Genomic DNA, 109,900 nt, shown 5'->3' with positions numbered 1-109,900 from the left:
AGGTCGCCTCGGCCTGCGGGCCGCGCGCCACACCCGCCATGACATGGACATTGGCCGCACCCATCCGGCTGGCATAATCCGCAGCACGCAGGAACCCGTCGCGGAAGGTCGCCTCATCCCCCGGGCGGGCCGCAAAGCCACGGTCGCCTGCCAGCCAGTCGCCCGGTGGCGTGTTGATCAGGGCAACCGGCAGACCGGCCAGCGCCCGCTCCCACTCGGCGGGGGAATGGTCATAGGGAAACAGCACCTCGACCCCGTCAAAGCCGGTGCGGCGGGCCCAGTCGGGCCGGTCCAGCATCGGCAGCTCGGTGAAGAGATAGGTCAGGTTGGCGGCAAAACGGGGCATTCGGGCGAGGCGCTCGGTCTGAACAGGGGCTTTGGGAACGTCAGGATCAGGTCAGTTCGGACGAAGGGATCACCGGAAAAAACGTGCCTCGGGACCAGAGGCCGAACCAGCTATCCCCGTCCTGCACCTCATGGCAACAAAGATCGACAAGCCGGAAGAAGGATTTCCGGTCTACCCGGGCCCAGAGGTTGGTGCGGATCAGCACATAGGGCGAGGGTTCGCCGGTCTTTGCGTCCCGCTCCACCCTCAAGGGATGGTCAGGGCCGATCACGGCCGTGTCCTCGGTTCGGGTGGTCACGGTGACAGACTGGTCGCGGCCGGTGCCTTGGGTGGCGATGTCCTCAATGAACAAAGGCGCGTCATCGACGCGGATGCCCACCTTCTCGACCGGGGTGACGAGGAAATACTTCCCGTCCTCCAGCTTCAGGATCGAGGAGAACAGCTTCACCAGCGCGGGCCGCCCGATGGGCGTGCCCAGATACCACCAGCTGCCGTCCCGCGCGATGCGCATGTCCAGATCACCGCAAAACGGCGGATTCCACAGATGCACCGGTGCCGGACCCCGGCCCTTGCCCGCGGCTTTGGCGGCAGCGGCCAGCGTGTCGGCATTCGGTGCGGTAGGAGGAGTTTCTGTCATTCTGCGTCTGGGGCCTTTTCCGGCGATCTGTCCCATGTAAGGCTTCGGGCCGCAAAATACCACCGGCAGGGGGAGGCGGGCTTGGATCTGGATCTGCTGGCCTGGCGCTATCTGAACCTGCCGGACGGGGCCTTGTGGGCTGCCGCCTATGCCGGGCTGTTCCTTGGCGGCCTTGTCGCGGCACTCCGGCCACGGGGGCAGGCACGGACGGGGCGGGCGAGTTATTTCGCGCGGATCGGCCTTATCCTGATCGGCCTTTCCCTGACATCCCTGCTGTGGTTGCTTTCCCCCGAGGCGCTGGTGGGCGGATGGCTGTGGCTTCTGGTCGCGGTGGATGTGGCTGCCTATCTTGTCGCGGGGTTTCTGATGGTCCGGGCCGGGCAGGCGCGGTCGCGCGATGCCTGGGGCCACGCCCGGCTCGGCATCCTGACGCTTGTTCCCTTCGCGTGGTTCTGGCTTTTGTTCACACCGGGCCGGAATCCGGATCCCGGCCACTCCGGGGGGCGGATCGGCGCGGTTCTTCTGGGTATTGCGGGCCTTGTCGCGACGCGGGTCATGCCGGTGGCAGTTGCCGAACAGGCCACGCTGCGGGCCGAGGCGGCGCAGTCCCGCCCGGCCGTTTCCGACGCGACCATTGCCCTGATGATCCGGGCAAACGGTTTGCCCACCTATCTGAACGAGGTGGCGGAGGGTCTTGGCGTGCTGCCGCAGAATCTTGGCGACGGGGTGACGCTGGAACGGGTGCGGGTCGAGGGGAACACCCTCCGGTTCCATTACCTGCTGGCCGATCCCGAAGCCGAACTTGGCTATGGCATGCGCGAACAGATCGTGGCCGGGGTTTGCGGCAACGGCGCCTTGCGCCCGGCGGTTCTGGCGGGGGCAACCCTCGTCTATGTCTACACCGCCGTAGACCGGCCCATCGGCGAATTGACCGTCACCCCGGGCGATTGCGCGGTCTGACGGCGGTCACGCGATCTCTCACGATCATTTGTGTCAAGTCGCCTTTTGGCATTTGTGGTCCCCGGCCGATTTCGGTCTAATGTCGGGCGAACCGACGAAAGGGAGCCCGAGATGGTGGATCATGCGCTGGTGGCCGAGATCGAGGGCCTTGGCACAAGGCTGGCCGAGGCAAAGGCCTCGATCAACCGGCGCTTCATCGGGCAGGACAAGGTGGTGGAGCTGGTGCTGTCCTCGCTTCTCTGCGGGGGGCACGCGCTTCTGGTGGGTCTGCCCGGTCTGGGCAAGACGCGGCTGGTCGATACGCTTGGCACCGTGATGGGGCTGAAGGCCAACCGGATCCAGTTCACGCCTGACCTGATGCCCGCGGATATTCTGGGGTCCGAAGTGCTGGAAACGGCCACGGATGGCAGCCGGGCGTTCCGCTTCCTTGAAGGGCCGGTGTTCTGCCAGCTGCTCTTGGCCGATGAAATCAACCGCGCCTCGCCCCGGACGCAATCGGCGCTGTTGCAGGCGATGCAGGAGAAAGAGGTCACCATCGCGGGCCAGCACCGTCCGCTGGGTCGCCCGTTCCATGTGCTGGCTACGCAGAACCCGATTGAGCAGGAGGGCACCTATCCCCTGCCCGAGGCGCAGCTGGACCGGTTCCTTGTGCAGGTCGACGTGGACTATCCCACCCGCGCTGTGGAACGCGACATCCTGATCGCCACCACCGGCGCGGAAGAGGCCGCCAGCACGCAGGTGTTCGACGCAAGCGAGCTGATCGCCGCGCAATCGGCGATCCGCCGGATGCCGGTGGGCGACAAGGTGGTCGAGGCGATCCTTGACCTTGTCCGCGCCTGCCGTCCGGGCGAGGCAGAGGGCCGCGATCTGGCCGACATTCTGGCCTGGGGGCCGGGGCCGCGGGCGGCGCAGGCCCTGATGCTGACGGTGCGGGCGCGGGCCCTGTTGCAGGGGCGGCTGGTGCCCTCGGTCGAGGATGTGGCGGCGCTGGCGCAGGCCACGCTGACGCACCGGATGGCGCTGTCCTTCGCGGCGCGGGCGCGGGGCGAGTCGCTGGCGGGCGTGATCTCGCGCGTCTCCACCCGCGTGCTGGGCCTTGAGGCGGCTGCGTGACGGCGACCCTTCAGGCCCGGGCCGAGGCGCTTGGCCAGACCCTGCCGCCCTTGCTGGCCGAGGCAGAGATTCTGGCCGCAACGGTGATGCTGGGCGAACATGGCCGCCGCCGCGCCGGGCTGGGGGATGAATTCTGGCAATACCGCGCCGCCCATGCGGGCGATCCGGCGCGGGCGATTGACTGGCGCCGCTCGGCCCGGGCGGATGCGCATTTCGTGCGCGAACGGGAATGGCAGGCGGCGCAATCGGTGACGCTCTGGGTCGATCCATCGAAAAGCATGGCATTTGCAGGCGCGAAGGACCGCGCGCCCAAGGCCGACCGGGCGCGGCTTCTGGCGCTGGCGCTGGCGGTCCTGCTGCTGCGGGGGGGTGAACGGGTCGGGCTAGCCGGGCTGGCCCTGCCGCGGGCGGGGCGGACGCAGATCGTGCGGCTGGCTGCGCGCCTGTCGGGCGATGAGACCGGCGGCGACTATGGCGTCCCGGAGACGGCCGGAATGGTGGGCCATGGCCGGGCGGTGTTCCTGTCCGATTTCCTTGGCCCGCTGGAGGGCGTCGAACAGGCGCTTGCCCGGGCCGCCGACCGCGGGGTCCGCGGTGCCCTGCTGCAGATCCTTGATCCGGCGGAGGAGGAATTTCCCTTCGACGGCCGGGTGATCTTTGAATCCATGGGCGGCGGTCTGCGGCATGAAACGCAGCAGGCCGGGCAGCTGCGTGCGCGCTATCTGGCCCGTCTGGCCGAACGGCGGGACCGGCTGACCCAGCTGGCCCGTGCCGTGGGCTGGCAATTCTCCACCCATCACACCGGCGGCCCGGCACAACCGGCGCTGCTGTGGCTTTACCGCGCGCTGGAGGGCGGGCGCTGATGTTCACCCTTGGCCCCATCGGGTTCCTGACGCCGTGGCTTCTGTGGGGGCTGGTCGCACTGCCGGTCCTGTGGCTTTTGCTGCGGGCCGTGCCGCCCGCACCGATCCGCCGCCGCTTTCCGGGTGTGGCGCTGCTGCTGGGCTTGCGCGATGAGGATGCCGAGACGGACAAGACGCCGTGGTGGCTGCTGCTGCTGCGGACGCTGGCGATTGCAGGGGCGATCCTTGGCTTTGCCGGGCCGGTCCTGCACCCCGAGGCGCGGCAGGCCGGCGCTGGTCCCCTTCTGGTGGTGCTGGACGGGGGCTGGGCCGATGCACGCGACTGGACCCGGCGCTTGGACCGCGCGGCGCAGCTGCTGCAGGAGGCCGGGCAGGACGGGCGCACCGTGGCGGTGGTCCGCCTGACCGACACCCCGCAGGAAGTGGCCTTCCAGACGGCCGAGGCCTGGGCCGGGCGGCTGGCCGCGATGGAACCGGCCGCCTGGGCGCCGGGCGCCATGCAGGACTGGGCCGAGGTGCTTCCGGCTGAGGATTTCGATACGGTCTGGCTGTCCGACGGGCTGAGCCACGAAGGCCGCGATGCTTTGGCCGCGGTCTTTGCCGACAAGGGCGCGCTGACGGTGATCGAAAGCCCCGGCGCGGTGCTGGCGTTGCATCCCGCCACGTTCGAGGATGGGCGCGTCAAGGTCGCGGCCAGTCGCCTGTCGGGCGAGGGCGCCGCGCAGGTCGAGGTGATCGGCCGCGGCCCCGATCCCGCCGGGATCGAACGCGAACTGGCCCGCGCCACCCTGACCTTCGCGCCGGGAGAGACCCGGGCCGAGGCGGCGATGGACCTTCCGCCGGAACTGCGCAACCGCGTGACCCGCTTTGAAATCGCAGGCATCCGCTCCTCGGGCGCGGTGAGCCTGACCGATGACAGCCTGAAACGGCGGAAGGTGGCGCTGATCTCCACCGGCCCCGCGCAGGAGGGGCTGCAGCTTCTGTCGCCGTTGCATTATCTGCGGCAGGCGCTGGCGCCGGTGGCCGATCTGATCGAAGGGCCGATTGCCGATGTCCTGCCCGCCAGCCCGGATGCGGTTATCCTGGCCGATGTGGCCCGGCTGACCGATGCCGAGCAGACCGCGCTGGAGGATTGGGTGGAAAAGGGCGGCATGCTTCTGCGCTTTGCCGGGCCGCGGTTGGCCGGGTCCGATGTCAGCCGGTATGAGGAAGACCCGCTGCTGCCCGTCCGCCTGCGCGAAGGCGGCCGTCAGGTCGGCGGCGCCATGAGTTGGGGAGAGCCGAAGGGTCTGGCCCCGTTCCCCGAGGGCAGCCCGTTCTTCGGCCTGCCCGTTCCCGAAGATGTGCAGGTGCAGGAACAGGTTCTGGCCCAGCCGGACCCGGAGCTTGCCGAACGCACCATCGCCGCGCTGGAAGATGGCACACCCTTGGTGACCCGCAAGGCATTGGGCGAAGGCGCGGTGGTGCTGGTCCATGTCACCGCCAATGCGGAATGGTCGAACCTGCCGCTGTCAGGTCTGTTCGTGCAGATGCTGGAACGGCTGGCGATCTCGACCCGGCCGGCACGGCCCGAGGCTGCCGATCTGGCCGGGCAGGTCTGGGTGCCCGAGGTGTTGCTGGACGCATGGGGCGCCGAAAAGGACGCGGGCGAAGTGGCCGGTGTGCCGGGCGAAGTGCTGGCCGAGGCGATGCAGGCCGGGCCGGGGCCAGCGCAGCCGCCGGGCCTTTATGCCGGGCAGGACCGCCGCGTCGCGCTGAATGTCATCGGGGCGGAGACGACGCTTCTGGCCGCGGAATGGCCGGCAGAGGCGGTGGTCGAAGGGCTGGCCGTGGCTCCGGAACGGTCGTTGCAGGGGCCGCTTCTGGCGGGCGCACTCGCGCTTCTCTTGCTGGACGTGCTGGCCGCGCTTTGGGTGGCGGGCCGTCTGGGCCTGCGCCGGGCCGCGGCGGCGCTGGTTCTGGCCGTGATGGCCGCGGCCATGGCCCCCGCGCCGGGCGCATGGGCGCAGGCGGTGGATGAACCGAAGCCGGGCGATGATTTCGCCGTTCTGGCCACCGATGGTGTGGTGCTGGCCCATGTGCTGACCGGCGATGCGCAGGTGGACGATATCGCGCAGGCCGGCCTCATGGGGCTGGGCGACCGGCTGTGGGAACGCACCGCGATCGAGCCGATGGCGCCCATCGGCGTGGATATCGAAAAGGATGAACTGGCCTTTTTCCCCTTCCTTTACTGGCCGGTTACTGCTGATGCGCCCACGCCCTCGGCCGCGGCCTATGCCAAGCTGAACCAGTTTCTGCGGACCGGGGGGATGATCCTCTTTGACACCCGCGATGCGGATCTGGGTGCCATGGGCGGTCAGACCCCCGAAGGCGCCGCGCTGCAACGGATTGCCGCGGGGCTGGACATCCCGCCCCTGGAACAGCTGCCGCAGGACCATGTGCTGACCCGCACCTTTTATCTGTTGCAGGAGTTTCCGGGCCGCCAGACCGGTGCGCCGGTCTGGGTGGAGGCCGCGCCCGCGGATGCTGCCGCTGAAGAGGGTGTGCCCTTCCGCAACCTGAACGACGGGGTGACCCCGGTGGTGATCGGCGGCAACGACTGGGCCGCCGCATGGGCCACCGATGAGAACGGCGTGCCCCTGCTGCCCGTGGGCCGCGGCGCTGCCGGGGACCGCCAGCGCGAGATTGCGTGGCGCTTCGGGATCAACCTCATCATGCATGTGCTGACCGGCAACTATAAATCCGATCAGGTCCATGTGCCTGCGCTTCTGGAAAGGCTGGGCAATTGAACGGTGCGTTTTCCGGGATGCTGCCCGGGCATCTGGTCTTTGATCCGCTGCTGCCCTGGCCTGTCCTGTGGGCGGCGGGGGGCGTGGCGCTGTTGTTCGTGGCGCTCGCCTTGTGGCGCGGGTTGCCGGGCTGGGCGTTGCGCGGGCTGGCGCTTGCGGCGCTGATCGCGGCACTGGCGGGACCCGGTTTCCAGCGCGAGGAACGGCAGGCGCTGTCCGATATCGTGATCCTTCTGGTGGATGACAGTTCCAGCGACAGGCTGGCCGACCGCCCCGCCCAGACCGAGGCCGCGATTGCCCGGGTGACGGCAGAGGTGGCCGCGCTGGACAACACCGAGCTGCGGGTGAAGCGCTTTGGCGACGGACCGGAGAATGCCGGGACGCTGGCCATGACCGCCATGGCCGAGGCTTTGGCCGAGGAACCCCGCGCCCGGGTGGCCGGGGTGATCCTGATTTCCGACGGGCAGGTCCATGACCTTGGCCTGACCCCGGAAAGCCCGGCTCCGTTCCACCTGCTGCTGACCGGCAAGAAATCGGACTGGGACCGCCGTCTGGTGGTGAAGAACGCGCCTGCCTTCGCCATCATCGGCGAGGAATTCACCCTGAAGCTGATGGTCGAGGATACCGGCGCCGTTCCGGTCGCCGAAGGGGGCGAGGTGGATCTGACGATCTCGGTCGATGCCGATCCGCCGCAGACCTTCCGCGTGCCCGTGGGGGTGGAGCTGGAGCTGCCTGTGACCCTGCCGCATGGCGGGATGAACGTGCTGCAATTCTCGGTCCCCGGGGTGGAGGGCGAACTGACCGACCGCAACAATGCGGCCGTGGTGCAGGTGAATGGCGTGCGTGACCGGCTGCGGGTGCTGCTGGTTTCCGGAGAGCCGCATGCCGGGGAACGGGTCTGGCGTAACCTGCTGAAATCCGACGCTTCGGTGGACCTCGTGCATTTCACCATCCTGCGGCCACCGGAAAAGCAGGACGGCGTGCCGGTGGATGAAATGTCGCTGATCGCTTTCCCCACGCGCGAGCTGTTCGTCGAGAAGATCGAAGAATTCGACCTGATCATCTTCGACCGCTACCGGATGCGGGGCATCCTGCCGATGTCCTATATCGACAATGTGGTGAACTACGTCCGCAACGGTGGCACGGTGCTGGTGGCCTCCGGTCCCGAATTTGGCGCGGTGGATTCGCTCTACCGCTCGCCTTTGGCCGAGATCCTGCCGGTGGCGCCCACGGCGCAGGTGGTGGAAGGCGGGTTCACCCCGCGGATCACCGAACTGGGCCAGCGCCACCCGGTGACCGAAGGCCTGCAGGATTACGCGCCGAACCCGCCCGCCGCGGATGGCACGCCGGGCTGGGGCCGCTGGTTCCGCGCGATCGAGGTGGAGAAGATTTCCGGCCAGACGGTGATGGAGGGGCCGGACGGCCTGCCGCTTCTGGTGCTGGATCGGGTGGATCAGGGCCGCGTGGCGGTTCTGGCCTCGGATCAGGCCTGGCTTTGGGGGCGTGGCTATGAGGGTGGCGGCCCGCAGCTGGAACTGCTGCGGCGGTTGGCGCACTGGATGCTGAAAGAGCCGGAGCTGGAGGAAGAGACGCTGACCGCCACTGCGCAGGGGCAGGTGCTGACGATCACCCGCCGCACCATCGGCGAAGACCCGCCCGGGCCCTTGAAGGTCACCGGGCCGGACGGGGCCGAAGTCACGCTTCAGATGCAGCAGCAGGCGCCCGGCAAGTTCGAGGTGGTCTGGGAGGCGCCGCTTCTGGGGCTGTACCGGCTGGAACAGGGTGATCTGACCCGGGTGATCGGCGTCGGCCCGTCCTCGCCCAAGGAGTTCGAGGCGACCGTGGCTTCGGCCACGGCGCTGGAACCGGCGGTGACCGCGACCCGGGGCGGCGTGGCGCGGCTGGAGGATGGCGTGCCCGACCTGCGCCCGGTGGCCGAAGGCCGCCCGGCGGCGGGCCGCGGTTGGCTGGGCCTTACCCCGCGCGAGGCCTATGTCACCACCGAGGTGCAGCTGGCCCCGGTGCTGCCCGGCTGGGCCTGGCTGACGCTGGCGGCGCTGTTGTCGGTGGCGGCCTGGCTGATCGAGGGCCGACGCGGCGCCCGGGTCTGAACGCGGAAGGGGGCGCTGCCCCCGCCCTCGCCCAAGGGCGAGGACTCCCCCGGGATATTTGCACCAGTATGAATGGGCAAAGGTCGTTCATACTGGTCCAAATATCCCCGCCGGAGGACCTGCCGGCAGGACCTGCGCAAGGTTTCCCGCTTTTGCGAATCCCCGTCCCGCGGCACGATGACCGTGTTTTCAGGCGACGGATTTGACGCGGGGATTTGTGATGGCGGAGGTGGATGTCCTGATCGTGGGGGCCGGAGCGGCTGGGCTGGCCGCCGCCAAGGCGGTGCGGGCCGCGGGGTGCAGCTTTCAGGTGCTGGAGGCGATGGACCGGATCGGCGGCCGGGCGCTGACCACCGACACCGACTTTGGCATGCCCTTCGACATCGGCTGTGCCTGGCTGCATGCGGCGGACCGCAACCCGTTCTTCCCCGAGGCGCAGGCGGCGGGCTGGACGCTTTATGCCCATGATATGGGGCTGGATCATCTCTATTTCGGCAAACGCCGCGCTTCGCCCGAGGAGATGGCGCGGATGGCGGCGGCGGATGTGGCGCTGTCCGCGGCTTTGGCGGCGCATGACGGGGCGGAGGACCGGCTGTCGGCGCTGATCGGCGATTGCCATGTCCTGCGGGCCAACTCCACCTTTGCCGGGCCGATGGATTTCGGCGCGGATGACGACGAAATCTCGATCCGGGATTTCCGGGCGGCGGGGGATCTGGACCCGAATTATTTCACGAAGGAAGGCTACGGCGCGCTGATCCACCGCTGGGGCGCCGATGTGCCCGTGACGCTGTCCACCCCGGTGCGGCGGCTGCGCTGGGACGGGCCGGGCGTGGTGGCGGAGACTGCGCGCGGAGATCTGCGCGCACGGGCGGCGATCGTCACCGTCTCTCCGGGGGTGATGCAGCACGAGGATCTGGTCTTTTTCCCCGATCTGCCCGACAGCCATATGGAGGCGATCTTCGATCTGCAGATGGGGCTATTGACCAAGATTCCGCTGGCGGTTTCGGGCACGCGGTTGGGGCTGGCGCCGTTCGATGATCTGCTGATCGAGCGGCGGGCGCGGCATGACCTGTTCTTTCTGTGCTTTCCCTTCGATCTGGACCTGATGGTCGGCTTCGTCGGTGGCGATTTCGCCTGGGAGGTGGAGGCTGCTGGTCCGGCGGCGGCGGTGGATTTCGCGGCGGACCGGCTGGCTGATCTGTTCGGCAGCGACATCCGGCGGCACATCGGCCATGGCATCATGACGAACTGGGCGGCCGAACGCTGGACCCGGGGCGCCTATGCCGCGGCGCGGCCGGGCCGGGCGGGCGCGCGGGCGGTGCTGGCGCAGCCGGTGGGGGACCGGATCTGGTTCGCGGGCGAGGCGCTGGCCGGCGCGCTGATGCAGACGGCGGCGGGGGCCCGGCTGTCGGGAGAGATCACCGGGCAGGCGGTGGCGCGGGTGCTGGCCTAGCCCAGATGGCGCAGGATCACCGCGCGGGAATGCGACCAGAACTCGCGCCGCAGAAGCACCGCCAGCGTCACCAGCGCGGCCAGCGTCAGCGCGACCGGCCCGAACAGCCAGGCCAGCGCGGCCAGCGCGAAATAGACCGAATGCAGGCCGCGGTTATAGCTTTTCGCGGCGGTGATGTTGATTTCCGCCGCCTGTGCCGCGCGGGGAAAAGCGCGGGGATCGGCGGGGTCGTTCGGCACCGCTGCCATCAGGATCGAGCAATAGCCGAAGAGGCGATGGGCCCAGATGAACTTCAATAGTGCATTGGCCATGAAGCCGACCGGCAGCAGCACCTTCAGCGCAAGATCGATCTGGCCCGCATCCAGCGGCAGGTCGGCCGCAATCTCTTGCATCAGGGCTGAATTGCCGATCAGCGCCAGCCCGCCGCCGATGGCGATCATCGAGGCGGAGGTGAAAAAGGCGGTGCCCTGCCGGTGCGAATCGATCAGCGTGGCGTCGAAGATGCGCGGGCTGCGGGTGACGAAGGTGGCCATCCAGTCCCGGCGGTAGACCGCCATCAGCACGGTGACCGAGGGGCGGCTGCGCGGCGGGTTCTCGATCACCCAGCCGGAGCCGAGCCACAGCAACAGGATCACCAGAAGCGCCAGCAGATCCCCCGGCGGCGCATGGATCAGCGAGGCAAGGCTGCCCATGGTCAGAACGGTTTCACCACCACGGCCCAGAGAATGGCGATGGTGACGATGACGCTGATTTCGTTGAAGATGCGCAGGAACAGATCGCTCTCGCGGAACTCACCCCGGCTGGCCCGCATGACCAGAACGCCGGTCCAGATGTAATGCGCGGCGAGGAGCACGACGAGAGTGATCTTCAGATGCAGCCAGGGGTCAAACCCCCAGACGGCAAACGCCAGCCACAACCCGGTGGCCACCGCGATCACCGCGAGCCCGGCGGAAAAGCGGTAAAGCCGCACCGTCAGGTCACCCAAGGGGCCGAAGGCGCCAAGGCGCGCCCATTCCCGCTTCCAGTAGATCAGCGCGCGCGGCACGGCGAAGATGGAGGTCATCCAGCCCATGACCGCAAGGATATGAATGATCTTGACCCAGTCCATGGCGCCAGAGGTGCCAGATCGGGCGGGGGCGGCGCAAGGGGGAAAGCGGGGATGCCTCCGGCGAGGATCTCTGGGTCAGGATGAAGGGGCGGGAGGGGGGTTGGCAGGTCCTGTCAAATTGGTTACAAGACTTTACCAATTCACGCCATCAGCTCACCGGGGTAGCCATGGATATGCCAGTTCCCGACGCCCGCATCCTTGCGGGCAAGGCCCGGATCGTTGCGCGGCTGCGCGATGTGCTGCCCGCGGATGCGGTGATCGAGGACGAGACCGAGACGCGCGCCTATGAATGCGACGCCTTGTCGGCCTATCGCTGTCTGCCGCTGGCGGTGGTGCTGCCACGGACGACCGCCGAAGTCGCCGCCGCATTGCGGGTCTGCCATGAGGAAGGCGTGCCGGTGGTGCCGCGCGGGGCGGGCACCTCGCTGGCCGGCGGGTCGATGCCGTCGCGCGATGCGGTGGTGATGGGGCTGGCGCGGATGAATGCGGTGCTGGAGACCGATTTCGGCAGCCGCTTCATCCGGGTGCAGACCGGGCGCACCAATCTGTCGGTGACCGGCGCGATTGAAGGCGAGGGCTGGTTCTATGCTCCGGACCCCTCCAGCCAGCTGGCCTGTGCCATTGGCGGCAATATCGCCATGAACTCGGGCGGGGCGCATTGCCTGAAATACGGGGTGACGACGAACAACCTTCTGGGTGTCACGCTGGTGCAGATGGACGGCACGGTGGTGACACTGGGCGGGCCGTGGATGGATGCCGGGGGGCTTGATCTTCTGGGTGTGGTCTGCGGGTCCGAGGGGCAGTTGGGCGTGGTGACCGAGGCCACCTTGCGCATCCTGCCAAAGCCCGAGGGCGCGCGGCCGGTGCTGATGGGCTTTGACGCCAATGAGGTCGCGGGCGCCTGCGTGGCGGATATCATCCGTGCGGGGATCCTGCCCGTGGCCATCGAATTCATGGACCGGCCCTGTCTGGTGGCCTGCGAGGCCTTTGCCAAGGCCGGATACCCCGATTGCGAGGCGCTGCTGATCGTCGAGGTCGAGGGGAGCCCGGCCGAGATTGACGAGCAGCTGGCCGCGATCAAGGCCATCGCCTTGCGCCACAATCCGGTGGAGCTGCGCGAGGCGGCGGATGAAGATCAGGCCAAACGCATCTGGCTGGGCCGTAAATCGGCCTTCGGCGCCATGGGCCAGATCAATGATTACATGTGTCTGGACGGGACGATCCCGGTGTCCAGCCTGCCTTTTGTGCTGCGGCGGATCGGAGAGATTTCCCGCGAATTCGGGTTGGACGTGGCGAATGTGTTCCATGCAGGCGACGGCAACATGCATCCGCTGATCCTCTACAATGCCAATACCCCCGGCGATCTGGAGAAATGCGAGGCGATGGGGGCGGCGATCCTGAAGCTTTGCGTCGAGGTGGGCGGCTGCCTGACCGGAGAGCATGGCGTGGGCATCGAGAAGCGCGACCTGATGGAGGTGCAATATGCGCCCGGGGATCTGGAGGCGCAGATGCAGGTGAAGGATGTGTTCGATCCGCGCTGGCTTCTGAACCCGGCCAAGGTGTTTCCGCTGGCCGTCAGTGCCGGACGGCGCGCGGGGTGAGACCGCCGGGGGCGCTTCGCCCCCCGGACCCCTGAGGATATTTATGAACAGATGAAAGAGCAGTGGATGCGGCCTGCGGATGAGGCGGAACTGAGCGAGGCGATCCGGACGGCGGCGGGACCGCTGTCGGTGCGCGGTGGCGGTACGCGCGGCGTGTTCGGCCCGGGCGCCGTGCTGGAGACCGGCGGGCTTTCGGGGGTGCGGCTTTATGAGCCGGAGGCGCTGACGCTGGTCTGCGGGGCGGGGACGCGGCTTGCCGAGATCGAGGCGCTGCTGGCGGGTGAGCGGCAGCGGCTGGCCTTTGAGGTGCCGGATCTGCGGAGCGTTCTGGGGCGCGAGGGGGTGTCGACCATCGGCGGGGTGGCGGCGGCCAATGCCTCCGGTCCGCGGCGGGTGCAGGCGGGGGCCTGCCGGGACGCGATGCTGGGGGTGCGGTTCGTCGATGGCGCCGGAACGGTGGTGAAGAACGGCGGGCGGGTGATGAAGAATGTCACCGGCTATGATCTGGTGAAGCTGATGGCCGGGTCCGCCGGGGTTCTGGGCGTGTTGAGCGAGGTCAGCCTGAAGGTGCAGGCCCGGCCGGAGGCGGAGGCGACTTTACTGGCCGAAGGCTTGGGTGATGCGGCGGCACTGGCGGTGCTGCGCCGCGCGCTCGGCCTGCCCTATGACATCTCGGGCGCGGCCTGCCGGGCGGGGGCGGCGCTGATCCGGGTGGAGGGGATGGCGGGTTCGGTCCGCTATCGGCTGGGCGAATTGCAGCGGATGATCCCGGCGCCGTGGCAGGTGGTGGAGGGCGAGGCTTCGACCGCGCTGTGGCGGGCGGTGCGGGATATCTCGGACTTTGCCGATGAGACGGGCGCACTCTGGCGGCTGTCGGTGGTGCCGGGCGAGGCGGAGGTTGTGCCTGCCGCGCTGCGGGCTGCGGGGATTGCGCATCGGGCCTTGTGGGATTGGGGCGGCGGCCTTCTGTGGCTGTCCTGCGCGGAAGGTCATGGCGCCACGATCCGTGCGGCACTGGCCGGGCGGGGCCATGCCACCCGGCTGCGCGGTGCGGAAACTGCTCCCGCATATGAGCCGCAGGCCCCTGAAGTGGTGGCCTTGCAGGCAGGCCTGAAGGCGCGGTTCGATCCGCGTGGCATCCTGAATCCCGGAGGGCTGTGCTGATGCAGACCAATTTCACCGCCGATCAGCTGAAGGACCCCGGTGTTGCCCGGGCGAACCAGATCCTGCGGAGCTGCGTGCATTGCGGCTTCTGCACGGCGACCTGCCCCAGCTATCAGGTGCTGGGCGATGAGCTGGATTCTCCCCGTGGGCGGATTTACCTGATCAAGGACATGCTGGAGGCCGGGCGGCCCGCCGACGAGAAGACGGTGAAACATGTCGACCGCTGCCTGTCCTGTCTGGCCTGCATGACGACCTGTCCCAGTGGCGTGCATTACATGCATCTGATCGACCATGCCCGCGCGCATGTCGAAAAGACCTATCGCCGTCCGCTGGTGGACCGGATGCTGCGGGCGGTGCTGGCGCGGGTGCTGCCCTATCCGGGGCGGTTCCGGCTGGCGCTTCTGGGGGCGAAGATTGCGCGGCCCTTCCGGCGGCTGATCCCCGATGCCCGGCTGCGCGCCATGCTGGAGATGGCGCCGAAGCAGATCCCGCCGGTCAGCCGCAATGACGATCCGCAAAGCTTTGCCCCGCAGGGCGAACGGCGGTTCCGGGTGGCCCTGATGACAGGCTGCGCGCAGAAGGCGCTGAACACGGATATCAACGATGCGACGATCCGCCTGCTGCGCCGTCTGGGGTGTGAGGTGGTGATCCCGCAGGGCATGGGCTGCTGCGGGGCGCTGACCCATCACATGGGCAAGGAAGACCTGTCCCATGCCAGCGCTGCCGCCAATATCCGTGCCTTCATGGCCGAGGTCAGGGGGCAGGGGCTGGATGCCATCGTGATCAACACCTCCGGTTGCGGCACCACGGTGAAGGACTATGGCCATATGTTCCGCAATGACCCGCTGGCCGAGGATGCTGCTACCGTGGCCGGGCTGGCCAAGGATGTGTCCGAACTGCTGGTGAAGATCGGCCTGCCCGCACAGGCGCCGCAGGGGCTGCGGGTGGCCTATCACGCGGCCTGCTCGCTGCAACATGGCCAGCAGGTGAAGACCGCGCCGAAGGACCTGCTGAAACGCGCAGGGTTCGAGGTGGTGGAGCCGGCCGACAGCCATCTTTGCTGCGGCAGCGCGGGAACCTACAACCTGATGCAGCCTGAAATCAGCGCGGAACTGAAGCGGCGCAAGGTGGCCACGCTGGAGGCGAAGGCGCCGCAGATCATCGCGGCCGGCAATATCGGCTGCATGATGCAAATCGGCTCGGCCACCGGAGTTCCGGTGGTGCATACGGTGGAACTTCTGGACTGGGCGACCGGCGGGCCACGGCCGCGCGCCCTGTTGGAGGGGGCGGCCTGAGTGCCACAATTCCGCCCCAATTCGCGCCTAGCCCCCGGGGGCATTGCCCGCTGGATGAGGCCCGGATTGCGCCGTCTGACCCTTGCCCTTGCCCTTCTGTTCGCTTTGCCCGCAGGGGCGGAAGAGGGGGCGCTGGTTGCCCTCCAGACCGGCGATGCGGCCAAAGGCTGGCAGGGGGTGGGCAAGCTGGTGCTGGGGGAGCGGGGGTTCTGCACCGCCGCCCTGATCGAGCCGCAGCTGGTGCTGACCGCGGCGCATTGCCTTTATGACCGGGAGACGGGCGCGCGGGTGCCCGACGATCTGATCACCTTCCGGGCGGGCTGGCGCAATGGCCGGGCCGAGGCCTATCGCGGGGTCCGCAGGTCTGTGGCGCATCCCGATTACGTCTATGCCGGGGAAGACCGGCTGGAACGGGTGGGCCATGACCTTGCCCTGCTGGAGCTGGACCAGCCCATCCTGCTGCCGCAGCTTTTGCCCTTTGCCACCGGCGCCGTCCCGGCGGAAGGTGCGGCGGTCAGCGTCGTCTCTTACGCCATGGACCGCTCCGAAGCGCCGGCGATCGAACGCGACTGTGCCGTTCTGGCCGCGGGTTCGGGCGCGCTGGTGCTGAGCTGCGATATCGACTTCGGCTCCTCCGGCGCGCCGGTCTTTGCGCTGCGCGACGGGGCAGCTCAGGTCGTCTCGGTTATTTCGGCCAAGGCGGAATATGGCGGGCGCAAGGTGGCGCTGGCGGTTCCGGTGGACCGCGGCCTGTCCGTGCTGCGCGCCGAGCTGGCCGCCGGATCCGAGGCGCATCGCAGCACATCCGGTGTCCGGGTGATCTCGGGCGGCGATGCCGGGGCCGCGTCGGGCGGCGGGGCAAAGTTCATCTCTCCCTGAAGGTCACAGGGCGGGGGCTTGAAACCCCGCAAATGCCTTCCCAGATGATACTCACGCCGGGCGCCATGATGGGTCCGGTAAACCCGCCCTGCCCCCTGAAGGGGAGGGCAACCGAACATCGCTTTGACGAGGATGATCATGCGCAGCTTTGACTTCGCCCCCCTGTACCGTGCCACTGTCGGCTTTGACCGTGTGGCCGATCTGATGGACCGTGTGCTTTCGGCCGATGTGGCCCAGCCCGGCTATCCGCCCTACAATATCGAAAAGACCGACGAGAATGCCTATCGCATCTCGATCGCGGTCGCCGGGTTCACCCCGGATGAGCTGTCCGCCGAAGTGAAGGACGGCAGCCTTGTTGTGACCGCCCGCAAGGCGGCCGAAGAGACCCCGCGCAGCTTTCTGCATCGTGGCATCGCCACCCGTGCGTTCGAGCGTCGCTTCGCGCTGGCCGACCATGTCCGCGTGACCGGCGCCAGCCATGAAAATGGCATGCTGCACATTGATCTTGTCCGTGAAATCCCCGAGGCGATGAAGCCCCGCCGGATCGAGATTGCGGCCAGCGCCAAAGCCGTGACGCCTGCGCTGGAAGCCACGGCCGAAACCGTCAACTGACCTCCTCCCTGTCGGGTTGACGAAGGGCGTCCCGCATCGCCGGGACGCCCTTTTTGCTGTGATATTCCTGCGGTCCGGGAGGGGCATCTATGGTCCAGCGGCCGATCTTGCCCTGCGCTCCGGGCACAGCGCTGGAACCGGTGCTTGTGTCTCGCGGCGGCATGATTTCCCCGATCCGCCCCGTGGCGGGCTGGATCTCTTGTCCGGCGGAGAGGCGAACCCGGAGAGGAAAGACCCATCCGGCCCGGTGGTGCGGTTTCGCGCCGGAGCAGCGCAGGGGAAGCAGTCGCCCGGTCTCGGCTAGTGGGGACGGAGCTACCAGACCCCGACAGTGGCCCGCCATTCGCGGCGGGCGGGATCGCCGCAGGGCGGGTCATAGAAGCTGACGGAATACCAGACGTGGAAATCTGTCATGCCATACATGGCCATCGACCATGCCCCGATGCTCAGCGTCTCGCCCGGGGCCATCGGTCCGGTATCGGCGATCATCCCGTCGCCCGTCATGAAGCTGATCCCGATGCGCCCGCATTGCGCGGGATCGACAGTCACCTCGATCTGCATCTCCCGCCCGCTGCCGTCCGGAAACACGGTGGTGTGGCGTTCTTCCGTGCAGACGGCGACTGCATCGCTGCCCGATCCGGTGAAGGCGGCACAGATATCCGAAAAGGCGGCGCGGGCCGGAAGCAGGACACCGGCCATGAGCAAAAGGGACATGAACACGCGCATCGACGATCTTCCACACCAACCGCCGCCAGTGTTCCGGCGGCGGCATCTGCGGTCAAGTCCGGCGTTGCGCCGCCCTAGCGCGCCAGCGTCTGGGCCATCCGCATCAGGTTCACCGCTTCGATCCGGTAGCCATAGGGATCGTCACCGCGGTTCGCCTGCGCCAGCGTGATCGCTTCGGTCCAGCCCCAATTGCCCAGATAGACCGAGCCTTGCAGCAGCTGGCCAAAACCTGCGATGGCGGCGGCAAAGCGGCTGTCTTCGGTGGCGGGCTCCTCCCCGGTGATGGGGCGTTCGATCAGGTCCGAGGTGTCTTCCCCCGGCGCCTTCCACCGCAGCCGCAGAAAGCCCAGCTCTCCCGGCTCTCCCCCGGCCACAGCGGTGCCATAGCGCAGCGGATCGTTCAGCACGGCATCCGAACCGACGGGGGTGATCTCATAGATCGCGGTCACCTGAAGCCCGGCGCCGATTTCACCCGCGTCCACCTTGTCATTGTTGAAATCCTCGCGCTTCAGCGCGCGGGTTTCATAGCCGATCAGCCGGTATTCGGCCACTTCGGCGGGGTTCCATTCGACCTGCACCTTCACATCATCGGCAATCGGGAACAGCGCGCCGGTCAGTTGATCGACCAGCACCTTCCGCGCCTCGGACAGGGTGTCGATATAGCTGGCCGTCCCGTTGCCGTTCTGCGCCAGCGCCTGCATCGTTGCATCGTCCAGATTGCCGCGTCCGAAGCCCAGGACGGAGAGATAGGTGCCCTCCTGCCGTTTGCGGGCGACGTAATCCGTCAGCCCTGCCGGATCGGACAGGCCCACGTTGAAATCACCATCGGTGGCCAGAAGGATGCGGCTGACCTCGCCCTCGGCCGTCATGCCTTCGGCCAGCTGATAGGCCAGTTCCAGCCCCTCGGCCCCGGCGGTGGAGCCGCCGGCCGACAGGCTGTCCAGCGCGGCAAGGATCTTTGCCTCATCCTTGGCGACGGTCGGTTCCAGCACCACGCCCGCCGACCCGGCATAGGCCACGATGGCGATCTGATCCTCAGGACGCAGTTCCGGCAGCATCAGCGCCAGCGATTGCTTCAGCAGGCCCAGCTTGTTCGGCGCCTCCATCGAGCCGGAGGTGTCGATCAGGAAGACAAGGTTCAGGGCCGGGCGATCCGCCACCGCGGGCAGCGCGCCCTGCAGCCCGATGGTCACCAGCTGCGTGCCCGCATTCCACGGTGTGGGCATCACCGCCACGCTGGTGGAAAACGCCTGCCCGTCCTCCGGCGCGGGATAGGCATAGGGGAAATAGTTCACCATCTCCTCGATCCGGACCTGATCGGGCATGGGCAGCACGCCCATATCCAGCGTGGACCGGACCAGCGCATAGCTTGCCGTGTCCACATCGGTCGAGAAGGTCGAGACCGGCTCCTCGGCGGTGATCTTCACCGGGTTCGGGTCTTCGTTGGCATAGGCCTCGGTGTTGTCAGCCAAGGGCGGCAGCGGCGCGGGTTCCGCCACCACGACCGAAGGCGCAGGGGCCACAACCCCGGTGCGGGCGCGGGCCGCGCCTTCGTCGAGATAGGCCATATCGGCGGTCTCGCGGTCATCGACAGGGGCGCCGCCTTCGGGCGCCAGAGCGATGACCGGTGCATCGGCGTCGGCGACCCTTTTGGCGGCAGGCGGGGCAGCCTCGGCTTCGGCCATCGGCGGGGCATCGGCAGGGGCCGGGTCCGCCATCGGGGTCGCGGCCTCGGGCGGGGCCATCTTGGCCGCCGTTTCAGGCACAGCCGGGGCGGCTTCGGTCCCGGCGGCAGGGGCGGCGGCGGGGGCCTCGCTCCGCGGGGCTACGGGGGGCAGGCCGGGCCGCAGCCCTTCGGTCACAGGCAGGATCACCGCCACGCCGATCACCAGCGCGGCAACAGAGGTGGTGGCCGCAAGGGTCGGTCTGCGGGTCATGAAATTCAGCATGGAACGCACTCCGTTCAGAAAACCCGCCCGGGCGGGGCGGTCTTCTGTCGGACGCGCGGCATCCGGCGTTCCTTGGGTCGCGGTCTGCAGCCGGTCGAAATTCGCCATGGCCAGCGCCAGCGCCCGGTCGCGCGCGGCGGCATCCGCGGCGGGGGCGGATTTCAGGGCGCGGCGCAGATCGTCCAGATCGTCGGTCATTTCGCCTCCTCCGCCGCGATGGCGCGCAGCCGTTTCTTCACCTCGGACATGCGCCATGCGATGGTGCCTTCGGACAGGCCAAGGACCTGCCCGGCTTCGGCCTGCGTCATCTCTTCGCCCAGAACCAGCGCCACCGTGTCGCGCAGCTCCGGCGACAGCCGGGCCATCGCCGCGGTCAGCCAGTCCAGCGCCGCGGCCTCGGCTGTAATCTCGTCCTGACGGGCGATCTCCCAGTCGCCCCAGCCATCGGCGGCACGGGCGCGGGTCGCCTGACGGCGGCGCAGATCATGGGCGGCGTTCATCACCACACGATACAGCCATGTGGTGAATTTCGCCTCACCCCGCCAGTGCGACAGCTTGACCGGCAGGGCGGCGCAGATGTCCTGCGCCAGATCCTCGGCATCGGCGCGGCTGCCGGTCAGCCGCCAGGCCAATCCGAAGATGCGGTCGTAATGCCGCGCGACCAGCGTCGCAAAGGCGGCGCGGTCTCCGTCGCGGGCGGCTTGGGCCAGAATGTCGTCGGGCGTGTTCATCAGCATGACGCTACTTGGACGCGGGCGGCCCGGCAATCCTTGGGCGCGGCGGCGGACCTGCCTTGCCGTGCCCCGGAGGCTGGCCTAGGCTTCGGCCCGTTCTGGCGGTTCGGTGTGATGCGGCATTTCCTGATTTCCCTTCTGTGTCTTGTCTTTGCCCCACCTGCGCTGGCGCAGGAACTGGCCCGCAGCGATCCGCCGGACTGGGTGGAAATCCTGCCGCTTCCCCCCGAGGATCCGGCCCTGATGGCCGAGGCGACGGGCGGGCTGCATTACCTGCTGGCCGATCATCAGATCCGCTTTCAGGGCGAAGTCCGCGAAGAATTCATGCGTGATGCCATGCTGGTGATGAACCGCGCCGGGCTGGAGACTGCGGCCACGATCGAGCTGGAGTTCGATCCCGCCTTCGAGAACGTGACCCTGACGCGGCTGGCGATCCTGCGCGACGGGCGCGAGATCGACCTGCGCGCGCAGGTCGTCCCCGAGGTGCTGCGGCGTGAGGAACAGCTGGAAGACGGCATCGTCGATGGCCTGCTGACCTACTGGATTCAGGTGCCGGGACTGCGGGTGGGGGACGTGCTGGATTACGCCTCGCATTATGAGATCCGCCCCGCGATCCCCGATGCGGGCGCCTCGGTGTTTTCGGTGCTGGAATGGCAGGTGCCGATGGTTCTGTCACGCACGGTGGTCTTCTGGCCGGATGACTGGCCGCAGGTGATGGCGCCGCTGCCCGACCGCGTGTCCCGGATGGAGGGGCCGGGTCCCGGGGGCACGCAGCGTCTGGAATTCCAGCGCTTTCATCATCTGCCCCTGCGGGAGGAAGATTATGCTCCGGCGGGCGACGGGGGGCGTGCGGTGTTACGGCTGTCCTCGGAACGCGACTGGGGCACGTTATCCGCCGCGCTGACGCCCTATTATGCCGCGGATTATCCGCTGACCCCGGAGTGGGAGGCGCGCGTCGCCGCCATAGCCGCTGAGAGCGAGGATCCCGCGGTGCGTGCCGTGGCGGCGCTGCGGATGGTGCAGGACGAGCTGCGCTATGCCTCGCTTTCGGTGGGGGCGGGTGGCTATTTCGCGCGCCTGCCGGAGGAGGTCATCCGTTCGGGCTTTGGCGACTGCAAGGAAAAGGCGTTGATCCTGCGGGTGATGCTGGACCGGCTGGGCATCGCCGCGGCCGTGGCGCTGACGGATCTGGATCAGGGCCGGGCATTGCCGCAGAAGGTGCCCGCCCCCGGCGTTTTTGACCATATGATCCTGCGGATGGCGCTGGACGGGCAGGTGCACTGGCTGGACCCGACGGTCTCGCATCAGGCAGGGACGCTGGATCATGCCACACCCCCGGATTACGGCTGGGCGCTGCCGCTGACCGGGGCGGGTCAGGCCGCGCTGGAAGAGGTGGCGGCCCCTCCGGAACGGGTATGGTCCACCTTCGTGACCGAACGTTACCGGTTCTCGGGGCTGGGGGTGTTTCTGGAGGTGACTTCGGAATACCGGGCGGGGGCTGCGGATTCCATGCGCTACCGTGTGGCCAACGAAACCCGGCGCGACCTGACAGAGGGCTATCTGGACTATTACCGCGAGCGGATGCCCGGCCTGTCCGTGGTGCGCGAGATCGAAGTGACCGATGACCGCGACGCCAACCTCATCATCCTGCGCGAAAGCTATTATCTTTCGCCCATGGCCTTGCGCGACGAGGGGCTGGACAAGGCCTTTCCCTTCGCGACCGAGGACTTTGCCTCGTCCATGCCGGAAAAGCTGCCCCAGCCGCGGTTGAACCCGATGGCGACAGGGGACCCCGGCGATTATCGCCACCGGATCGAGGTGTCGGGGCTGGATTTCGACTTCACCCCGCCCGCCGCGGTGCGGCTGGACAATCCGGCCTTCAGCTACCGGCTGGAAGGGAAGGCAGAGGCGCCGGGCACCATGGTGCTGGACTGGCATTACCGGGGCACCGGGGCGGATGTGCCCGCGGCCGGGGTGGCCGCGGTGCTGAAGGATCGGCGCGAGGTCTATGAGACGACCTGGTTCACCTGGGATGTGGCGCCCTGAGGGGGCCACATCCGATGCCGGATCAGAACAGCAGCCCGTCATAGACGGCGAAGGCGCCGCCCGTCGTGCGCAGGTTGCCCGTGGCGCCGGCCGCCGAGGCATAGGAGGTCACGGCATTATAGGTGCCGGGACCGAACACGCCGTCGATCGAACCGTAGTAATAGCCCGAGGCGCGCAGGCTGCGCTGGATGGCCTTGCGCTCGCCCAGCGAGTAGCTCTTGAAGGCCTGCGCGGCCGGGGTGGTGTAGATCGAGGGGCGGTAGGTCGGCGCCGGTTCGACATAGACCGGGCCGGGATGCGTCGGCGTCACATAGACCGGGGCGGGCTTTTTGCGGGCGCGGTGGCCTTCGATCAGCTGGTCCACGATGATGGCCGTGGCCACCCCGGCGACGAAGCCCTGTTCCTTCTTGCCCCAGGCCATGGCGGGGGCGGCAGCGGCGGCCACGGACAGGGCGGCCACGGCGGCGATGGCGGTATTCTTCACGTTCGGCAGCATATCCAGTTCCTTTCACGCTTTGGTTGGATCCCCGTTCAGCGAGCAGATCCCGGGGCGATGAGGCCAACTTGGGCAGGACCGGCGCGCTAGGCAAAATCGCGGCAGCGTTAGCGGCCAGCACCCGGTTGTTATCGGATAACACCCTGTTTTCTCTGTGGTTCCAGAGGGGTGCGTCAGATCGGCCAGGTCTTGCCGAAGGCTGCGGGGACGACCCCGAAGGTTTATGGGACCCGCCTTCCGGCGTGGCGGCAGGTCCATGCGGGGCGGTGCAGTTCAGGAAAAAGGTCCGGTCAGGCTGCGATTCGGGTGTCGTGCAGGGACATGCTGACGGCCCTCACACGGGGGGCGATCTTCGGCTGCGCGGCGGTTTGGCCCTTTCGGTCGCGCAGATTTGGGCCGTGAAACCATCAGGTTCTGCGCTTCGGTGGTTCTGACCCGGGCGTCCCGTTCAGAGGGCGGCCTCGCCAGCCTGTGCCGGTCATGCGCAGCCTGTGCGTCCCGATCACGCCGAGGCGGTTGGCCGCAGGCCAGAGCCGAGACACAAATGTGCAGACGCGCCTTTGGCGCGGCTGCGCCTTCTGATCAGCCTGCCAGCGTTTCGGGGGACAAGGCGTAAAGATCCCCGGCGCCTTCGCGGGCGCGGTCCAAGAGGGCCGCATGCGCGGGCAACAGGCGGCGGATCATCACCCGGGCCGCGGGCAGGCGGGCGGGATCGGCCAGCGCGGCCTTCAGATGGGCATGGCTGCCCAAGACCAGTGCGAAGGCCCGCAGATAGGGCACCGCCCCGGCGAAACGGTCGTTCAGCTCCATCGCCAGCAGCGCCTCTGTCGCCTCGCGCAGCGTCTCGGCCGCCTGCCAGACCTCGGTCGCCAGTTCGGGCAGCGCAGCCCGGGCGGCGGCGGCGGTCTGTTCCACCTCATGGATCAGCCGGAACGCCGCCTCGCCATTGTCGGCAAGTTTGCGCCCGGTCAGGTCCATCGCCTGAATGCCGTTGGTGCCTTCATAGATCGCGGTGATCCGGGCATCGCGCAGATATTGCGCCGCGCCGGTCTCCTCGATGAAACCCATGCCGCCGTGGACCTGCACGCCCATATCGGCAATCTCGATCCCGGTATCGGTGCCGAAGGCCTTGGCAATCGGCGTCAGCAGCGCGGCGCGAGCCTGCCAATGCGCATCCCCGGTGGCGGTTGCCATGTCGATGGCCTTGGCGCAGGCCAGCCCGATGGCGCGGGCGGCAAAGACCTGCGCCCGTCCCTCGGCCAACATGCGGCGCACGTCGGCATGGCCGATGATGCCGGGCACGCCTTCGGCCGTGGGGCCCTGCACCCGGTCCACCGCATAGGCCACCGCCTTTTGCAGCGCCGCCTCGGCCACGCCCACGCCCTGCATGCCGACGCCCAGCCGGGCGTTGTTCATCATGGTGAACATCGCGGCCATGCCCTTGTGCGGCGCGCCCACCAGCCAGCCCTTGGCCCCGTCGAACTGCATGACGCAGGTCGGACTGCCGTGGATGCCCAGCTTATGCTCAAGGCTGACGACCTTCAGGCTGTTCGCCACGCCGGGGTTGCCCGCGGCGTCGGGCAGGAATTTCGGCACCATGAACAGGCTGATGCCGCGGGTGCCCGGCGCGCCGTCGGGCAGGCGGGCCAGCACCAGATGGCAGACGTTCGACACCAGATCGCTGTCGCCCCAGGTGATGAAGATCTTCTGCCCGCTCACCGCATAGGTGCCCTCGCCATCGGGCACCGCGGTCGACCGCAGCGCGCCCACGTCTGATCCGGCCTGCGGTTCGGTCAGGTTCATCGTGCCCGACCATTCGCCCGAGATCAGTCTGGGCAGATACAGCGCCTTCAGATCGTCGCTGGCGTGATGTTCCAGCGCCTCGATCTGGCCCTGTGTCAGCAGGGGCTTCAGTTGCAGCGCAAGGCAGGCGCCCGCCAGCATCTCATTCACGCAGGTGGCCAGCGTATGGGGCAGGCCCATGCCGCCATGTTCCGGCCCGGCCGAGACGCCGATCCAGCCGCCTTCGGCAATGGCACGATAGCCCTTGTCATAGCCGGGAGAGGCGCGGACCTTGCCGTTTTCCAGCCGGGCCGGGGTCAGGTCGCCCGCGCGGTCCAGGGGGGCCACGGCGGCATCGGTCATCCGCGCGGCCTCGGTCAGGATGGCGGTCACCGTATCCGGCGTGGCGTCGGCAAAACGGTCGGTCCCGGCGACATCGGCGAAATCCACGACGTGATTCAGGATGAAACGCATGTCATCAAGGGGGGCGCGGGCGGTCATTCCATAACTCCGGCTGGTCGGCGGGTATTGTCGGCGGGCGATCCGTCAAATATGGCGCAAGGCTAGTCAAGATGCCTTTCCCTGCAAGACGGACGCTGCGTCATGGATCAGACCGAACTTCTTGCGGCCGATGATGCCGGGCTTGCCCGCGCCGCGGCGCTGTTGGCCGCGGGCGGTCTTGTCGCGTTTCCGACCGAGACGGTCTATGGCCTTGGCGGGGATGCGCGGTCGGACACGGCCGTGGCCCGCATCTTTGAGGCGAAGGGCCGGCCGCGGTTCAATCCGCTGATCGTGCACCTGCCCGATCTGGCTGCGGCGGAGCGGATTGCGGTCTTTGATCATCGCGCGCGGACGGTGGCGGCGGCCTTCTGGCCCGGGCCGCTGACCTTGGTGCTGCCCTTGCGGCCGGGGGCGGGTGTATCGCCGCTGGTGACGGCAGGGTTGGACACGGTGGCGCTGCGGGTGCCTGCACATCCGGTGGCGCGCGCTTTGTTGACAGCCTTCGGTGGACCGGTGGCGGCGCCGTCGGCCAACCCGTCCGGCAAGGTTTCCCCGACGCGGGCCGCGCATGTGATGGCGGGCCTGACGGGGCGGATCGCGGCCGTAGTCGATGGCGGGGCCTGTGCGGTGGGCGTCGAATCTACCATCCTTGGGCTGGACGGGGCTGAGCCGCGGATGCTGCGACCGGGCGGAGTGCCGGCCGAGGCGCTGGAGGCGCTGCTGGGGCAGCCCTTGGCCATCGGCGGATCGGCGGAAAAGCCCAGTGCGCCCGGGCAGTTGGCCTCGCATTACGCACCGGGCGCCGCGGTTCGGCTTGAGGCGCGGGCGGCGGAAACGGGGGAAATCCTCGTGGGCTTCGGTCCGGTTCTGGGCGACCTCACCCTGTCTTCCGAGGGGAATCTGGTGGAGGCGGCGGCGAACCTGTTTCACATCCTGCGCGAGGCCGATCTGCTGGCCGGGCCCGAGGGCCGCATCGCCTTTGCCCCGGTGCCCGAGACGGGTCTGGGCCGGGCGATCAATGACCGGCTGAGACGTGCCGCCGCCCCGCGCTGATTTGCATTTTGTTGTTGTCGAATATGGCAAAAATGTAGGATTATCATTGTATCCGGCGCTCTGCCGGCTTTCCAATTTGTTTACAATTCGGGGCGCAACCCTTTGCTTTGCATCATCGCCGACGATCTGACCGGGGCCTTCGATGCCGCCGCCCCCTTTGCCGGGCGCGGGCTGCAGACCATGGTTGCCCTGCGGCCCGAGGATCTGCCGGCGGCGCTGGCCTCGGGGGCGGGGGTGGTGGCGGTCAGCACCCGTTCGCGCGAAATCCCGGCGGCGGAGGCGGTGGCCCGGATGGTTCAGGTGGCGGCCTTTCTGCCGCCCGCTGCGCAGGTCTTCAAGAAGGTGGATTCGCGACTGAAAGGCCATGTGGCGGCAGAGCTTGCGGCGCTGTCACCCGATGCGCTGCTGGTGGCCCCGGCAATCCCGGATTTCGGCCGGGTGGTCGCGGGCGGGGCGGTCGTGGGCTTTGGCGTCGATACGCCGATCCCGGTGGCAGCCGTGCTGGGCGATCTGGCCGTGCGGGCGATTGTCCCCGACACCGCCACGCCGGAGGAGATGGACGCAGCCTTGGCCGCGGCCCCCGCGGGGGCGCTTCTGGTCGGTGCGCGCGGTCTGGCCGAGGCCTTGGCCCGGGCGATGACCGGGCAGGCCGCGGCTTTGGCCCCGCGTCCTGCGGCGGGCCGGGCGCTGATGGTGGTAGGGTCCCGCGATCCGATCACGGTCGCACAGGTGCAGGCCTTGCGGGCCAAAGGGGCGGATTGGCGCGGCGCACCGAACGGCATGCTGGCGGACCGGCGGCCCTGCGCGGCGCTGACGCTGGTGCAGGCTTTGCCGGGAGAGGTGGTCACGACCGGAGAGGCGGTTTCTGCCGCGCTGGCCGAAGGGGTGCATCCCGCGCTGACCGAAGGCGCAGAGGCGCTGTTCCTGACCGGCGGTGCCACGGCCGAGGCTGTGACCGATGCGATGGCGCTTGGCCCTGTCCGTCTGGTGGGAGAGGTGCTGCCCGGCGTGCCCCAGGCCATGGCAGGCGACCGCGCGGTCATCGTGAAATCCGGCGGATTCGGCGGCGATGACACGCTGACGCGGCTGGCGGCCATTCTGTCTGGGGAGGAATGATGGTGAATGGGGGCGCGGCGGGACAGGGGCGCAGAAGCCTGGCCGATGTGGTGTTCGACCGGATGCAGCGGGCGATCAAATCCGGGGCCTACCGCCCGGATGAGCGGCTGCCCACCGAACATGACCTTGCGGCGGAATTCGAGGTCTCGCGCCCCATCGTGCGCGAGGCGCTGAAGCGGCTGCGCGATCAGGGGCTGATCTATTCGCGGCAGGGTTCGGGCAGTTTCGTCCGCTCCATCGGGCTGAAGCAGCCGCTTGGCTTTGGCCAACTGGAGAATGTCTCAGACCTGCTGAACTGCTACGAATTTCGCATCACGATGGAGCCGGAGGCGGCGGCGCTGGCCGCCGACCGCCATGACGAGGCGTCATTGGCGGCGATTGCCGGCGCGCTGGATCTGATGCGGGATGCGACCAACCGGCAAAGCCACCGCGAGGATGCCGATTTCCAGTTCCATCTGGCCATCGCGAATGCGTCGGAGAACAGCTATTTTTCCACCGCGATGCAGGCGCTGAAGGACCATATCGCCGTGGGCATGCGGTTCCACGGCGCCTCGGTCAAGCGCGAGGCCTCGGGGCTGATGCGGGTGTTCGGAGAGCACAGCGCGATTTTCGAAGCGATCCGCGGCCATGACGGCGACCGCGCACGCGATCTGATGCGGGAGCACCTCTTGGGATCGCGCGAGCGGCTGTTCGAACGTCGCAGGCCCGAGACCGAGGCGGAAGGTCTGCCGGGCTGAGCGCGCAGGGGGCGCTGCCCCCGTCGCGTGCCGCGACTCCCCCGGGATATTTGGACAAACTGGAAAGGGGCAGAGTCAGTCTGCGCCTTAGTCCGCGCCGATGAAACGGGCAAGTTTGCCCAGCGTCTGCTGGCCCAGTTCCACCGCGCCAAAGCCTTTGGCCTCCTGAAACTCGGCTTTGGTTGAGAAGACCATGCCCAGTGTCACCCGCGTCGCATCGCCGTCATCTTCGAAGGCGGCCCAGGCATCGGCGTGTTTCGGGCCGTTTTCGCCCCACAGGAGTGCATAATGCAGCCGGTCCTTGGGGTGGATCAGGTGATAGAGGTGGTGGTTGGGAAAGACCGTGCCGTCCGGTGCGATCATGTCAAAGACCCATTCGCCGCCGGTGCGCAGGTCGATGCGCTGTGTCCGGCAGGAAAATCCGTCCGGCCCCCACCATTGCGGCAGGGTCTCCGGGCTGGTCCAGGCGCGCCAGACTTTCGCGCGGCGGGCGCGGATGCGGCGTTGCAGGATCATGGTCCGGTCGGCCACACCGGCCAGATTGTCGAGGCCCGCGTTGAAGCCCTGCCGGTAGCCCGCCTCCATATCCGCGGCGAGAGAGGAGAGTTGCACCGTGACGGTCAGGCGGCTGCCCTCGCCCTCGGCGGCCATTTCGGCGGTGACGAGCGCGGTGGACTGCACCACGCCGGCGGTCGAAATCACCTCGTAAGCCACGCTGCGTTGTGCGGGTTGCAAATCCAGCCAACCCGCCTCGCATCTGATGTCGGGCTGGCCCTCGACCTTGCAGAGCGAGATTTCGCGGCCGCCGATGCGGGTGTCGGCCTCCAGGAATTCGACGGTGACCGCGGGTGAGGGCGCGGCCCAGACGGCGCGGGCGGCGGGGGCGGTCCAGGCCTGCCAGAGCGTGGCGACCGGGGCTGCGATCTGCCGTTCGAAGCTGAGGGTGGCAAAGCCGTTGCGCATGGGGCGGTCCTCCGGGGGCGAAAATGCTTAGCGTTTCGTCTAACTATATCGCGGTATCTTCGGCGGGCAAGACCAAGTTTTCGGCATCCGCAGCTTTGGTTTGCGCAAAGGAAAACGGCGCCCGAAGGCGCCGTCAGAGGTCCGGTTCAGTCTGTTTCAGAACGCGGCGCGATAGAGGGAGAGCACGTCCTCCACGCTCATCTCGCGCGGGTTGTTGTCCATCAGGCGGCGGATGGCATGGGCGTCTTCGGCAAAACGCGGCAGCTGGTCCTCGGTCGCGCCGTTCTTCGACAGCTGCATCTCTACCCCCAGATCGGCGCAGAAGCCATGGGCGGCCTTTTGCAGCCCCTCATCCGCGGCGCGGTCGGCAAGGCCCAGAAAGCCCACCACTTCGGCGGTCTTGGCCGCGGCCACGCTTTCGTTGAAGGCCAGCACATGCGGGAAGATGATCGCATTGGCGAGGCCGTGCGGCAGGTGCAGGAGCGTGCCCAAGGGATAGGCCAGCGCATGACCGGCGGCGGTGTTCACCGGGCCAAGGCAGATGCCGCCGTAGAAGCTGGCCAGCATCATGCCTTCGCGCGCTTCGGTGTCCTGTCCGTCGCGCACGGCGCGGACAAGGTATTTGCCGACCAGATCAATGCCCATCCGGGCATAGCCGTCGATCACCGGATGGGCATTCTTGTTGGTGAAGGCCTCGACGCAATGCGCCATGGCGTCGATCCCGGTCGCGGCGGTGACGGCGGGGGGGACAGAGAAGGTCAGGACCGGGTCCAGCACCGCCAGATCGGCGATCAGATGCGGGCTTTCGACCGCGATCTTGTTGCCCTTGCCCGGATCGGTGATCAGCGCGCGGATGCCGGCCTCGGACCCGGTGCCGGCGGTGGTGGCGATCTGCACCAGACGGCTGCGCCGCCCGGCCACCTTGTTCGGCCCGGCCACATCGGCCAGCGTCTGGCTGCCGTCCCACATCGCGGCGACCAGCTTCGCCACATCCATGACCGAGCCGCCGCCCAGACCGATGACCAGATCGGGGCGGGCGGTCTTGGCCGCAGTCATCGCGCTGTCGAAGGTAATGATGTCCGGCTCACCCGGGATGGCGTCGAAGACGGTGACGCTGCCCTTCAGGCCCAGACGATCCACGAAGCCCGCGGTGTGCGGGGTGGCCAGCACGAAGATGCGGGCGGCGTCCGCGGCCCAGTCGCCGACACGGGCGCTGGCGTTTGCGCCGATCTCCAGCCGCTTCGGCTGGTGGAGCGTGATGATGCGCGACAGGCTCATGCCGGTTCACCTGCTTCCAGCCGGTCCATCGTGGCCCAGACCTTCTCGGCTTCTTCCCGCGACAGGGGCGAGAAGGGCGGGTGCACGTTCAGCCAGCCCATGTCACCCCGGCGCTTGGCCAGCATGGTCTTGACGGTGGGCAGTTGGGTGTAGCTGTTCGTCAGGTTGCGCCAGGCGACGATCACGTCCTGCGCGGCCTTGACCTCATCCGCCTTGACCGGGTTGTTCCAGTGGTCATAGACCACCCGCAGCTCGCGCGCGACGACGTTCGAACTGGCGGTGATGCAGCCCGCACCGCCGCCCTGCAGCACCGGCAGCAGCAGCGGGTCAGCCCCGGCCAGCACGCCAAAACCCGGGAAGCGGGCCGAGATCGCATGCATGTTCTCGATCTTGCCGTCCGAGTCCTTGATGCCCACGACCGTGTCGGGGAATGCCTTGACCAGCATCTCGATCAGGGAATGGCTGATCGGGACGCCGGTCAGCAGCGGGATGTGGTAGAGGACGATCTTCAGCCGGTCATCGTTCACCTTTTCGATGATCTGGGCGTAAAAGCGGAACAGGCTCTCGTCCGAAAAGGCGGTGTAGTAGAAGGGCGGGAGGAGGACCACGCCCTTCACCCCGGCCTGCACGGCGTGGCGGGTCATTTCGACCGCATCCGTGACCGCGCAGGAGGAGGTGCCGGGGATAAGCTGTTCGGGAAGCGTGCCGCCTTTCAGCGCGGCATCGACCAGATCCATCCGCTCGCGCACGCCGAAGCTGTTCGCCTCACCGGTGGAGCCGAGCATGGCGATGCCGTGGCAGCCTTCGTCGATCAGCGCCTTGGTGTGTTTGCCGAACAGGTCCAGATCGGGCGTGCCGTCGGATTTCAGCGGGGTGGCGGCGGCGCAATAGACGCCCTGAATGGCGAAGCTCATTTCGTTCCTCCCGAAACCAGTTTGCGGGCATAGGCGATGGCGGACAGCATGTTGCCGTGATTGGCGATGCCCTTGCCGGCGATGTCGAAAGCGGTGCCGTGGTCGACCGAGGTGCGGTCGATCGGCAGTTCGACCGAGACGTTCACCGCATCGTCGAATGCCACCAGCTTGATCGGGATATGGCCCTGATCGTGATATTGCGCGATCACCAGATCGAAGGCGCCGTTATAGGCGCGGTGGAACACCGTATCGGCCGAGATCGGGCCGTGGGCGTCGATCCCTTCCTCGCGCGCCAGCGCAACGGCGGGCACCAGCTGTTCCATATCCTCGGTGCCGAACAGCCCGTTTTCGCCGCAATGCGGGTTCAGCCCCGCCACGGCGATGCGCGGGGCGGCAATGCCGATGCGCTTCAGATGGTTGTTCCCGGCGCGGATCGTGGCCAGCACCCGCTCGGTCGTGGAGCGCCGGATCGCTTCTTGCAGCGAGACATGGGTGGAGACGTGGATCACCTTCAGCCGGTCCGAGGCGAGCAGCATATAGGCTGCTTTCGCATTGGTCAGGCTGCGCAGCATGCCGGTGTGGCCGTCGTAATGGTGGCCCGCAAGGTTCAGCGCCTCCTTGTTGATCGGCGCGGTGACGATGCAGCCGATTTCACCCGCCTCGGCGTCGCGGACGGCCTTCTCGATGAATTTGAACGCGGCATCGCCCGCGACGGGGGACAGCTGGCCCCAGGGCAGCGGGGCGCCGTCATAGTCGATGTTGACGACGTGGCCGTCCAGATCGACCTCCACGCCGACCGCGGCCTTCGCGGCCTCCAGCGTGGCGCGGTTGCCGTAGATCCGGGTCCGGGCCTTGTCTTCGGCGGACATGCCCGCCAGCGCCTTGACGCTGATTTCTGGTCCGACACCGGCGGGGTCGCCCATGGTGATGCCGATGATGTCGCTCATGCGCGGGTCTCCGTCAGGGATGCGGTCCAGCCCGGCGCCAGCCGGACATATTTGATGGCGCGGCGGTGGTAGGTATAGGCCAGATGCAGCGCGCCATCCGGTCCTTCCAGCAGCCAGGGATAGGACATTTCCTTGTTCCGCCCGTCGAGGCTGTCGTTCGAGGTGCAGGTGCCCGGCCCGTCTTCCACCAGCAGGCGCAGCGGGAAGGTCTGACCGCCGTCCTCGGAGACCGAGACGGTGACCGGCGCGCGCGGCACGCCCCAGACCGGCACGCAGCCGCCGGTCGGGTCAGCATCGGGCCGGGCATCATCTTCGCCCAGCTCGTCATACAGCGAGGCGCGGCGGTCAGACGACATGGCGGCATTGACCGGGTTGCCGATCACGGCCACGCGGCCATCCGCCAGCCGGATCGCGGCGATTGAGGAATTGTTGTTCGGCAGGTCGGTCGCCACCGGCGCGGCCCATGTGCGCCCGCCATCCGTGCTGTCCGAACGGTGAACGAAATCGGCCTGACGGCGGCGATAGAAGGCGGCCAGACGACCATCGCCCAGATCGACCGGGCTCATATGTACCGACCCGATGGACGCGGGCACATCCTCCAGCACCCAGCTCGCGCCATTGTCCTTCGACACGCCGACATTCGCGGTGTCATGACTGCCGTTCCATTTCTGTCCGGGGCGCTGCACGCAGCGGAAGATCGGCAGCAGCCAGGCGCCATCGTCGCGCACCACAACCGGCGCCCGGACGAAACAGCCGCGCGGCAGGTCCAGATAGCGGCCTTCCTCTGCCGTTACCGTGGCGCCTTCGCGCGACAGCCGTGCCATGCGGATGCGGCATTCATCCTGATTGCCCGAGGGCTGCGAGGTGTGGAACAGCCACAGTTTGCCGTCGGGTGCGGCAAAGATCACCGGGTTCTGTTCGGAATGGTCGGGGTCGTGGCTCAGCACCTGCGCCGGTCCCCATTCCGCTGCGCCCGGCAGCAGGACCGAGGCGTGGATCGAGATGTCCGACTTCCCCTCCAGCGTGCCGCCGAACCACGCGCAGATCAGCGCGCCATCGGGGCAGAGATGCAGGAAGGCGGCGTGATTCTGCACCTTGGGCGAGGGCAGAAGCGCGGAAACGGCCCCATTGCCAGCGGGTTGCAGGATGCCGGTCATGGCGGCGGCGATATCGGACGGGGTCATGTCGCCCTCCCAAGCGAAAACTGGAGGCCATCGAGCCGGAAAAACACAAAGTTGTCAAGTTGAAGGATGTTGTTTTTAATGAGATGATAGATTGAAGTCAAAAAAAATAACGTAAAATCATTGTGTTATGTCCGTATAAAACTGTCCCACGCCGTTACAGGTAATCTTGGATTGACAAACTTTGTCCCAGACCTCAATTTGGTCTCACGGGATGGAGGGTCCCGGAATCGGAGGACTGCATGACCCGCACCGGGACAACCGGACAATCCGCGCTTCTGGCGGTCGGGCTGGCTGCCATGGGCGCCTGCCTGTCTGCCGTGGATGCGGCCATCGTGCGGGCGCTGAATGGCGGCGTGCATCCTTTCGTGATCGGCTTTTTCCGGGCGGCCTTCGGGGCGCTGGCGGTGCTGCCTCTGGCGCTTTGGCGGCCGTCTCTGCTCCGCAGTGTCTATCCGGTCCGGCAGCATGCGCTGCGGGCGGGGCTGAAGCTGGTGGCGCTGATCGCCTTCTTCGCGGCCTTTGCCATCGGCCCGCTGACCGATGTGACGGCCATTGCCTTCACCTCACCCGTTTTCGTGGTGATCGGCGCAGCCTTTATGCTGGGAGAGCGTCTGGGGGCGCTGCGGATCCTGGCAATCGCGGTGGGCTTCGCTGGCGCGCTGGTGGTGGCGGGGCCTGCGGGCACCGGGCTGACATGGGCCATCGGCTTTGCCCTGTCCGGCGCGATCATGCAGGCGGTGATCCAGCTGATGCTGAAATCCATGTCCTCGGGCGACAGTACCGCGACGCTGGTGATCTGGAACCTGTTCCTGACCGTGCCGATGGCCGCGCTGGTCGCGTTGCCGGTCTGGACGACGCCCACGCTTCACGAATTCGGCCTTCTGGCGCTGCAGGGCGTGCTGGGGGCCATCTGCATGGCGCTGATGACCCATGCCTTCAGCCTGGCCGATGCCTCGATCGTGGCGCCGGTCGATTTCCTGCGGCTGCCGCTGATCGCCCTGATGGCCTGGATGCTGTTTTCCGAAACGGCGCGGGCCAGCACCTGGGTGGGCGGCGGGCTGATCTGTGCCGCGGCCCTGATTGCCTCGCGCGCCTCCGGGCGGGCGCGGAAACCTGACTGAATCCGATAAAACGGGAGGAGAGAGAACATGAAGAAGACTTTGCTCTGGGGCGCGCTGGCGACAGCCACGGCGATGTCCCCGGCCTTTGCGCAGGACGTGAAGATCGTCCTGAACGAAGAGGCCGACGTGCTGGAGCCCTGCATGGCCACCCGGTCCAACGTGGGCCGGATCACCATGCAGAACATCAACGAGACGCTGACCTATCTGGACATCAAGGGTGGCACCGGCCTGCAGCCGAAGCTGGCCGAAAGCTGGACCCAGAACGAGGACGGGTCGTGGCGGTTCGTCCTGCGTCAGGGCGTGACCTTCTCGGACGGCACGACCTTTGACGCGAAGGACGTGAAGCATTCGTTCGACCGCGCCATGGATCCGGCGATCACCTGCGAAGTGCCGCGCTATTTCGGCGGCATGACCGTTTCGGCGGAAGTGGTGGATGACTACACCATCGACTTCAAGGCGGACCCGGTGCAGCCGATCCTGCCGCTGCTGCTGACGCTGCTGACCATCGTTCCCGAGGAAACCCCGGTCGAGTTCATCCGCGAACCCGTCGGCACCGGCCCCTTCGCGCTGACCGAATGGACCCCGGGCCAGCAGATCGTGCTGACCGCCCGCGATGACTATTGGGGCGACAAGCCCGCCGTGACCACCGCCACCTATCTGTTCCGCGCCGATCCGGCCGTCCGTGCTGCCATGGTCGCCACCGGCGAGGCGGATATCGCGCCGTCGATCTCGGCGCTGGATGCCACCAATGCGGCGACGGATTTCTCCTATCTGGATTCGGAAACCGTCTACATGCGGCCCGATACCACGATCAAACCCTTCGACGATGTGCGCGTCCGCAAGGCCGTGAACATGGCCATCGACCGCGAGGCCTTCCTTGGCACGCTGGTGCCCGAAGGAACGCTTCTGGCCACCGCCGTCTACCCGCCGCCGACGCTGGGCTGGAACCCTGATGTCAAGGTCTGGGCCTATGATCCCGACGGCGCCAAGGCGCTGCTGGAAGAGGCCAAGGCCGAAGGCGTGCCGGTCGACACCCCGATCACGATCGTCGGGCGCACCGCGAACTTCCCGAACAACGTGGAAATTCTGGAAGCCATCCAGCAGATGCTGCAGGATGTCGGCCTGACCGTCGAGGTGAAGTTCTACGAAGTGGCGGAATTCGAAGGGATCTATTCGAAGCCCTATCCCGAAGGCCGGGGCCCGCAGCTGGTCACCGCGATGCATGACAATTCGAAAGGCGATCCGTCCTTCTCGATGTACTTCAAATATGCCTCGGACGGCCGTCAGTCCGGCATCTCGGACCCGAAGGTCGATGACCTGATCAACCGGGCGCAGGCCGCGACCGGCGACGAGCGGGCCGCTCTGTGGAAAGAGCTTCAGGCCTATCTGCACGACGAAGTCGTCGCCGATGTCCTGCTGTTCCACATGGTCAGCTTCTCCCGCGTGGCCGAGCGTCTTGACTGGGCGCCCACCATGGCCACCAACTCGATGCTGCCGCTCTCGGACATCAAGTTCAAATAAGCGTCCTGCGGCGGGGGCTGCCCTCCCGCCGCATCACCCAGGGGGCCACGATGCTGGTTTTCATTCGCAAACGGGCCTTTGCCAGCCTGATTTCGCTTGTGCTGCTGATCGTGGCAGTCTTCTTCCTGTCGCGTCTGACCGGCGATCCGGCGGCGCTGTATCTGCCCTCCGAAGCCTCCGAGGAAATGCGCCAGCAGTTCCGCGAGGTTCATGGCCTGAACGACCCGATCATGGTCCAGTTCGGCCGCTATATCTGGGACCTGCTGCATCTGGACATGGGCGAGTCGATCCGCAAGGCGCGCCCCGCCTTTGACGTGGTCATCGAATCCTTCTGGTGGACCCTGCAGCTCGCGGTCATCACCATGTCGCTGGTCACCGCCGCCGCCATCGTCATCGGTTCGCTTGCGGCGTTCCGGGCGGGCGGGTTCTTTGACCGGGTGGCTTCGGTCACCTCGCTGATCGGTGCCTCGGCCCCGGATTTCTGGGTGGCCATCGTGGGCATCGTGGTCTTTGCCGTGGGTCTGGGCTGGGTGCCCACCTCGGGGACCGGATCGGTCTGGCACTGGATCCTGCCTGTGGCGGTGCTGTTCATCCGTCCCTTCGGCCTGATCGTGCAGGTCGTGCGCGGGTCGATGATCACGGCGCTGTCCTCAGCCTATGTGAAGACCGCGCGGGCCAAGGGCGTGAAATCCCGGCCCATCATCTTTGTGCATGCCCTGCGCAATGCCATGCTGCCCGTGATCACCGTGATCGGCGATCAGGCGGCGGCACTTCTGAACGGGGCGGTGATTGTCGAGACGATCTTCGGCTTCCCCGGTGTGGGCAAGCTGATGATCGATTCCATCCTGCAACGCGATTTCAATGTGGTGCTGGCCGCGATCATGGTCACCGCCATCGCCATCTTCCTGATGAACCTGCTGATCGACCTGGCGTATTCGCTGCTCGATCCCCGCATCCGGCACTGAGGGGCCAGAGATGACGCATATCAACACCATTCCTGACGAGCCGAAGCCGCTGGTGCGCTTTGCCCGGATGCTCTGGGCCGACAAATTCGCGCTGGTCGCGGTGCTGTTCCTGCTGGTCATCCTGATCATGGCGGTGATCGGGCCGGCCTGGCTGGACGCGGCCGCCCAGAAGCAGAACCTGCGCGGCCGCAATGCCCCCCCGTTCGAATGGGATCGCGGCTGGCTTTGGGTTTTCGGGGCCGATGCACTTGGCCGCCCGCTTCTGGCGCGGATCATCGTGGCCACGCAGAACACCATGATGGTGGCCGCGGGCGCGGTGCTGTTCTCGGCCATCATGGGCACGGTGCTGGGGCTGATCGCGGGCTATGCGGGCAAGCGCACCAGTCAGGTGATCCTGCGGCTGGCCGATGTGATCATGTCCTTTCCGTCGCTGCTGATCGCGGTCGTCGTGCTCTACATCCTCGGTCCCTCGGTCTCTAACCTGATCATCGTGCTCTCGATCACCCGGATCCCGGTCTATCTGCGCACCACCCGCGCCGAAGTGCTGGAAATCCGCGAACGGATGTTCGTGCAGGCGGCCAAGGTGATGGGCGCCTCCTCCCGGCGGATCATCTTCCGGCACATTCTGCCCGTGGTGCTGCCCACGCTGATGACGATTGCCACGCTGGACTTCGCCTTCGTCATGCTGGCCGAAAGCTCGCTCTCGTTCCTGGGCATCGGCATTCAGCCGCCGGACATCACCTGGGGCCTGATGATCGCGCAGGGCAAGCAATACCTGACCAATGCCTGGTGGCTGTCGTTCTGGCCGGGTCTGGCCATCATCCTGACCACGCTGTCGCTGAACCTTCTGTCCAACTGGATGCGGATTGCGCTGGACCCGACGCAGCGCTGGCGTCTGGAAATGCGCCAGACCAAGAAAGGGGCCGAGGCATGAGCCATCTTCTGGAAGTCCGCAACCTTTCGGTCGAATTCCACACCGCGGCCGGCACGGTGAAGGCGGTGAAGAACGTCAGCTTCGCGCTGGACCGTGGCGAGACGCTGGCGATCCTGGGTGAAAGCGGATCGGGCAAGTCGGTGTCGTCTTCGGCGATCATGAACCTGATCGACATGCCGCCGGGCCGCATCACCAGCGGCACGATCCTGTTCGACGGGCGTGATCTGCTGTCGATGCCCGCGGCCGCCCGGCGCGAGATCAACGGCAAGCGCATCGCCATGATCTTTCAGGACCCGCTCAGCCACCTGAACCCGGTCTACACCGTGGGCTGGCAGATCGAAGAGGCGCTGACCGCGCATGGCGCCACCGCCGCCGCCGCCCGGGCCGAGGCCTTGCGTCTGGTCACCCGGGTGGGCATCCCCAACCCGGCGGCCAGCCTGAAGAAATACCCGCATGAGTTTTCCGGCGGCCAGCGGCAGCGGCTGATGATCGCCATGGCGCTGGCGCTGAAGCCGGACCTTCTGATCGCGGATGAGCCGACCACGGCGCTGGACGTGACCGTTCAGGCCGAGGTTCTGGCCCTGCTGGACGAATTGCAGCAGGAAACCGGCATGGGCATCCTGATCATCACCCATGATCTTGGCGTGGTGGCCGAGATCGCCGACCGGGTCGTGGTGATGAACGCGGGCGAGGTGGTCGAGACCGGCCCCACCCGGCAGGTCTACAAGAACCCCTCGCATCCCTATACCAAAAAGCTGATCGGTGCCGCGCCGGGCAAGGGCGAGATGCACGCCCCGCTGCCCGCGGGTCAGCCGGTCCTGTCGGTCAAGAATGCGCGCAAGGTCTATGGCGAATTCACCGCGGTCGAGAGCGTATCCTTCGATCTGATGCCGGGGGAGACACTGGCCATCGTGGGCGAGTCGGGCTCGGGTAAATCCACCGTGGCGAAGATGATGCTGCGGCTGGAAGAGCCATCGGGCGGGCAGGCTTTGTGGAAGGGGCGGGACCTGTTCTCCATGCCGCCGGCCGAGCTGTATAAGCTGCGGCGCGAGTTGCAGATGGTGTTCCAGGACCCGACGCAAAGTCTGAATCCCCGGATGACTGTCTGGCAGCTGATCACCGAGGCCTGGATCATCCACCCCGAAATCCTGCCCAAGGAAAAGTGGAAGGCCCGCGTGGCCGAACTGCTGGCGCAGGTCGGGCTGAAGCCCGAGATGGCCAGCCGCTATCCGCACCAGTTCTCGGGCGGGCAGCGGCAGCGCATCGCCATTGCCCGCGCGCTGGCGCTGGAGCCGCAGCTGATCATCTGTGACGAGGCGGTGTCGGCGCTGGATGTGTCGGTGCAGGCGCAGGTGATCGAGCTGCTGGACGGGCTGCGCAAGAATCTGGGCATCAGCTTTATCTTCATCGCGCATGACCTGCCGGTGGTGCGCGACTTTGCCGATCATGTGATGGTCATGCAGAAGGGCCGGGTGGTCGAGCTGGGCACCGTGGCTCAGGTGTTCGGCGCCCCGCGCGAGGTCTATACGCAGCGCCTGCTGGCCGCCGGTCTGGACCCCGACCCGGATGTTCAGGCCGAACGCCGCGCCGCGCGGGCGGCACTGGCGGCGGGGTAACCCGCGCCCCAGACCCGGACCGCCTCCCGCTGCAGGGTGGCGGCCTCGGCCCGGCTCAGGCGGTCCAGCGCCTTGGACTCACATCCGGTGTCCCGGATCGCCCGCGCCCACAGGCGGCGGAGGCTGCGGGCGCTCCACGGCAGGGCGGCGGTGGCCGCCCATGCGCGCAGGGCTGCGGGCAGGGCATCATGCTGGCGCATGGGGTTCGCTGCCCGCAAGCGGGCGCGGGGGGAGGACAGGTTCCTCATGCCGCCTGCGCGCCCCAGCGGGGGAAGGGGTCTTCCAGCCCTGCCCATGCGTCCAGCGTCATGCCTGCCGCAGGCATCAGCGCGCCGTCCAGCGCCGCGCGGATCGCCACCTCGTCCAGGCCCGCGCCGATGAAGACGATCTCTTGCCGCCGGTCGCCCCACGGCTCCTGCCATTTCGCGGCCACCTCCTGCAGCGCATCCGGGTGCTGCGGCCAGCGGTCCAGCGGCACGCCCGCCCACCATCGGCCCAAGGGCGAGACGGAGGATACCGCGCCCGCCAGCGAGAATTCGGCCACCCAATCGGGCCGGGTGGCGATCCAGAAATGCCCCTTGGCGCGGATCACGCCGGGTAGGGCGCCGTTCAGCACCGCATGCAGCCGCGCCGGATGGAACGGGCGCCGCGCGCGATAGACGAAAGAGGTGATGCCGTATTCCTCGGTCTCGGGCGTATGGTCGGCAAAGCCATACAATTCCTGCGCCCAAAGCGGATGCATCGACGCCCGGTCAAAGTCGAAAAGCCCGGTGTCAAAGATCTGCTCCGCCGCCACGCGGGAGTGGTCGGTTTCGATCAGCCGGGCCTCGGGGTTCAGCGCGCGGATGATCTTGCGCGCAGCCTCAGCCCGCTCCGGCCCGGCATCGGACACCTTGTTCAGGATCACCACATCGGCGAATTCGATCTGCTCGGTCAGCAGGTTGACCAGAGAGCGGTCATCCTGCGGCCCAAGGCTCTCTCCCCTGTCAGCCAGAAAATCATGGCTGGAGAAGTCGCGCAGCAGGTTGATCGCATCGACCACGGTGACCATCGTGTCCAGCCGCGCCACATCCGACAGGCTGTTCCCCTCGGCATCGCGGAAATCGAAGGTGGCGGCCACCGGCAGCGGCTCGGCAATACCGGTGGATTCGATCAGCAGGTAGTCGAACCGCCCCTCGGCGGCCAGACGGCGCACCTCGGTCAAGAGGTCATCACGCAGGGTGCAGCAGATGCAGCCGTTCGACATCTCGACCAGCTTTTCCTCGCTGCGGGACAGGCTGGTGCCTTCGCGCACCAGATCGGCGTCAATGTTCACCTCGGACATGTCGTTGACGATCACCGCCACCCGCCGGCCGTCGCGGTTGTTCAGCACGTGGTTCAGCAGGGTGGTCTTTCCGGCCCCCAGAAAGCCGGACAGGACGGTGACGGGCAGGCGGGGATCGGGCATGGCTTTGACCTCATAATGTAATAACATTACATATATGCCTACCGAAAAGCCCGCAAGCGCAAGAATGCAGGCCGCAATCAGACTTTCAGCAAATTCAACAGGGGATCGAAGGCATAAAGCGCAGCCCGCCGACCGGACGAAGGCTCCAGTGTCCGGAGAAATCCCGCCTCGACAAGGCGGCGCGAGAGTGTCCGCGCCGAATGCGGCGGAATGCCGGAGCGTTCCACAAAGCGGTCATTGCGGAAGACCGGACTGGCAAAGATGTAGTCGAGCGCCCGGTCATGGTATTGTGAGGCCAACAGGGCCTGGAACCTTTCGCGCCAGTCGGTATAGAGGGTCTGGATCGCGTCGGCTGTGGCGATGTTGTGCCGGGCCTGCTCATGCAGGGCGGTCAGAAAGAAAATGACCCAGCCGGTCCAGTCCTCCGTGGCCGAGACCTGCCGCATCCGTTCGATATACTCATCCTTATGGCTCTCGAAATAGCCTGACACAAAGAAATGCGGCTGGCTGAGAAGTCCCAGCTGCCACAGCATCAGCGTGATCAGCATGCGGCCGATCCGCCCGTTGCCGTCCTCGAACGGGTGCAGCGCTTCGAATTCGACATGCGCAATCGCAGTGCGCAAAAGCGGGCGCGGATTGGGGGCGCCGATGAAGGCCACAAGCTTCTGCATGGCCGGGCCAAGATGCTCGGGCGGGATCGGGACAAAGCGCACGACACGGCTGCGTTCATCACCGATGTAGTTCTGTTCGGCCTTGTAACTGCCCGGATTTCTATGAGCACCGCGTCCGAAGGACAGCAATATCTGATGGATCGAGCGGATCAGGTGCTCGGACAAAGGCTGGCCTGCGCGCAGGGCGTCTTCTGCCATGCGCATGGCCCGGGAATAGAGGAAAGTCTCGACATCATCGTTTCGGGCTTCGCGGTAGGGGTCCGGTGTCGCGGCATCCTCTTCCGCCTCCAGACGGTAGACCTCTTCGATGGTCGAGATGGTGTTTTCCATGCGCGATGAGGATACGGCATCCTGCCGACGCAACGGAGACAGCAGCAATGCGCTGTTGATCATGCCTTTCAGCTTTTCGTCATAGCGCGCCAGCGAGGTCGCGGCATCTTCCAGCGCGGGCAGCAGCGCCTCGTAATCAAGGGCCTGCGGGGGAAACTGTCCGGCGTGATAGTGCACTGCCTGCGACAGGTCGAGTGGTTTGATGGATAAGATTTGCTCTCCTGATAACATCAACCTGTCTTGCTGCGAGCCTAACAACAGCTAGTCAGGTTGACAATACGGAGATGCCGTATTGATATCATCAAACTGTTTTGCTGCGAGTTTGCACGCAGCGAGCCGGTTTGCCGCGATTCCATGGTAGGTCCGATAAACACAAAGGCCCCGGTTTCCCGGGGCCTTTGCTGGTTCTGCGGAAAGGGATCAGCCTTCGGCCGACTCTTCCTTGTCCTTCTTCTCGGGGGCGATTTCTTCGCCGGTCTCCTGATCGACCATCTTCATGCCAAGGCGCACCTTGCCGCGGTCGTCAAAGCCCAGAAGCTTGACCTTCACTTCCTGACCTTCCTTCAGAATTTCGTTCGGATGGTTCAGGCGCTTGTTGGCGATCTGGGACACGTGGACCAGACCGTCGCGCTTGCCGAAGAAGTTCACGAAGGCGCCGAAATCGACCAGCTTCACCACCTTGCCGGTGTAGACCTGGCCTTCTTCCGGCTCGGCCACGATCGACCAGATCATGTCATAGGCCTTCTTGATGGCCTTCTGGTCGTTCGAGGCGATCTTGATCACGCCGTCATCGTTGATGTCGACCTTGGCGCCCGACACTTCCACGATCTCGCGGATGACCTTGCCGCCCGAGCCGATGACTTCCCGGATCTTGTCGGTCGGGATCGACATGGTTTCGATCTTCGGCGCATATTCCGAGAAGCCCTGCGGCGCCGACAGCGCCTTGTTCATCTCTTCCAGAATGTGCAGACGGCCGTCCTTGGCCTGCGCCAGAGCCTGCGCCATGATCTCGGGCGTGATGCCCGCGACCTTGATGTCCATCTGCATCGTGGTGATGCCCGCCGCGGTGCCCGCAACCTTGAAGTCCATGTCGCCGAGGTGATCCTCGTCGCCAAGGATGTCGGTCAGCACGGCCCAGCGGCCGTCTTCTTCCAGGATCAGGCCCATGGCCACACCGGCCACCGGCGCCTTCAGCGGAACGCCCGCATCCATCATGGCGAGCGAGCCACCGCAGACCGACGCCATCGAAGAGGAGCCGTTGGATTCGGTGATCTCGGACACGACGCGGACGGTGTAGGGGAAGTCGGTCGCCGCGGGCAGAACCGCCTGCAGCGCGCGCCATGCCAGCTTGCCATGGCCGATTTCACGACGGCCGGGCGAACCCACGCGGCCCACTTCGCCGACCGAATAGGGCGGGAAGTTGTAGTGCAGCAGGAAGTTGGAGCGGTAGTTGCCGTTCAGCGCGTCGATGATCTGCTCATCCTCGCCGGTGCCAAGGGTGGTCACGACCAACCCTTGGGTTTCCCCGCGGGTGAACAGCGACGAGCCATGGGCGCGCGGCAGAACGCCGGTTTCCGCGACGATCGGACGGACGGTCTTGTTGTCGCGGCCGTCGATCCGGGCGCCACCGTTGATGATGTCGCCGCGCAGGATCGAGCTTTCCAGCTTCTTGATCGCCGAGCCGAGGGTCTTGTCCGCGCGGTCTTCGTCCGACAGGCCGGCCTTGATGGCAGCCACGGCGGCCGAGATCGCGTTGGTGCGTTCCTGCTTGTCGCGCAGCGCGAAGGCGGCGCGCATCTGGGTTTCGCCCGCGGCCACGACCTTGGCATACAGCGCCGAGATATCGGGGGCCTGGAAGTCGAAAGGCTCTTTCGCGGCTTCTTCGGCCAGGTCGATGATCAGGTCGATCACCGGCTGCATCTGCTCGTGGCCGAATTTCACGGCGCCCAGCATTTCGTCTTCGGTCAGCTCATAGGCTTCTGATTCCACCATCATCACGGCGTCTTTGGTGCCGGCGATGACAAGGTCCAGACGCTGCTCGGGGTTGTTGCGCAGCTGCGTCATGTCATCCATGGCGGGGTTCAGAACGTATTGACCGTTCGAGAAGCCCACGCGCGCGGCGCCGATCGGCCCCATGAAGGGCACGCCCGACACGGTCAGCGCGGCCGAGGCGGCGATCATCGCGACGATATCGGGGTCATTCACCAGATCGCAGGACAGAACGGTGGCCATGACCAGCACTTCGTTCTTGAAGCCTTCGACGAACAGCGGACGGCAGGGCCGGTCGATCAGGCGGGAAACCAGCGTTTCCTTTTCCGACGGGCGCGCTTCGCGTTTGAAGAAGCCGCCGGGGATCTTGCCCGCGGCATAGTATTTTTCCTGGTAGTGGACGGTCAGCGGGAAGAAGTCCTGACCTTCCTTCGCCTGCTTGGCGAAGGTCACGTTGGCCATGACCTGCGTCTCGCCCAGCGTGGCGATGACGGAACCATCGGCCTGACGGGCAACTTTCCCCGTTTCCAGCGTGAGCGTTTCGTTGCCCCACTGGATGGATTTCTTGGTAACGTTGAACATGTTCATTTCCTCTCGGGGTCCGGCCCCTGCCGGCAGCCCCGCATCTGGCGGCCCCATTGCCGCCGCCCCAATCCTTTGCATGTGCCCGGGGCCAAGGGCGTCACGTCACAGATGGCGGGGGCCATACAGGAAAACCACCGGGTTGGGAAGCGCGGAGATGTGCGGGCGGTCCGCACAGGGGCCGTCGGGCAGGTTTGAGCCCACACCGGTCCCGCAAACCCACCCAATTATGGCTGGTGCAGTGGTCCGCTGCCAGCCCTTTGCAGACGCTGATGATTGAGCCCCCTTGACCGCCGCACACTTTCATCCACTGTTTAAAAAATAATTCTACACATTATCGGATGACTAGATGGCAGTATATTTTTTCGCTGAGCGGGACCCCGGTGGCGACTGGCGTTATTCGGTCAAGGTTGGCTATTCGAATGATATCCCAAGAAGACTGCGAAACCTTCAGACAGGCAACCCTCGGGAGATCGCTGTCATGGGGTTCATTCGAACAAAGGACCGTGCGGAAGATCGGCGAGTTGAGGCCGATCTGCATAAGCGCCTCAAAGACGATGTGGTGCGTGGCGAATGGTTCAGTGTGGATCCAGAGCAAATCTTCGACGCACTCCATAGCCATTCCACCAACGCATTCCTTGCAACCGAGGGCGATCCTTTCGAAATCATTGGTCTCGATAGTGATGCCATCCCGGTGTACGCCAGTCCTTGGCATTGGGGCGAGTTCGAGGTAGACGAATTCTGCCCGCGCTGTGGCTGGGCTTGCGGTTGGACAGAGGTTGAGACCGCAGGTGGAATGATGTGCCTAGAATGTGGCGCGCACGAAGCACACTACGAGGATAGGGGTGACGAGCCTGACTGGGACTAAGGCACTGGACGTGTTGAGATGAGATGAAGCGGTGTCGCGCGCGGCGATAGGTTGCTGCTGCCACGAAGGTTCGGAACTGCATGTTGCGCCGCAACATTCTAGATGCTGCGTGGGCATGACTTCGCAAATTCTGCTTTCTGCGCGTAGCGGACATTGAGCCCTGACCATGCTGCCAGTGCAGCAAACGAATACTTCGTCCGCAAAGGCCACATCCCGTCTGCTGTCCGGCAGCACATCGCCCGAAACGAAAACGCCCGCAGGTTTCCCCGCGGACGTTTCCATGAAACCTGTGCGACAGGCTCAGCGGCGCAGGCCGAGGCGCTGGATCAGCGACTGGTAGCGGGCTTCGTCCTTCGACTTCAGATAGTCCAAGAGCTTGCGGCGCTGTGCGACCTGCATCAGAAGGCCACGGCGGGAGTGGTTGTCCTTCTTGTGGCTCTTGAAGTGCTCGGTCAGGGTGGCGATGCGCGACGACAGGATGGCGACCTGGACTTCGGGCGAACCGGTGTCGCCTTCCTTGGTCGCGTATTCCTTGATGAGACGCGCTTTTTCTTCGACAGTGATCGACATCGGATGCTCCTTCCGGGTTGGCGTTGACAGCACAGGCCGGGATGTCGTCCAGCAAGGCCCTTGTCCCCTTTGCACAAAGGGGATGCGCGCGCTTAGGGGGATTCCCCGAAAAACGCAAGCTTTTCCTGTCGGCGGCCCCGGTCTTTACCATTTGCCGAAGTTTCGCCGCGTTTGGGGCGCAAGCAGCCGGGGCAGGGGCTTTTTGCCATCGCAGATTCGTGATAGACAGAGAGTCGGTTTTTTCGCTGAATTCAATCGCTTGGCGGAAAATATGGTTAACGCCGCAGGGGTGCGGCGGTGTCGCGGGGTTCGTGGGATGCTGACACTTTTCGGGCTGCTGGGGGCCGTTTTCGCCGGGGTGGTGGCCGAAGGTGCCATCGCCCTGTCCCGCACCGGGGATGAGCCGGAGCCCGAACCCGAAGAGGCGGAGGGCGGACAGGACGGCGGCTCTCTGCTGGAACCGGAAGGGCCGGACGGCATCGTCACCGACGATACGCCCGATGATCCGGATGCGCCGCTGTCGCTGACGGGCGGTGCGGGTGATGACCTGATGGATGGCGGAGACGGTGCTGATCAGATCTCGGGCGGGGCAGGGGATGACCAGATCAATGCCCGGGCCGGCGATGACACGCTGGATGGCGGTGACGGGGCAGACCGGATCTGGGCTGGTGACGGGGATGACTTTGTCACGGGCGGCGCAGGAGCGGACGAACTGCATGGCGGCGAAGGGGCCGATACGCTGACGGGCGATGACGGCGATGACTGGCTGGCCGGCGAAGGGGGCGATGACAGCCTGACCGGCGGTGCCGGGGCAGATACCCTGCTGGGCGGCACCGGCGCGGATACGTTGTCAGGCGGTGATGGCGATGACTGGCTGGCCGGGGGGGAGGGCGATGACAGCCTGACCGGCGGGTTCGGCTCTGACACGCTGGATGGCGGCGCTGGCGCGGACACCTTGCGCGGGGCCTTTCCCGATGCCGATGACGGCGAGGTGGATTTTCTGAATGGCGGCGACGGGGATGATGAGCTGCATCTCGGCGCCGGGGACTTTGGTCATGGCGGGGCGGGATCGGATGACTTTGTCCTGACGCAATGGCTGGATGAAGGCGGCTATGCCACGATTTCGGATTACGACTCGGCCGAGGATCAGATCGTCGTGGTCTTCGATCCCGCCAGCCATGCCGACCCGCAGCTGAGTGTGGAGCCGTCCGAGGACGGCAGTTCGACCCAGATCATGCTGGACGGTCAGCCGGTGGCGATCGTCAACGGCCCTGTGGATGTTCAGGACATCCGGTTGCTGGCGGCCTGATCCCAGGGCGTGGGCGCAAGATCCATGGCGCGATAGAGCGGGTGGAACGGCTGGCCCTGCTGCGTCAGCCCCAGGTGGTATAGTGGCCGCCCGCTGGCCCGCAGCAGCGCCAGCACCCGCGCCGCCCGGTTCAGAAGCCCGCCGTGATTGCCCCAGGCGCAAAGGACGGCACCGGCCTGCCGCGCGGCGTCGGACAGGATCCGGTCATTCTCCGGCCCGACCGGATCTTCCGCCACAGACAAGGCGCGGGGATAGGGGCTGCGCAGGGCGAAGAGGTTGACCACCGCTAAGCCCGGTGCCCCCATGCGGCGGGCGCGGGCCTCGCAGCGCGCAATGGTCGGGTCATTCGCCAGTTCACTGGCGGTGGAAGGGTTCAGCATCACGAACAGCCAGCCCGGCCCGTCGCCCCAGTGCCGTGACAGCCGGTAGCGGTAGGCGCCACAGTCGGAATACAGCGCCTCGGACAGGATCTCCCCGCTCCGGTGCGTCCGCCGGATCACCGGTTGAACACGCGCGAAGGATGCACTTCGCCGCCCATATAACGGCCAAGGGCCATGGCGCGGCCCTGATGGACGACCCAGACCTCCTCGCCATAAGGCGCCGTGCCCAGCACCTGACCGGGGTTGCCGTTGCGCAGCCGCACCGCCCCTTCTGCGGTGGCCTGCATCTGCGGCAGATCGGTCAACGCCAGCTCCAGCGGCGACAGCAGGCTGTCGATTTCTTCGCTGCGGGCCAGGGCTTCGATCTGGTCCATCGTCACGCCTTTGGCGGCATCGAACGGGCCGGACCATTCCCGGCGCAGCCATTGCACATGGCCCAGACAGCCAAGCGTGCGGCCCAGATCGCGGGCGATGGCGCGGACATAGCCGCCCTTGCCGCAGACCATCTCCAGATCGACATGGTCGGCATCGGGGCGGTCCAGCACGACCAGCCGCTCGACCCACAAAGGCCGGGCGGCAAGATCCATCTCCACCCCTTCGCGGGCAAGGTCATAGGCGCGCTCGCCATCGACCTTGACCGCGGAGACCTGCGGCGGGACCTGCGAAATCTGGCCGCGAAAGGCGGGCAGCGCGGTCTCGATCTGCACATCATCGGGCCGCAGGGCCGAGGTTTCGGTGACCGTGCCAGAGGCATCATCCGTGCTTGTCGCCGCGCCGAAGGTGACGCGGAACCGATAGCATTTCAGCGCATCGGCCACGACCGGCACGCATTTGGTCGCCTCGCCCAGGGCCACGGCCAGAACGCCGGTGGCATCGGGGTCCAGCGTGCCCGCGTGCCCGGCCTTCTGCGCCTGAAACGCCCATTTCACCTTGTTCACCACATCGGTGGAGCCGATGCCCGCGGGCTTGTCCACGATCACCCAGCCATGCACCGGGCGGCCCTTGCGCGTCTTTGCCATCTGATCAGTCCTTTTGAACCACGGTCCCGACGATCGGCCCCATCGGGAAACCGGCATCGTGGCGGTTCAGCTGCGGCGCATAGAGCCGCGAGATATTGCCATCGAAATACAGCGCATCCGACAGGCCCAGCCCGTCCCGGAAGAAGCGCGCGAAGAGGTGAAAGTTCACCGCCCGGCCCGAGATCACGAAGACGGCCCGCGCGCCATCGGCCGAGACGCCCACGCCGTTGCGGATGTAGGTCGAATCGCTGTCGGGCAGGAAACGCGGGTGCAACTCGCCGCCGATCACCAGCATCGGGCCGGATTGGGTGGCATAGCGGCAGGCGGGCGCGGTGTCGCGGAAACGGCGGCTTTCGATGACGCGATAGCTGCCATCGCCCCAGCAGAAAACCCCGTTGGGCAAGAGGCCAAAGTTGCCGGGGCCCTCGCGGGTGACCAGCTCCCCCTCCTGCACGCCATCGGCCACGAACAGGCCCACGGGCGACAGGTCGCGGTGATACATGCCCGCGTTCATGGCAAAGGACAGCGCCTGCCCCTGATCCGCCAAAGCGCGGTCGATGGCGCGGAAGCTGCCATAAGGGCCGGAGGGGCCGTTCAGGAACAGCCGCAGATCGTCCTCTGCGGTGACTTCGCACAGGGTGAAGGGGATATCCTCGAACACCTCATCCCGGCAGGTCGCCGCGCCCGCCGCCTGCGGCAGGACCAGCGCCAGCAGGGCCAGAAGGCGGCGCATGTCAGCCCTCGTCCTCATCATCGGCGGGCGTGTCTAGATCGCGCTGTACGGAAGGATCCGCGAACAGGCGCCGGGTTTCATCCAGCCGGTCATAGGTCTCATCCGGGCGGAACCGCAGGTCGGGCGCATATTTCAGCGACATTTCCTGCGAGATGCGGTGCCGCAGTTCGCCCTTGTGGCGGGCCAGAAGCTTGATCGCCTCTTCCACCGGAGAGGTGCCCAGAAGCGGCATGACATAGACCGTCGCCACCTTCAGATCGGGCGAGCAGCTGACCTCGCCCACGGTGATGGGCATGGCATTCAGCTCGGGGTCGTGGATTTCGCCCCGGTTCAGGATGTCAGACAAGGTGCGGCGGATCAGTTCGCCCACGCGCAGCTGCCGCTGCGAGGGGCCCTGACCGGAGGAGGTGCGTTTGGCCATGCCTCCAGATATGCGGAATCGCGGCGGCCCGCAACGGCGGGGTTTCGCCGCGGGCAGGCGGGCGCTAAACGAAGGGCCAGCCATAGGAGGGTGCCATGGAAGAACTGCCGGGAATCGTGATCACGGGCGTGTCGGGCCGCATGGGCCGGATGCTGACGAAGACCGTGGCCGACAGCGGCAAGGCGCGGCTGGTGGCGGGCGTGGAACGCGCCGGGCACCCGTGGGTGGGCCGCGATCTGGGCGAATGTCTGGGCGGGGCGCCGATGGGCGTGCCGGTGACCGATGACGCGGTGGCCGCCTTCGCGCAGGCGCAGGGGGTGCTGGATTTCACCGCCCCCGCCGCCACGGTGGAATTTGCCGCCTTGGCCGCACAGGCCCGGGCGGTGCATGTGATCGGCACCACCGGGCTGGAGGCGGAGCATCTGGCAAAGATTTCCGCTGCCGCCCGCCATGCAGTGATCGTCCGCGCCGGGAACATGAGCCTTGGCGTGAACCTTCTGGTGCGGTTGACCCAGAAGATCGCCGCCGCGCTGGATGAGGACTGGGATATCGAGGTGGTCGAGGCGCATCACCGGATGAAGGTCGACGCCCCCTCGGGCACGGCGCTGATGCTGGGGCAGGCTGCGGCGGATGGGCGCGGTGTCTCGCTGGAAGAGGCGAAAGTCTCCGGCCGCAATGGCATCACCGGGGCGCGCGGCCGCGGGACCATCGGCTTTTCGGCCATCCGCGGCGGCGATATCGTGGGCGAACATGACGTGATCTTTGCCGCCGACGGCGAACGGGTGGTGCTGCGCCATCTGGCCACCGACCGGGCGATCTTTGCCCGTGGCGCATTGCGGGCCGTGCTGTGGGGGCAGGGGCAGAAGCCCGGAGAATATGACATGATGGATGTGCTGGGGCTCTGATCCCGGCTGATCCGTCTGCGCCTTTGGTCCGTATGCATCAGGTGATCCGGATCGGAGGCGCATATGGCCCGTCTTCTTGCCGTCGTTCTTCTGTTGCTGCCACTGTCTGCACAGGCGCAGGATTTCGTTGCGGTCCATGACCGGGCCGAATTCCTGTCGCTGGTCAAAGGCCGCGCTTTGCGCATCGCCGCCTTCGGGTTGGAGCTTCGGGTGGCGCCGGACGGCCAGATCGGTGGCAAGGCCATGGGCCGCCCGGTCAGCGGCACCTGGGTCTGGCAGGACGGCCATTTCTGCCGGGAAATGCTGTGGGGCAAGCGTGAGATCGCTTGGAACTGCCAGCTGGTCGAGGCGCGCGGCACGGCCGAGATGCGCTTTACCGTGGACCGCGGCGCCGGACAAAGCGCGCGCTTCCGGCTGGAATAGGCGCCACGGTCCTTTCACGACTCGGACAGGCCTGCTACATCTCGTGAGATGACCTTGCATAACCCCAAGATAACGGAAGCCTCCGGCCGTCCGGTGATCCGCCAACTGGATGAGGCGGCGATCAACCGCATTGCCGCGGGCGAGGTGGTGGAACGCCCTGCCTCTGCCGTGAAGGAGCTGGTCGAAAACGCGCTGGATGCGGGCGCGCGGCGGATTGCAGTCGATTATGCCGATGGCGGCAAGACGTTGATCCGGGTGACGGATGACGGCTGCGGCATGACGGCGGAGGACCTGCCGCTGGCGCTGTCGCGCCATGCCACGTCCAAGATCGACGGGACGGACCTGCTGAACATCCGCAGCTTCGGCTTCCGGGGCGAGGCTCTGCCCTCGCTGGGCGCCGTGGGGCGGCTGACCATCACCTCCCGCGCGCAGGGGCATGAGGCGGCGCTGATCGCCTGCCACGGCGGGCGGATCGACGGGCCGCGCCCGGCGGCGTTGAGCGCGGGCACCGTGGTGGAGCTGTGCGACCTGTTCCACGCCACGCCGGCGCGGCTGAAGTTCCTGCGCACCGACCGGGCCGAGGCGCAGGCCTTGCACGAGGTGGTGAAGCGGCTGGCCATGGCCGAGCCGACGGTGGGTTTTACCCTGACCGAAGTGTCGGGGCAGGACCGCCGCACCGTCCTGCGGCTGGACCCGGAGCCGGGCGATCTGTTCGATGCGCTGCACGGGCGGCTGACCCGGCTTCTGGGTGCGGATTTCACCGCCAATGGGATGGCGGTGGATGCCGAGCGGGACGGGCTGCGGCTGCGGGGCTATGCGGCCCTGCCCACCTATTCCCGCGGGTCGTCGGCGCAGCAATACCTGTTCGTCAATGGCCGCCCGGTCGCCGACCGGCTGCTTCTGGGCGCGCTGCGGGCGGCCTATTTCGACGTCCTCAGCCGCGACCGGCACCCCGCGGCGGTGCTGAACCTGATTGTGGACCCGGAACGCGTGGATGTGAACGTCCACCCCGCCAAGGCCGAGGTCCGCTTCCGCGAGCCGGATGCCGCGCGGTCGCTGATCATCACTGCCCTGCGCACCGCGCTGTCGGGGGCGGGGCACCGCGCCTCGACCACGGTGGCGGCAGAGACGCTCGCGGCGTTCCGGCCTGAACTGCCCGCCCGCCCGGATCTGCCCGCCCGACCTTCGCAGGCGGTGCTGGGGCAGGCGCTGGCGTTTCAGGCGCCTGCCATCCCTGCGCCGGGCTTTGCCGAGGCGCCCTTGGCCCGCCCGGCTGAGGGTCCGGCTATGCCGGAACCCGCACCGCAGGCCTTTCCCCTTGGGGCCGCCCGGGCTCAGCTGCATGAAAACTGGATCGTCGCGCAGACGGCGGACGGCATCGTCATCGTGGACCAGCATGCGGCCCATGAGCGGTTGGTCTATGAGCGGCTGAAACGGCAGCTGGCTGAGACGGGGATCGCGCGCCAGCCGTTGCTGATCCCCGAAATCGTGACGCTGTCCCCGTCCGATGCGGCGCTGGTCCTGTCGGCGGCGGACAGTCTGGCCGAAGCCGGGCTGATCGTGGAACCCTTCGGCGGCAGCGCGGTTGCGATCACCGAAACCCCGGCCATTCTGGGCGCGGTGGACGGGGCGGCGCTCTTGCGCGATGTGCTGGACGAACTGGCCGATCTGGGCGCCAGCCACGGCACCCGCGCGCGGATCGACGCGGTGCTGTCGCGGGTGGCCTGCCACGGCTCGGTCCGGTCCGGGCGGCAGATGCGGCCCGAAGAGATGAATGCGCTTCTGCGCGAGATGGAGGCGACGCCGTCCTCGGGCCAATGCAACCATGGCCGCCCGACATGGGTCGAGCTGAAGCTGCATGATATTGAGCGGTTGTTCGGGCGCAGATGATTACGTTGTTCGGTCAAAGCTATGAATGGACCTCGCCCGAGGTTTTGGTCCTTGGCGCCGTTGTCGGGGTGGTGGCGCTGGTTCTGCTGCTGATCCTGTCGGCGGCCCGCCGCTCGGCCCGATCGGCGGAGCCGCTGTTGCGCGAGCTGTCGTGGATGGGCCAGCGCGTCCAAAGCCTGTCCGACGGGCAGGAGCGGCTGGCTGGCGGGTTGCATCACGTCTCCGAGGCGCAGGCCGCCGCCCAGACCGGCATGCTGCGGCTGATGGAGACGCGTCTGGCCGAGGTGCAGCGCCAGATGAATGAGGCGCTGCACGGCACCGCCACCCGCACCGCGCGGTCCTTGGGCGAATTGCAGCAGCGGCTGGAAACCATCGACAAGGCGCAGGAGAAGATCGAGAAGCTGTCGGGCAATGTGCTGTCCCTGCAGGACATTCTGTCGAACAAGCAGACCCGCGGCGCCTTTGGGGAAATCCAGCTGCATGACATCGTGCAGAAGGCGCTGCCGACGGATGCCTATACGATGCAGGCCACGCTGTCGAACGGGCGGCGGGCGGATTGTCTGGTGCATCTGCCGAAACCGCCCGGCCCCATCGCCATCGACGCTAAATTTCCGCTGGAGGCCTATGAAGCCCTGCGTCGCGCCGACAGCCCCCGCGCGCAAACCGAGGCGGCCAGCCTGATGCGCAGCGCGCTGCGCGCCCATATCCGGGCGATTTCCGAGCGGTATATCCTTGAGGGAGAAACCGCCGACGGCGCGCTGATGTTCCTGCCGTCCGAGGCGGTCTATGCCGAACTGCATGCGAACTTCCCCGAAATCGTGCGCGAAGGTTTTGCCGCCAAGGTCTGGATCGTGTCGCCCACCACCTGCATGGCCACGCTGAACACCATGCGCGCCGTGCTGAAGGATGCGCGGATGCGCGAACAGGCAGGCGCGATCCGCAAGGAACTGGCGCTGCTTTATGCCGATGTGGACCGGCTGGGAACCCGGGTGGGCAATCTGGACCGGCATTTCCAGATGGCGGCCAAGGATATCGAGGAAATCCGCATCTCCTCGGACAAGGCGTCCAAACGCGCGCGGCGGCTGGACAATTTCGATTTCGAGGAATTGGCCCCCGATGCCACGCTCGCCTTGCCGGGGCCAAAGGATGCGGCGGAGTAGGCGAATGATCCATCTGACCGAAGCCGATTACACCCGCCAGCCGTGGAAGAACGGCCGTGGCTTTACGGTCGAGATGTGGCGGAGGGACGGGCCGGACGGCCTGCTGATCCGTCTGTCGCGGGCGGCGGTGGTGGAAGACGGGCCGTTCTCGCTGTTCCCGGGGATTGAGCGGAACCTGACCGTCCTCAGCGGCCCGGGTTTCCGGCTGACGGGTGCGGGCCTCGATTTCCGGTGCGAGACGCTGGTGCCCGTGGCCTTTCCGGGCGATGTGGCGCTGATGGCGACCGAGACCGAAGGCCAGCAATCCGAGGATTTCAACGTGATGACCGCGCGCAGCCTGCCGCGGCCCGCAGTGACGGTGGAACATAACGGCAGCCTTTTGCCGCCGGGGCCGCTGCGGGCGGTCTATGCGCTTGGGCCGGTCATGGTCAGCGGGCAGGCGCTGTCGGGGGGCGATCTGCTCCTGACCGAAGACGCGGTCACTGTGGCGGGGATCTGGCCGGTGCTGGCCGTGGCGCTGCCCGCGGGGCTGATCAGCCCGGCAGGGTAAGCCGCGCGCAGAAGAACCCGTCCATCCCGCCCAGATCCGCCCAGTAATCCGGGCGCAGCCGCAGCCCGCCGCCGCTGGTCCATGCGGGTTCCACGCCTTGCAGGTCCGGCAGATCGGCGCGCAGGCCGGGGTGGCGGGTCAGGGCGGCGGCGATCCTGTCCTCGCCCTCCGCGGGCAACAGGGAACAGGTGGCGAAGACCAGCCGCCCCCCCGGTTTCAGAAAGCCAAGCGCGCGGTCGATCAGAAGGTCCTGCAAGGCGGTCAGGTTGTCGAGTTCCGAGCCGTCCTTGACGAAGGGCAGGTCCGGGTGCCGCCGCACCGTGCCGGTGGCGGAACAGGGCGCGTCCAGCAGTACGGCGTCAAACGGTGCCTCGGGCGTCCAGACCAAAGCATCGGCGGTGACCACCTCGGCCGGCAGGCCGGTGCGCGTCAGATTCTCGCGCAGGCGGGCCAGCCGCGGCCCGCTGATGTCCAGCGCGGTGACCTGCGCCCCCGCGGCGGCCAGCTGCATCGTCTTGCCACCCGGCGCGGCGCAGAGGTCCAGCACCCGCTCGCCGGGCTGCGCAGCCATCAGCCGGGCGGGAAGCGCGGCAGCGGCATCCTGCACCCACCAGCCGCCCGCGGCATAGCCCGGCAGGGCCGAGACCTGACCGCCCGCGGCCAGCCGCAGGCTGCCGGTCGGCAGAGCCAGCCCTTCCGGTGCTTCGGCCCCGTCGCGCAGGGTCAGGTCCAGCGGCGGTGTCAGGGCATGCACCGCCTCGATGGCGGCAACAGCCTCACGCCCAAAGGCATGGACCATGGGTTGGCGCATCCAGCGCGGCAGTTTCTGCACCGGCTGCGTGGCCAGCGCGGCGGGCTCCACCTGACGCAGCACGGCGTTCACAAGGCCCGAAAGGTGCTGCGTCCGCTTGCCCTGCCGCACCAGCGCCACCGCGGCATTCACCACGCCATGCGGTGCGGCGCCCAGCGACAGTTCCACCACGGCGAGCCGCAGGCCGTTCAGCACGGGCAGGGGCGGCGCCTTGCGCATCAGCGGCGCCAGCACCCGGTCGGCGGGCTCCACCCGGCGCAGCACTTCTTCCGCCAGCCGCCGCGCGCGGGCGCGGTCGCCGGGGGGCAGGTCCGGTTCGGGCAGATCCGCCAGCATCCGGCCTTCGCCCAGCACGGCATTCAGCATCTGAACCGCCGCCGCCCGCGCTGCCACGCCCTCTGCCATGCCGATCTCCTTTGCACCCTTTGACCTGCGGCCCTATATCAGGCCCGGAAGCGGCACAAGGAACAGCCCCGATGTCCGATCAGAAACCCGACATGCCCCCCGCAGATCTTCCCCCCGCCGCCCTGCGCGCGCTGGCCGAGGCGGAGGAGCGCCGCAAGGCCGCCGATGCCGTCGACCGTCCGAAGGAATACGGCGGCCGAGACGGGCTGGAGCCGGTGCGCTATGGCGATTGGGAAAAGAAGGGGCTGGCCGTCGATTTCTGACGGCCAAGCCGTTCAGGGAGAGGAGGTCAGCCCCTGCGGCTGGCCGACCACCACAAAACGCAGCGCATCCGGCAGGAACAGCCGCGCGGCCACCCGCTTCACATCTTCCATCGTCACCGCCTCGATCTTTTCGTTGCGGGTGTTCGGATAGTCGATGGGCAAACCGTCCATCTGCATAGCCACCAGCATCGAGGCGATCGGGCCATTGCCGTCAAACCGCAGCGGATAGGCGCCGGTCAGATAGGTCTTGGTCGCGGCCAGCTCCGCCTCGGTCAGGCCATCTGCGGCAATCCGCGCCCATTCGGCCCGGATGACCTCTACCGCCTGCGCGGCCTTGTCATTCGAGGCAGAGAGCTGCCCCAGCACCATTTCCGCCTGATCCATACCGATCAGATAGCTGCCGATGCCATAGGTCAGCCCGCGCTTTTCCCGCACCTCTGTCATCAGGCGCGAGGTGAAGCGGCCACCACCCATCACCTCGTTCAGGATGAAGGCGGCAAAGAAATCGGGGTCGTCACGCTTGATCCCGCTGTGTCCGAAGGTGATGACGGATTGCGGCGAGGGGAAGTCAATCACCGTCACGCCCGCCGTCAGGTTCCACGGCGCACGGCCGGGCAGGGCGGCGCCGGTCGCGGGCAGGCCGCCCAGCAGACGGTCCACCAGAAGGCCCAGTTCCTCGGGCGTGATGTCGCCTGCCGCGGCGATATAGACCCGGTCGCGGGCCAAGGCGCCCTTGTGCGCCTCCAGCATGTCATCCCGGGTCAGCGCGGTGACGCTGGCTACCGTGCCCTCGCCCGGGGTCGCATAGGGATGGTCGCCAAACGCCATGGCATCCATCTCGCGCGAGGCGATGCTGCCCGGGTCCTTTTCGCCGGACCGGATGTTCGACAGCACCTGTTCGCGCACCCGGTCCACCGCATCCTGATCAAACCGCGGCGCGGTCAGCGCGCCAGCCAGCAGGTCGACCGCCTGATCACGGTTTTCCGTCAGCATCATGGCCGAGACCGAGACGACATCTGCGCCCGTGTCAAAGCTGAAATGCGCGGCCAGCGAATCGCGCGCCTCGGCAAAGCCGCGGCTGTCCAGATCGCCGGTGCCTTCTTCGATAAGCGCGGTCATCAGATAGGTCGCGCCGCGCTTGCCCGGCAGATCCAGCGAGGTGCCGCCGCGGAAGCGGATTTCCAGCGCGGTAAAGGGGATGCCGTGATCCTCGACCAGCCAGGCCGTCAGGCCGCCGGGGGATTTGACCTCCTGGATACGGATTTCGGCCAGCGCAGGCAGGGCAAGGACCGACAGAACCAGCGCGAGGACGGGACGGAACATCTTCATTCTGCGGCCTCCGCGGGCTGGGCGGGTTCGGGCGGGCTCAGCCAGCCGGTCACGGCGGCCTTGCGGTTCAGCACCAGTGCCGCGGCAGCCTTGATATCGTCGATGGTCAGCGCGTCGATCACGGCGGCATAGCCCTGCACATCGGCAAGCGTCAGGCCGATGGTCAGTTCTTCGCCATACATGCGGGCAAGGCCGTGCACGTCGTCCTTGCCATAGATTTCGCTGGCACGGGTCTGGGTCTTGATCCGTTCAAAAGCTGCGGGGTCCGGCCCGTCCTTCAGGAACTGCGCCAGAGTATCGTCCAGCGCGGCCTCGGCCTCGGCCAGCGAGACGCCGGGCGCAGGCACGATGTAAAAGCCGAAGGTGCCGTCGTCGATGCTGGTGCCGTCATAGAAGGCGGCGGTATAGACGGCGACCTGCCGGTCGAATTGCAGCGCGCGCGCCAAGACCGAGGTCTGGCCGTTGCCCCCCAGCAGAGAGGCGAGGACGGCCAGCGCCGCGCCGGTCTTCTGGTCGCCCGGATCGCGTTCCGGGGCCAGATAGCTGCGGTAGACGTAAGGATCGGACACCCGCTCATCCGTCATGGTGATGCGGCGCTCGGCCAGGGGCGGCGGCTCCTGCGGGCGGACACGGGGGACGATGCCTTCGGAGGGTTTGATCGGGCCATAGTATTTTTCGGCCAGTGTCTTCACCTGATCGGGCGTCACATCGCCCGCAATCACCAGAATCGCATTGTTCGGCGCATAGTATTTCTCATACCAGGCCAGCGCATCCTCGCGCGTCAGGGCGGCAATCTCGTGCCGCCAGCCGATGATCGGGATGCCATAGCGGTGGTTCATGAACAGCGCGGCTCGCATCTGTTCCGACAACAGCGAGCCGGGATCGGATTCGGCGGTCTGGGCGCGCTCTTCCAGAACCACGTCCCGCTCGGTCAGCACGTCGTCCTCGGACAGCTCCAGATTGCGCATCCGGTCGGCTTCCATCTCCATCACCAGCTCCAGCCGGTCCACGGCGATGCGCTGGTAATAGGCGGTGTAATCCCACGAGGTGAAGGCGTTGTCGTCGCCGCCATTGTCCTCGACCGTGCGGGTCAGGGCGCCTTCGGGGAATTTGGGCGTGCCCTTGAACATCAGATGTTCCAGGAAATGCGCGATGCCGGATTTGCCCGGCGCCTCATCCGCGGCGCCAGCGCGATACCAGATCATCTGCACGACCACCGGGGCGCGGTGATCCTCGATCACCACCACCTCCAGCCCGTTGGTCAGCGTGAAGGTCGAGACCTGTTCAGCCACGGCCGGGGCCGCGCAAAGCGACAGGGCGGCGATCAGGGTTCGGAACAGGCGCATGTCTGCCTCCCGGGATATGCAGGGGGTCGGAGGACCGCACCGCACAGGGCGGGGCGGCCCGCGATCATTTCAGGGTTTCGGGGTCCGGCGGGGCCGAGGGCGTGGGAATGCCCAGTTTGCGCCAGCGGGCCAGTTCGGCATACTGGTCCAGCGACATGGCCGCATAGGCCTTGTAATAGACGTTGACGTTCAGCATCCGCTCCAGAACGCGACCTCTGTTGTCGCGCCGCCAGTCCAGATCTTCCGAAGCCAGCGTGCTGCGGATGCCTGCCTCGGTGCCGAAGCGGCCAGCATGGGCGTAAAGTGCCGCATCCGCGGACGGAATACCGCCCGCCGCCTGCGGCTTGCCGCCAAGCGCCACGATGGCATCGGCCTCCGGCGTGGGATCGGTGCGGTTGGTGCCGCCGGGCGTGGGTGCGGGCAGTTCCGACAGGCTGGCCGGCATTTCCAGCGGCTTCGGCGGCAGGATGGCGAATTCATCCGGCCCGTCGTCCGAGCGGATGTGCATCAGCTCGGGCGTGCCGTTGCCGCCGCAGGCCGAAAGCGCCAGCCCCGCACACAGTGCGAGTGCGGTCACCCCGGATTTTGCCCGCATTCCTGCCCCCGACATCCTGCTTCCGTCTGTTCCGTTTTTCGTCTTAGCGCATCGCTGCGGCCCCGTCACGGGGTCTTTCGGTCGGGTTTCCCGCGCTTTGCAGGTTTCGGCCCGGACTTCCCCGGCGTACCGGTGAACAGGACCAGCCCCGCCGCCCCGGCGAAGATGGCAATATCGGCCACGTTGAAGGCATAGGGATTCTCGATCCCGCAGCAGGACATGTTCAGAAAATCCGCCACCGCGCCATACCGCAGCCGGTCGATCACATTGCCAAGCGCGCCGCCGACCAGAAGCCCCGCCGACACCTGCGCCAGCCGCCGCGGATGGGCGCGGCGGATCCACAGCCAGACCCAGATCGAAATGGCGATGGAAATGACGATGATCGCCCAGCGGGTCACCTCGTTCGGGCCGGAGAACAGGCCGAAATTGATGCCGTAGTTCCATGCCATGCGGAACGTCAGGAAAGGGGGGAGAATGTCGATCTCGCCCCGTTCGATCAGGTTCAGGCCATGGACGACGCCGATCTTCGTCGCCTGATCCAGCACGAAGGTCAGGGCTGCGGCAAGGGCGGCGCTGCGCATGGATCAGTGCCGGAAATGGCGCTGGCCGGTCAGGACCATGGCAAGGCCCAGACGGTCCGCCGCCTCGATCACGGCCTTGTCGTTCATGCTGCCGCCGGGCTGGATGATGGCGCGGACGCCATTCGCGGCCAGCACCTCGATCCCGTCGGGGAAGGGGAAGAACGCATCCGAGGCCGCGACCGAGCCCACTGCGGGGCTTTCGGACAGGCCTTCGGCGGCGGCGATCTCACCCGCCTTGCGCGCGCCGATCATGGTCGAATCGACCCGGCTCATCTGGCCCGCGCCCACGCCCACGGTCGCGCCGTCCTTCACATAGACGATGGCGTTCGACTTGACGTGCTTGGCCACCTTCCAGGCAAAGAACAGGTCTTCCAGCTCCTGCCCCGAAGGCGCGCGCTGCGTCACCACCTTCAGATCGGCGGGTGTCACGCTGTCCACATCCGAATCCTGCACAAGGAACCCGCCCGAGACCTGACGGACCGACAGGAAGCCGGTCTTCGAATCGGGCAGTGCGCCGGTGGTCAGCAGCCGCAGGTTCTTTTTCGCGGCAAAGACGGCCTTGGCCTCTTCGGTGGCATCGGGGGCGATGACGACTTCGGTGAAGATCTTCACGATCTCTTCGGCGGTGGCCGCGTCCAGCGTCTGGTTCAGCGCCACGATCCCGCCAAAGGCACTGGTCGTGTCGCAGCGATAGGCCCGCTGATAGGCCTCGCTCAGAGTGGCGCCTTTGCCCACGCCGCAGGGGTTGGCGTGTTTGATGATGGCAACCGCCGGGCCCTGGCCCGCGAATTCCGCCACCAGTTCGAAGGCGGCATCGGTGTCGTTGATGTTGTTATAGGACAGTTCCTTGCCCTGCCACTGACGCGCCGTGGCGACGCCGGGCCGGGCAGAGCCGTCAAGATAGAAGGCCGCCTTCTGATGCGGATTCTCGCCATAGCGCAGGGTCTGGGCCAGCTTGCCCGCAAAGCTGCGGTAGCGCGGCGCAGGCTCTTCGATCGCCGCGGCCAGCCAGGTGGAGACGGCGGTGTCATAGGCCGCGGTCCGGGCATAGGCGGTCAGCGCCAGCCGCTGGCGGAACGCATAGGTCGTGCCGCCATTCTCGGCCAGCTGGGCCAGCACAGCCGCGTAATCCTCGACATCGGTGACCACTGCCACGAAAGCATGGTTCTTCGAAGCTGCGCGGATCATCGCCGGGCCGCCGATGTCGATATTCTCGACACAGGTGGCATAATCGGCGCCCTTGGCCACGGTTTCCTCGAACGGGTAAAGGTTCACGACCAGAAGGTCGATGGCGCCGATGCCGTGGGTTTCCATCGCGGCCACATGGTCGGCATTGTCGCGCAGCGCCAGCAGCCCGCCGTGAACCATCGGGTGCAGCGTCTTGACCCGGCCGTCCATCATTTCGGGGAAGCCGGTGATCTCGGCCACGTCCCTCACCGGCAGGCCCGCGTCGCGCAGCGCCTTGGCCGTGCCGCCGGTGGACAGAAGCTCGACCCCGTGGCCGTGCAGCGCGCGGGCAAAGTCCAGCAGGCCGGTTTTGTCGGACACGGACAGCAGGGCGCGGCGCACCGCAACCGGCGCGGTCGGGGCAGAGGAGGTCGGGGCGGTGATGGACATGGGGCCTCTCAGCTCAGAGGAGGACCGGATCGTCCCGGTCCAGATCGCGGATGGCCAGCGGAGTATCCTGTGCCTTGGCCAAGGTCCAGCCGATGCGGGTTTCAAAATCGCGCGCGGCGCAGGAAAGCACGATCTGCCGCGACGGGCGCGGCTTCAGCCGCCCCTTTTCCAGATAGACCGAGGGGTCCAGCGACAGGCGGCCCTTGCCGTCATGGCGGAACACCCAGATCTCGCCCGAGCGGAGTTGCATGGAGACCGCCGTGCCGCCCATGTCCAGCGTGGCATCCACATCGGGGTGCAGGTGGAACCGCAGGGCAAAGCCCACCCCCTCCAGCCGCGACCGGTCGAAAAGTTCCGAGAACCGGGCGCGTTCGGCGGCGCTTTGGGCGGTCAGGATATCCGTCCCGCCCAGACGGCGACCGTCCGAGGACAGGTGCAACTCGCGCGCGGCGCTCAGCCCGTGGGTGGCCGACCAGCCGTCATGCGCCAGCCAGACCAGCGCGCCATCGCCCCCCGCCTGCCGCAGGGCGGTGACGCGGGCGCAATGTTCCAGCATCTCGGACCGGGCGTTCTGGCCGAAGCGCGAGGAGGAGAAGCCGTTGACCGCAAGGGCGGAATGCGATTGCGTCGCCCGGCCCGCCAGCCCCCATTCCGCGCCGAAGGGCAGGCCGGAGCCGCAGTTCACGATCAGCGGGCGGCGGCCCGAGGTCAGTTCGAACGCCCCGGTCGAGGCATGGGCGGTGGCACGGTGCGGCCCGGCGGGCGGGTCCGCGGCATCCAGAATGACGCTGGTGCGCCCGCCCGACAGCCGCAGATAGCCCATGGCCATGGCGGCATGGCCCGGCGGGCGCGGCATGGCCGAAGCCGATAGCGCCTGATCCAGCCGTCCCTCGGCCCCCGTGCCGCCGCCATGGAACCGCGGCAGGCCGCCGTCCGCATGGCGCAGGATGCGCAGGCAGGGCGCGATCCGGTCCACCGCCTGGCTCAGCGCACGGGGAATGGCCCGGTCCGCCTCGGCCAGACCGCGGACGGCCCAGCCCAGAAGGGTGAGGATTTCGGCCAGCTCTTCGGGGTTGCGGCTGGCGATGCCGCCTTCGGCGTCGATCAGATCGGCGCAGTCATGGGCCAGCGATTCGGCGGCAGGCCCGGCGTGGCGGTCCATCCCCTGCAGGGACAGCCCCGCATAGAGCAGACCGATCAGCGCCTCGAACCGGGGCAGGCCGGGTGCGGCCGACCGGGCGCGGCGGGCGAGGAATTCGGTCTGATGGGCAAGGGCTGCGAACCATGCGTCATGCGCGGCCTTGTCCTGCCCGGACATCAGGAAGACGGAATGATGGATCCAGCGGACCATGCGCCGCCCGGTCAGGTCGGGCGTCCAGCCCGGACCCCGGCCGTGGCCATAGCGGTCGATCCAGCGCGCCGTCCAGTCCTGCGCCAGCTTGCGCGCGGCCGGCGTGCCAAGCGCCACCAGATCGTCCAGCCAGATGAAGCCCTGCGCCTCGGCCGCGAAGGCGGGGTCGGGGGCGGTGATGTCCCAGATCGGCACGCCCGGCGCCTCGGCCAGATGGCCCGCCAGCAGGATGTTGCCGGAGAGGATCTGCTTGCCCCGGGCATGCAGCCCGATGGACCGCGGCTCCGGCTGGGCGACAAAGGCCGTGACGACACGCAACCGCCGCGCGGCCCAGGCCGCGTAGCGGTTGGCCAGCCGGTCCCGGCGGCCTGTTCTGCCGTCCTGTCGTGTCACGCGGTGCTGCCCCTTCGGTCCGGGTTGCCCCCCGGATCGCGCGGGCCGACTGTAGCCCGCGCCGCGCCTTCTGTCATCTGACGGTAATGTGTCAGCCGTTTCCGGTCACTGAAGATGGTCCACACGGTCCAGATACTGGGCAAGTGCGCGGGTCTGGTCCAGCCAGCGGGCCACCAGCTTCGGATCATGCGGGGCGGAATGCACGCCCGCGGGGATTTCCCGGTTCAGTACCGATTCCACCGCCAGCGACACGGGGGTGGAGACCAGCCGCCCCATGGCGCTGCCGCGGTCGTCGCCCCAGGCATCCATGGCCCAGGTCTCGTGGAAGACGGGGCGGCCGTCACGTTCGGCCTTCAGGCTGACGAACAGGACCACACGGTCGGGTTCACCCGGCGCATAGGCGTTGGTCTTCAGCAGGTCATTCGCCATCGCGGTCAGCTTCTGGTCCACCTCGGCCGCGGGGGCGCCTTCCAGCCCTTCGACGGTGCGGAAGATCGGCGCCCAGGCTTCGGCCCAGCCTTTCAGCCGGATGGTGCCGCGGACGAAATCGCGTAGCTTCCATGCCGGATCAAAGCGGTAATCCTCTATGAACGGATAGGAATCGCGATTGGGATAGACCTCAAAGCTTTCAGGCTGCGGCAGAGGGGCGACATATTCGCTGATCGCGTCCCACGGCCGGGTGATCCGCAGTTCCGAGAAGTTGCGCAAGCTGCGCGAGGGCGAGCGCAGCGCCTTCAGCACGCCCGCGGGCGCCCAGCTGAATTTATACCGGAACGGGTTCGGGATCTTCGGAATGCCACCGCAGTAGGAGACGAAGGACAGCACGTTTTCCGGGCTGTAGACCCGGCTGGCGCGGTAGCGCGCCACAAGGTCATGCGCCATCAGATGGTCGATGCCGGGATCAAGGCCGATCTCGTTCTGGCTGACCAGCCCCGCCTCGCGGAAAGCGCCGTCCAGCGCCCGCATCTCCGGTGCGATATAGCTGGAGGAGACGAAATGCGCGCCCTTCGACAGGCAAGCCTGTGCGATGGCGACATGCTGGTCGGCGGGCAGCATGGAAATCGCCACATCGCCGGGGGCCAGCGCGGCGGTCAGCGCCTCCAGCGTATAGGGGCGGATGTCCTTTGCGATGTCGCCCACCGCCTCGGCCGCATTGGCGACCGTGCGGTTCCACACTACAACCTGATGCCCCGCCCCGATCAGGCGGCGCAGGCCGGGGCCGGAGGACAGGCCGGTGCCGCACCAATGGATGGTCATATCCGCAATCCTTTCAAAGCGCCGCGCTGTGGCGGTCGAAATCGGCCTTGGCCCGGGCCCAGACCCCGGCGTCGATGTCGGTCAGCTGCAACAGCGTGGGCAAGAGCTGCGCCGCGTAATCCTGCGACGATTCCACCGGCAGAAGCGAGGGCAGGTTGTCGATGGCCGTCACATCCAGCAGCGGAAATTCCGCCACCCGCAGCGCGGGATTTTCCCAGTCGGTCGTGCGGTCATAGATCTTGATCGGCGAGAAGTCCGAGGTCGGGTCGCAGGCGATATCGCCGATGACCGACAGGCGGCGCACCTGCGTCAGCGCCTCCCGCGGGACAAAGACGGGGCAGCCCGGACGGGCAAGGATGCAGTTCAGAAAGATGCCATGGGCCAGCACCTCGGGGAAGGGGCCGCCATGGGCGGTTTCCTCCATGTCCCACAGGGTGGTCTGCACGCCCAGCTCGGCGCAAAGATCGGCGGCGCCGGTGCCGACGCGGCCCTTGGCCCCGATGATCAGCGCGCGCGGACGGCCCAGGCTTTGCAGGTCGTCTTCCAGCTGTTCGATCAGTTCGGTCTTGGAGCTGACAGGGCCGACCGGGCCGCAGATCGCGCCATGCTGCTGTGCGGCCCAGCATTTCAGGCTGACCGCGGCACCGGCAAAGCCTGCCCAGTAACCGAAGGCGGCCACGCGGCGGCCGGTGTCATCCACCAGATACTCCAGATCGTAAAGCGCGCCGCCCCCGGCCTTGAACCGCTTCAGCAGCACCTGTCCGGCGGGCTGGCCCTTGAAGGCATGGCCGAACATGATGTGGCGGTGCGGCAGGGGCGTGCCGTCTTCGGGCAGTTCCTTCAGTCCGAAGATGATCGCATCCGCGGGCGCCTGCGGCCATGAATTTTCGGCCACGATCTCGGCCCCGGCGGCGCGGTAGCCGTCGATCGGCAGGGCGCGGACGCTGGATTCCTCGACCGAGACGCGGATACCCGCGGCTTTCAGCGCCGCCACCCCTTCGGGCATCAGGCCCACGCGTTCCTCATTCGGGCGCTGTTCGGCGCGGACCCACAGGTGCACGGTCATGGTTTTCGGCCCCTTCCTGTCCGGAAACGGTCTGCTTCCGGTCTGACATCTGGTAAAGCGGCGTTACAGATAGCAGATGGGGCAGGAAGGTGAAGAGCTGCGGGGTGCAAGGGTGAAGCTTCTGGCCGGATTGGGTGTGCTTCTTCTGCTTGCGGCGGCGCTGTGGCGGGTCTGGCCCACCCTGTGGCCCGCGCGCGTCCTGCCGTCCGAGGCATTCCGCGCCGCCTATACAGCGCCCCTGCCGCCGCCCGACGGGCCGGTCAAGGTCTATCATCTGGGCCATTCGCTGGTGGGGCGCGACATGCCTGCCATGCTAGCCGCCGCCGCGGGGCATGACTGGCGCGCGCAACTGGGCTGGGGCGCCTCGCTGAAGAACCATCTGGACGGGCAGGTGCCGGGATTTGCCGAGGAGAACGCCCATCCGGCCTTTGTGCCGGTGGCAGAGGCGGTGGAGAGCGGCGACTGGCCGGTCTTCGTCCTGACCGAGATGGTCGAGCTGAAGGACGCGATCCGCTATCACGACAGCGCCCGGTCGCTGGCCGAATGGACCCGTCGCATCCGCACCGCCAACCCGCAGGCGCGGGTCTATCTGTATGAGACATGGCACCGCACCGGCGATCCGGCGGGCTGGCTGGAGCGGATCGACGGCGATCTGCCCGCCCTGTGGGAGGGGCAGCTTCTGCGCGTTGCCATGGCGGAGCCCGGGGTCGGCACGATCCACGTGATTCCCGGCGGGCAGGCGCTGGCCGCGCTGGTCCGCGCGGCGGAGGCGGGGGAAATCCCCGGCGTCACCGCGCGCGCGGCGTTTCTGTCCGATGACATCCATTTCTCCGATCTGGGCGCATGGGCCATGGCCATGGTGCATTATGCGGTGATCTATGGCCGGTCCCCCGTGGGTCTGCCCGCGCAACTGCCGAAGGCCGACGGGACATTGGCGGGGGCACCTTCGGAGGATGCGGCGCGGGCGATGCAGGCAGTGGTCTGGCGCGTCGTCACATCCTATCCTGCAACCGGCGTTCCCAAAGGATAGACCATGGGCATTTTCGCGGCTTTGGCCGAAATCCTGTTCGTCGGCCATTCGCTGGTGGGGCCGAACCTGCCCGGTCTGGTCGAGGCGGCCCTGGCCACAGGCGGCACGCCGTCTCGGGTCGAGGCGCAGGTGATCAACGGTGCGCCGCTGGTCTGGTCCTGGGATCATTCGGCCGAGGGGGAAGGCGTGGATGCCCGCGCCCGGCTGGCCGAAGGCACCGTCACCGATCTGATCCTGACCGAGGCGCAGCCGGTGGCCGACCATGTGCAATGGAATGACACCGCCGGGCAAGTGGCCCGCTGGGCCGGTGCCGCACGCGAGGCGAACCCGGACACCCGGGTCTGGCTTTATGAGACATGGCCCGCCTTCGGCGCCGGGGGCGCTGCGGAATGGCGGGCAAAGATCGCCGCCGACCTGCCGCTGTGGGAGGGCGCCGCGGGCGATCAGGCGCGGATCATTCCCGCCGGGCAGGCGATGGCGGCGCTGTCCCTTGCGCTGGAGGCGGGGGAGGTGCCGGGCCTGACCTCCATCGCCGAGTTTTTCGATGATGAGATCCACCCTTCGGACAAGGGGTTGTATTTCGTGGCCATGGTGCAGGTGGCCGCCCTGACCGGCACCTCGCCCGAGGCCTTGCCCGCCAAGATCACAAGGCTCTGGCCTTCCCGCGCGGCGGTGATGACCGAGGATCAGGCGGATGCCTTGCAGCACATCGCATGGGTGGCGGTCAGCGGCTATGCGCAGCCCGCCCCGCCGCAGACCTCGCCCGGGGCCGCGACGCCGGTGGCAGCGGATGGCGATACAGCCATGCCCGACCCTGCAACGGCCGCGCCCGCCGATCCTGCCCCCCCTGCGGGCGGTGAGGCGGACGCGGCCGGCGGGGTTGCGACGGAACCCGCCGCCGTTACGGAGGCGCCGCAGACCTCGCCCGGGGCAGAGGGCGCCGTGGCGCTGACCGCGATCACCAACCCCAATCTCGCGCTCGGGCTGGCGGGGGTGAACGACTGGTCGGTGCAGCAGCCGTTTCTGGACGTGATGAAGACCGCGCGGCCTTGGGTCGCGCATCTGCCGGGCCAATGGGGCGGCTGGGAGGAGGCGGACCTGCGCGCGGCGGGCGCGTTGGATGCCGCGGGCTGGCCCACCCGCATCCCGGAGGAGGTGACGGGGATTGCGACGCTGATCCTGACCGACCTGCCGCCGGAAGCGGGCGGTGTCGCGGGACGCTATGTGCTGACCCATCAGGGCAACGGTGAACTGACAGTCTCGGGCCGCGGCATCGTGGTGGAACAGGCGCCGGGCCGCATCGTCTTTGACTATTCGCCGGGCGAAGGCGGCGTGATCCTGACCCTGACCGAAACCGACCCCGCCGATCCCCTGCGCGCCATCACCGTGGTGCGGGAGGACCGCGCGGCGGCGCTGGCCGCGGGAGAGGTGTTCAACCCCGACTGGCTGGTCCGCATCCGGGGCGCCAAGATGCTGCGGTTCATGGACTGGCTGGCCACCAATGATTCCACGCTGGTCCTTGCCGCGGACCGCCCCAAGCCCGCCGATTATTCATGGGCGCGGGCGGGGGTGCCGGTGGAAATCATCGCCCGGCTGGCGAATGAGCTGGACGCCGATCCTTGGGTCAACATTCCCCATCTGGCCGAGGACGCGCTGGTGCGCGAGATGGCCACCGTCCTGCTGCGCGATCTGGAACCGGGGCGGCAGGTCTGGGTGGAATATTCGAACGAGGTCTGGAACTGGCAGTTCACCCAGGCCGCCTGGGCCGAGGAGCAGGCCAAGGCCCGCTGGGGGCGAGAGCATGCCTGGGTGCAGTTCTATGCCCTGCGCGCGGTTGAGGTCATGGCGATCTGGTCCGATGTGGCGCAGGACCCGGCCCGGCTGGTGCGGGTCATCGCCACCCAGACCGGATGGACCGGGCTGGAGGCCGATATCCTCGCCTCGCCACTGGTGACGGGTGAGGGGAAGCCCGCGCCGGAAGAAAGCTTCGATGCCTATGCGATCACCGGTTATGTCTCGGGCCAGCTGGGCACGGCGGAGAAAGAGGCCGCCGTGCGCGGCTGGCTGGCGGACAGCCGGGCGGCGGCGGAGTCCGTGGCCGCCGAACTGGCCGAGGAAGACCGCGCCGCCCATATCGAGGCGCATCGCTTCGACCTTGCCATCGACCGCGCCGCGCAGGAGCTGCGCGACGGGCGGCTGACCGGCGCGCGGGTCGATTCTCTGGTGCAGGTGACGGGAGAGGTCTTTCCCTATCACGCGGGCGTGGCGCAGCGGTATGGCCTGCGGCTGGTGATGTATGAAGGCGGCACCCATGTCGTGGGGCAGGGCGCGCTGGTGGACGATCCCGAACTGACCGCCTTTTTCACCCTGCTGAACTATTCCCCGCAGATGGGGCAGGTCTATGCCGACCTGCTGAAAGGCTGGGCCGCGGTCAGCGATGCGCCGTTCAATGCCTTTGTCGATGTCTATGCCCCCGGAAAATGGGGCAGCTGGGGCGCCTTGCGGCATCTGACCGACGACAACCCGCGCTGGCAGGCCTTGGCCACGGGTTGCGGCGCATGCTGAGCGTCATCATCCCCGCCTCGAACGAAGAGGGCTGGATCGCCCGTTGTCTGTCCGCGGTGCTGGCCAGTGATCCGGTGCCCGGTGGGGCTGAGGTCATCGTGGTGGCCAATGGTTGCCGCGACGGCACGGTGGCCGCCGCCCGCGCGGTGCCGGTGCCCGCGGGCTGGACGGTCACGGTCCTCGATCTGACCGAGGGGTCGAAGCCCGGCGCGCTGAATGCCGGAGATGGAGTGGCCAAAGGTGTGCTGCGGGCCTATCTGGACGCCGATTGCGTGCTGACCCCGGCGGTTCTGGCGCAGCTGGTGCAGGCGCTGGATCGTGACGGGCCGGTCTATGCGGGCGCCACGCCGGTGATCCCCCGCGCGCATTCGGCCCTGACCCGGGCCTATGCGCGGTTCTGGCAGCGCCTGCCGTTCAACAGGACGGTGGCGCCGGGTTACGGGCTATATGCGGTGAATGCGGCGGGCCGGGCGAGGTGGGGCGCCTTTCCGCGGCTGATCTCGGACGACACGTTCGTGCGGCTGCAATTCACCCCGGCGGAGCGGGTGCAGGTCCCCGCCCGCTATGACTGGCCCATGGTCGAAGGCTGGGCCGCGCTGACCCGCACCCGCCGCCGGCAGGATGCGGGCGTGCGGGAACTGGAGGCGCTTTATCCCGGCATCCTGTCGCGCGAAGGCAAGGCCCGACTGGGCTTGCGCGGGCTTCTGGCGCTGGCGCTGCGCGATCCGGCGGGCTTTGCCGTCTATGCCGCGGTGTCGCTGGCGGTCCGGGCGAAACGGGGGGGCAGCGGTTTCACCCGCGGGCGCTGATCTGTGCGAATGTGCAGGTTCATATGGTCTTGATCAGGTATTTCATCTGAAATCGCGCATACTATCTTTCATCCCAGACGGGCACCCCGCCCGGGATGGAGGATGACATGACGCATATCCCCGGACTTCACCATGTGACGGCGATCACCGGATCGGCACAATCCAACGCGGATTTCTACACCGGCGCGCTGAAGCAGCGGCTGGTCAAGAAGACTGTGAATTTTGACGACCCCGGCACCTGGCATCTGTATTACGGCGACCGGACCGGCAGCCCTGGCACGATCCTGACCTATTTCCCCTTTGCCGGTGTCGGTCCCGGCAAGCCCGGCCCCGGCATGGCCAGCGCCTTTGCCTATGCGGTGCCCGATCTGGCCGCTGCTGTCGAAAACCTGCGCGCGACAGGCCACAACGTCACCCCGACCGAGGACCGCTTCGGCGAAAAACTGGCGACCCTGCGCGATTCCGATGGCGCGGTGGTGGAGCTGGTGGAGCAGGCGGGCACCGATGGCCACGGGTTCCATTCGGTGACCCTGTGGCTGAACGATCCGGATCGCACGGCGCGGCTTTTGACCGATGTCTTCGGCTGGCAGCCGGCGGGTCATGATGTGAGGCAGGGCCGCGAACGGCTGCGTTTCCGGGCGCCGGGAAATGAGCGGGGCAATGTTGTGGACCTGATCCGTGTCGATGGCGCGGCGCGGGGCTGGCAGGGGGCAGGGTCGATCCACCATGTCGCCTTCCGCGCCCGATCGCCCGAGGAGCAACTCGATTGGCAGGCCCGGCTGGGTGCTGCGGGGCATCGGACGACGCCGGTGATCGACCGGCAGTATTTCGATGCGATCTACTTCCGCGAACCCGGCGGCGTGCTGTTCGAAATCGCCACGGACCCGCCCGGATTCGCGGTGGATGAGCCGGTGGAGACCCTTGGCACCACGCTGAAACTGCCGCCGCAGTATGAGGGGATGCGCGACCGGATCGAACGCACGCTGCCGCCTTTGCGGGTGGCATCATGAAGCGCGCGGGACCGGAGAAGGCCCGGGCCGGCCTTGTGCTGGCCCATGGCCGCGGGGCGGATGCCGCCGATATCCTTGGCCTCTGGCAGGCGGCCCGCCTGCCGGATGTCGCCGCCCTTGCGCCCGAGGCGCCGGGGCATTCGTGGTGGCCCACGTCGTTCCTCGCGCCCGCTGCGCAGATGGAGCCGTTCGTGGCGCGCGGGGTGGCGGCGATGGACACCGCCGTCCGCCAGTTCGAGGCCGAGGGGATTCCCCGCAGCCGGATCTGGCTTGCCGGGTTCAGTCAGGGCGCTGGCCTTGCGCTGGAAACCTTCGCCCGGCAGGGCGAGGGGCTGGCGGGCGTGCTGGCGTTTTCCGGCGGGCTGATCGGTACGGGCGATGCCGGGGGCACGGCTGACCCGGCGCTTTATGGCTTTGCCGACAAGCGGTTCGATTATCCGGGCCGCCGCGATGGCGCAAAGGTCTGGATCAGCGTGCACGAACGCGACCCGCATATCCCGCTGGCCCGCGCGCAAAGGTCGGCCGAGGTGCTGGCCGGGATGGGGGCCACGGTGGAAACCGCGGTCTGGCCGGGGGCGGGGCATGGAATGTTGCCGCGCGATCTGGACATGCTTCGGACCTGGCTGTCCGCCTGACCTGCGACCCCGCCGCCTCTGGCGTGGCGGGGCGTGACACCCCATATTCCCAGTCAGGAAAGCGAGGGGCAGATGGGGTTCTTCTGGCTGTTGATCGTGGGCGCCGCGGCCGGTTTTCTGGCAACGCGGGTAATGAAGGTGCAGACCGATGTGCCGACGACCGTCGCCATTGGCGTTCTTGGCGCGCTGATCGGCGGCGGTCTGGTGCGCGTGCTGATCTGGTCTCTGGGAACGGTGGCCGGATTTCTGGGCGCCTTTCTGGGGGCGCTGGCGCTGATCTGGCTGTGGAAGACCTATATGCGCTGACGGGTCCGGTGCGGCCCCGGGCCGTGCAGCCCAAGCCGGGGGCGGATCAGGTCAGGCGGCGGGCCAGATCCTTGATGCGGAATTCGGCGCCGCCCCACAGCACCTGCCCCTGCCAGGCCGCGAACAGGGCCTGTGCCGCGGTTCGGGCTTTCTCGCCCTGTCCCAACCGCACCACAAGTGCGGTTTCCACCCGGTTGCGCCAGTCCGCCGCCAGCAGCCGCGCGCCTTCGTCGCTGCGCCCCAGCTCCAGCAGGGCGGGCACCGAAGCGGCCCCGGCGTCCAGAGCCTTGAGATAGGCGCCCGGCCCCTTGTCCGACGTGGCGGCTTCGGCCACGGCGGCGGCGGCGACCAGACCTTCCCAGCCGTCGCGGGCGGCGGCGGCGGCCAGCCCCTCGACCGTGGTGAATCTTTGCGCAAGGGTGGAGGCGGCAAGGCCGGTCGCCCGGGCCAGATTGCCGAAGGTCAGCGCCTTCATCCCGCCTGCCGCATGCAGGAGACGGGCTTCGCGCAGAACATCGGCATCGGGCAGGGACTTCGGGCGGGCCATGGCGGCAGGATGGGCGAAGGGCGCGCGCCGCTCAACCCCCAATCGGCTGATAATGCCAAAGAAACGGGGGGCGGAAGGGCCGGCTTCACCTGTGGTGCGGCACGTCTTTGGCCGATGCGCGGGCCACGGGGATGTGGAGGCTTCCGGATCAGCCGGGCTGGCGGGCGGCCTTGAACGGGGCCATGCCCCGGCGGGCCAGTTCGTCCGCGCGCTCATTCTCTGCGTGGCCGGCATGGCCCTTGATCCAGCGCCATTCCACCCGGTGGCGGGCCTGCGCCGCATCCAGCCGCTGCCACAGCTCGGCATTCTTCACCGGCTTCTTGTCCGCGGTCTTCCAGCCGTTCCGCTTCCAGCCGTGAATCCAGCCGGTCACGCCGTTCTTCACATAGGCGCTGTCGGTGACCACCACGATCTCGGACGCGCGGCTGAGGCTTTCCAGCGCATGGATCGCGGCCAGCAATTCCATCCGGTTGTTGGTGGTGTCGGGTTCCCCGCCGCAGAGTTCCCGCTCTTTCAGTACGGTGTCACCATCGCGCGCGATCAGCAGCGCGCCCCAGCCGCCCGGGCCCGGGTTGCCCGAGCAGGCCCCGTCGGTATAGGCGAAAAGCTGGGGCATCAGGGCGCCTTGGACTGTTTTTCCGCCGCGGCAACCTGGCCTGCGGGGGTGTAGTCCTGCAACACCTGCAAGATCGCATCGACCTGCGGCTTGTCTTCGTCCACGGGGAAGGCGGGCAGGGCCACGTCCTCTCCATCCACGTTCAGCTTGCCGAAAAAGGCGCCGCCGCCGATGGGCGGGTCCGGGTCGGTCCGGGCGGGGTCTTCCAGCAGGCCAAGGGCCAGCGGGGCCAGTTCCGCCTGAAACGCCGCGAAAGAAGCCTTGGTCAGCCGCTTTTTCACCGTGGCACAGCCCGGAGCCGTATCGGCATAGCCCTTGCAATATTCCACCGTCACCCGGCGGTCGGTGGTGAAGGTGACCGTGTAGCTCCACGCATATTCCGGGGGGAGAGTGCCGGAATCCTCGCCCCAGACGGCAATGGGCGAGGCGTCTTCGGCAAGGGCCGGGGCCGCAACAAGCGCAAGGAACAGGGCAGCGGCAAGGCGGATCATGGCCGGGTCTCCATAGGGTCGCGCAGAATGCGGGGCACCTTGAATTCAATGTCCTCGACCGCGGTTTCCACCTGATCCACCGTGACGTCGAACCGGGCACGGAAGGCGTCGATCACCTCGTTGATCAGCACTTCGGGCGCACTGGCGCCTGCGGTCACGCCCAGACTGGAGATCCCCTCCAGCGCGCGCCAGTCGATATCTGCGGCGCGCTGCACCAATTGCGCATAGCCGCAGCCCGCGGCACGGCCCACCTCGACCAGACGGCGGGAATTCGACGAATTCGGCGCGCCCACGACCAGAAGCGCGTCGATCTTCGGCGCGATGGCCTTGACGGCGGCCTGACGGTTGGTGGTGGCGTAGCAGATGTCCTTGTGCCCCGGCCCGGTGATCAGCGGAAAGCGTGCGGTCAGCGCCTCGACGATGGCGGCAGTGTCATCGACCGAAAGCGTGGTCTGGGTGGCGAAGGCCAGTTTCGCCTCATCCCGCACCACCAGCCCGGCCACATCGGCGGGGGTTTCGACCAGCAGCACTTCTCCCGCGGGCAGCTGGCCCATGGTTCCCACGGTTTCGGGGTGGCCCTCATGTCCGATGAAGATCAGCTGCAATCCGTTCTCATGATGGCGGGCGGCTTCGTTGTGAACCTTGGTCACCAGCGGGCAGGTGGCATCCACCGCGATCATCTCACGCCGGGCGGCCTCGGCCGGGACGGCCTTGGGCACGCCATGGGCCGAGAACACGACAGGACGGTCGTCCGGGCATTCCTCCAGGTCTTCGACGAAAACGGCGCCCTTGGCGCGCAGCCCGTCCACCACATAGCGGTTGTGCACGATTTCGTGCCGGACATAGACCGGGGCGCCCCATTTCTCCAGCGCCAGTTCCACGATGCGGATGGCACGGTCCACCCCCGCACAGAACCCGCGCGGCGCGGCAAGATAAAGGTGAAGGGGCGGTTTGGCGGTCATGGGTCCAGTGCGGCATGCGTCAACGGGCAGGGGCAGAGGTAAGGCCAAAGCGGCCCGGGGTCCAGTGCCGGGACCGTGACCCTAGCCGAAAAGCCCCGCACCCGCCCAGGCGACGACCGCGTAGCGGCCGGTCTTTGCCACGGCCACCAGCAGGAGGAACACCGGCAGCGGCACCCGCATCAGCCCGGCCAGCGCGACCACCAGGTCGCCCCCCGGTGCCCAGGACAAAAGCAGCGACCAGAGGCCCCAGCGTTGCCACCAGTGCCGCGCCCGGTCCAGCGTTTCGGGGCGGAAGGGAAACCAGCGGCTGCCGTGCAGCGACCCGGCCCAGCGGCCGATGGCATAGGTGACGCAGGACCCGAGGATATTGCCCGCCGAGGCCCAGATCACCAGCGGCAGGGCGGCGAAACCGGCGGCCTGCAAGGCCAGAAACACCACCTCCGATTGCATGGGAAGTGGTGACGCGGCAATGAAGCCGGCAAGAAACAGGCCGGGCAGGCCAAAGGCGGCAATATCCATGCGGCAAAGGCGGGGCGGGCAGCGGCTGTCCGCCCCGCGGCTGTCTTACTTGGCGCCGATCGAGGCCGGTTCGTCCGCACTTGCGGGCCGCGGTTCGCGCGGCGGGCGGCCGATGACTTCGCGCAATTCATCCAGTTCGATGAAATTGTCGGCCTGGCGGCGCAGTTCGTCGGCGATCATCGGCGGCTGCGACCGGATGGTCGAGACGACCGAGACGCGGACACCCTGCCGTTGCAGGCTTTCGACCAGCGGCCGGAAGTCCCCGTCGCCCGAGAACAGCACGACATGATCCAGCCGCGGCGCCAGTTCCATGGCATCGACGGTCAGTTCGATGTCCATGTTGCCCTTCACCTTCCGCCGTCCCTGGCTGTCGGTGTATTCCTTTGCCGGTTTCGTCCGCATGGTGAAACCGTTGTAGTGCAACCAATCCACCAAGGGGCGGATCGGCGAATATTCTTCGCTTTCAAGAAGCGCCGTGTAGTAAAAGGCTCGCAGCAATTTGCCCCGGCGCATGAATTCCATGCGCAGAAGCTTGTAGTCGATGTCAAACCCAAGCGCCTTTGCGGCCGCATAAAGGTTTGATCCATCGATGAACAGCGCGAGCCGTTCGTCTTTGTAAAACATCCAAGGTCCCCTCGAAAATGCCGTTCCGCCAATCGAACTTCCGTGAGTGGTCTACGTAATGTAGTGAAATCCGCAGAGGAACCAAACGCAGATAGCGCCGGGGGTCGGGTCCGACAAGTATGTGTAGACCATGAATCGTACATGTCACAACGCTTTGACTCCCGCCCTGCTTGCACTTGGCGCAAATCTGCCATGCGGAAATATCAGGCCTGAAGAGACTTTGCGGGCCGCTCTGGCGGCGCTGGCGCGGGAAGGGATGACTTTGCGGCAGGTTAGCCGTTTCTGGCAAACGCCCTGTTTTCCGGCCGGGGCGGGGCCGGATTATGTGAATGCCGCGGCTGCGGTCGATCTGCCGCCCGGACATGACGCGACGTCATTCCTTGGGCTTCTGCACCGGATCGAGGCAGAGTTCGGACGGGAGCGGCAAAGCCGGTGGGCGGGGCGCACGCTGGATCTGGATCTGCTGGCTCTGGGCGATTCGGTGTTGCCCGATGCCGCGACCCAGACAGGGTGGCGCAACCTGCCGCCCGAGGATCAGGCGCGGCTGGCGCCTGACCGGCTGATCCTGCCGCATCCGCGGCTGCAGGACCGCGCCTTCGTGCTGGTCCCCCTGGCCGAGGTGGCCCCCGACTGGTGCCATCCGGTGCTCGGGCTGACGGTGGCGCAGATGCTGGCTGCGCTGCCCGCCGCAGAACGCGATGCGGTGAAGTTGCTGTGATTTTGTGCCGCATCGCGCCGGGGCGCCTTGTCAAGCGGCTTTTCAGGCCGTAGAAGAGCCACTTCCGAGACCTTTTCCCACAGGTGGAGTGTCCTATGGCCCGCGTGACGGTCGAAGATTGCGTTGACAAGGTTCCCAACCGGTTCGAGCTGGTGATGCTGGCCGCCCATCGGGCGCGCGAGGTTGCCGCCGGTGCGCCGATCACCGTGGACCGCGACAACGACAAGAACCCCGTCGTCGCCCTGCGCGAGATCGCCGAGGAAACCCAGTCGGCCGAGGTCCTGCGCGAGCGCATGATCGAAAGCTACCAGACCCAGATCGAGGTGGACGAGCCGGAAGAGGACCAGATGGCTCTTCTGATGTCCGGTGAGATCGACCGTCCGGTGCAGGACGACATGTCGGAAGAAAAACTCCTCCGCGCGCTGATGGAAGCGCAAGGGGAGCACTGACCGGACCAAAGGTCCGGCGGACGGGTGGGCGATGATCGACGTTGAAGACCTCATCGCCCTTGTCCGGAACTACAATCCGCGTTGCAATGCCGATCTGATCCGCCGGGCCTACGCCTACGGGATGAAGATGCATGACGGCCAGATGCGGAAATCGGGCGAGCCCTATTTCACCCATCCGGTGGCGGTGGCGGCAATCCTGACGGAAATGCAGCTGGACGATGCGACCATCGTCACGGCGCTTCTGCACGACACGATCGAGGACACAAGGTCCACCTATACCGAGGTTTCGCAGCTTTTCAGCCCCGAAATCGCCGAGCTGGTGGACGGGGTGACGAAGCTGACCAACCTTCAGCTGTCCAGCGCGCAAAGCCAGCAGGCGGAAAATTTCCGCAAGCTGTTCATGGCCATGTCCAAGGACCTGCGCGTCATTCTGGTGAAACTGGCCGACCGTCTGCACAACATGCGGACGATCAAGTCGATGAAGCCGGAAAAGCAGGTCCAGAAGGCGCGCGAGACGATGGAGATCTTCGCGCCTTTGGCCGGGCGCATGGGTATGCAATGGATGCGCGAGGAGCTGGAGGATCTGGCTTTCCGGGTCCTGAACCCCGAGGCGCGGAATTCGATCATCCGCCGCTTCCTGACCCTTCAGCGCGAGGCAGGCGATGTTGTCCACCGCATCACCGCCGACATCCGCACCGAACTGGACCGCGAGGGCATCGAGGCGGCGGTTTATGGTCGCGCCAAGAAGCCGCATTCGATCTGGCGCAAGATGCAGGAGAAGGATCTGGCGTTCAGCCGCCTGTCCGACATCTATGGCTTCCGCATCATCTGCCGGTCGGTCGCGGATTGTTACCGCATTCTGGGCGTGATCCACGGCCGCTGGCGCGCGGTGCCGGGGCGGTTCAAGGATTACATCAGCCAGCCGAAATCGAACGGTTACCGCTCGATCCACACCACCGTTTCGGGCCGCGACGGCAAAAGGGTAGAGGTGCAGATCCGCACCGGCGAGATGCACGAGGTCGCCGAATCGGGGGTTGCCGCGCATTGGTCCTATCGTGAAGGGGTGCGGGGCCGGAACCCGTTCGCGGTGGACCCCGCGAAGTGGATCGCCAGCCTGACCGAGCGCCTGGACGAGGGCGACCACGACGAGTTTCTCGAAAACGTCAAACTCGAAATGTATTCGGATCAGGTGTTCTGCTTCACGCCGAAGGGGGATGTGATCCAGTTGCCGCGCGGGGCCACGCCTCTGGATTTCGCCTATGCCATCCACACCCGGATCGGCAATTCCACCGTTTCGGCCAAGGTGGATGGCATCCGTGTGCCGCTCTGGACCCGGCTGAAGAACGGACAGTCGGTCGAGATCATCACCGCCGAAGGCCAGCGCCCGCAGGCCAGCTGGATCGACATCGTGACGACCGGCCGCGCCAAGGCCGCGATCCGCCGGTCCCTGCGGGAAGAGGACCGCGGGCGGTTCGTCAAGCTGGGTCAGGAACTGGCCCGCGCGGCCTTTGATCATGTGGGCAAGAAGGCCACCGACAAGGCGCTGCGCACCGCGGCCAAGATGCTGGGCTGCGCCGATGATCAGGACCTTCTGGCCCGGCTGGGCAGCGCCGAGATCACTGCCCGCAAGGTGGTGGAGATCCTGTATCCCGAACTCTCGATCGGCCGCCCGGACGAGGTGGACGACAAGCGCCCGGTCATCGGTCTGCAGGATGACCATCTGTTCCGCCGCGCGCCCTGCTGCCAGCCCCTCCCGGGTGAGCGGATCGTGGGCATCACCTACCGCGGCAAGGGCGTGGTGGCGCATGCCATCGACTGCCCCGCGCTGGCCGAATTCGAAAGCAACACCGACCGCTGGGTGGATCTGAAATGGAAGGCCGGCCGTCATGCGCCGGTCAATACCGTGTCGCTGGAACTGACGATTTCGAACGATGCCGGGGTGCTGGGGCGGATCTGCACCCTTGTGGGAGAGCAGAAGGCGAATATATCGGACCTGCGGTTCACGGATCGGAAACCGGATTTTTACCGTCTGATCATTGACGTGGACCTGCGCGATGTCGAACATCTGCATATGGTCATGACGGCTCTTGAAGCCGACACCGATGTGGCGCAGATCGGAAGATACCGCGACATGACACGCAAGCCCTGAGGCGCCGTGCCCCGGGCCCGCAAGTGAAGGACGGAAACTTGGTCTTCAAGCGCAGAGATCCGGTCGGCTGGGGGGCGTGGCTGCGCGAGATGGTCTATCCCAAGGGCGGTTTCAAACGGGCCACCCGCTACGTGCTGCACCGGATGAAGCGGCTGCCCGACAGCCCGCGCCGTGTCGCCCGCGGGGTCTTTGCCGGATCTGTCATCGGATTTCTCCCTTTGCCCGGTCTGCAATTCGTGGCCGCCTGGATTGCCGCGCGGCTGGTGAATGGCAATCTGCTGGCCGCGCTTCTGGCGACATTCAACACCAACCCGTTGACGACCCCGTTCTTCGCCGTGCTGGCCATGACGCTGGGTCACTGGATCATGGGGATCGAGGCGCCGCTGACTGCCGAATATATCGGCCACCGCTTTGCCGTGGCGGGCGCCGATCTCTGGGCGAATGTGCTGGCGATCTTCGGCCCGGAAAAGACCCAATGGGGCGGGCTGATCCAGTTCTGGCATGAAATCTACGTGCCTTATTTCATCGGGGCACTGGGGCCGGGGATCATCATTTCGCTCGCGGGCTACTGGATCACCATTCCGCTGGTCGAGGCGTATCAGAAGGCCCGCGCGGCCAAGGCGAAAGAGCGGGGCGAGCGCCGTCACCGGCTGCGTGAAATGCTGGCCGAGGCGACCGCCCGCGTGAAGGCCCGGGCCGAAGCCGAAGCGGCGGAAAAGGCCGCGGCCGAAACTCTGGCGGCGCGGGGCGGGCCGGCCGCGGCGCCGGCGGCAGGTGACGACGGCCCCGGTTCCCCCTAAGGTGACGGCGATGCAGGCGGCGCCCGGGGCGCGCGCGGCCCGAAGGCACGGCAAGGAGACGGAAGAATGGCGGCAAGGCTCAGGCTGGGTGTGAACATCGACCATGTGGCGACCGTGCGGAACGCCCGGGGCACCGCATGGCCCGATCCTTTGCGTGCTGCCCTTCTGGCCGAGGCGGCCGGAGCCGACGGGATCACCGCCCATCTGCGTGAAGACCGCCGTCATATCCGCGATGACGACATCGACGCGCTGATGGCGGGGATCGGCATTCCGTTGAATTTCGAATGTGCGGCGACCGATGAGATGCAGGCCATCGCGCTGAAGCAGCAGCCCCATGCCATCTGCCTTGTTCCCGAAAAGCGCGAGGAGCGCACGACCGAGGGCGGGCTGGACGTGGCCGGGGACGAGGCGCGGCTGGCGCGCTTCATCGCGCCCCTGCGTGAGGCTGGCATCCGCGTGAGCATGTTCATCGGCCATGAGGCGCGCCAGATCGAAGCCAGCGCCCGGATCGGCGCGGCGGTGGTGGAACTGCATACCGGGCTTTATTCCGAACTCCACGCCGAGGGCCGCAGCGATGAGGCCGAGGCCGAGCTGGCCGCCCTGCGCCGCGGCGCCGCACTGGCCCATTCGCTGGGGCTTGAGGTGCATGGCGGCCATGGCCTGACCTATGACAATGTCGAGCCGGTGGCCGCCATCCCGCAACTGGTGGAGCTGAACATCGGCCATTTCCTGATCGGCGAGGCGATCTATCGCGGCCTTGGCCCCACGATCGAGGAGATGCGCCGCCGGATGGATGCGGCCCGCGGTCTGGTGTGAGAGGGGCATTGCAACCCGCGGAACCGGCAGGGCGGCGCGCCCACAGGACATTCCTTCCTTGACCAGAGCATCGTCATGAACCGCCTGCTGTTCTCCGCCCTTTGCCTTCTGCCGCTGGCGCAGCCTGCGCGTGCTGTGACCATCGGGGATTGCGACGACTATCGCGCCTCTGTCGGCGCCATGGTCGAACCTTGGGAAGAGGCGACCCGGACCTGGGCCAACGGGAAGATCCGGCTGGTTGTCACGGACACTGTCGAACCGGCCATGTATCCGTTTCATCTGGTGGTGATCTATCCGGGCTCTGACGAGACGGGCTGGAATCAATGCAGCCTTGTGTCGTTCCGCGGCATGCTTGGCTTTGCCGGGATGGAGCTGATGGCGGCAACCGCGCAATACGATCCGGCGGCCGGGCTGACCGTTGCCGTGCCGGTCCGTATTCCGGACCCCGAGGCCGGGGACGTGACCGATGCCATCCTGGCCGTCACCATCAACCAGATGACCGGACAGGTCCGCGCGCAGCTGGAGTGAGCATGATCCTGGGTATCGGCACCGACCTTGCCAATATTGACCGCATCGCAGGCACGCTGGACCGCTTTGGCGACCGGTTCCGCGACCGGGTGTTCACCCCGGCGGAGCAGCGCAAGGCCGAGGGGCGGGCGCAGATCGCCGCCACCTATGCGAAACGCTGGGCCGCGAAGGAGGCCTGTTCCAAGGCGCTTGGCACCGGGCTGCGCATGGGGATTGCGTGGAAGGACATGGCCGTCACCAACCTGCGGTCGGGCCAGCCGGTGATGCATGTGACCGGATGGGCGGCCGAGCGGCTGGCCCAGATGACCCCCGCCGGGCATGAGGCGGTGATCCATGTCACCCTGACCGACGATCATCCTTGGGCACAGGCCTTCGTGGTGATCGAGGCGCGGCCCCTGAAGTGAAGCCGCTGAAGTGAAGTTGAACGGTCCCGCGGCGGCACGGCGGCTTGACTCCGCCGCCGCGCCGCGCGCATGAAACGGCGCGACACCAGCGACAGGAAAGAGCAGGCGATGGCGAGTGAAAAGGGCAAGGGCGGCGGGATCGTCGAAACGGTCAAGACGATCTTCTGGGCTCTGATCATCGCAGGCGCCTTCCGCACGCTGTTCTTTCAGCCGTTCTGGATTCCGTCTGAATCGATGAAGGACACGCTGCTGGTCGGCGACTTCCTGTTCGTGAACAAGATGGCCTATGGCTATTCGAAATATTCCTGCCCCTTCGCGATCTGCCCGATCTCGGGCCGGATCTTCGGGTCTGAACCCGAACGCGGCGATGTGGTGGTGTTCCGCCATCCCGTCACCGGCGATGATTTCATCAAGCGGCTGATCGGCCTGCCCGGCGACACGATCCAGATGAAGAACGGCGTGTTGTGGCTGAACGGGCAGGAAGCGGTGCAGACCCCGGCGGGCATCTTCGAAGAGGTCTATGAGCCGCAGGGTCCGATGCGCAACGTGCCGCGCTGCCAGAACGACCCCGCGCGCGATGGCGGCATCTGCCAGAAGTCCCGCTCGGTCGAGACGCTGCCGGGCGGCGTGTCGCATGACGTGCTGAACATCGCCGACAACCAGTTCGCCGACAATACCGAGGTCTTTACCGTCCCTGAAGGCCATTACTTCTTCATGGGCGACAACCGCGACAACAGCCAGGACAGCCGGTACTCCCGCGCCATGAATGGCGTTGGCATGGTCCCTGCCGAATACCTCATCGGCCGGGCCGACCGGGTGATCTTCTCTTCGGCCGGATCGCGGCTGTGGTATATCTGGACCTGGCGGATGGACCGCTTTTTCAAGGCGATCAACTGACCTTGAGCGGGCTGAAAAACCCTTTCCGGCTGCGCGGCACGGCGCGGCGGCGTGTGCTTTTGGCTGCGCTGGCCGTCTATGCCGCGCTGATCGCCGTGCGGACGTGGCTGGAACTGGACGGCGACTGGTGGCGCTGGTCCCGGCTGGCGGCGGCCCTGACCATCGTCGCGCTGGCCGCGCTGCTGGCCACGATGGTGCGGCGGCTGCATGACATCGGCCGGCCGGGGGGCTGGGTGCTGCTGGGCCTCATTCCTTATGTGAACATCGGCCTGGTCCTTGCGTTGCTGGTCTGGCCGCCCGCCTCGCGCAAGCGCAACGAATCCGGGCTGGGCACCGTTCTGGGCGTGGCCGGGCTAGCGGTTCTGGGTCTGATGGCGGTTCTGCGGCTGTTCCTGCAACCCTACTGGATTCCATCCGAACAGATGAAGCCCGCGCTGCTGGTGGGGGATTTCGTCATGGTGCGGTATCTGGCGGCCGAGGACGTGGTTCGTGGCGATGTGATTGTCTTCCGTCACTCCGTCTCGGGGCGTGATTTCATCATGCGGGCCGTGGGCCTGCCGGGCGATACCGTGCAGATGAAGGACGGGCGGCTGTGGCTGAACGGATCAGAGGTGCCACAGGAGGCCAACGGCACCTTCACCGAGGTGATGGGGCCGCAGGGGCCGATGCATATCCGGCCGCGCTGCGAAAACGGACCCGTGGGTGATGGCGGGCAATGCCGCCGGTCCCGCCTGACCGAGACTTTGCCCGCCGAAGGATATGACGGCGGGCGCAAATACGATGTTCTGAACATCGACGCATCGTCCTATGCTGACAACACCGATCTCTTCACCGTGCCCGAGGGGGCGTTTTTCGTGATGGGCGACAACCGCGACAACAGCAACGACAGCCGCTTTTCCCGCGGCGTGGGTGGCGTCGGCATGGTGGAGGCCGATAACATCATCGGTCGTGCCAGCTTTGTCTTGTTCTCCTCTGCCGGAGAGAGGATCTGGACGCCGTGGACCTGGCGGATGGACCGGCTGCTGGAGGGTGTGGAATGAGGCTTTCGGCCGATCTGAAGGCGTTCCAGATCCGCATCGGGCATGAGTTCCGGCGGGGTGAGCTTCTGGTCCGGGCGGTGACGCATTCCTCCATCGGCTCGGCCACGCGGCCCGACAACCAGCGGCTGGAGTTTCTGGGGGACCGGGTTCTGGGGCTTGTGATGGCCGAGGCGCTGCTGGCCGCCGACCCCGATGCCAGCGAAGGGCAGCTGGCCCCGCGCTTCAACGCGCTGGTGCGCAAGGAAACCTGCGCCGAGGTGGCGCGGTCTCTGGGCCTTGGCGATGTGCTGAAGCTGGGCCGGTCCGAGATGCTTTCGGGCGGGCGGCGGAAAGAGGCGCTTCTGGGCGATGCGATGGAGGCGGTGATCGCCGCCGTCTATCAGGACGCCGGGTTCGAAGCCGCGCGCGTTTTGGTCCTGCGGCTCTGGGGCGACCGGATCGGCCGGGTGGACCCGGACGCCCGCGATGCCAAGACCGCGCTGCAGGAATGGGCGCAGGCCCGCGGGATGCCCCCGCCCGCCTATACCGAAACGGGCCGCTCCGGCCCGGACCACCAGCCGCTTTTCACTGTTGAAGCGCGGCTGGCCGATGGACAACATGAAGCCGCGCAAGCAGGCTCGAAACGCGCCGCCGAACAGGCAGCGGCAGGTGCGCTTCTGAAACGGCTGGAGGCCGGGAATGACTGAGGGGATGACTGAACAGACACGCGCCGGATTTGTCGCCCTGATTGGCGAGCCGAATGCCGGGAAATCCACCCTGCTGAACCGGATGGTCGGCGCCAAGGTCAGCATCGTGACCCACAAGGTGCAAACCACCCGGGCGCGCATCCGCGGCGTCTGCATGGAAGGTCAGACCCAGATCGTCTTTGTCGATACGCCGGGCCTGTTCCGCCCGCGGCGGCGGCTGGACCGCGCCATGGTCAAGGCGGCCTGGGGCGGGGCAGCGGATGCCGATGTGGTGGTCCTGCTGATCGAGGCGCATCGCGGCCTGACCGAAGGCGCGCAGGCCATCATCGACCGTCTGGGCGATGAGCTGCCGCGCGATCGCCCGGTGGCCCTGGCCATCAACAAGATCGACCGGGTCAGGGCGGAAACGCTGCTGGGTCTGGCCGAGAAGATGAATACGGCGTTTTCCTTTGCGAAGACCTTCATGATCAGCGCCGAAAAGGGCTATGGCGTGCAGGATCTGCGCGAATGGCTGGCGGGCGAAATGCCTGAAGGCGAATGGTTCTACCCCGAGGATCAGCTGGCCGACCTGCCTTTGCGGATGATCGCGGCCGAGATGACGCGCGAAAAGCTGACCCTGCGCCTGCATGAGGAGCTGCCCTATCAGCTGACCGTGGAAACCGAGAAATGGGAGGACCGCAAGGACGGCTCCACCCGGATCGACCAGCTGGTCTATGTCGCGCGCGACGGGCACAAGGGCATTGTCCTTGGCAACCGGGGCGAGACGATCAAGGCCATCGGTCAGGCGGCCCGGGCCGAGATTGCGGCCTTTCTAGACCGCGAGGTGCATCTGTTCCTGCAGGTCAAGGTGCGGCCCAACTGGCTGGAAGAGGCCGAGCGTTATTCGGAAATGGGTCTCGATTTCAAAGACGGCGACAGCTAGGCCTTGCGGCCAAGCCGCTGCTTGACCGCGGCCCATGCCAGCCAGATCAGCCCGCCCGCGGCGATCAGCCCGGTCGCCGTGCGGGCCACCGGATCGGCACCGGTGCCCTTGCGGTCTGCCGCCATGGTGCCCATGCCAAGCGCGGCCGCGATCAGGGCGATACGTGCGCCAAGCGGGGAACGGGGCTTTGCCATTGCGGCCTCCTGTTGCGGATTGTGCAGATATAGTCCCGCAGGGCGGCGCGGGGGAGGGGACATGACACGGCTGACGGCGGAATTCTGGGTGCAGGCCTATCTGCGGCGCCTGCAGCTGGCAGATATCCCGGCCTATGTGCTGCGCCGGGGCGATGCCACCGCCGGGGCGGTTCTGGTGAAGCTGGCCACTTTGGATGGCCGCGCACAGGCGTTTGAACGCTCCTTCGACCTGATGACCGGCGCGCGGCGCTGGATCGTGCTGACCGAGGGGGAGGAGGGGCAGGTGGATGAGACCATCGCCCGCGCCCGCGCGCGCGACCCTGACCTTTGGGTGATCGAGATCGAGGACCGCCACGGCCGCACCCTGCTGGAGGAGCCGGGGCTGGACGGCTGAGGCGGAACCCTCTCCGCGGCCCCGGCGTTGAAGGGGCCCGACATCCGGAATGACCCAGAGATGACCCCTGAACACGACCCCGCCCGCGCCCGGCTGGACCGCGAGTTTGACCGCCTTCAGGCCGCCTCGCCCCGGTTCGGCGGCTTTCTGGCCCGGCTGCGCAGCCCCGCGGCCCGGCTGATCCGCATTCCGGTGGCGGTGCTGCTGATCCTGTTCGGGTTTCTGGGCTTTCTGCCGGTCCTTGGCTTCTGGATGGTGCCGCTGGGCCTTTTGCTGCTGGCCATCGACATTCCCGCCCTTCAGGGGCCGGTGGGCCGGACCGTGCTGCGCCTGCGGCTCTGGTGGCAGCGCCGCCGCCGCTGAGGCCGCTTGCCGTCGCGCGCGGGCCGCCCGATAGTCGCGCCATGATGGACTGGCAGGACGAAGGCATGGTCATCGCGGCACGGCCGCATGGCGAGAGTGCCGCGATCATCGAAGTGTTCACCCGCAGTCACGGCCGCCATGCGGGCGTGGTGCGCGGCGGCGCGGGCCGCCGTCTGGCGCCGGTCCTGCAACCCGGCAACCAGATCGCCGCGGTCTGGCGCGCAAGGCTGGGCGATCATCTGGGCAGCTTCACGGTCGAGCCGGTACGCAGCCGCGCCCATCTGATGGCGGACCGTCTGGCGCTGGCGGGCCTGAGCGCGGTCTGCGCCCTTCTGCATGTCGCGCTGGCCGAGCGGGAGCCGCATCCCGCCCTCTGGCCGCCGACCATGGCGCTTTTGGACGGTCTGGGAGGTGCAGGCTGGGCCGAAGCCTATCTGCGATGGGAATTGCAGCTCTTGGCCGAGATGGGCTTCGGGCTGGACCTGTCCGTCTGCGCCGTGACAGGGGCGACCGCGGGGCTGGCCTATGTCAGCCCCAAGACCGGCCACGCCGTCACCGCCGCGGGTGCCGGGGATTGGGCCGATCGCCTGCTGCCGCTGCCGCCCGGCCTGACCAGCCCCGGGCCGCTGGACCCCGCCGCCTTGCAGCAGGGCCTTGCGCTGACCGCCCATTTCCTGACGCGGGAAATCGCCGCCCTGACCGGCCGCGATGCCCTGCCTGAGGCGCGGGGACGGTTGGCCGATCTGTTGGCGCGTTCCCGCTAAGCTGCAGCGCAGCGATTCGCAGGCGACACCGGATGTCGCAGACGGGCCAGACGGAACCGGCAGGGCGGCGTCTTTGGGCAGAATGGCCCTGCGTTACATTCCACTGGCGCTGAAACATAGCCCCACGCCGAAGATCGAACATTTCGCTGTTCTGGCCGGGCTGGATGCTGCGGTGCGCGGCACGCTCATCACCATCATGCCGCTGGCGGTCTATGATGCGCTGAAGGATGCTCAATCCACCTCGGCCGCCTATTTCGCGGCCGGTGTGGTGTCGCTGATCTGGGGGCTGATGGTGCCCTGGGCGACCCGGCACATTCCCCGCCGCTGGGCCTATACCGGGGGCTGCCTGCTGTATGTTGCGGGCATGGCGCTGGCCATCACCGGCACGGCCTGGTCCATGCCGCTGGCGCTGATGTGCAATGCCATGGCCACGGCGACCGTCTTCGTCTGCTTCAACGCCTATGTGCTGGATTACGTGGACCGCGCCAACCTGGGCCGCAGTCAGGGCGTGCAGATGGCCTATGCCGCCACGCCCTGGACGGTGGGGCCGCTTCTGGGTGTCTGGCTGCACGACCACTGGGCGCCCGCGCCCTTCGTCCTGGCAGGGATCTTTGCGCTGACGCTGCTGACGGTGTTCTGGGTGCTTCGGCTGGGCAACGGCAAGCAGATCGCCCGCGCCAAGGCGCCCGCGGTCAATCCTCTGGGCTATCTGGGCCGGTTCTTCCGCCAGCCGCGGCTGATTGCGGGCTGGTTTTTCGCCGTCACACGCTCCTGCGGATGGTGGGTCTATGTGGTCTTCCTGCCGATCTTCTGCGTCGAGGCGGGTCTGGGTGACAAGGTCGGCGCGGTTGCGCTTTCGGTCTCTAACGCCATCCTGTTCATCGCGCCCGAGATCAACCGCCGTGCAAGGGCGCTGTCCGTGCGCCGCTCGGTCCGGCTGGCCTTCGCCTGTGGCGGCGGACTGATGTTGGCGGCGGCATTGCTGTCGGTCCTGCCCTGGGTCACGGTGGCGCTGGTCTTCGGCGCCTCGTTCTTCTTCGTCGTGCTGGATGTGGTGGGCGGGCTCCCGTTCCTGATGGCCGTGCGCCCCGGAGAGCGGACCGAGATGTCGGCGGTCTATTCCAGCTTCCGCGATGTCTCGGGCATCCTGACCCCCGGTGCGGCCTGGCTGGTCCTCTTCGTGGCGCCTCTGCCCGGCGTCTTTGCCTTTGCGGCGGCGGGGTTCTTCCTGTGCTGGGGCATCGCGGGCAGTCTGCATCCAAGGCTGGGTGTGCAGCGTCCGTCGCGCGGCAGAGAGGAGGCTGCGCCTGACTGACCCCGCGCAAGAGGGGGCGCTGCCCCCGTCTCCTGCGGAGACTCCCCCGGGATATTTGTGCAAACTGGAATGGGCTTTCCACTTTGTCCAAATATCCCCGGCGGAGCCCGCCCGAGGCGGTTGGCCGCAGGCCAGAGCCGAGGCAAAAGGCATGCGGCGCAGCCGCTCCGCTCTGTAGCGGTCAGTCCAGCAGGCGCCGGGCGATGACCTGGGCCTGAATTTCGGCGGCGCCTTCAAAGATGTTCAGGATGCGGGCATCGCAGAGGATGCGGCTGACCCGGTATTCCAGCGCGAAACCGTTGCCGCCGTGGATCTGCAATGCATTATCCGCCGCGGCCCAGGCCACGCGGGCGCCCAGAAGCTTGGCCATGCCGGCCTCAAGATCGCAGCGTTTGTCATGGTCCTTCTGCCAGGCGCTGAAATAGGTCAGCTGCCGGGCGATCATCACCTCGACCGCCATCATGGCAAGCTTGCCCGAGACGCGGGGAAATTCGATCAGCGCCTTGCCGAACTGCTTGCGGTCTTCGGCATATTGCAGCCCGGTTTCCAGCGCCGATTGCGCCACGCCGATGGCGCGGGCGCCGGTCTGGATGCGGGCGGATTCGAAGGTCTGCATCAGCTGCTTGAACCCTTGTCCGGGCTGGCCGCCCAAGAGGTTTTCAGGCTTTACCTGAAAGCGGTCGAAGCCGAGTTCATATTCCTTCATGCCGCGATAGCCCAGAACCTCGATCTCACCGCCGGTCATGCCGGGGGTGGGGAAGGGGTCTGCGTCGGTGCCGGGGGTCTTTTCGGCCAGGAACATCGACAGCCCGCGCCAGTCGGTCGTGTCGGGGTCGGTCCGCGCCAGGAGCGTCATCACATGGGTACGCGCGGCATGGGTGATCCAGGTCTTGTTGCCGGTGATCTCCCAGCCGTCTTCGGTGCGCAGCGCGCGGGTGCGGAGCGAGCCGAGGTCGGACCCGGTGTTCGGCTCGGTGAAGACGGCGGTCGGCAGGATTTCCCCGGAGGCGAGTTTAGGCAGCCATTGCGCCTTCTGCTCCGGCGTGCCGCCGCAGAGGATCAGCTCGGCCGCAATCTCGCTGCGGGTGCCAAGCGAGCCGACGCCGATATAGCCGCGTGACAATTCTTCGCTGACGACGACCATGCTGGCCTTGCTGAGGCCGAAGCCGCCGAATTCCTCGGGGATGGTCAGGCCGAAGACGCCCATTTCCGCCAGCTCGCGGATGACCTCCATCGGGATCAGCTCGTCCTTCAGGTGCCAGTCATGGGCGAAGGGGATGACCTTCTCGTCGGCGTAGCGGCGGAACTGGTCGCGGATCATCTCCAGCTCTTCGTCCAGCCCGGTGGCGCCAAAGGTGGCGCGGCCATGGTTGTCGCGCATCAGCGTGACCAGACGGCTGCGGGCGGCGGGAGTATTCCCGGCGATCAGCGTGGCGGCGGCGCCTGCGGGCGTCCAGCTCTGGCCAAGCTCTTGCAAACGCGCGGTTTCTCCCTGGCTCATCGGGATGCCGCCGGCGATCTGCGCCAGATATTCGCCAAAGCCGATCTGAAGGATCAGCGCCTCCATCTCGCCGAATTGCCCTGCCTCGGACAGGCGGGCGGCCCAGGCGTCCAGCTGGCGCAAGGCCTCGGCATAGGTGGCCAGCCACGACAGGCAATGGGCGGCGAACTGATGCTCTTCCAGCGCGGCGGCGCTGATCTTGCCCCCCACGGTAACGGCGGCGCGCAGATGTTCCCGCGCGGCCGTGAACAGGGCATCCGTCTCCGGCAAAACCGCCGCCGTCAGGCCGCGCAGGTCGGGAAGAACGGGAGAGGTGATCGGCTGTCCATCATGCGGCATGGCATCCTCCGGCAGAGTCTGGATCTGCCGCTGGACTACGCCTTTTGCAGGTGCAGCGCAATATACTTTCGTCAGTATTGCGCAGGGAGACTTAAAGTGTCGCGCAGGATTTCATCAGGAGGTTGCGCCGCAGGCATTTGTGATCTCGGGCACGGCGGCACCTGGAACCACCTCGAACTCCACCCGATAGAGCCGCCGGTCGCGGTCCCAGCCCTCGATCACCCAGGTTCCGGGCACCAGTTCGCTTTCGGTATCGAAGCGGAAGAAGGCCAGCGTCGCCCCCAGGGACGAGATGTCCGAGGCCCAGCTTTCCGGGGTGGTCCGGCCCGGGCGGTAGACCCGCACCTCGCCCACGGCGGTTTCCCAACCCTTTGCGCCGGTCACCTTGACCCCGAAGGCCAGCCCCAAGGCAGCAGGAACGACCTGACGGTCGGGCCAATGGAAGCTGACCTCACCCTTCGGGACATGGATCCAGCCCGAGGCGGTGCCCGGCGCGGGGGCACGGTCCATCGCCTGCAGCGCACAGAAAACGCCCCATTCCAGCCGGGCCACTTCGGCCACGACAACGGGCGGCGCGGGTTCGGAGCCGGGCCCGGCCGCGGCGGGCAGGGCAAGGGCGGCGGACAGGATCAGGGCGAGCATGTGGCGCATGACGGCAGTGTCGCATTCCTGTCGGCTCCGCTCAACCCTCGGCTGTCGCGGATTTCCCGACCCGGCGGAAACAGAGCGGTGCCCGCGCCGCAGCAATGCCCGAGGCGGTTGGCCACAGGCCAGAGCCGAGACAAAAGCAATGCGCCCGGAGGGTTTCCCTCCGGGCGCGCAATGTTGCAGCCAATGCGGCGGGATCAGCCGATGGCGGCGGCGCGGATGTCGTCGTCGATATGGGCGACATACTGGCCAAAGTTCTTCGAGAACATCCCGACCAGCGTCTTGGCCTGCGCATCATAGGCGGATTTGTCGGCCCAGGTCTCCCGCGGGTTCAAAAGCGTCTCGTCCACGCCCGGCACGGCCACCGGCACTTCGAAGCCGAAGTTCGGGTCCTTGCGGAACTCCACCGCGTTCAGCGAACCGTCCAGAGCGGCCGTCAGCAGCGCGCGGGTGGCGCGGATCGGCATGCGCTTGCCGGTGCCGAACTTGCCGCCGGTCCAGCCGGTGTTCACCAGCCAGCACGACGCGCCGGTCGCGGCGATCTTGGCCTGCAACAGCTTGCCATAGACTTCCGGGCGGCGCGGCATGAAGGGCGCACCGAAGCAGGTCGAGAAGGTCGGGATCGGCTCGACCACGCCACGCTCGGTCCCCGGGGTCTTGGCGGTGAAGCCCGACAGGAAGTGATACATCGCCTGCGCGGGCGTCAGCCGCGCGATGGGCGGCAGCACGCCATAGGCGTCGCAGGTCAGCAGGATCACGTTCTTCGGCTGCCCGCCCAGACCCGTGGCCGAGGCGTTGGAGATCGCCTCCAGCGGATAGGCGCAGCGGGTGTTCTCGGTCAGGCTGGCATCGGCGAAGTCCAGTTCCAGCGTCTCGGCGTCGTAGACCATATTCTCGACCACGGTCGCAAAGCGGTGCGTCGTGGCATAGATTTCCGGCTCCGCCTCGGGCGAGAGGTTGATGGTCTTGGCATAGCAGCCGCCTTCAAAGTTGAAGGTGCCCTTGTCCGACCAGCCATGTTCGTCATCGCCGATCAGGATGCGCGACGGATCGGCCGAAAGCGTGGTCTTGCCGGTGCCCGACAGGCCGAAGAACACCGCGGTGTCATCCGGATTGCCGATGGCATGGTTGGCCGAGCAGTGCATCGCCATCACGCCCTTTTCGGGCAGCAGGTAGTTCAGGATGGTGAAGACCGACTTCTTGTTCTCACCGGCATAGGCGGTGTTGGCGATCAGCACGGTCTTCTCGTCGAAGTTCAGCGCGATCACGGTATCGGTGCGGCAGCCGTGGCGGGCCGGATCGGCCTTGAAGGACGGCAGGTTGATGATGGTCCATTCCGGGGTGAAGCTGTCCAGCTCGGCCCGGTCGGGGCGGCGCAGCAGGTGCCGGATGAAAAGGTTGTGCCAGGCCAGACCCGAAACGACGCGCACATCGACCCGATGCTCGGCATCGGCGCCGGCGTAAAGGTCCTGCACAAAGACCTCGCGGCCCTTGATATGGTCCAGCATGTCGGCCTTCAGAAGCGCCCAGCCCTCGGTCGTCATCGGGGCGTTGTTTTCCCACCAGATGGTGTTTTCGGTGGTGGGGGTACGGACGACGAATTTGTCCTTGGGCGACCGGCCGGTAAATTTGCCGGTGGAGCAGAGGAAGGCGCCGCCCTTGCCAAGATGGCCCTCACCGCGGGCGACCGCGGCTTCGACAAGTGCAGGTTCCATGTAGTTGTAGTGAACGGCGGCGGCACCAGAGATGCCCTGATCTTCAAGGGTGCGTTTGGGGTTCACGCGTCCGTTCGTGGTCATGTCCTGCAAGCTCCGTTTGCCGCGCCTCCCGCGCGGCGAGGGTTTTCGGGGGCGACACCCGGGCCAGGGGGTGCCAAGGGTGGCCTCGAAACAATGTTGCGAGACCGCCCCTGCCGGGCGCTATAACACGTCGGAAACGGATGCGAACAGGACGGTTTTACAGAGTTAGCGCAACCACATGGATGTTTGCGCAACCAGCAGACGGCCTGCCCGGGAACTGAGACAAATTAGTCATGTGTCAGGAGTTTTGCGCTGGACTGACAGGGTGCAGGCCCGGGGTGATTCGCTTTTGTGTTGATTCCGGCGGCTGCTTTGCGGATTATGGCGGAAAACAGAAGAACCTGAGCAGGATCGGAACACACATGTCGCGCATCGCCCTTGTGGACGACGACAGGAACATCCTGACGTCCGTCTCGATGACTCTCGAAGCCGAAGGCTTTGAGGTGGAAACCTACAATGACGGCCAGTCGGCGCTGGATGCCTTCAACCGGCGGATGCCCGATATGGCGGTGCTGGACATCAAGATGCCCCGGATGGACGGCATGGACCTGCTGCAGCGGCTGCGGCAGAAGACCACGATGCCGGTGATCTTCCTCACCTCCAAGGATGATGAGATCGACGAGGTTCTGGGCCTGCGTATGGGCGCGGACGATTATGTGAAGAAGCCCTTCAGCCAGCGGCTGCTGGTCGAACGCATCCGCGCGCTTTTGCGTCGGCAGGAGGCAGTCTCGACCGGAGAGGTGCCGGTGACCGAGGAAAGCAAGATCATCGAACGTGGCAACCTGCGGATGGATCCGCTGCGCCATTCGGTGATGTGGAAGGGCAAGGATGTCTCGCTGACGGTCACGGAATTCCTGCTCTTGCAGGCGCTGGCGCAGCGTCCCGGCTTTGTGAAAAGCCGCGATCAGCTGATGGATGTGGCCTATGACGATCAGGTCTATGTCGACGACCGCACCATCGACAGCCATATCAAGCGGCTGCGCAAGAAGATGCGCTCGGTCGATGAGGAATTCTCGGCGATCGAGACGCTGTATGGGATCGGCTACCGATACAACGAAGAATGATCATCGCCCCGCGCATCTCCATCATGGAAGAACCACGCCCCCGCAAAGCCGGTGATGTGCTGCTGGGTGAAGACTGGGTGTCGCCCGACAGCACCGTCGACTCCCTGCGCGAGGATCGCCCGCGGGGCGGGCTGGTGTCGCTGAACCGCAGCCCGCTGGCGCGGAAGATCATCATTTTCAACCTGATGGCGCTGGTCATCCTGGTGGCGGGGGTTCTGTTCCTGAACCCGTTCCGGGACAGTTTGGTGGTGCAGCGCGAGGCCGCGCTGTCGCGCGAGGCTGAGCTGATCGCTGCGGGTCTGTCGGGGGATCTGCCCGCAGCTGCAGGAGTAGCCGATGCTGCGGCGGCGCTGCGGCAGGTGGAACTGACGGCGGGTGTCGAAGCCTTCGTCTACGATGCGGCCGGGGCCGAGGTCACCCGTGCGGCCGGTCCGGCGCTGACCCCGGATGCGGGATCGCGCGGGCGGTCCACCGTCATCACGGATTTTCTCAATGCGATCTGGGACGGTGTCTCGGGTCTGCTTTCTGTCCGCCCCGGCCCCGAAGTGCCGCTAGACGGTGCCGCGCTGGCGCAGGAGGTGTTGCCCGGGGCACAGTCCGGGACCACCGCTTCGGCGACCGGTCAGGATGATCAGGGCCGCACCTGGTTTGCCGTGGCCACGCCGCTGATGCGCAATGGACAGATTGTCGGCGTTCTCGCCATGACCTCTGCTGCCGGAGAGATCGACGCGCTGGTCCGGTATGAGCGGGAACAGATCCTGCAGATGTTCGTCATCGCGCTGCTGGTGTCCATCGGCCTGTCGCTGGTCCTGGCCTCGACCATTGCCAATCCGCTGTCGGACCTTGCCGTCGCGGCCGAAATCGGGCGGGAGCGGGACCATGGCCGCGTGGCCGCGGGCCGCGTCCGCATTCCCGATCTGGCCGCCCGCCCCGATGAGATCGGGCGGCTGTCGGTGGCGATGCGGGGCATGGTGGCCGCGCTTTATGACCGGATCGACGCGAACGAACAATTCGCCGCCGATGTCAGCCATGAGATCAAGAACCCGCTCGCCTCGCTGCGGTCGGCCGTGGGCAGCCTGCGCTTCGTCAAGAAGGAAGAACAGCGCGACAAGCTGCTGGATGTCATCGAACATGACGTGCGGCGGCTCGACCGGCTGGTCAGCGACATTTCCAACGCCTCGCGGCTGGACAGCGAACTGGTGAAGGAAGAGGAAGAAGAGTTCAACCTGATCCGGACCCTGTCCAACCTGACCCAGTATTTGGGCCAGCAGGCGGGGGAGAAGGGCGTGGACTTCATCACCGACCTCCCGGATGAGCCCATCGTGATCCGCGGGTTGGAAGCGCGGCTGGCGCAGGTCTTTGTCAACCTGATCACCAATGCGACATCCTTCTGCGAAGAGGGTGATGCCGTCCGGGTCTGGGCGCGGCGCCGCGACAACCGGGTGCTTGTGGTGGTGGAAGATACCGGACCCGGTATCCCGGAACAGGCGCTGACCAAGGTGTTCAAGCGGTTCTATTCCGAACGGCCGCAGGGCGATTTCGGCAACCATTCCGGTCTGGGGCTGGCGATCTCGAAACAGATCGTCGAGGCGCATGGCGGGGTGATCTGGGCCGAGAACATTCGCCCGACCGCCGCCGACCAGTCGAGCGAACCGCTGGGCGCGCGCTTCGTCGTGGGCCTGCCGGTGTGATACCGGCCGCGCCCCGGCGCGAGCTGCTGCATGCAACCGCCGTGGCCCATGCGGGCCGCGCCGTCCTGATCCTTGGGCCTTCGGGGGCGGGGAAGTCGTCGCTGGCGATCCGTATGCTGGCCCTCGGGGCGCATCTGGTCTCGGATGATCTGACGGAAGTTGAGGCTGGGGCGGAGGGGCTGATCGCCTGCTGTCCGCGCCCCGATCTGCGCGGGGTCATCGAATCCCGCGGCATCGGCCTGCTGCGGGTTCCCTATTCCGACAGGGTGCCCGTCGCCCTGGCCGTCGATCTGGCGCAGGAAGAGACCGCGCGCCTGCCGCCGCTTCGCAGCATCACGCTGTTGGGAATGCCGGTTCCGCTTGTGCTGCGGCCGCAAAACGACCATCTTTCCGAGTCGATCCTGCTTATTCTGGCAGGCGGGCGCCATGACGGCGGGGGATGTGATCGTGCCGGAAACGGACCTGTCGCAGGAACATAGGCTGACGCTGGTCACCGGCCCTTCGGGCGCCGGCCGGACCACGGCCATCCGGGTGCTGGAGGATCTGGGCTATGAGGGGATCGACAACATCCCGCTCAGCCTGGTGCCGCGGCTGCTGGATGGGCCGCCGATGGGGCGGCCGATCGCATTGGGCCTTGATGTGCGCAACCGTGATTTCAACGCCACGGCGCTGATCGAGCTGATCGACGGGCTGACGGCCGATCCGCGCGTTGCGCTGGAGGTGCTGTATCTGGACTGCTCCCCGGCCGAACTGATCCGCCGTTTCTCGGAAACCCGTCGCCGCCATCCGCTGGCCCCGGCCGAGACCCCGGCCGAAGGGATCGAGCGGGAGATGGACCTGCTGGCGCCGATCCGGGTGCGGGCGGATCATCTGATCGACACCACCGACCTGTCCCCCCATGACCTGAAGGCCGATCTTGCGCGCTGGTTCGACAAGGGAGAGACCCGGCGGCTGGCGGTCTCGCTGCAATCCTTCAGCTACAAACGCGGGGTGCCGCGCGGCGTCGACATGATCTTTGACTGCCGGTTTCTGGCGAATCCCTATTGGAATCCCGCGCTGCGCCCGTTGGACGGCCGCGATTCCGAGGTGGCGGATTACATCCGAACCGATCCGCGGTTCGAGGGTTTCTTCCGCAGGTTGCAGGATATGGTGGAATTTCTTCTTCCGGCCCATCTGGATGAGGGCAAGGCCCACCTTTCCATCGGCTTTGGCTGCACCGGCGGGCAACACAGATCGGTTGCTGTTGCCGAAATGATGGGCGCTGCCCTTGCGCAGGCGGGCTGGCCGGTGGCAAAACGGCACAGGGAACTGGAACGCAAGGGCACGGTCGCAGCCGCCGCCCCAGCAGGCAGGGTGTCTGGCGCTTGATCGGGATCGTCATCGTCGCTCATGGGGGACTGGCGCGGGAATATCTTTCCGCGGTCGAACATGTGGTGGGCAAACAGGACGGCATGCGGGCCATCGCGATCGAGGACGATCACGACCGCGGCCAGAAACAGGCAGAGATCATCGCCGCGGCGAATTCGGTCGATGCGGGGCAGGGCGTCGTGGTCGTCACCGACATGTTCGGGGGCAGCCCGTCGAACCTGTCGCTTCCGGCCTGTGCGGCCAGCGGGCGGCGTATCCTTTACGGTGCGAACCTGCCCATGCTGATCAAGCTGGCCAAATCGCGCGAACTGCCGGTGCCCGATGCCGTGGCCGCCGCGCTGGATGCCGGGCGCAAATATATCAACAGCCTCGACCTTGGCGGCGGGGCGTGAAGGACCAGTATGTCGTCGCGCAGTTTCCGCATTGTGAATGAGAAGGGCCTGCATGCCCGGGCCAGCGCCAAATTTGTCGAGGTGGTCGAGGCGCATGACGCGCGCGCGCTGGTGGCCCGTGACGGAATGGAGGTTTCGGGCGACAGCATCATGGGCCTCTTGATGCTGGCCGCTTCGCGCGGGACGACGATTGACGTGACGACATCGGGGGCCGAGGCGGAGAAACTTGCCGATGCGCTGGAGGCTCTGGTTGCCGGGCGCTTCGGAGAGGATTATTGAAGACTGTCACCGCCGTCTTCTGCCGGTGACGCCCGCAAGGACCCATCCGTGACCGAACACAGCCAGATCGCATCCGAGGCCGCGCCCGCGCAGACCAAGGCGGACCGCCCTTATGACATGCGCCGGCTGTCCTATGCGGGGACCTTCCGCAACCCGTTCAAGGCAGGCACCATCCGCGCGTTGGAATGGCTGACCGCGAAGGTGCAGCTCCTGCGGCTGATCCGCAGTTTCGAGAAATCGGGTGCGCCCTTCGGTGCCCCGTTCTGGCCCAAGGCGATTCGCCATATGGGCATCAGGATCGACACCCCGGCCGAGGAAATTGCCCGTATCCCGAAGACCGGGCCTGTGGTCGTGGTGGCCAACCATCCCTCGGGGCTGGTGGATGGCATGATCATGGCCGAGATGGTGTGCCGCGTCCGGTCGGACTTCAAGATCCTGACCCGCAGTCTGCTGACCGGCATCCCCGAGGTCGAGGAATTCATGATCCCCGTCCCCTTCCCGCATGAGGACAATGCGCGGGAGCTGGGGCTGAAGATGCGGGACGAAACCATGGCCCATCTCAAGGCGGGCGGGGTGATCATCCTGTTCCCGGCGGGCAAGGTGGCCATGTCCGAAACATGGTTCGGCCCCGCGGTCGAGGCGGAATGGAACGTCTTCACCCACAAGATCGTGCGCTCTTCAGGGGCCACGATCCTGCCGATCTTCTTTCCGGGACAGAACAGCCGGGCGTTCCAGATTGCCAACCGCCTCTCGGACACGCTGCGGCAGGGGCTGCTGCTTTATGAGATCAAGCGTGTGCTGTTCAGGCCGCAGCGTCCGGTGATCGGTCAGCCCATTCCGGCAAGCGAGCTAAAGAACTGGGAAGGCAATCCCCGCGGCTTTCTGGCCTGGCTGCGCGAGCATACGCTCTCTCTCGGCAGGTAAGGCAGCGGTCCTTCGTTTAGCGCTTCGCCCTCTCGTCGAAGGGACAGGCCCGCGACAAAAAGACGAAGTTGCCAGAGGAGCCGGTCTCAGCGCGTCGGCACCGGAATTTCGCCCCGGTAGTCGTAGAAGCCGCGCTTGGTCTTGCGGCCCAGCCATCCCGCCTCGACATATTTGGTCAGCAGCGGGCAGGGGCGGTATTTGGTATCCGCCAGCCCATCATACAGCACGTTCATGATGGCAAGGCAGGTGTCCAGCCCGATGAAATCTGCCAGCTCCAGCGGTCCCATCGGGTGATTGGCGCCCAGTTTCATCGATTCGTCGATGGACCGCACGTTGCCGACGCCTTCATACAGCGTATAGACCGCCTCGTTGATCATCGGGATCAGGATGCGGTTCACGATGAAGGCCGGGAAATCCTCGGCGCTGGCGGCGGTCTTGCCCAGGCTTTCCACCACCCGGTGCAGGGTCTGATAGGTGTCCTGATCGGTGGCGATGCCGCGGATCAGTTCCACCAGCTGCATCACCGGCACCGGGTTCATGAAGTGGAAGCCCATGAACTTTTCCGGCCGGTCGGTGCGGCTGGCCAGCCGGGTGATCGAGATGGATGAGGTGTTGGAGGTCAGGATCGTTGTCGGCTTCAGATGCGGCAGCAGATCCTCGAAGATCGCCTGCTTGACCGTCTCCCGCTCCGTCGCGGCCTCGATCACCAGATCCGTCGGCCCCAGATCGGACAGCTTCATCGTGGTGCGGATGCGGGCCATGGCCGCGGCCTTCGCCTCGGCGCTGATCTTGCCGCGGCCGACCTGACGTTCCAGATTGCGGTCCACCGTGGCCAGCGCGCTTTTCAGGGACTCGTCGCTGATATCGTTCAGCAGCACCTCATATCCGGCCAGCGCAAAAACATGGGCGATGCCGTTGCCCATCTGCCCCGCGCCCACGATGCCGACTGTGCGGATGTCCATGACTGCCCTCTTCTTCGTTCCGCGGAACTCTAGGCCCGGCACCGGGGCAGGGCAAGGGGGCAGGGCCGGGCCGGGAAGAAGGAACAATTCGACGGAAAGGTCATGGTTTAGTCATTTGGAAAGGCTTTGGCCTTCATGCTTTGGCCCGGGTGTTGTGAAGGATGGGTGACGCGCATGGAACTTGGGCATGCCGGTGCGGGGGCGCCGGACTATTTCCCCTGCCATTACGGCGGGTCACGGCTGACATTCCGGGGCCCCCGCCGCGATCTGGGCGGCGACTATATCGTGACCCTGGGCGGGAGCGAGACATTCGGACGTTTCGTTCCGGCGCCGTTTCCGCTGCTGCTGGAGCGGAAGCTTGGCACGCCGGTGGTGAACCTTGCCTGCATCCATGCCGGGCCGGATCTGTGGCTGCAGGATCCGGCTTTGACCGGTGTCATCCGCGGGGCAAGGTTCGGTGTGATGCAGGTGGTGGGGGCGATCAATCTGTCGAACCGCTACTACACGGTGCATCCGCGGAGAAATGACCGCTTCATTGCTGCCTCACCCCTGCTGCGCGCCCTCTATGATGATCTGGACTTTACCGAAATCCACTTCACCCGCCATCTGGTGCAGACCCTCCGCTCCCGGGGGGAGGAGAGGTTCCGCCCGGTGGCCGCGGAACTGCGTGCGGTCTGGCAGCAGCGCATGATCGCGGTGCTGCAGACAATGCCGGAACGGCGGGTGCTGTACTGGATCGCCGGAACGCCGCCACCGCAGCACGGAGGCGAGCCGTGGCAGGAGCCTGAGCTTGTCGATCAGACCATGCTGGACCGGCTGCGCCCGCTGGTCGATGACATCATCGTGCATGTTGTCCGTGACGAGAAAGCAAAGCGCCCGGCATCCTTGTCGATGCGGGCCGGAGAGCGGGGTAGTCCCGGCGCTTCGGCCCATGCGGAAGCGGCGGATCTGCTGGGCGCCGCCATTTCCCGCCGTCTGATGTGAAACGGGGCGCCCTTGGGGCGCCCCGTGTGATTTGACCTGTAATGGCTTGACCGGCGCTGTCAGAGCTTTCCGGTGAGTTCCGGGACGAGGGTGAAGAGGTCGCCCACGAGGCCATAGTCGGCGACCTGGAAGATGGGTGCCTCTTCGTCCTTGTTGATCGCGACGATGACCTTGCTGTCCTTCATGCCCGCAAGGTGCTGGATCGCGCCCGAGATCCCGACCGCGACGTAAAGCTGCGGCGCCACGACCTTGCCGGTCTGGCCCACCTGCCAGTCGTTCGGCGCATAGCCGGAATCGACCGCCGCGCGGGACGCGCCCACGGCGGCGCCCAGCTTGTCGGCCAGCGCCTCGATGATCTCGAAGCTCTCTTTCGAGCCGACGCCGCGACCGCCCGAGACCACGATCTTCGCGGAGGTCAGCTCCGGCCGGTCCGAGGCGGCGACCTTGTCTTCCACCCAGGACGACAGACCGGCACCGGCCGGGCCCGATATGGCCTCAACCGCCGCTGCGCCACCCGCAGGTGCCGCCGAAAACGCCGCCGTCCGCACCGAGAACACCTTGACCTTGTCCCCGGACTTCACCGTCTGGATCGCATTGCCGGCGTAGATTGGCCGCTCAAAGGTTTCGGAATCGATAACGGCGGTCACGTCAGAGATCACCATCACGTCCAGAAGCGCCGCCACGCGCGGCAGCAGGTTCTTGTTGAACGCGGTCGCCGCACCGGCGATGTGGCTGTAATCCTTGGACAAAGCCACGACCAGATCGGCCGTCGCCTCTGCCAGCCCATGGCTGTAGGCCGCGTCACCCGCCACCAGAACCTTCGCCACGCCCGACAGCCTGGCCGCCTCGGCCGCCGCCCCATCGGTGCCCGCGCCCGCCACGAGGACGTGCACATCGCCCAGCGAGGCCACCGCCGTTAGGGCTTTGGCAACCGAATCGGTCGCAAGCTGTCCGTCATTCACATCGGCAATCAGGAGAACGGCCATCAGATCACCCCCGCTTCGTCTTTCAGTTTCGCGATCAGCTCGTCCACCGAACCGACCTTGACCCCGGCCTTGCGGCCCGCGGGTTCGACCGTCTTGACCACGGTCAGCCGCGGCGCCACGTCCACGCCATAGTCAGCCGGGGTCTTGGCGGCCAAGGGCTTGGCCTTGGCCTTCATGATGTTCGGCAGGCTGGCATAGCGCGGCTCGTTCAGCCGCAGGTCGACCGTGATGATCGCGGGCAGCTTCACGCTGATCGTCTGCAACCCGCCGTCCACTTCGCGGGTGACCTTCGCGGTCTCGCCTTCGATCACCAGCTCGCTGGCAAAGGTGCCCTGTGCCCAGCCCAGAAGCGCGGCCAGCATCTGGCCCGTCGCGTTCATGTCATTGTCGATGGCCTGCTTGCCCGCCAGAACCAGGCCCGGCGCCTCGTCCTTCACCACCGCGGCCAGCAGCTTGGCCACGGCCAAAGGTTCAATGTCGGTCTGCACATCCGTCGTGGCTTCGATCAGGATCGCCCGATCCGCGCCCATGGCCAGCGCATTGCGCAGGGTTTCCTGCGCCTGTTTCACGCCGATGGAGACGACCACAACCTCGGTCGCGATCCCCTTCTCCTTCAGACGGATCGCCTCCTCCACGGCAATCTCGTCAAAGGGGTTCATCGACATCTTCACATTCGCAAGATCGACACCCGAACCGTCCGATTTCACCCGGACCTTAACGTTGTAGTCAATCACACGTTTGACAGGCACCAAGACCTTCATGCGGATCTCTCCAGTTCCAGGGCGCGCGAGGCACCCGTTCAAGCTCCCACAGGCCTGTTACCGCAACAGGGGCCGATTCAACAGAGCAAATGCGACAGATTATTGCGCGGGACGTCACGTTGCCGCATCTGCACGGTGCCCTGACGGCAGGGGCTGCTCAACCTTCGCGTGTCAGCCCGGGCACCCAGAGGACATCCGCCTTGCCGTCGTCATTGGCGATGCGGCCAGCCACGAAGAACCAGTCCGACAGCCGGTTCAGATATTTCACGGCGGCGGGATTCACATCCTCTTCGGCGGCCAGTTCGACCACCAGACGCTCGGCCCGGCGGCAGACGGTGCGGCACAGGTGCAGATGGGCGGCCAGCGCGCTGCCGCCCGGCAGGATGAAGCTGCGCAGCGGCGTCAGCTTCGTGTTCATCGCGTCGATCTCGCGTTCCAGCCGGTCGACCTGCGCGTCGATCATGCGCAGCGGTGTATAGGGCAGATCGGCATCCTTGTCGCGGTCGGGGGTGCAGAGATCGGCGCCCAGATCGAACAGATCGTTGGAGATCCGCGCCAGCGCCGCGTCCAGATCGCCCGTGGCATGCAGTCGGGCAAGGCCGACCGTGGCATTCGTCTCATCGACGGTGCCATAGGCGCCCACGCGATGCGAAAATTTCGGCACCCGCGCGCCGTTGCCAAGCGCGGTTTCGCCCTTGTCGCCGGTGCGCGTGTAGATTTTCGACAAAACGACCATCAGTTCCCCCCGCGAGAGCGCAGCCAGGCAAAGCCCACGATCAGCACCACGGCAATGAATTGCGCGATCAGCCGCCAGCGCATGATCTTGTTGGCATTGCGTTTGTTGAACTCGCCGCCCTTGGCGAAGGTGCCGATCCCGAACAGCAGGATGGCGGCCACCACCAATGCGGCAAAGGCGGCAAGCAGGAACAGCGGATCGTTCATCATGGGTGTGCCTCCGGTTGGCACTGGTCTACGGCGTTTTCGCGGGAAAGCGAAGCGCCTTCCCGCCCGCGGATGATCACCCCCGCGCGACCAGCCAGTCCAGCGCGCGGCTGGACAAAAGGCGGCGGCCCAGACCGGCAATATGGGTGGGCAGGGTCACGTAATAGCGCGCGCGGGGCCGGCGGCTTTCCACCGCATGGACCAGCTTTTTCGTCACCGCTGCGGGGATCAGCTCGAACGTGTCGGGCTTGTCCTTCGGTTTGTAGAGGCGATGCAGCAGGGTTTGGTATTCTGCGGCGCGGGGCGAATTCTGCCAGTCGATCCATTTTTCGAAATGCGGGATGGAGTTCTGGCGGATCAGCGTGCCGATGGGTCCCGGCTCGATCAGGATAATGTCAATTCCGGTGCCCTTCATCTCCAGCCGCAGGATGTCGGTCAGGCCCTCCATGGCGAATTTTGTGGCGGCATAGGCGCCGCGCCATTTCGCACCGACAATCCCCAGAACCGAGGAGCAGTTGACGATCCGTCCGTGCCCCTGCGCCCGCATCAGCGGGATCACCCGGCGGGTCAGGTCGTGGACGCCAAAGAGGTTCGTTTCAAAGATCTCGCGCAGGGCGCCACGGGGCAGATCCTCCACCGCGCCGGGGCATGCATAGGCACCGTTGTTGAACAGCGCGTCCAGCGTGCCTCCGGTTCGGGTCTTCACCTCTTCCACGGCGGCGGCGATGCTGGCCTCGTCGGAATAATCAAGAACGAAGCTTTCCAATCCCTCGGCCCGCAGGCGGGCGCAGTCGGCCTCTTTCCGGCAGGTTGCAAAGACGCGCCAGCCGCGCGCTTTCAGACCGCGCGCGGCGTCCAGACCGATGCCCGAAGAACAGCCGGTGATGAGGATTGTTCTGTCCATGATCTGCCGTATCCTGCCCGCTTTTTGCCCGAAGGCTTAGGCGGAAAAGGCCGGGGGCGTCAAATGCGATCAGAACGTCAGAATGCCGGGACCAGGAAACGCGAGGCGACATAGCCGCGTAGACCATCGCCTTCGATGACCACTTCGACCCATTCCGCATCAATGGGCGACAAGAGGCGGACTTCCTCTCCGCCCCAGAGTTTTCCGACCACGCCATCATAGGTCGAGGGGCCAAGGCGGACATTCACCGAACTGGCGGTGACGACATAGATGTCTCCGGCTGCGGCAGGGGCGTCATGCGCCGCAGCTTCATCCACCGCGTAAGAGGCTTCGTCGACGGAGACCTGATCCCCACCGATACTTGGCAGGGCGGACAGGGTGAAGACCGGCTCCGCCCGGCGGGTACGTTCGGCCACGGGCTGAGGTGCCGGGGCGACCTCCGCCACGGCAGGCACCACCTTGGCGGGCGTCACGCTTGCAATCTGAGGGGCGGGCGCGATCTCGACCACCGGGAGTGCGGGCGCAGTGGCGGCGGGTCGCGACAGGACCACCACCTCACCTCCGCCAGCAACGGCCGCGGCCAGTCCGGGCCGCATCTGGCCGCGGTCTTCCCCGGCAATCAATAGGGTGACGAACATCACGGCACCCAGAAGCACCACTAGACGAAGCATGGAAACACCGGAGACTTTGGAGACTTTGGCAGCAGTCGAGTCATCTTTAGCACAAATCAGGGGCGGTCGCAGGGGAAACTTTGCGAAGCTGCATCAGGTTCCCGGCAATCTTGCCCGCAAACCGGCTGGACCGCGGCGCGGGACCGACATACACCACATTCATGTCCGATGAAGATGACGATCCCAAGTCCTATGGTCTGACCGTAGCCGAGCCGCTGTCGCGCGCTATCGGCGAACGCTATCTGACCTATGCTTTGTCCACGATCATGCACCGCGCGCTGCCCGATGCGCGTGACGGGCTGAAGCCTGTGCACCGGCGAATCCTCTTCGCCATGCGCGAGCTGCGGCTGACCGCGACCGGCGGCTTCCGCAAATCGGCCAAGATCGCGGGCGATGTGATGGGCAACTATCACCCCCACGGCGATGCGGCGATCTATGATGCGATGGCGCGTCTGGCGCAGGATTTTGCCGTGCGCTACCCGCTGGTGGACGGGCAGGGCAACTTCGGCAACATCGACGGCGACGGCCCGGCCGCCAGCCGCTACACCGAAGCCCGGCTGACCGCGCTGGCCGAGACGCTGATGGAAGGGCTGACCGAAAACGCGGTCGACTTCCGCCCGAACTATGACGGCACCCTGGAAGAGCCGGTCGTCATGCCGGCCGCCTTTCCCAACCTTCTGGCCAACGGCTCCAGCGGTATTGCCGTGGGGATGGCCACGAACATCCCGCCGCACAACCTTGATGAGCTGATCCTTGGTTGTCAGGCGATGCTGAAGGACCCCGGAATCACGACCGAGGCGCTGATGGCGCATATCCCCGGCCCGGATTTCCCCACGGGTGGCATTCTGGTCGAACCGCGCGACAGCATTCTGGACGCCTATACCAGCGGCCGCGGCGCCTTCCGTCTGCGCGCCCGGTGGGAGAAAGAGGATCTGGGCCGCGGCAACTGGCAGATCGTCGTCACCGAGATCCCGTATCAGGTGCAGAAGTCCAAGCTGATCGAGAAGCTGGCCGAGCTGATCGAGACGAAGAAGATCCCGCTTCTGGCCGATGTGCGTGACGAATCGGCCGAGGATGTGCGGCTGATCATCGAGCCGCGGGCCCGGACGGTCGATCCCGACATGCTGATGGGCATGCTGTTCAAGAACAGCGATCTGGAAATCCGCTTCAACCTGAACATGAACGTGCTGATCGACGGCCGGGTGCCCAAGGTCTGCGGCCTGAAGGAAGTGCTGGAGGCCTTCCTGAACCACCGGCGCGAGGTGTTGCGGCGGCGGAGCGAGCACCGGATCGAGAAGATCGACCACCGGCTGGAGGTTCTGGAAGGCTTCATCATCGCCTATCTGAACCTTGACCGGGTGATCGACATCATCCGCTATGACGAAGATCCCAAATCCGCGCTGATGCGCGAGACATGGGGCCGCGATTTTCCGCGCGCCCTGTCCGAAAAGGATTATGCCCCGCCCGCTCCGGGTGAAGGCGAGCTGACCGAGATTCAGGCCGAGGCGATCCTGAACATGCGGCTGCGCAGTCTGCGCCGTCTGGAAGAGATCGAACTGCGACGCGAGCGGGACGCGCTGATGGAAGAACGCGCCGGGCTGGCTGATCTTCTGGACAGCGATCGCCTGCAATGGAAGCGGATCGGCGAAGAGCTGGAAGAGATCCGCCAGAAGTTCGGCAAGGGCACCGCGCTTGGCGACCGCCGCACCGATTTCGCCGATGCGGGAGAGGTCGAGGTGGTGCCGTTCGAGGCGATGATCGAGCGGGAGCCGATCACCGTGATCTGTTCGCGCATGGGCTGGATCCGGGCGATGAAGGGCCATGTGGACCTGACGACCGAACAGAAGTTCAAGGATGGAGACGGCCCCCGCTTCGCCTTCCATGCCGAGACGACAGACAAGATCCTGATCGTGGCCGAAAACGGGCGGTTCTACACGCTGGTGGGCGCGAACCTGCCCGGCGGGCGCGGCATGGGCGAACCCTTGCGGCTGATGGTGGACCTGCCGAACGACACCGGCATGACCGATATGATCGTCTGGCGCGCGGGGGTGAAATACATGGTCGCCTCCACCGCCGGGGACGGGTTCATCGTGCCGGCGGAAGAGCTGGTGGCCCAGACCAAGGCGGGCAAGCAGGTGCTGACCGTGCGCGACGGGGTGAAGGCCGCGCTGTGCCGTCCGGTGGCGGGCGATCATGTCGCCGTGGTGGGCGACAACCGCAAGATGCTGGTTTTTGCGCTGTCCGAGCTGCCGGAAATGGCCAAGGGCAAGGGTGTGCGGTTGCAGAAGTACAAGGATGGCGGGCTGTCTGATGCCATCACCTTCGCACTGGCGCAGGGCCTGTCGTGGAAAGACCCCGCAGGCCGCACCCGGACCGAGGCGGACCTTGCCGAATGGCTGGGCGCGCGGGCAGGCACCGGCAAGATGGCGCCGCGCGGTTTCCCGCGCGACAACCGCTTCAACTGAGGTTCATCTGATCGGGGTCATTCCCCGATCAGCTTGCACTGCATCTTCTGCGGGGCGGCGGTCAGCTTCGACAGCAGGTCATCGACCAGCCCGCAATCGAGCAGATTGTCGTCGCTGGTCCAGCGGGCCGAGTAGACGTTGACGTTCAGCATCGGCTCCACCACCTGATCTACCGGGGCGGAGGCAAGGGCCGACCCCAGCGTCACCGTCACCGGACCGGGCCAGAGCGTCAGGTCTTCGGTCAGAAGGAAGATCGTGCCGATCTCATTCACGGGCAGGGTGGCGCCGGGGGCCGGATCGCCCATCCAATAGCCCGAAACGGTGACCGCCTCGCCGCGCGAGGTCAGTTCGGCCAGCGCTTTTTCCGAGAATGTGATCTCGACCGTCACGGTGGACGGGGTCTGCGACAGGGCCGGACCGGCCAGAAGCACAGCACTGGTGAAAAGAACAAGCGGCAGGCGGTTCATGAATATCTCCATTGCGAATGCCGCAGAGGTGCATGGCCGGGAAATTCCGTCAAGCGCGGGCAACCGTCACGCTGCATCGACCCGCAGCCAGACCCCACCTTCGGGCCGCAGGGTCAGGATCATCACCGGCTTCGGCGCCCTGCCGGGGATCAGCGCAAAGCGGAACCGCGACAGCAGGGTGGCAAGGATGATCACCGCCTCCTGCAGGGCGAAACTCGCCCCGATGCAGATCCGCGGCCCGTCACCGAAGGGAAGGTAGTGGAACCGCAGCACCGCGCGCGGATCGGCAAAGCGGGCGGGGTCAAAGGCATCGGGGTTTTGCCACAGGGCATGGTGGCGGTGCAGCGCATAGATCGGCAGGATGACGGTATCGCCGCGCCGCACTTCGCGCCCGCACAGCTCATCCGGGGCCTGTGCCGTGCGCGATAGAAAGGCGGCGGGTGGATAAAGCCGCAAAGCCTCGTCCACGATACGGCGGGTCAGGGGCAGGGCGGGCAGGTCGGCCACGGTGGCGGCCCGGCCCTGCAACGCGGCTTGCGCCTCGGCCCGGGCGGCGGTCTGAACGGCGGGATCGAAGGCGCAGAGATAGAGCGCCCAGGACAAGGTCAGCGCCGTCGTCTCATGCCCGGCCACGATGAAGGTCAGCAGGTTGTCGCGCAGCTCATCCGTGGTCATCTTGCGCCCGGTCTCCGGCTCCTCCCCCGCCAGCAGCAGGTCCAGCAGATCGGGCGGCACATGCGCCCCCTCGGCTCGGCGGGCATGGATCGCCCGGTCCGCCAAAAGCTTCGTCTGCCGCATCGCCGCCCCGGTCAGCAGGCGGTGCGGCCGCGGCACCCAGGCGGGCGCCCCCAGCATGTCCAGAAACGAAACCTTGGCCGTCTGGGCGATATACTGCTCAATGGCGCGGTGGATCGCGTCACGGTCGAACTGTCGCCCGCCGGAAAAGGTGACGTCCGAGATCACCTCAAAGGTCGCCGTGACCATCTCGTCGAACAGGTTCGCCGCGCGGCCGGGCACCAGCCGCCCGCAGGTGCGCTCTGCTGCTGCGGTCATCACCGGGGCCAGCGCCGCCACGTTGCGGTGCGAAAACACCGGCGCGGCGGTGCGGCGCTGCCAGTGCCATTCCGCCCCTTCCGCCACGAACAGGCTGTCCCCGATGGCGGGTTCAAGGATCAGCTTCGTCACCAGTGACTTCGGGTAGTTTGCCAGATTGTCCCGCAGGATGTGGCGCAACGCCTCGGGGTCCATGACCATATGCCAGCGCCGTCCGGTGTTGCCTGACAGGATCGGCGCATGGGTGGCGATCTCGGGGATCATCTCCAGCACATTGCGCCGTGCGGCCCGCAGGCTGCCCCGCAAACCAAGCGGTTCGGTCGCCAGCGGCACCCGGACGGGCAGTGCGGTCGGGGCTTCGGTCATCTGATCGCTCTCCTTCACCGGGGAATGTAGGTGCGGGCGCAGCACTTTGCACGGCCCGTTGCGGTGCCGGATCGTTGCGGCTATCCCTGAGGGTCAGTTCAGCCGGAGACCCGCGTTCATGCCCGCCCGCCCGATTGCTGCCCTTCTTGCCCTTGGTCTTCTGGCCGCCTGCGCCCGCAACGATCTGGCCGAGCCGCCGATGCCGCTGGGCCCCTTCGCGCTTGGCCTGAACATCGCGGTGGCAGACAATGTGCAGATGGTGCCGATCAGCCGCCCGGCCACGCCCGCCGAATGGGAAGCGGCGATCACCAAGGCCGTGGACGACCGTTTCGGCGCGGCGCGCTATCCGGGAACCAAGGCCTATAATATCGGCATTTCGATTGATGCCTATGCGCTGGCCCCGCCCGGTATCCCGGTCGTTGCGGCGCCGAAATCGATTCTGGTGATCACGGCGAACATCTGGGACGATGCGGCGCAGAAAAAGCTGAACCCCGAGGGCAAGCAGATCACCGTCTTTGAAAGCCTGTCCGGCGATACGGTCATCGGCACCGGCCTGACCCGCTCCAAGGCGCAGCAGATGGAGGCCTTGGCTTTCAACGCCGCGCGCAAGGTCGAGGACTGGCTTTTGGACAATCCCGAATGGTTCGGCATGACCGAGGAAGAGCTGAAGACGGCCCTTGCCGCCCGGGATGCCGCGATCGAGGCCGCCAAGGCCAAGCCGGCAGCAGCCGCCACCCCGGCTGCGGCCGCCGCCGAAGCTGGCGCGCCTGCAGCCGCCGTGGCTGAACCTGCCAACTGAGGCTTGATTTCCCGCAGTTTCGTCTATAAGTCGCCGCCGGTATGAACCGAGGGCCCGGTCCGGGCCCCCAGAGAAGGGCGGCCACGATGGCGAAGGCAAAGTTTGAACGGAATAAACCGCACGTCAACATCGGGACGATTGGTCACGTTGACCACGGGAAGACGACGCTGACGGCTGCGATCACGAAGTATTTCGGCGAGTTCCGCG

The 109,900-nt window shown here is 66.7% G+C and carries 111 protein-coding genes and 1 pseudogene (1 of these 112 cut by a window edge); 61 read left to right on the top strand and 51 right to left on the bottom strand.

The features are described from left to right. On the bottom strand, positions 1 to 346 hold the beginning of the coding sequence (locus ACO2Q5_RS07405; protein ID WP_423289478.1) for a hydroxypyruvate isomerase family protein. The gene continues 428 nt to the left of window position 1, outside the view; only the first 346 of its 774 coding nucleotides appear in the window; it begins with the start codon at positions 344 to 346; its stop codon lies off the left edge, out of view. Between the two features lie 46 nt (positions 347 to 392). After that, positions 393 to 983: a DUF1285 domain-containing protein gene (locus tag ACO2Q5_RS07400; protein ID WP_423289476.1), complete on the bottom strand. Its 591-nt coding sequence runs from the start codon at positions 981 to 983 to the stop codon at positions 393 to 395. A gap of 81 nt (positions 984 to 1,064) precedes the next feature. Here ACO2Q5_RS07400 and ACO2Q5_RS07395 point away from each other — a divergent pair, with 81 nt between their 5' ends. The 6 genes from ACO2Q5_RS07395 to ACO2Q5_RS07370 all read left to right on the top strand — a co-directional run bounded on the left by ACO2Q5_RS07395 (position 1,065) and on the right by ACO2Q5_RS07370 (position 10,272). Next, positions 1,065 to 1,943, top strand: a complete 879-nt coding sequence (locus ACO2Q5_RS07395) for a hypothetical protein (RefSeq protein WP_423289474.1) — start codon at positions 1,065 to 1,067, stop codon at positions 1,941 to 1,943. A gap of 111 nt (positions 1,944 to 2,054) precedes the next feature. Continuing rightward, positions 2,055 to 3,056, top strand: coding sequence for an AAA family ATPase (locus ACO2Q5_RS07390; RefSeq protein WP_423289472.1), 1,002 nt, complete (start codon positions 2,055 to 2,057; stop codon positions 3,054 to 3,056). Continuing rightward, positions 3,053 to 3,919 carry a DUF58 domain-containing protein gene (locus ACO2Q5_RS07385; RefSeq protein WP_423289470.1) on the top strand — a complete coding sequence of 289 codons (867 nt, stop codon included), beginning with the start codon at positions 3,053 to 3,055 and terminating at the stop codon, positions 3,917 to 3,919. The genes ACO2Q5_RS07390 and ACO2Q5_RS07385 overlap by 4 nt, the downstream gene beginning before the upstream one ends. After that, positions 3,919 to 6,708 carry a DUF4159 domain-containing protein gene (locus tag ACO2Q5_RS07380; RefSeq protein WP_423289468.1) on the top strand — a complete coding sequence of 930 codons (2,790 nt, stop codon included), beginning with the start codon at positions 3,919 to 3,921 and terminating at the stop codon, positions 6,706 to 6,708. Before ACO2Q5_RS07385 ends, ACO2Q5_RS07380 begins: the two co-directional genes overlap by 1 nt. A gap of 17 nt (positions 6,709 to 6,725) precedes the next feature. Next, the gene (locus ACO2Q5_RS07375; protein WP_423289890.1) at positions 6,726 to 8,819 is read left to right on the top strand and encodes a hypothetical protein; all 2,094 of its coding nucleotides are present in this window, start codon (positions 6,726 to 6,728) and stop codon (positions 8,817 to 8,819) included. Positions 8,820 to 9,039: 220 nt separating this feature from the next. Next, positions 9,040 to 10,272: a flavin monoamine oxidase family protein gene (locus ACO2Q5_RS07370; protein ID WP_423289466.1), complete on the top strand. Its 1,233-nt coding sequence runs from the start codon at positions 9,040 to 9,042 to the stop codon at positions 10,270 to 10,272. Here the strand turns inward: ACO2Q5_RS07370 and ACO2Q5_RS07365 are convergent. Both ACO2Q5_RS07365 and ACO2Q5_RS07360 read right to left on the bottom strand, forming a co-directional pair. Further along, a complete protein-coding gene (locus tag ACO2Q5_RS07365) occupies positions 10,269 to 10,964 on the bottom strand; it encodes a DUF599 domain-containing protein (RefSeq protein ID WP_423289464.1) in 696 nt (231 codons plus the stop codon). The genes ACO2Q5_RS07370 and ACO2Q5_RS07365 overlap by 4 nt on opposite strands. A gap of 2 nt (positions 10,965 to 10,966) precedes the next feature. Beyond that, on the bottom strand, positions 10,967 to 11,380 hold the full coding sequence (locus tag ACO2Q5_RS07360; RefSeq protein ID WP_423289462.1) for a CopD family protein: 414 nt from the start codon (positions 11,378 to 11,380) through the stop codon (positions 10,967 to 10,969). A gap of 167 nt (positions 11,381 to 11,547) precedes the next feature. Between ACO2Q5_RS07360 and ACO2Q5_RS07355 the strand changes: the two genes are divergently transcribed. The 5 genes from ACO2Q5_RS07355 (at position 11,548) to ACO2Q5_RS07335 (ending at position 16,931) form a co-directional block, all read left to right on the top strand. Beyond that, a complete protein-coding gene (locus ACO2Q5_RS07355; RefSeq protein WP_423289460.1) occupies positions 11,548 to 12,981 on the top strand; it encodes an FAD-linked oxidase C-terminal domain-containing protein in 1,434 nt (477 codons plus the stop codon). Positions 12,982 to 13,047: 66 nt separating this feature from the next. After that, a complete protein-coding gene (locus ACO2Q5_RS07350; RefSeq protein WP_423289888.1) occupies positions 13,048 to 14,145 on the top strand; it encodes an FAD-binding protein in 1,098 nt (365 codons plus the stop codon). Beyond that, entirely contained in the window at positions 14,145 to 15,440 is a 1,296-nt protein-coding gene (glcF, locus tag ACO2Q5_RS07345; RefSeq protein ID WP_423289458.1) for a glycolate oxidase subunit GlcF, read from the top strand. The genes ACO2Q5_RS07350 and glcF overlap by 1 nt, the downstream gene beginning before the upstream one ends. A gap of 66 nt (positions 15,441 to 15,506) precedes the next feature. Continuing rightward, positions 15,507 to 16,319 (top strand): trypsin-like serine peptidase, encoded by an 813-nt coding sequence (locus ACO2Q5_RS07340; RefSeq protein ID WP_423289456.1) that lies wholly within the window; start codon positions 15,507 to 15,509, stop codon positions 16,317 to 16,319. A 138-nt stretch (positions 16,320 to 16,457) separates the two neighbouring features. Further along, the gene (locus tag ACO2Q5_RS07335) at positions 16,458 to 16,931 is read left to right on the top strand and encodes an Hsp20 family protein (protein WP_423289454.1); all 474 of its coding nucleotides are present in this window, start codon (positions 16,458 to 16,460) and stop codon (positions 16,929 to 16,931) included. A gap of 315 nt (positions 16,932 to 17,246) precedes the next feature. On the opposite strand, the gene ACO2Q5_RS07330 is transcribed toward ACO2Q5_RS07335, so the two are convergent. The 3 genes from ACO2Q5_RS07330 to ACO2Q5_RS07320 form a co-directional block, all read right to left on the bottom strand. Next, a complete protein-coding gene (locus ACO2Q5_RS07330; RefSeq protein ID WP_423289452.1) occupies positions 17,247 to 17,645 on the bottom strand; it encodes a hypothetical protein in 399 nt (132 codons plus the stop codon). An 86-nt stretch (positions 17,646 to 17,731) separates the two neighbouring features. Further along, positions 17,732 to 19,804, bottom strand: coding sequence for a vWA domain-containing protein (locus ACO2Q5_RS07325; RefSeq protein ID WP_423289450.1), 2,073 nt, complete (start codon positions 19,802 to 19,804; stop codon positions 17,732 to 17,734). Continuing rightward, the gene (locus ACO2Q5_RS07320) at positions 19,801 to 20,337 is read right to left on the bottom strand and encodes an RNA polymerase sigma factor (protein WP_423289448.1); all 537 of its coding nucleotides are present in this window, start codon (positions 20,335 to 20,337) and stop codon (positions 19,801 to 19,803) included. Before ACO2Q5_RS07320 ends, ACO2Q5_RS07325 begins: the two co-directional genes overlap by 4 nt. Before the next feature lie 117 nt (positions 20,338 to 20,454). Between ACO2Q5_RS07320 and ACO2Q5_RS07315 the strand changes: the two genes are divergently transcribed. Beyond that, positions 20,455 to 22,386 (top strand): DUF3857 domain-containing protein, encoded by a 1,932-nt coding sequence (locus tag ACO2Q5_RS07315; RefSeq protein ID WP_423289446.1) that lies wholly within the window; start codon positions 20,455 to 20,457, stop codon positions 22,384 to 22,386. 22 nt (positions 22,387 to 22,408) lie between these two features. Here the strand turns inward: ACO2Q5_RS07315 and ACO2Q5_RS07310 are convergent, their stop codons facing one another. Continuing rightward, on the bottom strand, positions 22,409 to 22,882 hold the full coding sequence (locus ACO2Q5_RS07310; RefSeq protein ID WP_423289444.1) for a peptidoglycan-binding domain-containing protein: 474 nt from the start codon (positions 22,880 to 22,882) through the stop codon (positions 22,409 to 22,411). Positions 22,883 to 23,464: 582 nt separating this feature from the next. Then, positions 23,465 to 25,165, bottom strand: a complete 1,701-nt coding sequence (locus tag ACO2Q5_RS07305; RefSeq protein WP_423289442.1) for an acyl-CoA dehydrogenase — start codon at positions 25,163 to 25,165, stop codon at positions 23,465 to 23,467. Positions 25,166 to 25,267: 102 nt separating this feature from the next. Here ACO2Q5_RS07305 and ACO2Q5_RS07300 point away from each other — a divergent pair, with 102 nt between their 5' ends. The 3 genes from ACO2Q5_RS07300 to ACO2Q5_RS07290 all read left to right on the top strand — a co-directional run bounded on the left by ACO2Q5_RS07300 (position 25,268) and on the right by ACO2Q5_RS07290 (position 28,071). Beyond that, complete coding sequence (locus ACO2Q5_RS07300; RefSeq protein ID WP_423289440.1) at positions 25,268 to 26,218, top strand: L-threonylcarbamoyladenylate synthase; 951 nt, start codon at positions 25,268 to 25,270, stop codon at positions 26,216 to 26,218. A gap of 102 nt (positions 26,219 to 26,320) precedes the next feature. Beyond that, entirely contained in the window at positions 26,321 to 27,334 is a 1,014-nt protein-coding gene (locus ACO2Q5_RS07295; protein WP_423289438.1) for a four-carbon acid sugar kinase family protein, read from the top strand. Next, positions 27,331 to 28,071 (top strand): FadR/GntR family transcriptional regulator, encoded by a 741-nt coding sequence (locus ACO2Q5_RS07290; protein ID WP_423289436.1) that lies wholly within the window; start codon positions 27,331 to 27,333, stop codon positions 28,069 to 28,071. The genes ACO2Q5_RS07295 and ACO2Q5_RS07290 overlap by 4 nt, the downstream gene beginning before the upstream one ends. Before the next feature lie 87 nt (positions 28,072 to 28,158). Here the strand turns inward: ACO2Q5_RS07290 and ACO2Q5_RS07285 are convergent, their stop codons facing one another. From ACO2Q5_RS07285 to ACO2Q5_RS07265, 5 genes are all read right to left on the bottom strand, one after another. After that, positions 28,159 to 29,034 carry an SRPBCC domain-containing protein gene (locus tag ACO2Q5_RS07285; protein WP_423289433.1) on the bottom strand — a complete coding sequence of 292 codons (876 nt, stop codon included), beginning with the start codon at positions 29,032 to 29,034 and terminating at the stop codon, positions 28,159 to 28,161. 156 nt (positions 29,035 to 29,190) lie between these two features. Beyond that, a complete protein-coding gene (locus tag ACO2Q5_RS07280) occupies positions 29,191 to 30,312 on the bottom strand; it encodes an iron-containing alcohol dehydrogenase (protein ID WP_423289430.1) in 1,122 nt (373 codons plus the stop codon). Then, on the bottom strand, positions 30,309 to 31,226 hold the full coding sequence (locus ACO2Q5_RS07275; RefSeq protein WP_423289427.1) for a dihydrodipicolinate synthase family protein: 918 nt from the start codon (positions 31,224 to 31,226) through the stop codon (positions 30,309 to 30,311). The genes ACO2Q5_RS07280 and ACO2Q5_RS07275 overlap by 4 nt, the downstream gene beginning before the upstream one ends. Beyond that, positions 31,223 to 32,173 carry a 4-hydroxythreonine-4-phosphate dehydrogenase PdxA gene (pdxA, locus tag ACO2Q5_RS07270; protein WP_423289424.1) on the bottom strand — a complete coding sequence of 317 codons (951 nt, stop codon included), beginning with the start codon at positions 32,171 to 32,173 and terminating at the stop codon, positions 31,223 to 31,225. Before pdxA ends, ACO2Q5_RS07275 begins: the two co-directional genes overlap by 4 nt. After that, on the bottom strand, positions 32,170 to 33,357 hold the full coding sequence (locus ACO2Q5_RS07265) for a sialidase family protein (protein ID WP_423289422.1): 1,188 nt from the start codon (positions 33,355 to 33,357) through the stop codon (positions 32,170 to 32,172). The genes pdxA and ACO2Q5_RS07265 overlap by 4 nt, the downstream gene beginning before the upstream one ends. A gap of 239 nt (positions 33,358 to 33,596) precedes the next feature. Here ACO2Q5_RS07265 and ACO2Q5_RS07260 point away from each other — a divergent pair, with 239 nt between their 5' ends. Genes ACO2Q5_RS07260 through ACO2Q5_RS07240 form a run of 5 tightly spaced genes read left to right on the top strand, consistent with a single transcriptional unit; the run spans position 33,597 to position 39,514 of the window. Continuing rightward, entirely contained in the window at positions 33,597 to 34,478 is an 882-nt protein-coding gene (locus ACO2Q5_RS07260) for a DMT family transporter (protein ID WP_423289420.1), read from the top strand. Positions 34,479 to 34,505: 27 nt separating this feature from the next. After that, positions 34,506 to 35,999, top strand: a complete 1,494-nt coding sequence (locus tag ACO2Q5_RS07255) for an ABC transporter substrate-binding protein (protein WP_423289418.1) — start codon at positions 34,506 to 34,508, stop codon at positions 35,997 to 35,999. Positions 36,000 to 36,049: 50 nt separating this feature from the next. After that, on the top strand, positions 36,050 to 36,964 hold the full coding sequence (locus ACO2Q5_RS07250) for an ABC transporter permease (protein WP_423289416.1): 915 nt from the start codon (positions 36,050 to 36,052) through the stop codon (positions 36,962 to 36,964). Between the two features lie 10 nt (positions 36,965 to 36,974). Further along, positions 36,975 to 37,898, top strand: a complete 924-nt coding sequence (locus ACO2Q5_RS07245) for an ABC transporter permease (protein ID WP_423289414.1) — start codon at positions 36,975 to 36,977, stop codon at positions 37,896 to 37,898. Beyond that, positions 37,895 to 39,514 (top strand): dipeptide ABC transporter ATP-binding protein, encoded by a 1,620-nt coding sequence (locus ACO2Q5_RS07240; RefSeq protein ID WP_423289412.1) that lies wholly within the window; start codon positions 37,895 to 37,897, stop codon positions 39,512 to 39,514. The genes ACO2Q5_RS07245 and ACO2Q5_RS07240 overlap by 4 nt, the downstream gene beginning before the upstream one ends. Here the strand turns inward: ACO2Q5_RS07240 and ACO2Q5_RS07235 are convergent. The 4 genes from ACO2Q5_RS07235 to pnp all read right to left on the bottom strand — a co-directional run bounded on the left by ACO2Q5_RS07235 (position 39,469) and on the right by pnp (position 44,533). After that, the gene (locus tag ACO2Q5_RS07235; protein WP_423289410.1) at positions 39,469 to 39,762 is read right to left on the bottom strand and encodes a DUF6525 family protein; all 294 of its coding nucleotides are present in this window, start codon (positions 39,760 to 39,762) and stop codon (positions 39,469 to 39,471) included. The two genes, ACO2Q5_RS07240 and ACO2Q5_RS07235, sit on opposite strands and share 46 nt — an antisense overlap. Beyond that, positions 39,759 to 40,961, bottom strand: coding sequence for a GTP-binding protein (locus ACO2Q5_RS07230; protein WP_423289408.1), 1,203 nt, complete (start codon positions 40,959 to 40,961; stop codon positions 39,759 to 39,761). The genes ACO2Q5_RS07235 and ACO2Q5_RS07230 overlap by 4 nt, the downstream gene beginning before the upstream one ends. A gap of 77 nt (positions 40,962 to 41,038) precedes the next feature. After that, entirely contained in the window at positions 41,039 to 42,139 is a 1,101-nt protein-coding gene (locus ACO2Q5_RS07225; RefSeq protein ID WP_423289406.1) for a Fic family protein, read from the bottom strand. A gap of 243 nt (positions 42,140 to 42,382) precedes the next feature. After that, positions 42,383 to 44,533 carry a polyribonucleotide nucleotidyltransferase gene (pnp, locus tag ACO2Q5_RS07220; RefSeq protein ID WP_423289404.1) on the bottom strand — a complete coding sequence of 717 codons (2,151 nt, stop codon included), beginning with the start codon at positions 44,531 to 44,533 and terminating at the stop codon, positions 42,383 to 42,385. Positions 44,534 to 44,882: 349 nt separating this feature from the next. Here pnp and ACO2Q5_RS07215 point away from each other — a divergent pair, with 349 nt between their 5' ends. Then, positions 44,883 to 45,401: a GIY-YIG nuclease family protein gene (locus ACO2Q5_RS07215; RefSeq protein WP_423289402.1), complete on the top strand. Its 519-nt coding sequence runs from the start codon at positions 44,883 to 44,885 to the stop codon at positions 45,399 to 45,401. Positions 45,402 to 45,701: 300 nt separating this feature from the next. On the opposite strand, the gene rpsO is transcribed toward ACO2Q5_RS07215, so the two are convergent. Next, positions 45,702 to 45,971, bottom strand: a complete 270-nt coding sequence (rpsO, locus tag ACO2Q5_RS07210; protein WP_423289400.1) for a 30S ribosomal protein S15 — start codon at positions 45,969 to 45,971, stop codon at positions 45,702 to 45,704. A 316-nt stretch (positions 45,972 to 46,287) separates the two neighbouring features. Between rpsO and ACO2Q5_RS07205 the strand changes: the two genes are divergently transcribed. Then, positions 46,288 to 47,280, top strand: coding sequence for a calcium-binding protein (locus ACO2Q5_RS07205; protein WP_423289398.1), 993 nt, complete (start codon positions 46,288 to 46,290; stop codon positions 47,278 to 47,280). On the opposite strand, the gene ACO2Q5_RS07200 is transcribed toward ACO2Q5_RS07205, so the two are convergent. The 4 genes from ACO2Q5_RS07200 to rbfA are packed head-to-tail and all read right to left on the bottom strand — an operon-like array spanning position 47,253 to position 49,833. Next, positions 47,253 to 47,780: a DUF1643 domain-containing protein gene (locus ACO2Q5_RS07200; protein ID WP_423289396.1), complete on the bottom strand. Its 528-nt coding sequence runs from the start codon at positions 47,778 to 47,780 to the stop codon at positions 47,253 to 47,255. The genes ACO2Q5_RS07205 and ACO2Q5_RS07200 overlap by 28 nt on opposite strands. Then, positions 47,777 to 48,679 (bottom strand): tRNA pseudouridine(55) synthase TruB, encoded by a 903-nt coding sequence (gene truB / locus ACO2Q5_RS07195; protein WP_423289394.1) that lies wholly within the window; start codon positions 48,677 to 48,679, stop codon positions 47,777 to 47,779. Before truB ends, ACO2Q5_RS07200 begins: the two co-directional genes overlap by 4 nt. A gap of 4 nt (positions 48,680 to 48,683) precedes the next feature. Beyond that, on the bottom strand, positions 48,684 to 49,412 hold the full coding sequence (locus tag ACO2Q5_RS07190; RefSeq protein WP_423289392.1) for a phosphodiester glycosidase family protein: 729 nt from the start codon (positions 49,410 to 49,412) through the stop codon (positions 48,684 to 48,686). 1 nt (position 49,413) lies between these two features. Further along, complete coding sequence (gene rbfA, locus ACO2Q5_RS07185) at positions 49,414 to 49,833, bottom strand: 30S ribosome-binding factor RbfA (RefSeq protein ID WP_423289390.1); 420 nt, start codon at positions 49,831 to 49,833, stop codon at positions 49,414 to 49,416. A 95-nt stretch (positions 49,834 to 49,928) separates the two neighbouring features. Between rbfA and dapB the strand changes: the two genes are divergently transcribed. From dapB to ACO2Q5_RS07160, 5 genes are all read left to right on the top strand, one after another. Next, positions 49,929 to 50,738 carry a 4-hydroxy-tetrahydrodipicolinate reductase gene (dapB, locus tag ACO2Q5_RS07180; RefSeq protein ID WP_423289388.1) on the top strand — a complete coding sequence of 270 codons (810 nt, stop codon included), beginning with the start codon at positions 49,929 to 49,931 and terminating at the stop codon, positions 50,736 to 50,738. A 63-nt stretch (positions 50,739 to 50,801) separates the two neighbouring features. Further along, positions 50,802 to 51,161 carry a dihydrodipicolinate reductase gene (locus tag ACO2Q5_RS07175; protein WP_423289386.1) on the top strand — a complete coding sequence of 120 codons (360 nt, stop codon included), beginning with the start codon at positions 50,802 to 50,804 and terminating at the stop codon, positions 51,159 to 51,161. Between the two features lie 48 nt (positions 51,162 to 51,209). Then, entirely contained in the window at positions 51,210 to 53,051 is a 1,842-nt protein-coding gene (mutL, locus tag ACO2Q5_RS07170) for a DNA mismatch repair endonuclease MutL (RefSeq protein ID WP_423289384.1), read from the top strand. Further along, on the top strand, positions 53,048 to 54,211 hold the full coding sequence (locus tag ACO2Q5_RS07165; protein ID WP_423289382.1) for a DNA recombination protein RmuC: 1,164 nt from the start codon (positions 53,048 to 53,050) through the stop codon (positions 54,209 to 54,211). Before mutL ends, ACO2Q5_RS07165 begins: the two co-directional genes overlap by 4 nt. Before the next feature lie 4 nt (positions 54,212 to 54,215). After that, entirely contained in the window at positions 54,216 to 54,761 is a 546-nt protein-coding gene (locus tag ACO2Q5_RS07160; protein ID WP_423289380.1) for a HutD family protein, read from the top strand. Here ACO2Q5_RS07160 and ACO2Q5_RS07155 read toward each other — a convergent pair. Next, entirely contained in the window at positions 54,745 to 55,977 is a 1,233-nt protein-coding gene (locus ACO2Q5_RS07155) for an RsmB/NOP family class I SAM-dependent RNA methyltransferase (protein WP_423289378.1), read from the bottom strand. The two genes, ACO2Q5_RS07160 and ACO2Q5_RS07155, sit on opposite strands and share 17 nt — an antisense overlap. Positions 55,978 to 56,048: 71 nt before the next feature. Here ACO2Q5_RS07155 and ACO2Q5_RS07150 point away from each other — a divergent pair, with 71 nt between their 5' ends. After that, entirely contained in the window at positions 56,049 to 56,240 is a 192-nt protein-coding gene (locus tag ACO2Q5_RS07150) for a DUF1674 domain-containing protein (RefSeq protein ID WP_423289376.1), read from the top strand. A gap of 12 nt (positions 56,241 to 56,252) precedes the next feature. On the opposite strand, the gene ACO2Q5_RS07145 is transcribed toward ACO2Q5_RS07150, so the two are convergent. From ACO2Q5_RS07145 to ACO2Q5_RS07110, 8 genes are all read right to left on the bottom strand, one after another. Beyond that, positions 56,253 to 57,569 (bottom strand): M16 family metallopeptidase, encoded by a 1,317-nt coding sequence (locus ACO2Q5_RS07145; protein WP_423289374.1) that lies wholly within the window; start codon positions 57,567 to 57,569, stop codon positions 56,253 to 56,255. Beyond that, positions 57,566 to 58,915 carry a M16 family metallopeptidase gene (locus ACO2Q5_RS07140; RefSeq protein ID WP_423289372.1) on the bottom strand — a complete coding sequence of 450 codons (1,350 nt, stop codon included), beginning with the start codon at positions 58,913 to 58,915 and terminating at the stop codon, positions 57,566 to 57,568. Before ACO2Q5_RS07140 ends, ACO2Q5_RS07145 begins: the two co-directional genes overlap by 4 nt. A gap of 64 nt (positions 58,916 to 58,979) precedes the next feature. Next, positions 58,980 to 59,510: a DUF3035 domain-containing protein gene (locus ACO2Q5_RS07135; RefSeq protein ID WP_423289370.1), complete on the bottom strand. Its 531-nt coding sequence runs from the start codon at positions 59,508 to 59,510 to the stop codon at positions 58,980 to 58,982. 65 nt (positions 59,511 to 59,575) lie between these two features. Further along, positions 59,576 to 60,091, bottom strand: coding sequence for a signal peptidase II (lspA, locus tag ACO2Q5_RS07130; protein WP_423289368.1), 516 nt, complete (start codon positions 60,089 to 60,091; stop codon positions 59,576 to 59,578). 3 nt (positions 60,092 to 60,094) lie between these two features. Beyond that, a complete protein-coding gene (gene purH / locus ACO2Q5_RS07125; RefSeq protein WP_423289366.1) occupies positions 60,095 to 61,708 on the bottom strand; it encodes a bifunctional phosphoribosylaminoimidazolecarboxamide formyltransferase/IMP cyclohydrolase in 1,614 nt (537 codons plus the stop codon). Positions 61,709 to 61,721: 13 nt separating this feature from the next. Continuing rightward, the gene (locus tag ACO2Q5_RS07120; RefSeq protein ID WP_423289364.1) at positions 61,722 to 63,452 is read right to left on the bottom strand and encodes a heparinase II/III family protein; all 1,731 of its coding nucleotides are present in this window, start codon (positions 63,450 to 63,452) and stop codon (positions 61,722 to 61,724) included. A 105-nt stretch (positions 63,453 to 63,557) separates the two neighbouring features. Next, complete coding sequence (locus ACO2Q5_RS07115; protein ID WP_423289362.1) at positions 63,558 to 64,709, bottom strand: saccharopine dehydrogenase family protein; 1,152 nt, start codon at positions 64,707 to 64,709, stop codon at positions 63,558 to 63,560. 13 nt (positions 64,710 to 64,722) lie between these two features. Then, positions 64,723 to 65,775, bottom strand: coding sequence for a saccharopine dehydrogenase (locus ACO2Q5_RS07110; protein ID WP_423289360.1), 1,053 nt, complete (start codon positions 65,773 to 65,775; stop codon positions 64,723 to 64,725). A 76-nt stretch (positions 65,776 to 65,851) separates the two neighbouring features. Between ACO2Q5_RS07110 and ACO2Q5_RS07105 the strand changes: the two genes are divergently transcribed. From ACO2Q5_RS07105 to ACO2Q5_RS07080, 6 genes are all read left to right on the top strand, one after another. Next, positions 65,852 to 66,805 carry a hypothetical protein gene (locus ACO2Q5_RS07105; protein ID WP_423289358.1) on the top strand — a complete coding sequence of 318 codons (954 nt, stop codon included), beginning with the start codon at positions 65,852 to 65,854 and terminating at the stop codon, positions 66,803 to 66,805. A gap of 3 nt (positions 66,806 to 66,808) precedes the next feature. Beyond that, entirely contained in the window at positions 66,809 to 69,370 is a 2,562-nt protein-coding gene (locus ACO2Q5_RS07100; RefSeq protein WP_423289356.1) for a hypothetical protein, read from the top strand. After that, positions 69,364 to 70,179, top strand: coding sequence for a glycosyltransferase family 2 protein (locus tag ACO2Q5_RS07095; RefSeq protein WP_423289354.1), 816 nt, complete (start codon positions 69,364 to 69,366; stop codon positions 70,177 to 70,179). Before ACO2Q5_RS07100 ends, ACO2Q5_RS07095 begins: the two co-directional genes overlap by 7 nt. Before the next feature lie 107 nt (positions 70,180 to 70,286). Next, a complete protein-coding gene (locus tag ACO2Q5_RS07090; protein ID WP_423289352.1) occupies positions 70,287 to 71,189 on the top strand; it encodes a ring-cleaving dioxygenase in 903 nt (300 codons plus the stop codon). Next, positions 71,186 to 71,824 (top strand): alpha/beta hydrolase, encoded by a 639-nt coding sequence (locus ACO2Q5_RS07085; protein WP_423289350.1) that lies wholly within the window; start codon positions 71,186 to 71,188, stop codon positions 71,822 to 71,824. Before ACO2Q5_RS07090 ends, ACO2Q5_RS07085 begins: the two co-directional genes overlap by 4 nt. 33 nt (positions 71,825 to 71,857) lie before the next feature. Further along, positions 71,858 to 72,130 (top strand): GlsB/YeaQ/YmgE family stress response membrane protein, encoded by a 273-nt coding sequence (locus tag ACO2Q5_RS07080; RefSeq protein WP_423289348.1) that lies wholly within the window; start codon positions 71,858 to 71,860, stop codon positions 72,128 to 72,130. A 46-nt stretch (positions 72,131 to 72,176) separates the two neighbouring features. On the opposite strand, the gene ACO2Q5_RS07075 is transcribed toward ACO2Q5_RS07080, so the two are convergent. From ACO2Q5_RS07075 to ACO2Q5_RS07050, 6 genes are all read right to left on the bottom strand, one after another. Further along, positions 72,177 to 72,677: a transcriptional regulator gene (locus tag ACO2Q5_RS07075; protein WP_423289346.1), complete on the bottom strand. Its 501-nt coding sequence runs from the start codon at positions 72,675 to 72,677 to the stop codon at positions 72,177 to 72,179. 148 nt (positions 72,678 to 72,825) lie between these two features. Beyond that, a complete protein-coding gene (gene rnhA / locus ACO2Q5_RS07070) occupies positions 72,826 to 73,293 on the bottom strand; it encodes a ribonuclease HI (RefSeq protein WP_423289344.1) in 468 nt (155 codons plus the stop codon). Further along, entirely contained in the window at positions 73,293 to 73,784 is a 492-nt protein-coding gene (locus ACO2Q5_RS07065) for a hypothetical protein (RefSeq protein ID WP_423289342.1), read from the bottom strand. The genes rnhA and ACO2Q5_RS07065 overlap by 1 nt, the downstream gene beginning before the upstream one ends. Beyond that, entirely contained in the window at positions 73,781 to 74,746 is a 966-nt protein-coding gene (gene ispH, locus ACO2Q5_RS07060; RefSeq protein ID WP_423289340.1) for a 4-hydroxy-3-methylbut-2-enyl diphosphate reductase, read from the bottom strand. The genes ACO2Q5_RS07065 and ispH overlap by 4 nt, the downstream gene beginning before the upstream one ends. Positions 74,747 to 74,827: 81 nt before the next feature. Further along, positions 74,828 to 75,265: a YqaA family protein gene (locus tag ACO2Q5_RS07055; RefSeq protein WP_423289338.1), complete on the bottom strand. Its 438-nt coding sequence runs from the start codon at positions 75,263 to 75,265 to the stop codon at positions 74,828 to 74,830. A 45-nt stretch (positions 75,266 to 75,310) separates the two neighbouring features. Next, positions 75,311 to 75,889, bottom strand: coding sequence for an NYN domain-containing protein (locus ACO2Q5_RS07050; RefSeq protein ID WP_423289336.1), 579 nt, complete (start codon positions 75,887 to 75,889; stop codon positions 75,311 to 75,313). A 130-nt stretch (positions 75,890 to 76,019) separates the two neighbouring features. Here ACO2Q5_RS07050 and folK point away from each other — a divergent pair, with 130 nt between their 5' ends. From folK to era, 12 genes and pseudogenes are all read left to right on the top strand, one after another. Further along, on the top strand, positions 76,020 to 76,607 hold the full coding sequence (gene folK / locus ACO2Q5_RS07045) for a 2-amino-4-hydroxy-6-hydroxymethyldihydropteridine diphosphokinase (protein WP_423289334.1): 588 nt from the start codon (positions 76,020 to 76,022) through the stop codon (positions 76,605 to 76,607). A 95-nt stretch (positions 76,608 to 76,702) separates the two neighbouring features. Then, positions 76,703 to 77,056: a DNA-directed RNA polymerase subunit omega gene (gene rpoZ / locus ACO2Q5_RS07040; RefSeq protein WP_423289332.1), complete on the top strand. Its 354-nt coding sequence runs from the start codon at positions 76,703 to 76,705 to the stop codon at positions 77,054 to 77,056. A 31-nt stretch (positions 77,057 to 77,087) separates the two neighbouring features. Then, positions 77,088 to 79,205 (top strand): RelA/SpoT family protein, encoded by a 2,118-nt coding sequence (locus ACO2Q5_RS07035; protein ID WP_423289330.1) that lies wholly within the window; start codon positions 77,088 to 77,090, stop codon positions 79,203 to 79,205. A gap of 38 nt (positions 79,206 to 79,243) precedes the next feature. Further along, positions 79,244 to 80,005 (top strand): DUF2062 domain-containing protein, encoded by a 762-nt coding sequence (locus ACO2Q5_RS07030; RefSeq protein ID WP_423289328.1) that lies wholly within the window; start codon positions 79,244 to 79,246, stop codon positions 80,003 to 80,005. Positions 80,006 to 80,071: 66 nt separating this feature from the next. Continuing rightward, the gene (locus ACO2Q5_RS07025) at positions 80,072 to 80,821 is read left to right on the top strand and encodes a pyridoxine 5'-phosphate synthase (RefSeq protein WP_423289326.1); all 750 of its coding nucleotides are present in this window, start codon (positions 80,072 to 80,074) and stop codon (positions 80,819 to 80,821) included. Between the two features lie 75 nt (positions 80,822 to 80,896). After that, positions 80,897 to 81,349, top strand: a complete 453-nt coding sequence (locus ACO2Q5_RS07020) for a hypothetical protein (RefSeq protein WP_423289324.1) — start codon at positions 80,897 to 80,899, stop codon at positions 81,347 to 81,349. 2 nt (positions 81,350 to 81,351) lie between these two features. Then, on the top strand, positions 81,352 to 81,753 hold the full coding sequence (gene acpS / locus ACO2Q5_RS07015; protein ID WP_423289322.1) for a holo-ACP synthase: 402 nt from the start codon (positions 81,352 to 81,354) through the stop codon (positions 81,751 to 81,753). Between the two features lie 108 nt (positions 81,754 to 81,861). Continuing rightward, on the top strand, positions 81,862 to 82,650 hold the full coding sequence (gene lepB, locus ACO2Q5_RS07010) for a signal peptidase I (RefSeq protein ID WP_423289320.1): 789 nt from the start codon (positions 81,862 to 81,864) through the stop codon (positions 82,648 to 82,650). Continuing rightward, positions 82,599 to 82,937: pseudogene (locus ACO2Q5_RS07005) on the top strand (DUF805 domain-containing protein); the annotation flags it as partial. The gene lepB (ACO2Q5_RS07010) and the pseudogene ACO2Q5_RS07005, both read left to right, overlap by 52 nt. Then, positions 82,935 to 83,690 carry a signal peptidase I gene (gene lepB / locus ACO2Q5_RS07000; protein WP_423289887.1) on the top strand — a complete coding sequence of 252 codons (756 nt, stop codon included), beginning with the start codon at positions 82,935 to 82,937 and terminating at the stop codon, positions 83,688 to 83,690. The pseudogene ACO2Q5_RS07005 and the gene lepB (ACO2Q5_RS07000), both read left to right, overlap by 3 nt. Continuing rightward, on the top strand, positions 83,687 to 84,376 hold the full coding sequence (rnc, locus tag ACO2Q5_RS06995; protein ID WP_423289318.1) for a ribonuclease III: 690 nt from the start codon (positions 83,687 to 83,689) through the stop codon (positions 84,374 to 84,376). Before lepB (ACO2Q5_RS07000) ends, rnc begins: the two co-directional genes overlap by 4 nt. 4 nt (positions 84,377 to 84,380) lie before the next feature. After that, the gene (gene era, locus ACO2Q5_RS06990; RefSeq protein WP_423289316.1) at positions 84,381 to 85,298 is read left to right on the top strand and encodes a GTPase Era; all 918 of its coding nucleotides are present in this window, start codon (positions 84,381 to 84,383) and stop codon (positions 85,296 to 85,298) included. Here the strand turns inward: era and ACO2Q5_RS06985 are convergent. Further along, entirely contained in the window at positions 85,295 to 85,492 is a 198-nt protein-coding gene (locus tag ACO2Q5_RS06985) for a hypothetical protein (RefSeq protein ID WP_423289314.1), read from the bottom strand. The genes era and ACO2Q5_RS06985 overlap by 4 nt on opposite strands. A 61-nt stretch (positions 85,493 to 85,553) precedes the next feature. On the opposite strand from ACO2Q5_RS06985, the gene ACO2Q5_RS06980 reads away from it, so the two are divergent. From ACO2Q5_RS06980 to ACO2Q5_RS06965, 4 genes are all read left to right on the top strand, one after another. Next, positions 85,554 to 85,886, top strand: a complete 333-nt coding sequence (locus tag ACO2Q5_RS06980) for a DUF1491 family protein (RefSeq protein WP_423289312.1) — start codon at positions 85,554 to 85,556, stop codon at positions 85,884 to 85,886. Between the two features lie 60 nt (positions 85,887 to 85,946). Next, entirely contained in the window at positions 85,947 to 86,249 is a 303-nt protein-coding gene (locus ACO2Q5_RS06975) for a hypothetical protein (protein ID WP_423289310.1), read from the top strand. A gap of 41 nt (positions 86,250 to 86,290) precedes the next feature. Beyond that, positions 86,291 to 87,013: a DNA repair protein RecO gene (gene recO / locus ACO2Q5_RS06970; protein WP_423289308.1), complete on the top strand. Its 723-nt coding sequence runs from the start codon at positions 86,291 to 86,293 to the stop codon at positions 87,011 to 87,013. An 82-nt stretch (positions 87,014 to 87,095) separates the two neighbouring features. Next, positions 87,096 to 88,328, top strand: a complete 1,233-nt coding sequence (locus ACO2Q5_RS06965; protein WP_423289306.1) for an MFS transporter — start codon at positions 87,096 to 87,098, stop codon at positions 88,326 to 88,328. Positions 88,329 to 88,509: 181 nt separating this feature from the next. Here ACO2Q5_RS06965 and ACO2Q5_RS06960 read toward each other — a convergent pair whose 3' ends face one another. From ACO2Q5_RS06960 to ACO2Q5_RS06950, 3 genes are all read right to left on the bottom strand, one after another. Beyond that, positions 88,510 to 90,168, bottom strand: coding sequence for an acyl-CoA dehydrogenase family protein (locus ACO2Q5_RS06960; RefSeq protein ID WP_423289304.1), 1,659 nt, complete (start codon positions 90,166 to 90,168; stop codon positions 88,510 to 88,512). A 114-nt stretch (positions 90,169 to 90,282) separates the two neighbouring features. After that, the gene (locus ACO2Q5_RS06955; protein WP_423289302.1) at positions 90,283 to 90,819 is read right to left on the bottom strand and encodes a hypothetical protein; all 537 of its coding nucleotides are present in this window, start codon (positions 90,817 to 90,819) and stop codon (positions 90,283 to 90,285) included. 194 nt (positions 90,820 to 91,013) lie between these two features. After that, the gene (locus tag ACO2Q5_RS06950) at positions 91,014 to 92,615 is read right to left on the bottom strand and encodes a phosphoenolpyruvate carboxykinase (RefSeq protein ID WP_423289300.1); all 1,602 of its coding nucleotides are present in this window, start codon (positions 92,613 to 92,615) and stop codon (positions 91,014 to 91,016) included. A 362-nt stretch (positions 92,616 to 92,977) separates the two neighbouring features. On the opposite strand from ACO2Q5_RS06950, the gene ACO2Q5_RS06945 reads away from it, so the two are divergent. The 7 genes from ACO2Q5_RS06945 to ACO2Q5_RS06915 are packed head-to-tail and all read left to right on the top strand — an operon-like array spanning position 92,978 to position 98,333. Continuing rightward, positions 92,978 to 93,679, top strand: a complete 702-nt coding sequence (locus ACO2Q5_RS06945) for a response regulator transcription factor (protein ID WP_423289298.1) — start codon at positions 92,978 to 92,980, stop codon at positions 93,677 to 93,679. Further along, complete coding sequence (locus ACO2Q5_RS06940; RefSeq protein ID WP_423289296.1) at positions 93,676 to 95,370, top strand: sensor N-terminal transmembrane domain-containing protein; 1,695 nt, start codon at positions 93,676 to 93,678, stop codon at positions 95,368 to 95,370. Before ACO2Q5_RS06945 ends, ACO2Q5_RS06940 begins: the two co-directional genes overlap by 4 nt. Next, positions 95,367 to 95,849, top strand: coding sequence for an HPr kinase/phosphorylase (locus tag ACO2Q5_RS06935; RefSeq protein ID WP_423289294.1), 483 nt, complete (start codon positions 95,367 to 95,369; stop codon positions 95,847 to 95,849). Before ACO2Q5_RS06940 ends, ACO2Q5_RS06935 begins: the two co-directional genes overlap by 4 nt. Beyond that, positions 95,797 to 96,738, top strand: coding sequence for an RNase adapter RapZ (gene rapZ / locus ACO2Q5_RS06930; RefSeq protein WP_423289292.1), 942 nt, complete (start codon positions 95,797 to 95,799; stop codon positions 96,736 to 96,738). Before ACO2Q5_RS06935 ends, rapZ begins: the two co-directional genes overlap by 53 nt. Next, positions 96,735 to 97,130, top strand: a complete 396-nt coding sequence (locus ACO2Q5_RS06925; RefSeq protein ID WP_423289290.1) for a PTS sugar transporter subunit IIA — start codon at positions 96,735 to 96,737, stop codon at positions 97,128 to 97,130. The genes rapZ and ACO2Q5_RS06925 overlap by 4 nt, the downstream gene beginning before the upstream one ends. A gap of 9 nt (positions 97,131 to 97,139) precedes the next feature. Next, positions 97,140 to 97,409 (top strand): HPr family phosphocarrier protein, encoded by a 270-nt coding sequence (locus ACO2Q5_RS06920; protein ID WP_423289288.1) that lies wholly within the window; start codon positions 97,140 to 97,142, stop codon positions 97,407 to 97,409. Between the two features lie 48 nt (positions 97,410 to 97,457). Then, positions 97,458 to 98,333 carry a lysophospholipid acyltransferase family protein gene (locus ACO2Q5_RS06915; protein ID WP_423289286.1) on the top strand — a complete coding sequence of 292 codons (876 nt, stop codon included), beginning with the start codon at positions 97,458 to 97,460 and terminating at the stop codon, positions 98,331 to 98,333. 86 nt (positions 98,334 to 98,419) lie between these two features. Here the strand turns inward: ACO2Q5_RS06915 and ACO2Q5_RS06910 are convergent, their stop codons facing one another. Continuing rightward, positions 98,420 to 99,295 (bottom strand): 3-hydroxybutyryl-CoA dehydrogenase, encoded by an 876-nt coding sequence (locus ACO2Q5_RS06910; RefSeq protein WP_423289284.1) that lies wholly within the window; start codon positions 99,293 to 99,295, stop codon positions 98,420 to 98,422. A 174-nt stretch (positions 99,296 to 99,469) separates the two neighbouring features. Here ACO2Q5_RS06910 and ACO2Q5_RS06905 point away from each other — a divergent pair, with 174 nt between their 5' ends. Continuing rightward, complete coding sequence (locus ACO2Q5_RS06905) at positions 99,470 to 100,279, top strand: DUF6473 family protein (RefSeq protein ID WP_423289282.1); 810 nt, start codon at positions 99,470 to 99,472, stop codon at positions 100,277 to 100,279. Between the two features lie 59 nt (positions 100,280 to 100,338). Here the strand turns inward: ACO2Q5_RS06905 and ACO2Q5_RS06900 are convergent, their stop codons facing one another. The 6 genes from ACO2Q5_RS06900 to ACO2Q5_RS06875 all read right to left on the bottom strand — a co-directional run bounded on the left by ACO2Q5_RS06900 (position 100,339) and on the right by ACO2Q5_RS06875 (position 104,543). Further along, positions 100,339 to 101,265, bottom strand: coding sequence for an electron transfer flavoprotein subunit alpha/FixB family protein (locus ACO2Q5_RS06900; RefSeq protein ID WP_423289280.1), 927 nt, complete (start codon positions 101,263 to 101,265; stop codon positions 100,339 to 100,341). After that, on the bottom strand, positions 101,265 to 102,026 hold the full coding sequence (locus tag ACO2Q5_RS06895) for an electron transfer flavoprotein subunit beta/FixA family protein (RefSeq protein WP_423289278.1): 762 nt from the start codon (positions 102,024 to 102,026) through the stop codon (positions 101,265 to 101,267). Before ACO2Q5_RS06895 ends, ACO2Q5_RS06900 begins: the two co-directional genes overlap by 1 nt. 157 nt (positions 102,027 to 102,183) lie before the next feature. Further along, positions 102,184 to 102,762: a cob(I)yrinic acid a,c-diamide adenosyltransferase gene (locus ACO2Q5_RS06890; protein WP_423289276.1), complete on the bottom strand. Its 579-nt coding sequence runs from the start codon at positions 102,760 to 102,762 to the stop codon at positions 102,184 to 102,186. Next, on the bottom strand, positions 102,762 to 102,971 hold the full coding sequence (locus ACO2Q5_RS06885; RefSeq protein ID WP_423289274.1) for a twin transmembrane helix small protein: 210 nt from the start codon (positions 102,969 to 102,971) through the stop codon (positions 102,762 to 102,764). Before ACO2Q5_RS06885 ends, ACO2Q5_RS06890 begins: the two co-directional genes overlap by 1 nt. A 73-nt stretch (positions 102,972 to 103,044) precedes the next feature. Beyond that, positions 103,045 to 103,872, bottom strand: a complete 828-nt coding sequence (locus tag ACO2Q5_RS06880; protein WP_423289272.1) for an SDR family NAD(P)-dependent oxidoreductase — start codon at positions 103,870 to 103,872, stop codon at positions 103,045 to 103,047. 77 nt (positions 103,873 to 103,949) lie between these two features. Continuing rightward, positions 103,950 to 104,543 (bottom strand): SH3 domain-containing protein, encoded by a 594-nt coding sequence (locus ACO2Q5_RS06875; RefSeq protein WP_423289270.1) that lies wholly within the window; start codon positions 104,541 to 104,543, stop codon positions 103,950 to 103,952. A gap of 161 nt (positions 104,544 to 104,704) precedes the next feature. Between ACO2Q5_RS06875 and ACO2Q5_RS06870 the strand changes: the two genes are divergently transcribed. Further along, the gene (locus ACO2Q5_RS06870) at positions 104,705 to 107,008 is read left to right on the top strand and encodes a DNA topoisomerase IV subunit A (RefSeq protein ID WP_423289268.1); all 2,304 of its coding nucleotides are present in this window, start codon (positions 104,705 to 104,707) and stop codon (positions 107,006 to 107,008) included. A 17-nt stretch (positions 107,009 to 107,025) separates the two neighbouring features. Here ACO2Q5_RS06870 and ACO2Q5_RS06865 read toward each other — a convergent pair whose 3' ends face one another. Both ACO2Q5_RS06865 and ACO2Q5_RS06860 read right to left on the bottom strand, forming a co-directional pair. Continuing rightward, a complete protein-coding gene (locus ACO2Q5_RS06865; RefSeq protein ID WP_423289266.1) occupies positions 107,026 to 107,475 on the bottom strand; it encodes a hypothetical protein in 450 nt (149 codons plus the stop codon). Positions 107,476 to 107,541: 66 nt separating this feature from the next. Then, the gene (locus ACO2Q5_RS06860; protein ID WP_423289264.1) at positions 107,542 to 108,894 is read right to left on the bottom strand and encodes a cytochrome P450; all 1,353 of its coding nucleotides are present in this window, start codon (positions 108,892 to 108,894) and stop codon (positions 107,542 to 107,544) included. Between the two features lie 118 nt (positions 108,895 to 109,012). Between ACO2Q5_RS06860 and ACO2Q5_RS06855 the strand changes: the two genes are divergently transcribed. Beyond that, positions 109,013 to 109,693, top strand: coding sequence for a hypothetical protein (locus ACO2Q5_RS06855; protein ID WP_423289262.1), 681 nt, complete (start codon positions 109,013 to 109,015; stop codon positions 109,691 to 109,693). Between the two features lie 86 nt (positions 109,694 to 109,779). Then, positions 109,780 to 109,900, top strand: a 121-nt coding sequence (locus ACO2Q5_RS06850; protein WP_349375878.1) for a GTP-binding protein, incomplete at its 3' end; no start/stop codon positions are given.

This window comes from Neotabrizicola sp. VNH66 (genome assembly GCF_049445895.1).
Lineage (GTDB): Bacteria > Pseudomonadota > Alphaproteobacteria > Rhodobacterales > Rhodobacteraceae > Pseudogemmobacter.
Note: the sequence above shows the minus strand (reverse complement) of the source record. Positions and strands in the feature narration are given on the sequence as shown.

Bases quoted from the DNA above. Each gene is read 5' to 3' on its own strand.
- ACO2Q5_RS07400 (WP_423289476.1), bottom strand. From the start codon at position 983: ATGACAGAAACTCCTCCTACCGCACCGAATGCCGACACGCTGGCCGCT.
- ACO2Q5_RS07390 (WP_423289472.1), top strand. From the start codon at position 2,055: ATGGTGGATCATGCGCTGGTGGCCGAGATCGAGGGCCTTGGCACAAGG.
- ACO2Q5_RS07380 (WP_423289468.1), top strand. From the start codon at position 3,919: ATGTTCACCCTTGGCCCCATCGGGTTCCTGACGCCGTGGCTTCTGTGG.
- ACO2Q5_RS07375 (WP_423289890.1), top strand. From the start codon at position 6,726: ATGCTGCCCGGGCATCTGGTCTTTGATCCGCTGCTGCCCTGGCCTGTC.
- ACO2Q5_RS07370 (WP_423289466.1), top strand. From the start codon at position 9,040: ATGGCGGAGGTGGATGTCCTGATCGTGGGGGCCGGAGCGGCTGGGCTG.
- ACO2Q5_RS07365 (WP_423289464.1), bottom strand. From the start codon at position 10,964: ATGGGCAGCCTTGCCTCGCTGATCCATGCGCCGCCGGGGGATCTGCTG.
- ACO2Q5_RS07360 (WP_423289462.1), bottom strand. From the start codon at position 11,380: ATGGACTGGGTCAAGATCATTCATATCCTTGCGGTCATGGGCTGGATG.
- ACO2Q5_RS07355 (WP_423289460.1), top strand. From the start codon at position 11,548: ATGGATATGCCAGTTCCCGACGCCCGCATCCTTGCGGGCAAGGCCCGG.
- ACO2Q5_RS07350 (WP_423289888.1), top strand. From the start codon at position 13,048: ATGCGGCCTGCGGATGAGGCGGAACTGAGCGAGGCGATCCGGACGGCG.
- glcF (WP_423289458.1), top strand. From the start codon at position 14,145: ATGCAGACCAATTTCACCGCCGATCAGCTGAAGGACCCCGGTGTTGCC.
- ACO2Q5_RS07335 (WP_423289454.1), top strand. From the start codon at position 16,458: ATGCGCAGCTTTGACTTCGCCCCCCTGTACCGTGCCACTGTCGGCTTT.
- ACO2Q5_RS07330 (WP_423289452.1), bottom strand. From the start codon at position 17,645: ATGTCCCTTTTGCTCATGGCCGGTGTCCTGCTTCCGGCCCGCGCCGCC.
- ACO2Q5_RS07325 (WP_423289450.1), bottom strand. From the start codon at position 19,804: ATGACCGACGATCTGGACGATCTGCGCCGCGCCCTGAAATCCGCCCCC.
- ACO2Q5_RS07320 (WP_423289448.1), bottom strand. From the start codon at position 20,337: ATGAACACGCCCGACGACATTCTGGCCCAAGCCGCCCGCGACGGAGAC.
- ACO2Q5_RS07315 (WP_423289446.1), top strand. From the start codon at position 20,455: ATGCGGCATTTCCTGATTTCCCTTCTGTGTCTTGTCTTTGCCCCACCT.
- ACO2Q5_RS07310 (WP_423289444.1), bottom strand. From the start codon at position 22,882: ATGCTGCCGAACGTGAAGAATACCGCCATCGCCGCCGTGGCCGCCCTG.
- ACO2Q5_RS07305 (WP_423289442.1), bottom strand. From the start codon at position 25,165: ATGACCGCCCGCGCCCCCCTTGATGACATGCGTTTCATCCTGAATCAC.
- ACO2Q5_RS07300 (WP_423289440.1), top strand. From the start codon at position 25,268: ATGGATCAGACCGAACTTCTTGCGGCCGATGATGCCGGGCTTGCCCGC.
- ACO2Q5_RS07290 (WP_423289436.1), top strand. From the start codon at position 27,331: ATGATGGTGAATGGGGGCGCGGCGGGACAGGGGCGCAGAAGCCTGGCC.
- ACO2Q5_RS07285 (WP_423289433.1), bottom strand. From the start codon at position 29,034: ATGCGCAACGGCTTTGCCACCCTCAGCTTCGAACGGCAGATCGCAGCC.
- ACO2Q5_RS07280 (WP_423289430.1), bottom strand. From the start codon at position 30,312: ATGAGCCTGTCGCGCATCATCACGCTCCACCAGCCGAAGCGGCTGGAG.
- ACO2Q5_RS07275 (WP_423289427.1), bottom strand. From the start codon at position 31,226: ATGAGCTTCGCCATTCAGGGCGTCTATTGCGCCGCCGCCACCCCGCTG.
- pdxA (WP_423289424.1), bottom strand. From the start codon at position 32,173: ATGAGCGACATCATCGGCATCACCATGGGCGACCCCGCCGGTGTCGGA.
- ACO2Q5_RS07265 (WP_423289422.1), bottom strand. From the start codon at position 33,357: ATGACCCCGTCCGATATCGCCGCCGCCATGACCGGCATCCTGCAACCC.
- ACO2Q5_RS07260 (WP_423289420.1), top strand. From the start codon at position 33,597: ATGACCCGCACCGGGACAACCGGACAATCCGCGCTTCTGGCGGTCGGG.
- ACO2Q5_RS07255 (WP_423289418.1), top strand. From the start codon at position 34,506: ATGAAGAAGACTTTGCTCTGGGGCGCGCTGGCGACAGCCACGGCGATG.
- ACO2Q5_RS07250 (WP_423289416.1), top strand. From the start codon at position 36,050: ATGCTGGTTTTCATTCGCAAACGGGCCTTTGCCAGCCTGATTTCGCTT.
- ACO2Q5_RS07245 (WP_423289414.1), top strand. From the start codon at position 36,975: ATGACGCATATCAACACCATTCCTGACGAGCCGAAGCCGCTGGTGCGC.
- ACO2Q5_RS07240 (WP_423289412.1), top strand. From the start codon at position 37,895: ATGAGCCATCTTCTGGAAGTCCGCAACCTTTCGGTCGAATTCCACACC.
- ACO2Q5_RS07235 (WP_423289410.1), bottom strand. From the start codon at position 39,762: ATGAGGAACCTGTCCTCCCCCCGCGCCCGCTTGCGGGCAGCGAACCCC.
- ACO2Q5_RS07230 (WP_423289408.1), bottom strand. From the start codon at position 40,961: ATGCCCGATCCCCGCCTGCCCGTCACCGTCCTGTCCGGCTTTCTGGGG.
- pnp (WP_423289404.1), bottom strand. From the start codon at position 44,533: ATGTTCAACGTTACCAAGAAATCCATCCAGTGGGGCAACGAAACGCTC.
- ACO2Q5_RS07215 (WP_423289402.1), top strand. From the start codon at position 44,883: ATGGCAGTATATTTTTTCGCTGAGCGGGACCCCGGTGGCGACTGGCGT.
- rpsO (WP_423289400.1), bottom strand. From the start codon at position 45,971: ATGTCGATCACTGTCGAAGAAAAAGCGCGTCTCATCAAGGAATACGCG.
- ACO2Q5_RS07205 (WP_423289398.1), top strand. From the start codon at position 46,288: ATGCTGACACTTTTCGGGCTGCTGGGGGCCGTTTTCGCCGGGGTGGTG.
- truB (WP_423289394.1), bottom strand. From the start codon at position 48,679: ATGGCAAAGACGCGCAAGGGCCGCCCGGTGCATGGCTGGGTGATCGTG.
- ACO2Q5_RS07190 (WP_423289392.1), bottom strand. From the start codon at position 49,412: ATGCGCCGCCTTCTGGCCCTGCTGGCGCTGGTCCTGCCGCAGGCGGCG.
- rbfA (WP_423289390.1), bottom strand. From the start codon at position 49,833: ATGGCCAAACGCACCTCCTCCGGTCAGGGCCCCTCGCAGCGGCAGCTG.
- dapB (WP_423289388.1), top strand. From the start codon at position 49,929: ATGGAAGAACTGCCGGGAATCGTGATCACGGGCGTGTCGGGCCGCATG.
- ACO2Q5_RS07175 (WP_423289386.1), top strand. From the start codon at position 50,802: ATGGCCCGTCTTCTTGCCGTCGTTCTTCTGTTGCTGCCACTGTCTGCA.
- mutL (WP_423289384.1), top strand. From the start codon at position 51,210: ATGACCTTGCATAACCCCAAGATAACGGAAGCCTCCGGCCGTCCGGTG.
- ACO2Q5_RS07165 (WP_423289382.1), top strand. From the start codon at position 53,048: ATGATTACGTTGTTCGGTCAAAGCTATGAATGGACCTCGCCCGAGGTT.
- ACO2Q5_RS07160 (WP_423289380.1), top strand. From the start codon at position 54,216: ATGATCCATCTGACCGAAGCCGATTACACCCGCCAGCCGTGGAAGAAC.
- ACO2Q5_RS07155 (WP_423289378.1), bottom strand. From the start codon at position 55,977: ATGGCAGAGGGCGTGGCAGCGCGGGCGGCGGCGGTTCAGATGCTGAAT.
- ACO2Q5_RS07150 (WP_423289376.1), top strand. From the start codon at position 56,049: ATGTCCGATCAGAAACCCGACATGCCCCCCGCAGATCTTCCCCCCGCC.
- ACO2Q5_RS07145 (WP_423289374.1), bottom strand. From the start codon at position 57,569: ATGAAGATGTTCCGTCCCGTCCTCGCGCTGGTTCTGTCGGTCCTTGCC.
- ACO2Q5_RS07140 (WP_423289372.1), bottom strand. From the start codon at position 58,915: ATGCGCCTGTTCCGAACCCTGATCGCCGCCCTGTCGCTTTGCGCGGCC.
- ACO2Q5_RS07135 (WP_423289370.1), bottom strand. From the start codon at position 59,510: ATGCGGGCAAAATCCGGGGTGACCGCACTCGCACTGTGTGCGGGGCTG.
- lspA (WP_423289368.1), bottom strand. From the start codon at position 60,091: ATGCGCAGCGCCGCCCTTGCCGCAGCCCTGACCTTCGTGCTGGATCAG.
- purH (WP_423289366.1), bottom strand. From the start codon at position 61,708: ATGTCCATCACCGCCCCGACCTCCTCTGCCCCGACCGCGCCGGTTGCG.
- ACO2Q5_RS07115 (WP_423289362.1), bottom strand. From the start codon at position 64,709: ATGACCATCCATTGGTGCGGCACCGGCCTGTCCTCCGGCCCCGGCCTG.
- ACO2Q5_RS07110 (WP_423289360.1), bottom strand. From the start codon at position 65,775: ATGACCGTGCACCTGTGGGTCCGCGCCGAACAGCGCCCGAATGAGGAA.
- ACO2Q5_RS07105 (WP_423289358.1), top strand. From the start codon at position 65,852: ATGGGGCAGGAAGGTGAAGAGCTGCGGGGTGCAAGGGTGAAGCTTCTG.
- ACO2Q5_RS07100 (WP_423289356.1), top strand. From the start codon at position 66,809: ATGGGCATTTTCGCGGCTTTGGCCGAAATCCTGTTCGTCGGCCATTCG.
- ACO2Q5_RS07095 (WP_423289354.1), top strand. From the start codon at position 69,364: ATGCTGAGCGTCATCATCCCCGCCTCGAACGAAGAGGGCTGGATCGCC.
- ACO2Q5_RS07090 (WP_423289352.1), top strand. From the start codon at position 70,287: ATGACGCATATCCCCGGACTTCACCATGTGACGGCGATCACCGGATCG.
- ACO2Q5_RS07085 (WP_423289350.1), top strand. From the start codon at position 71,186: ATGAAGCGCGCGGGACCGGAGAAGGCCCGGGCCGGCCTTGTGCTGGCC.
- ACO2Q5_RS07075 (WP_423289346.1), bottom strand. From the start codon at position 72,677: ATGGCCCGCCCGAAGTCCCTGCCCGATGCCGATGTTCTGCGCGAAGCC.
- rnhA (WP_423289344.1), bottom strand. From the start codon at position 73,293: ATGCCCCAGCTTTTCGCCTATACCGACGGGGCCTGCTCGGGCAACCCG.
- ACO2Q5_RS07065 (WP_423289342.1), bottom strand. From the start codon at position 73,784: ATGATCCGCCTTGCCGCTGCCCTGTTCCTTGCGCTTGTTGCGGCCCCG.
- ispH (WP_423289340.1), bottom strand. From the start codon at position 74,746: ATGACCGCCAAACCGCCCCTTCACCTTTATCTTGCCGCGCCGCGCGGG.
- ACO2Q5_RS07055 (WP_423289338.1), bottom strand. From the start codon at position 75,265: ATGGATATTGCCGCCTTTGGCCTGCCCGGCCTGTTTCTTGCCGGCTTC.
- ACO2Q5_RS07050 (WP_423289336.1), bottom strand. From the start codon at position 75,889: ATGTTTTACAAAGACGAACGGCTCGCGCTGTTCATCGATGGATCAAAC.
- folK (WP_423289334.1), top strand. From the start codon at position 76,020: ATGAATCGTACATGTCACAACGCTTTGACTCCCGCCCTGCTTGCACTT.
- rpoZ (WP_423289332.1), top strand. From the start codon at position 76,703: ATGGCCCGCGTGACGGTCGAAGATTGCGTTGACAAGGTTCCCAACCGG.
- ACO2Q5_RS07035 (WP_423289330.1), top strand. From the start codon at position 77,088: ATGATCGACGTTGAAGACCTCATCGCCCTTGTCCGGAACTACAATCCG.
- ACO2Q5_RS07025 (WP_423289326.1), top strand. From the start codon at position 80,072: ATGGCGGCAAGGCTCAGGCTGGGTGTGAACATCGACCATGTGGCGACC.
- ACO2Q5_RS07020 (WP_423289324.1), top strand. From the start codon at position 80,897: ATGAACCGCCTGCTGTTCTCCGCCCTTTGCCTTCTGCCGCTGGCGCAG.
- acpS (WP_423289322.1), top strand. From the start codon at position 81,352: ATGATCCTGGGTATCGGCACCGACCTTGCCAATATTGACCGCATCGCA.
- lepB (WP_423289320.1), top strand. From the start codon at position 81,862: ATGGCGAGTGAAAAGGGCAAGGGCGGCGGGATCGTCGAAACGGTCAAG.
- rnc (WP_423289318.1), top strand. From the start codon at position 83,687: ATGAGGCTTTCGGCCGATCTGAAGGCGTTCCAGATCCGCATCGGGCAT.
- era (WP_423289316.1), top strand. From the start codon at position 84,381: ATGACTGAACAGACACGCGCCGGATTTGTCGCCCTGATTGGCGAGCCG.
- ACO2Q5_RS06985 (WP_423289314.1), bottom strand. From the start codon at position 85,492: ATGGCAAAGCCCCGTTCCCCGCTTGGCGCACGTATCGCCCTGATCGCG.
- ACO2Q5_RS06980 (WP_423289312.1), top strand. From the start codon at position 85,554: ATGACACGGCTGACGGCGGAATTCTGGGTGCAGGCCTATCTGCGGCGC.
- ACO2Q5_RS06975 (WP_423289310.1), top strand. From the start codon at position 85,947: ATGACCCCTGAACACGACCCCGCCCGCGCCCGGCTGGACCGCGAGTTT.
- recO (WP_423289308.1), top strand. From the start codon at position 86,291: ATGATGGACTGGCAGGACGAAGGCATGGTCATCGCGGCACGGCCGCAT.
- ACO2Q5_RS06965 (WP_423289306.1), top strand. From the start codon at position 87,096: ATGGCCCTGCGTTACATTCCACTGGCGCTGAAACATAGCCCCACGCCG.
- ACO2Q5_RS06960 (WP_423289304.1), bottom strand. From the start codon at position 90,168: ATGCCGCATGATGGACAGCCGATCACCTCTCCCGTTCTTCCCGACCTG.
- ACO2Q5_RS06955 (WP_423289302.1), bottom strand. From the start codon at position 90,819: ATGCGCCACATGCTCGCCCTGATCCTGTCCGCCGCCCTTGCCCTGCCC.
- ACO2Q5_RS06950 (WP_423289300.1), bottom strand. From the start codon at position 92,615: ATGACCACGAACGGACGCGTGAACCCCAAACGCACCCTTGAAGATCAG.
- ACO2Q5_RS06945 (WP_423289298.1), top strand. From the start codon at position 92,978: ATGTCGCGCATCGCCCTTGTGGACGACGACAGGAACATCCTGACGTCC.
- ACO2Q5_RS06940 (WP_423289296.1), top strand. From the start codon at position 93,676: ATGATCATCGCCCCGCGCATCTCCATCATGGAAGAACCACGCCCCCGC.
- rapZ (WP_423289292.1), top strand. From the start codon at position 95,797: ATGACGGCGGGGGATGTGATCGTGCCGGAAACGGACCTGTCGCAGGAA.
- ACO2Q5_RS06920 (WP_423289288.1), top strand. From the start codon at position 97,140: ATGTCGTCGCGCAGTTTCCGCATTGTGAATGAGAAGGGCCTGCATGCC.
- ACO2Q5_RS06910 (WP_423289284.1), bottom strand. From the start codon at position 99,295: ATGGACATCCGCACAGTCGGCATCGTGGGCGCGGGGCAGATGGGCAAC.
- ACO2Q5_RS06905 (WP_423289282.1), top strand. From the start codon at position 99,470: ATGGAACTTGGGCATGCCGGTGCGGGGGCGCCGGACTATTTCCCCTGC.
- ACO2Q5_RS06900 (WP_423289280.1), bottom strand. From the start codon at position 101,265: ATGGCCGTTCTCCTGATTGCCGATGTGAATGACGGACAGCTTGCGACC.
- ACO2Q5_RS06895 (WP_423289278.1), bottom strand. From the start codon at position 102,026: ATGAAGGTCTTGGTGCCTGTCAAACGTGTGATTGACTACAACGTTAAG.
- ACO2Q5_RS06890 (WP_423289276.1), bottom strand. From the start codon at position 102,762: ATGGTCGTTTTGTCGAAAATCTACACGCGCACCGGCGACAAGGGCGAA.
- ACO2Q5_RS06885 (WP_423289274.1), bottom strand. From the start codon at position 102,971: ATGATGAACGATCCGCTGTTCCTGCTTGCCGCCTTTGCCGCATTGGTG.
- ACO2Q5_RS06880 (WP_423289272.1), bottom strand. From the start codon at position 103,872: ATGGACAGAACAATCCTCATCACCGGCTGTTCTTCGGGCATCGGTCTG.
- ACO2Q5_RS06875 (WP_423289270.1), bottom strand. From the start codon at position 104,543: ATGCTTCGTCTAGTGGTGCTTCTGGGTGCCGTGATGTTCGTCACCCTA.
- ACO2Q5_RS06870 (WP_423289268.1), top strand. From the start codon at position 104,705: ATGTCCGATGAAGATGACGATCCCAAGTCCTATGGTCTGACCGTAGCC.
- ACO2Q5_RS06865 (WP_423289266.1), bottom strand. From the start codon at position 107,475: ATGAACCGCCTGCCGCTTGTTCTTTTCACCAGTGCTGTGCTTCTGGCC.
- ACO2Q5_RS06860 (WP_423289264.1), bottom strand. From the start codon at position 108,894: ATGACCGAAGCCCCGACCGCACTGCCCGTCCGGGTGCCGCTGGCGACC.
- ACO2Q5_RS06855 (WP_423289262.1), top strand. From the start codon at position 109,013: ATGCCCGCCCGCCCGATTGCTGCCCTTCTTGCCCTTGGTCTTCTGGCC.